Annotated in this window: 101 protein-coding genes (2 of these 101 cut by a window edge); 39 read left to right on the top strand and 62 right to left on the bottom strand. The window is 40.6% G+C overall.

Going from position 1 to position 115,343, the window contains the following annotated elements; translation table 11 throughout:
• The 7 genes from DI077_RS05180 to DI077_RS05150 all read left to right on the top strand — a co-directional run.
• Positions 1–1,315, top strand: partial view of a lytic transglycosylase domain-containing protein gene (locus tag DI077_RS05180; RefSeq protein ID WP_109018540.1) — the 3' portion only. 959 nt of this gene lie to the left of the window's left edge; only the last 1,315 of its 2,274 coding nucleotides appear in the window; its start codon lies beyond the left edge, outside the window; it ends in the stop codon at positions 1,313–1,315.
• Between the two features lie 66 nt (positions 1,316–1,381).
• Positions 1,382–2,671 (top strand): citrate synthase, encoded by a 1,290-nt coding sequence (locus tag DI077_RS05175; RefSeq protein WP_109018667.1) that lies wholly within the window; start codon positions 1,382–1,384, stop codon positions 2,669–2,671.
• 38 nt (positions 2,672–2,709) lie between these two features.
• Positions 2,710–4,677 carry a SpoIIE family protein phosphatase gene (locus DI077_RS05170; protein ID WP_242935367.1) on the top strand — a complete coding sequence of 656 codons (1,968 nt, stop codon included), beginning with the start codon at positions 2,710–2,712 and terminating at the stop codon, positions 4,675–4,677.
• Entirely contained in the window at positions 4,674–5,510 is an 837-nt protein-coding gene (locus DI077_RS05165; protein ID WP_109018542.1) for a class I SAM-dependent methyltransferase, read from the top strand. Before DI077_RS05170 ends, DI077_RS05165 begins: the two co-directional genes overlap by 4 nt.
• 4 nt (positions 5,511–5,514) lie before the next feature.
• On the top strand, positions 5,515–6,354 hold the full coding sequence (locus DI077_RS05160) for a TrmH family RNA methyltransferase (RefSeq protein ID WP_109018543.1): 840 nt from the start codon (positions 5,515–5,517) through the stop codon (positions 6,352–6,354).
• A 3-nt stretch (positions 6,355–6,357) separates the two neighbouring features.
• Positions 6,358–7,425, top strand: a complete 1,068-nt coding sequence (locus tag DI077_RS05155; RefSeq protein ID WP_109018544.1) for a glycosyl transferase — start codon at positions 6,358–6,360, stop codon at positions 7,423–7,425.
• A gap of 5 nt (positions 7,426–7,430) precedes the next feature.
• On the top strand, positions 7,431–9,101 hold the full coding sequence (locus DI077_RS05150) for a FapA family protein (protein WP_109018545.1): 1,671 nt from the start codon (positions 7,431–7,433) through the stop codon (positions 9,099–9,101).
• A gap of 9 nt (positions 9,102–9,110) precedes the next feature.
• Here DI077_RS05150 and DI077_RS05145 read toward each other — a convergent pair whose 3' ends face one another.
• The 12 genes from DI077_RS05145 to pyrB form a co-directional block, all read right to left on the bottom strand.
• A complete protein-coding gene (locus DI077_RS05145; RefSeq protein ID WP_109018546.1) occupies positions 9,111–9,878 on the bottom strand; it encodes an LA_1326/LA_4305 family lipoprotein in 768 nt (255 codons plus the stop codon).
• A 1-nt stretch (position 9,879) separates the two neighbouring features.
• Complete coding sequence (locus DI077_RS05140; RefSeq protein WP_109018547.1) at positions 9,880–10,239, bottom strand: STAS domain-containing protein; 360 nt, start codon at positions 10,237–10,239, stop codon at positions 9,880–9,882.
• Positions 10,240–10,307: 68 nt separating this feature from the next.
• Complete coding sequence (locus tag DI077_RS05135) at positions 10,308–10,493, bottom strand: hypothetical protein (protein WP_109018548.1); 186 nt, start codon at positions 10,491–10,493, stop codon at positions 10,308–10,310.
• On the bottom strand, positions 10,490–11,290 hold the full coding sequence (locus tag DI077_RS05130; RefSeq protein ID WP_109018549.1) for a pentapeptide repeat-containing protein: 801 nt from the start codon (positions 11,288–11,290) through the stop codon (positions 10,490–10,492). The genes DI077_RS05135 and DI077_RS05130 overlap by 4 nt, the downstream gene beginning before the upstream one ends.
• Before the next feature lie 53 nt (positions 11,291–11,343).
• Positions 11,344–11,544, bottom strand: a complete 201-nt coding sequence (gene rpmE, locus DI077_RS05125; RefSeq protein WP_109018550.1) for a 50S ribosomal protein L31 — start codon at positions 11,542–11,544, stop codon at positions 11,344–11,346.
• Between the two features lie 14 nt (positions 11,545–11,558).
• Positions 11,559–12,965, bottom strand: a complete 1,407-nt coding sequence (gene rho, locus DI077_RS05120; protein WP_109018551.1) for a transcription termination factor Rho — start codon at positions 12,963–12,965, stop codon at positions 11,559–11,561.
• A gap of 148 nt (positions 12,966–13,113) precedes the next feature.
• Positions 13,114–14,421, bottom strand: coding sequence for a helix-turn-helix domain-containing protein (locus tag DI077_RS05115; RefSeq protein ID WP_242935366.1), 1,308 nt, complete (start codon positions 14,419–14,421; stop codon positions 13,114–13,116).
• Positions 14,354–14,992, bottom strand: coding sequence for a hypothetical protein (locus DI077_RS05110; RefSeq protein ID WP_109018552.1), 639 nt, complete (start codon positions 14,990–14,992; stop codon positions 14,354–14,356). Before DI077_RS05110 ends, DI077_RS05115 begins: the two co-directional genes overlap by 68 nt.
• A 5-nt stretch (positions 14,993–14,997) precedes the next feature.
• Positions 14,998–15,984, bottom strand: coding sequence for an adhesin OmpL37 family surface protein (locus tag DI077_RS05105; protein ID WP_109018553.1), 987 nt, complete (start codon positions 15,982–15,984; stop codon positions 14,998–15,000).
• A 52-nt stretch (positions 15,985–16,036) separates the two neighbouring features.
• Positions 16,037–17,263 carry an LL-diaminopimelate aminotransferase gene (locus DI077_RS05100; RefSeq protein ID WP_109018554.1) on the bottom strand — a complete coding sequence of 409 codons (1,227 nt, stop codon included), beginning with the start codon at positions 17,261–17,263 and terminating at the stop codon, positions 16,037–16,039.
• On the bottom strand, positions 17,247–17,618 hold the full coding sequence (locus DI077_RS05095; protein WP_109018555.1) for a DUF2203 family protein: 372 nt from the start codon (positions 17,616–17,618) through the stop codon (positions 17,247–17,249). The genes DI077_RS05100 and DI077_RS05095 overlap by 17 nt, the downstream gene beginning before the upstream one ends.
• A 7-nt stretch (positions 17,619–17,625) precedes the next feature.
• A complete protein-coding gene (gene pyrB, locus DI077_RS05090; protein WP_109018556.1) occupies positions 17,626–18,567 on the bottom strand; it encodes an aspartate carbamoyltransferase in 942 nt (313 codons plus the stop codon).
• A 68-nt stretch (positions 18,568–18,635) separates the two neighbouring features.
• On the opposite strand from pyrB, the gene DI077_RS05085 reads away from it, so the two are divergent.
• Positions 18,636–19,058 (top strand): acyl-CoA thioesterase, encoded by a 423-nt coding sequence (locus tag DI077_RS05085; RefSeq protein WP_174705606.1) that lies wholly within the window; start codon positions 18,636–18,638, stop codon positions 19,056–19,058.
• Between the two features lie 356 nt (positions 19,059–19,414).
• Here the strand turns inward: DI077_RS05085 and DI077_RS05080 are convergent, their stop codons facing one another.
• The 5 genes from DI077_RS05080 to DI077_RS05060 all read right to left on the bottom strand — a co-directional run bounded on the left by DI077_RS05080 (position 19,415) and on the right by DI077_RS05060 (position 23,472).
• The gene (locus tag DI077_RS05080; protein WP_109018557.1) at positions 19,415–20,011 is read right to left on the bottom strand and encodes a UbiX family flavin prenyltransferase; all 597 of its coding nucleotides are present in this window, start codon (positions 20,009–20,011) and stop codon (positions 19,415–19,417) included.
• Positions 20,008–20,919 carry a UbiA-like polyprenyltransferase gene (locus tag DI077_RS05075; RefSeq protein ID WP_109018558.1) on the bottom strand — a complete coding sequence of 304 codons (912 nt, stop codon included), beginning with the start codon at positions 20,917–20,919 and terminating at the stop codon, positions 20,008–20,010. Before DI077_RS05075 ends, DI077_RS05080 begins: the two co-directional genes overlap by 4 nt.
• A gap of 787 nt (positions 20,920–21,706) precedes the next feature.
• Complete coding sequence (gene nth, locus DI077_RS05070) at positions 21,707–22,360, bottom strand: endonuclease III (RefSeq protein WP_109018559.1); 654 nt, start codon at positions 22,358–22,360, stop codon at positions 21,707–21,709.
• A 21-nt stretch (positions 22,361–22,381) separates the two neighbouring features.
• Positions 22,382–22,678, bottom strand: coding sequence for a 50S ribosomal protein L28 (gene rpmB, locus DI077_RS05065; RefSeq protein WP_109018560.1), 297 nt, complete (start codon positions 22,676–22,678; stop codon positions 22,382–22,384).
• Positions 22,679–22,698: 20 nt separating this feature from the next.
• Positions 22,699–23,472, bottom strand: coding sequence for an LOG family protein (locus tag DI077_RS05060; RefSeq protein ID WP_109018670.1), 774 nt, complete (start codon positions 23,470–23,472; stop codon positions 22,699–22,701).
• A 36-nt stretch (positions 23,473–23,508) separates the two neighbouring features.
• Between DI077_RS05060 and DI077_RS05055 the strand changes: the two genes are divergently transcribed.
• Positions 23,509–24,477 carry a hypothetical protein gene (locus DI077_RS05055; RefSeq protein ID WP_109018561.1) on the top strand — a complete coding sequence of 323 codons (969 nt, stop codon included), beginning with the start codon at positions 23,509–23,511 and terminating at the stop codon, positions 24,475–24,477.
• Here DI077_RS05055 and DI077_RS05050 read toward each other — a convergent pair.
• The gene (locus DI077_RS05050) at positions 24,474–24,686 is read right to left on the bottom strand and encodes a hypothetical protein (RefSeq protein ID WP_109018562.1); all 213 of its coding nucleotides are present in this window, start codon (positions 24,684–24,686) and stop codon (positions 24,474–24,476) included. The two genes, DI077_RS05055 and DI077_RS05050, sit on opposite strands and share 4 nt — an antisense overlap.
• Before the next feature lie 48 nt (positions 24,687–24,734).
• The gene (locus tag DI077_RS05045; protein WP_109018563.1) at positions 24,735–25,637 is read right to left on the bottom strand and encodes an aldose 1-epimerase; all 903 of its coding nucleotides are present in this window, start codon (positions 25,635–25,637) and stop codon (positions 24,735–24,737) included.
• Positions 25,638–25,689: 52 nt separating this feature from the next.
• On the opposite strand from DI077_RS05045, the gene sppA reads away from it, so the two are divergent.
• From sppA to DI077_RS05030, 3 genes are read left to right on the top strand one after another with little or no spacing between them, the layout of a single operon-like run.
• Positions 25,690–26,682, top strand: a complete 993-nt coding sequence (gene sppA, locus DI077_RS05040) for a signal peptide peptidase SppA (protein WP_109018564.1) — start codon at positions 25,690–25,692, stop codon at positions 26,680–26,682.
• A 12-nt stretch (positions 26,683–26,694) separates the two neighbouring features.
• The gene (locus DI077_RS05035; protein ID WP_109018565.1) at positions 26,695–28,122 is read left to right on the top strand and encodes an MBOAT family O-acyltransferase; all 1,428 of its coding nucleotides are present in this window, start codon (positions 26,695–26,697) and stop codon (positions 28,120–28,122) included.
• Positions 28,123–28,144: 22 nt separating this feature from the next.
• A complete protein-coding gene (locus DI077_RS05030; RefSeq protein WP_109018566.1) occupies positions 28,145–28,831 on the top strand; it encodes a hypothetical protein in 687 nt (228 codons plus the stop codon).
• A 50-nt stretch (positions 28,832–28,881) separates the two neighbouring features.
• Here DI077_RS05030 and DI077_RS05025 read toward each other — a convergent pair whose 3' ends face one another.
• The 3 genes from DI077_RS05025 to DI077_RS05015 form a co-directional block, all read right to left on the bottom strand.
• Positions 28,882–29,322, bottom strand: a complete 441-nt coding sequence (locus DI077_RS05025; protein WP_109018567.1) for a hypothetical protein — start codon at positions 29,320–29,322, stop codon at positions 28,882–28,884.
• Between the two features lie 238 nt (positions 29,323–29,560).
• On the bottom strand, positions 29,561–31,987 hold the full coding sequence (locus DI077_RS05020) for a penicillin-binding protein 1A (protein WP_109018568.1): 2,427 nt from the start codon (positions 31,985–31,987) through the stop codon (positions 29,561–29,563).
• Positions 31,988–32,009: 22 nt separating this feature from the next.
• Complete coding sequence (locus DI077_RS05015; protein ID WP_109018671.1) at positions 32,010–32,969, bottom strand: MBL fold metallo-hydrolase; 960 nt, start codon at positions 32,967–32,969, stop codon at positions 32,010–32,012.
• Positions 32,970–33,027: 58 nt separating this feature from the next.
• Between DI077_RS05015 and DI077_RS05010 the strand changes: the two genes are divergently transcribed.
• Genes DI077_RS05010 through glyA form a run of 3 tightly spaced genes read left to right on the top strand, consistent with a single transcriptional unit; the run spans position 33,028 to position 35,953 of the window.
• Positions 33,028–33,855, top strand: a complete 828-nt coding sequence (locus DI077_RS05010; protein ID WP_109018672.1) for a rhomboid family protein — start codon at positions 33,028–33,030, stop codon at positions 33,853–33,855.
• On the top strand, positions 33,852–34,712 hold the full coding sequence (locus tag DI077_RS05005; protein ID WP_109018569.1) for a lipoate--protein ligase family protein: 861 nt from the start codon (positions 33,852–33,854) through the stop codon (positions 34,710–34,712). The genes DI077_RS05010 and DI077_RS05005 overlap by 4 nt, the downstream gene beginning before the upstream one ends.
• Complete coding sequence (glyA, locus tag DI077_RS05000; RefSeq protein WP_109018570.1) at positions 34,709–35,953, top strand: serine hydroxymethyltransferase; 1,245 nt, start codon at positions 34,709–34,711, stop codon at positions 35,951–35,953. The genes DI077_RS05005 and glyA overlap by 4 nt, the downstream gene beginning before the upstream one ends.
• Before the next feature lie 154 nt (positions 35,954–36,107).
• On the opposite strand, the gene DI077_RS04995 is transcribed toward glyA, so the two are convergent.
• On the bottom strand, positions 36,108–36,896 hold the full coding sequence (locus DI077_RS04995) for an NRDE family protein (RefSeq protein WP_109018571.1): 789 nt from the start codon (positions 36,894–36,896) through the stop codon (positions 36,108–36,110).
• 144 nt (positions 36,897–37,040) lie between these two features.
• Between DI077_RS04995 and DI077_RS04990 the strand changes: the two genes are divergently transcribed.
• The 3 genes from DI077_RS04990 to DI077_RS04980 are packed head-to-tail and all read left to right on the top strand — an operon-like array spanning position 37,041 to position 39,744.
• Entirely contained in the window at positions 37,041–37,646 is a 606-nt protein-coding gene (locus tag DI077_RS04990; protein ID WP_109018572.1) for a DUF4254 domain-containing protein, read from the top strand.
• Positions 37,643–38,698 (top strand): glycosyltransferase family 9 protein, encoded by a 1,056-nt coding sequence (locus tag DI077_RS04985; RefSeq protein ID WP_174705607.1) that lies wholly within the window; start codon positions 37,643–37,645, stop codon positions 38,696–38,698. The genes DI077_RS04990 and DI077_RS04985 overlap by 4 nt, the downstream gene beginning before the upstream one ends.
• The gene (locus tag DI077_RS04980) at positions 38,692–39,744 is read left to right on the top strand and encodes a hypothetical protein (RefSeq protein ID WP_109018573.1); all 1,053 of its coding nucleotides are present in this window, start codon (positions 38,692–38,694) and stop codon (positions 39,742–39,744) included. The genes DI077_RS04985 and DI077_RS04980 overlap by 7 nt, the downstream gene beginning before the upstream one ends.
• A 6-nt stretch (positions 39,745–39,750) precedes the next feature.
• Here DI077_RS04980 and DI077_RS04975 read toward each other — a convergent pair whose 3' ends face one another.
• Together DI077_RS04975 and DI077_RS04970 are read right to left on the bottom strand one after the other, a co-directional pair.
• A complete protein-coding gene (locus DI077_RS04975) occupies positions 39,751–41,040 on the bottom strand; it encodes a glycosyltransferase (RefSeq protein ID WP_109018574.1) in 1,290 nt (429 codons plus the stop codon).
• Positions 41,041–41,102: 62 nt separating this feature from the next.
• Positions 41,103–41,243, bottom strand: coding sequence for a hypothetical protein (locus DI077_RS04970; RefSeq protein WP_242935365.1), 141 nt, complete (start codon positions 41,241–41,243; stop codon positions 41,103–41,105).
• Between the two features lie 97 nt (positions 41,244–41,340).
• Here DI077_RS04970 and DI077_RS04965 point away from each other — a divergent pair, with 97 nt between their 5' ends.
• The 3 genes from DI077_RS04965 to DI077_RS04955 are packed head-to-tail and all read left to right on the top strand — an operon-like array spanning position 41,341 to position 46,219.
• Positions 41,341–42,390, top strand: coding sequence for an O-antigen ligase family protein (locus DI077_RS04965; RefSeq protein ID WP_242935364.1), 1,050 nt, complete (start codon positions 41,341–41,343; stop codon positions 42,388–42,390).
• Entirely contained in the window at positions 42,387–44,360 is a 1,974-nt protein-coding gene (locus tag DI077_RS04960) for a glycoside hydrolase family 5 protein (RefSeq protein WP_109018575.1), read from the top strand. The genes DI077_RS04965 and DI077_RS04960 overlap by 4 nt, the downstream gene beginning before the upstream one ends.
• Positions 44,357–46,219 carry an adenylate/guanylate cyclase domain-containing protein gene (locus DI077_RS04955; RefSeq protein ID WP_109018576.1) on the top strand — a complete coding sequence of 621 codons (1,863 nt, stop codon included), beginning with the start codon at positions 44,357–44,359 and terminating at the stop codon, positions 46,217–46,219. Before DI077_RS04960 ends, DI077_RS04955 begins: the two co-directional genes overlap by 4 nt.
• A gap of 184 nt (positions 46,220–46,403) precedes the next feature.
• Here the strand turns inward: DI077_RS04955 and DI077_RS04950 are convergent, their stop codons facing one another.
• Positions 46,404–47,723 (bottom strand): hypothetical protein, encoded by a 1,320-nt coding sequence (locus tag DI077_RS04950; protein WP_135354824.1) that lies wholly within the window; start codon positions 47,721–47,723, stop codon positions 46,404–46,406.
• A 173-nt stretch (positions 47,724–47,896) separates the two neighbouring features.
• On the opposite strand from DI077_RS04950, the gene DI077_RS04945 reads away from it, so the two are divergent.
• The 4 genes from DI077_RS04945 to DI077_RS04930 all read left to right on the top strand — a co-directional run bounded on the left by DI077_RS04945 (position 47,897) and on the right by DI077_RS04930 (position 51,228).
• Positions 47,897–48,301 carry a DoxX family protein gene (locus tag DI077_RS04945; protein WP_109018578.1) on the top strand — a complete coding sequence of 135 codons (405 nt, stop codon included), beginning with the start codon at positions 47,897–47,899 and terminating at the stop codon, positions 48,299–48,301.
• Positions 48,302–48,556: 255 nt separating this feature from the next.
• Positions 48,557–49,507 carry a fumarylacetoacetate hydrolase family protein gene (locus DI077_RS04940; protein WP_109018579.1) on the top strand — a complete coding sequence of 317 codons (951 nt, stop codon included), beginning with the start codon at positions 48,557–48,559 and terminating at the stop codon, positions 49,505–49,507.
• 49 nt (positions 49,508–49,556) lie between these two features.
• Complete coding sequence (locus tag DI077_RS04935; RefSeq protein ID WP_109018580.1) at positions 49,557–50,195, top strand: Crp/Fnr family transcriptional regulator; 639 nt, start codon at positions 49,557–49,559, stop codon at positions 50,193–50,195.
• A gap of 67 nt (positions 50,196–50,262) precedes the next feature.
• Complete coding sequence (locus DI077_RS04930) at positions 50,263–51,228, top strand: MBL fold metallo-hydrolase (RefSeq protein ID WP_109018581.1); 966 nt, start codon at positions 50,263–50,265, stop codon at positions 51,226–51,228.
• Between the two features lie 447 nt (positions 51,229–51,675).
• Here DI077_RS04930 and xerA read toward each other — a convergent pair whose 3' ends face one another.
• The gene (gene xerA / locus DI077_RS04925) at positions 51,676–52,611 is read right to left on the bottom strand and encodes a site-specific tyrosine recombinase/integron integrase (RefSeq protein WP_109018582.1); all 936 of its coding nucleotides are present in this window, start codon (positions 52,609–52,611) and stop codon (positions 51,676–51,678) included.
• A 312-nt stretch (positions 52,612–52,923) separates the two neighbouring features.
• Between xerA and recA the strand changes: the two genes are divergently transcribed.
• Entirely contained in the window at positions 52,924–54,075 is a 1,152-nt protein-coding gene (gene recA, locus DI077_RS04920; RefSeq protein ID WP_109018583.1) for a recombinase RecA, read from the top strand.
• A 105-nt stretch (positions 54,076–54,180) separates the two neighbouring features.
• Here the strand turns inward: recA and DI077_RS04915 are convergent, their stop codons facing one another.
• Both DI077_RS04915 and DI077_RS04910 read right to left on the bottom strand, forming a co-directional pair.
• Positions 54,181–54,663 carry a response regulator gene (locus DI077_RS04915; protein WP_109018584.1) on the bottom strand — a complete coding sequence of 161 codons (483 nt, stop codon included), beginning with the start codon at positions 54,661–54,663 and terminating at the stop codon, positions 54,181–54,183.
• The gene (locus DI077_RS04910) at positions 54,653–57,208 is read right to left on the bottom strand and encodes an ATP-binding protein (protein WP_109018585.1); all 2,556 of its coding nucleotides are present in this window, start codon (positions 57,206–57,208) and stop codon (positions 54,653–54,655) included. The genes DI077_RS04915 and DI077_RS04910 overlap by 11 nt, the downstream gene beginning before the upstream one ends.
• Before the next feature lie 21 nt (positions 57,209–57,229).
• Between DI077_RS04910 and DI077_RS04905 the strand changes: the two genes are divergently transcribed.
• Complete coding sequence (locus tag DI077_RS04905) at positions 57,230–58,291, top strand: hypothetical protein (RefSeq protein ID WP_109018586.1); 1,062 nt, start codon at positions 57,230–57,232, stop codon at positions 58,289–58,291.
• A 156-nt stretch (positions 58,292–58,447) separates the two neighbouring features.
• On the opposite strand, the gene DI077_RS04900 is transcribed toward DI077_RS04905, so the two are convergent.
• Entirely contained in the window at positions 58,448–59,278 is an 831-nt protein-coding gene (locus DI077_RS04900; RefSeq protein ID WP_109018587.1) for an aldo/keto reductase, read from the bottom strand.
• 35 nt (positions 59,279–59,313) lie between these two features.
• The gene (locus DI077_RS04895) at positions 59,314–61,701 is read right to left on the bottom strand and encodes an ATP-dependent Clp protease ATP-binding subunit (RefSeq protein WP_109018588.1); all 2,388 of its coding nucleotides are present in this window, start codon (positions 61,699–61,701) and stop codon (positions 59,314–59,316) included.
• Between the two features lie 135 nt (positions 61,702–61,836).
• Here DI077_RS04895 and DI077_RS04890 point away from each other — a divergent pair, with 135 nt between their 5' ends.
• Together DI077_RS04890 and DI077_RS04885 are read left to right on the top strand one after the other, a co-directional pair.
• A complete protein-coding gene (locus tag DI077_RS04890) occupies positions 61,837–63,246 on the top strand; it encodes a TPM domain-containing protein (RefSeq protein ID WP_167837067.1) in 1,410 nt (469 codons plus the stop codon).
• A 6-nt stretch (positions 63,247–63,252) separates the two neighbouring features.
• Positions 63,253–65,205, top strand: coding sequence for a SpoIIE family protein phosphatase (locus tag DI077_RS04885; protein ID WP_109018589.1), 1,953 nt, complete (start codon positions 63,253–63,255; stop codon positions 65,203–65,205).
• Between the two features lie 17 nt (positions 65,206–65,222).
• Here DI077_RS04885 and DI077_RS04880 read toward each other — a convergent pair whose 3' ends face one another.
• Both DI077_RS04880 and DI077_RS04875 read right to left on the bottom strand, forming a co-directional pair.
• A complete protein-coding gene (locus DI077_RS04880) occupies positions 65,223–67,475 on the bottom strand; it encodes an ATP-binding protein (protein WP_109018590.1) in 2,253 nt (750 codons plus the stop codon).
• Between the two features lie 27 nt (positions 67,476–67,502).
• Positions 67,503–69,428 carry a hybrid sensor histidine kinase/response regulator gene (locus tag DI077_RS04875; protein ID WP_109018591.1) on the bottom strand — a complete coding sequence of 642 codons (1,926 nt, stop codon included), beginning with the start codon at positions 69,426–69,428 and terminating at the stop codon, positions 67,503–67,505.
• 20 nt (positions 69,429–69,448) lie between these two features.
• Between DI077_RS04875 and DI077_RS04870 the strand changes: the two genes are divergently transcribed.
• Positions 69,449–69,994 carry a chemotaxis protein CheD gene (locus tag DI077_RS04870; RefSeq protein WP_109018592.1) on the top strand — a complete coding sequence of 182 codons (546 nt, stop codon included), beginning with the start codon at positions 69,449–69,451 and terminating at the stop codon, positions 69,992–69,994.
• Here DI077_RS04870 and DI077_RS04865 read toward each other — a convergent pair.
• The 7 genes from DI077_RS04865 to DI077_RS04830 all read right to left on the bottom strand — a co-directional run bounded on the left by DI077_RS04865 (position 69,991) and on the right by DI077_RS04830 (position 77,962).
• On the bottom strand, positions 69,991–71,241 hold the full coding sequence (locus tag DI077_RS04865; protein WP_109018593.1) for a hybrid sensor histidine kinase/response regulator: 1,251 nt from the start codon (positions 71,239–71,241) through the stop codon (positions 69,991–69,993). The two genes, DI077_RS04870 and DI077_RS04865, sit on opposite strands and share 4 nt — an antisense overlap.
• A 22-nt stretch (positions 71,242–71,263) precedes the next feature.
• Positions 71,264–71,632: a response regulator gene (locus DI077_RS04860; RefSeq protein ID WP_109018594.1), complete on the bottom strand. Its 369-nt coding sequence runs from the start codon at positions 71,630–71,632 to the stop codon at positions 71,264–71,266.
• An 8-nt stretch (positions 71,633–71,640) separates the two neighbouring features.
• Positions 71,641–72,672 carry a protein-glutamate methylesterase/protein-glutamine glutaminase gene (locus tag DI077_RS04855; protein WP_109018595.1) on the bottom strand — a complete coding sequence of 344 codons (1,032 nt, stop codon included), beginning with the start codon at positions 72,670–72,672 and terminating at the stop codon, positions 71,641–71,643.
• Positions 72,669–74,474, bottom strand: coding sequence for a chemotaxis protein CheA (locus DI077_RS04850; RefSeq protein ID WP_109018596.1), 1,806 nt, complete (start codon positions 74,472–74,474; stop codon positions 72,669–72,671). The genes DI077_RS04855 and DI077_RS04850 overlap by 4 nt, the downstream gene beginning before the upstream one ends.
• A gap of 9 nt (positions 74,475–74,483) precedes the next feature.
• Positions 74,484–76,052, bottom strand: coding sequence for a methyl-accepting chemotaxis protein (locus DI077_RS19795; RefSeq protein WP_109018597.1), 1,569 nt, complete (start codon positions 76,050–76,052; stop codon positions 74,484–74,486).
• A 17-nt stretch (positions 76,053–76,069) separates the two neighbouring features.
• Positions 76,070–76,597: a chemotaxis protein CheW gene (locus DI077_RS04835; protein WP_109018598.1), complete on the bottom strand. Its 528-nt coding sequence runs from the start codon at positions 76,595–76,597 to the stop codon at positions 76,070–76,072.
• Positions 76,598–76,699: 102 nt separating this feature from the next.
• Positions 76,700–77,962 (bottom strand): sensor histidine kinase, encoded by a 1,263-nt coding sequence (locus DI077_RS04830; protein WP_109018599.1) that lies wholly within the window; start codon positions 77,960–77,962, stop codon positions 76,700–76,702.
• A gap of 523 nt (positions 77,963–78,485) precedes the next feature.
• Here DI077_RS04830 and DI077_RS04825 point away from each other — a divergent pair.
• Positions 78,486–78,749 carry a helix-turn-helix domain-containing protein gene (locus DI077_RS04825; protein WP_109018601.1) on the top strand — a complete coding sequence of 88 codons (264 nt, stop codon included), beginning with the start codon at positions 78,486–78,488 and terminating at the stop codon, positions 78,747–78,749.
• Positions 78,750–78,752: 3 nt separating this feature from the next.
• Here the strand turns inward: DI077_RS04825 and DI077_RS04820 are convergent, their stop codons facing one another.
• The 4 genes from DI077_RS04820 to DI077_RS04805 all read right to left on the bottom strand — a co-directional run bounded on the left by DI077_RS04820 (position 78,753) and on the right by DI077_RS04805 (position 84,932).
• Positions 78,753–80,099 (bottom strand): sensor histidine kinase, encoded by a 1,347-nt coding sequence (locus tag DI077_RS04820; protein ID WP_109018602.1) that lies wholly within the window; start codon positions 80,097–80,099, stop codon positions 78,753–78,755.
• 109 nt (positions 80,100–80,208) lie between these two features.
• Positions 80,209–81,084, bottom strand: a complete 876-nt coding sequence (locus DI077_RS04815; RefSeq protein ID WP_109018603.1) for an AraC family transcriptional regulator — start codon at positions 81,082–81,084, stop codon at positions 80,209–80,211.
• 417 nt (positions 81,085–81,501) lie between these two features.
• Positions 81,502–82,359, bottom strand: a complete 858-nt coding sequence (locus DI077_RS04810; protein WP_109018604.1) for a patatin-like phospholipase family protein — start codon at positions 82,357–82,359, stop codon at positions 81,502–81,504.
• 68 nt (positions 82,360–82,427) lie between these two features.
• Entirely contained in the window at positions 82,428–84,932 is a 2,505-nt protein-coding gene (locus DI077_RS04805; RefSeq protein ID WP_109018605.1) for a cation-translocating P-type ATPase, read from the bottom strand.
• Positions 84,933–85,031: 99 nt separating this feature from the next.
• On the opposite strand from DI077_RS04805, the gene DI077_RS04800 reads away from it, so the two are divergent.
• Positions 85,032–86,387: a carcinine hydrolase/isopenicillin-N N-acyltransferase family protein gene (locus DI077_RS04800; RefSeq protein ID WP_109018606.1), complete on the top strand. Its 1,356-nt coding sequence runs from the start codon at positions 85,032–85,034 to the stop codon at positions 86,385–86,387.
• Here the strand turns inward: DI077_RS04800 and DI077_RS04795 are convergent.
• The 10 genes from DI077_RS04795 to cueR form a co-directional block, all read right to left on the bottom strand.
• Complete coding sequence (locus tag DI077_RS04795; protein WP_109018607.1) at positions 86,382–88,643, bottom strand: NAD(P)-binding domain-containing protein; 2,262 nt, start codon at positions 88,641–88,643, stop codon at positions 86,382–86,384. The two genes, DI077_RS04800 and DI077_RS04795, sit on opposite strands and share 6 nt — an antisense overlap.
• A 42-nt stretch (positions 88,644–88,685) precedes the next feature.
• Positions 88,686–89,993 (bottom strand): sensor histidine kinase, encoded by a 1,308-nt coding sequence (locus tag DI077_RS04790; RefSeq protein ID WP_109018608.1) that lies wholly within the window; start codon positions 89,991–89,993, stop codon positions 88,686–88,688.
• Positions 89,990–91,894: a PP2C family protein-serine/threonine phosphatase gene (locus tag DI077_RS04785; protein ID WP_109018609.1), complete on the bottom strand. Its 1,905-nt coding sequence runs from the start codon at positions 91,892–91,894 to the stop codon at positions 89,990–89,992. Before DI077_RS04785 ends, DI077_RS04790 begins: the two co-directional genes overlap by 4 nt.
• 15 nt (positions 91,895–91,909) lie before the next feature.
• Positions 91,910–92,530 (bottom strand): LIC11469 family lipoprotein adhesin Lsa20, encoded by a 621-nt coding sequence (gene lsa20 / locus DI077_RS04780; protein WP_109018610.1) that lies wholly within the window; start codon positions 92,528–92,530, stop codon positions 91,910–91,912.
• A gap of 8 nt (positions 92,531–92,538) precedes the next feature.
• Positions 92,539–94,035 carry a discoidin domain-containing protein gene (locus DI077_RS04775; protein WP_242935362.1) on the bottom strand — a complete coding sequence of 499 codons (1,497 nt, stop codon included), beginning with the start codon at positions 94,033–94,035 and terminating at the stop codon, positions 92,539–92,541.
• 35 nt (positions 94,036–94,070) lie between these two features.
• Positions 94,071–94,976 (bottom strand): DsbA family protein, encoded by a 906-nt coding sequence (locus DI077_RS04770; RefSeq protein WP_167837069.1) that lies wholly within the window; start codon positions 94,974–94,976, stop codon positions 94,071–94,073.
• Between the two features lie 91 nt (positions 94,977–95,067).
• A complete protein-coding gene (locus DI077_RS04765) occupies positions 95,068–95,553 on the bottom strand; it encodes an ankyrin repeat domain-containing protein (RefSeq protein WP_109018612.1) in 486 nt (161 codons plus the stop codon).
• A 44-nt stretch (positions 95,554–95,597) separates the two neighbouring features.
• A complete protein-coding gene (locus DI077_RS04760; protein WP_109018613.1) occupies positions 95,598–96,410 on the bottom strand; it encodes a helix-turn-helix domain-containing protein in 813 nt (270 codons plus the stop codon).
• Positions 96,411–96,413: 3 nt separating this feature from the next.
• Positions 96,414–98,381 carry an adenylate/guanylate cyclase domain-containing protein gene (locus DI077_RS04755; protein WP_167837070.1) on the bottom strand — a complete coding sequence of 656 codons (1,968 nt, stop codon included), beginning with the start codon at positions 98,379–98,381 and terminating at the stop codon, positions 96,414–96,416.
• Between the two features lie 314 nt (positions 98,382–98,695).
• Entirely contained in the window at positions 98,696–99,082 is a 387-nt protein-coding gene (gene cueR / locus DI077_RS04750; protein WP_109018615.1) for a Cu(I)-responsive transcriptional regulator, read from the bottom strand.
• 184 nt (positions 99,083–99,266) lie between these two features.
• Here cueR and DI077_RS04745 point away from each other — a divergent pair, with 184 nt between their 5' ends.
• From DI077_RS04745 to DI077_RS04735, 3 genes are all read left to right on the top strand, one after another.
• On the top strand, positions 99,267–99,692 hold the full coding sequence (locus DI077_RS04745; protein WP_135354826.1) for a hypothetical protein: 426 nt from the start codon (positions 99,267–99,269) through the stop codon (positions 99,690–99,692).
• Between the two features lie 14 nt (positions 99,693–99,706).
• Positions 99,707–101,962 carry a heavy metal translocating P-type ATPase gene (locus DI077_RS04740; protein ID WP_109018617.1) on the top strand — a complete coding sequence of 752 codons (2,256 nt, stop codon included), beginning with the start codon at positions 99,707–99,709 and terminating at the stop codon, positions 101,960–101,962.
• 249 nt (positions 101,963–102,211) lie between these two features.
• Positions 102,212–103,048 carry a hypothetical protein gene (locus tag DI077_RS04735; RefSeq protein WP_242935361.1) on the top strand — a complete coding sequence of 279 codons (837 nt, stop codon included), beginning with the start codon at positions 102,212–102,214 and terminating at the stop codon, positions 103,046–103,048.
• Between the two features lie 39 nt (positions 103,049–103,087).
• Here DI077_RS04735 and DI077_RS04730 read toward each other — a convergent pair whose 3' ends face one another.
• The 3 genes from DI077_RS04730 to DI077_RS04720 are packed head-to-tail and all read right to left on the bottom strand — an operon-like array spanning position 103,088 to position 105,472.
• Positions 103,088–104,140 carry a hypothetical protein gene (locus tag DI077_RS04730; protein WP_109018618.1) on the bottom strand — a complete coding sequence of 351 codons (1,053 nt, stop codon included), beginning with the start codon at positions 104,138–104,140 and terminating at the stop codon, positions 103,088–103,090.
• On the bottom strand, positions 104,141–104,755 hold the full coding sequence (locus tag DI077_RS04725) for a hypothetical protein (RefSeq protein ID WP_109018619.1): 615 nt from the start codon (positions 104,753–104,755) through the stop codon (positions 104,141–104,143).
• Positions 104,756–104,767: 12 nt separating this feature from the next.
• On the bottom strand, positions 104,768–105,472 hold the full coding sequence (locus DI077_RS04720) for an NAD(P)H-binding protein (RefSeq protein WP_109018620.1): 705 nt from the start codon (positions 105,470–105,472) through the stop codon (positions 104,768–104,770).
• Positions 105,473–105,563: 91 nt separating this feature from the next.
• On the opposite strand from DI077_RS04720, the gene DI077_RS04715 reads away from it, so the two are divergent.
• Entirely contained in the window at positions 105,564–106,532 is a 969-nt protein-coding gene (locus tag DI077_RS04715; protein WP_109018678.1) for an LA_2444/LA_4059 family outer membrane protein, read from the top strand.
• Between the two features lie 91 nt (positions 106,533–106,623).
• Positions 106,624–107,058, top strand: coding sequence for a carboxymuconolactone decarboxylase family protein (locus DI077_RS04710; RefSeq protein ID WP_109018621.1), 435 nt, complete (start codon positions 106,624–106,626; stop codon positions 107,056–107,058).
• Between the two features lie 2 nt (positions 107,059–107,060).
• Here DI077_RS04710 and DI077_RS04705 read toward each other — a convergent pair whose 3' ends face one another.
• Positions 107,061–108,638: a methyl-accepting chemotaxis protein gene (locus DI077_RS04705; protein ID WP_341461792.1), complete on the bottom strand. Its 1,578-nt coding sequence runs from the start codon at positions 108,636–108,638 to the stop codon at positions 107,061–107,063.
• A gap of 132 nt (positions 108,639–108,770) precedes the next feature.
• Here DI077_RS04705 and DI077_RS04700 point away from each other — a divergent pair, with 132 nt between their 5' ends.
• Entirely contained in the window at positions 108,771–110,135 is a 1,365-nt protein-coding gene (locus DI077_RS04700) for a sensor histidine kinase (RefSeq protein ID WP_109018622.1), read from the top strand.
• Positions 110,136–110,155: 20 nt separating this feature from the next.
• Here the strand turns inward: DI077_RS04700 and DI077_RS04695 are convergent, their stop codons facing one another.
• Positions 110,156–110,464: a ribonuclease HepT family protein gene (locus tag DI077_RS04695; protein ID WP_109018623.1), complete on the bottom strand. Its 309-nt coding sequence runs from the start codon at positions 110,462–110,464 to the stop codon at positions 110,156–110,158.
• Between the two features lie 117 nt (positions 110,465–110,581).
• Here DI077_RS04695 and DI077_RS04690 point away from each other — a divergent pair, with 117 nt between their 5' ends.
• On the top strand, positions 110,582–111,619 hold the full coding sequence (locus tag DI077_RS04690) for a ketopantoate reductase family protein (protein WP_109018624.1): 1,038 nt from the start codon (positions 110,582–110,584) through the stop codon (positions 111,617–111,619).
• A 29-nt stretch (positions 111,620–111,648) separates the two neighbouring features.
• On the opposite strand, the gene DI077_RS04685 is transcribed toward DI077_RS04690, so the two are convergent.
• The 3 genes from DI077_RS04685 to DI077_RS04675 form a co-directional block, all read right to left on the bottom strand.
• On the bottom strand, positions 111,649–112,308 hold the full coding sequence (locus tag DI077_RS04685) for a TetR/AcrR family transcriptional regulator (RefSeq protein WP_109018625.1): 660 nt from the start codon (positions 112,306–112,308) through the stop codon (positions 111,649–111,651).
• Positions 112,309–112,400: 92 nt separating this feature from the next.
• Positions 112,401–114,551 carry a neutral/alkaline ceramidase gene (locus DI077_RS04680; protein WP_109018626.1) on the bottom strand — a complete coding sequence of 717 codons (2,151 nt, stop codon included), beginning with the start codon at positions 114,549–114,551 and terminating at the stop codon, positions 112,401–112,403.
• A gap of 325 nt (positions 114,552–114,876) precedes the next feature.
• A protein-coding gene (locus DI077_RS04675) for an ABC transporter permease (RefSeq protein WP_109018627.1) crosses the window boundary here: on the bottom strand, positions 114,877–115,343 show its 3' portion. Its footprint extends 295 nt past the window's final position; the window shows 467 of its 762 coding nt (coding positions 296–762); its start codon lies off the right edge, out of view; its stop codon occupies positions 114,877–114,879.

Raw genomic sequence — 115,343 nt, 5'->3', positions numbered from 1 at the left:
GAACAAATTCCATAAGGCAATCGACCTGGTAAAAAGTTTCGGGGGAAAAGATCCCGGAACCTACCGAATCCTTGCCGCCTCCTACGATAGATTAGGCGAAAAAGATTTGTATTTTGAAAATTTGGTTCATTACTTGGGAAAGTATCCGTTCAATCTTTTTTATCAGGACAGACTACTCGATTCCCTTGTGATGAGAAACAACGGAAGTATTTCCTACGCTCCAATTTCCCAGTTTGAAAAGGCACTGTCCGAAATTCCGAATCTTCCCGTCAAAGGAAGGTTAGTTTATTGGTATCTGAGAGCATTGCAATCCAAAGGGGAAACGGAAAGATTACAAAAGGAACTGAAAAGATACTACCTACTTTGCCCCGGATCTTATTATACCAGAGTCATTCGGGAAGAGTTTATCACTCAGATCCAAAAAGAATCCAAGCCGGACAATCCTGTTTATAGCAAAGACAGCCTATATGAATATCTTTCCCATACGGCGGGAATCCCTGAAGAATCGGCAAGCCTCATCGGTAAAAACCTGGGGTTCGCCTATCCGAAAGGTTCTTACGAATTGGGAGTCAAACTTTCCAACGCAAGTAGCCGCATCCAAGGAAACCGTACTTTGTTACTTGCCTCCGATTATTTCAAAGTCGGTGAAGATGCGATGGGACTTTCTCTCGTACATCATTATTCCCTGAAAGAAAAATTATCGGAAGAGGAAAAAGAAGAAATACTGGTGGGAATCGGAGACCAATCAAAGAACACGTATTATACGGCATTTTATACGCGTTCCCTTTTGAAACGCTATATGATTCCCGATGATCCGATTCTACTTCCTACTCAAGTATCCATGCGTATTTACCCCAGACCGCATAGAGACTTGGTGAAATCCTATTCCGACGAAAACGGGATTTCCGAAGACATGGTTTATGCCCTTATGAGACAGGAATCCTTTTTTAAGGAAACAGCCACTTCAAGATCCAATGCTCGCGGTCTCATGCAGATCATGCCGGCTACGGGAAGAGAGCTTGCTCAGAGAATGGGGGTCAAAGATTACTCTTTGTACACTCCCAACGTCTCGATTCGTTTGGGGACAAAATTTTTGGCTTACCTATTGAAATCAAACGAGAACCAGCTGCGCTGGGCTTCCATCGCCTACAACGGGGGTCCCGGAAATCTTCGTAAGTGGAAAAAGCAAGTTTATAACGGGGATTTTAACCATTTCCTAGAAGACCTTCCTGTTAAAGAATCTAGGGATTATTGTAGAATCGTTGTGTCGAATTATTACGCATATGACATTTTGAAAAAATACCATAAGTTGTAAAAAATAGCTTTTCTCCGGGGTTTTCTCGTCTACTTTATCATTGAAAGAGATAAATTAGGAGAAGATATGTCGGAAAAGGCAATTCTGAAAATAGATGGTAAGGAGTACGAACTCCCCGTAGTCATTGGTTCCGAAAACGAAAAAGCAGTCGATATCACAAAGCTCCGCCAGTTGAGTGGTTATGTTACGATTGACAGCGGTTATCTGAACACCGGTGCTTGTACAAGTGCAATCACATTCCTAGATGGAGAACAAGGGATTTTGCGTTATCGCGGAATTCCGATTGAAGACCTTGCCGCAAAATCGACGTTCACCGAAGTAGCTTATCTTTTAATCCACGGAAAACTCCCTAATCCGGCAGAACTAAAGTCTTGGAATGAATCCATTACAATGCATACGATGATCCATGAGGATCTCAAACGTTTGTTCAACGGATTCCCTAAAGACGGTCACCCTATGGCGATCATGTCCTGTATGATGGGATGTTTATCCACTTATTACCAGGATTCTTATGATCCGATGAATGAGGAACATAGAGCGATTTCCATCATTCGCCTACTTGCTAAATTCCCGACCATTGCTGCTTTCGCTTACAAAAAGTCCTTAGGTCAGCCTACGATTCATCCTTTGAACAATTTGGACTACGCCAGTAATTTCCTTAACATGATGTTTGCGGTTCCTGCGGAAGAATACGTAATCGATCCTGAAATCGTATCCGCATTGAACCTACTCTTGATTCTTCACGCGGATCACGAACAAAACTGTTCTACATCTACTGTTCGTTTGGTGGGATCTTCTCTTGCCAACCTTTACGGCGCCATTTCCGCAGGTATTCTTGCTCTTTGGGGACCACGTCACGGTGGGGCCAATCAGGAAGTATTGGAGATGTTGGAAGGAATCAAAAAGTCAGGACTCAGTGTTAAAAAAATTGTCGAGCAAGCGAAAGACAAAAACTCTTCTTTCCGACTCAACGGATTCGGTCACAGAGTTTATAAAAATTTCGACCCTCGTGCAAAAATCATCAAAGTTGCTTGCGACAAAGTTCTGAACAAATTGGGAATCAAAGATCCTCTTCTGGACATTGCAAAAGAATTGGAAGAAGCAGCTCTCAACGATCCATACTTTGTAGAAAGAAAGCTGTATCCGAATGTGGATTTTTATTCAGGTATCATATACCGTGCACTCGGAATACCTACAAACATGTTCACCGTTATGTTTGCTATGGGAAGATTGCCGGGCTGGATTGCTCAATGGAAAGAAATGATCGAAGACCCAAATATGAAGATTGGCCGTCCTCGCCAAATCTACACTGGGGCAGTAGAAACTCCTTACGATATAGCGAAAAAGAACGCTTAAGTATCGGACCCGAGACTTATGGGCAAGGGATCATATCCTTGCCCTTTTTCTTATCTTTCAAAAGAAACTACCTTAGTTTCTTTTTTTTACTTCTTCTTTTTTCGCAAACTCTACTTTATCCTGAAACCCCCACTATCCTACTTTCTGAAAATCATTTTCAGGGTCATCAAAGGATCACAAAACAAATTGAGATTTGGGAAGATAAGTCAGGGAAATTCGATTTTGATTGGGTTCGTTACCATTCGAAAGAACTTCCTTTTCAAAAAGGAAGTTCGGATTATCTCAACTACGGATTCTCCAAATCCGTTTTTTGGATTCGACTTCGATTGGAGAAACCTCTCAAGATCGATCCACTATTCCTTCTTATCAAAGCACATAATATCGATTATGTGAGTTTTTATTTTTCAGATGCTTTCGGCAAAGTAATAACAAAGAAAACAGGTCACTTCGTTAAGATGCCTGATCGCGAATTTCCCCATAGAAATTATCTGGTTTCCGTTCCGGAAGATTCCTACGGGAAAGATGTTTATATTCGAATTCAAAGCGATATTTCATTACAAATCGCTGTCGATCTCGTAGACTTGAAAAATATTCATACAATTGATTACCACGAACAGTGGTTTTACGGTCTATACTTTGGTTGCCTCGGAATCATCATACTTTACAACCTGGCGATTGCTTTTTTCGTAAGAGATATCAATTATTTGTTTTATATCGGATATGTTTTCTTTTTCGGATTGGGACAAATGAGTATGCTCGGATTTTCGGGATATTTTCTTTTTCCAAACTCCAGGTTCTTTATGAGAAACGGAATCCCTCTGTTTTTCAGTATATGCATGTTGTTTTTTGTTTTTTTCGCTTCCAGTTTTTTAAAGCTGAAAGACAGACTGAAGATCGCATATAGATTCGCTCATATATTAGCAATCGCTATCATTCTGAATGTAATCTTTGCCGCAACGGGAGAAATTTATATCTCCGCAATTGTTTTGAGTTGGCTCACTTCGATCCTCTCAGGATTTATTATGATCGTGATCCTCTGGGGATTTTATAAAAGAATCAAATCCTTTTATTATTTCGGTGCCGCATTCTTTATTCTAATGGCCTCCAGCGTGGTTTATAGTATTTTAAAAATCACAACATTCGAAACCAATGCTTTTTTGGAAGAGATGATCTTTCCCATTGCATCTCTCGTAGACATCACCCTATTTTCTTTCGCACTTGCGGATCGAATCCAACTGCTTCGTTTGGAAAAAGACAATGCTATCGAACAGATCGTATTACACGAAAAAGAAAGGCAAATTTCAAAAGATCTTTTGGTTCAAGCTTTACCGAAAGCAGTTCCTTATATTCCTTCCCTTTCCATTCAAATTTTTATCCAACCGATGAAACAAGTCGGAGGAGATTTTTACGAATTTTATTCACCAAATTCGAGCGAGTTAGGAACTCTGGTCTGCGATGTATCAGGCCACGGAATCCCTGCTTCGCTTGTTTCCGCAATGGGAAAAGTAGCTTTCTCGACACAGAAGGAAAATATTTTTTCTCCCAAACGGGTGTTAGAGGGAATGAATCGAATCTTGTATGGGAATTGCACTCCCGAATATCTTACGGCTTCCTATGTTTACTTGAATACCGAAACAAGCACCTGGCGTTTTGGCAGGGCCGGTCATCCTTCCGGTTTCCTCCAGAGAAAAACGGGAGAGATTCTGACAATACACCCGCAAGGTAAGGTGATCGGCACTTTTCCTGAAATCCAAATCGAGGAAATCGACTTTCCTACGAAACCGGGAGACAGAATTTTGCTTCTTACCGATGGAGTTCCGGAATCTTTCAATTCCTTGGATGAAATGTACGGTGAGGAAAGACTCTTGGATTTTTTAAAAAAGAATGCGAATTTGCCGGGAGATCTTTGGGTGAAGGAACTTCTTTCCGATTTAGAATCGTTCTCTGGGAAGGGTTTAAAAGAATGGGAAGACGATATCACTTTTATTCTTTTGGATCTGAAATGAAACAAAGTTACGAACTACTAGACTCAGGCGATTTTTCCAAATTGGAAATTGTAGGCGGATTCAAACTGATCCGTTCCTCTCCCTCTTCCGCTTACGGAAAAGAAAATCCGAAATTATGGAATGATGCTGACGCTCGTTATGTGAAAAACGACACAGGCTCAGGAAGTTGGTCGTTTCAAAAAAAAATCCCCGAAAGTTTTTCCATCGATTTTGCGGGCTTGCAATTCAAAATCAAACTCACTCCTTTCGGACATATAGGACTCTTCCCGGAACAAAAAACAAACTGGGACAGGATCAGAGAAATCGGAAAAAAGAAATCCAAACTGGAAGTTTTGAATCTTTTCGCTTATTCGGGGGGTTCCACTTTAGCATGTTTGGATGCTGGCATGAGTGTCTGTCATGTGGACGCATCCAAAGGCATGGTGGATTGGGCACGTGAAAACGCGGCACTTTCCAACTTGGCGGACAAGCCGGTTCGATGGATTGTAGATGACGTATTAAAATTCATTCAAAGAGAAATCAAAAGGAAAAAACGTTACCAGGGATTGATTCTGGATCCTCCTAGTTTCGGAAGGGGTTCCAAAGGGGAAGTCTGGAAAATCGAAGACCATTTGCCGGAGCTCATGGACGCATTGATGGAGTTATGCGATCATTCTCCTGAGTTCGTCATCTTAAGCTGTCATAGCCAAGGATACAGTCCCTTGACTTTGGAACGTATCCTATCCAGTAGAATCAAAACAAAAGGGACATATAGCACGGACGAATTGTTCATCCAGGAAAAGTCGGGTAAAAAATATCCTTCCGGGTTTTGTTCCTTCTACTTGAAATCTTAAAAATATGAAACCGCAAGTTCAATCCATAACAAGTTTCTCAAACCCGAAAGTAAAATGGGTATCTTCTCTAAAAGAAAAAAGGAATCGGGACGAAGAGAAAAAGTTTTTTATCGAAGGTTATCGCGAAATTTTCAAAGCGATTAAAGGTGGTTCCGATCTTTTAGTTCCTACCCTTCCCGTTAAACTTCATTCTCTATTTATTTCTCCCGATTGTTTTTTAGGCGAAAACGAATCCAAACTGATTAGTTCCGTAACCTGCCCTATCTTCGAACTCCCTAAAAAGATCTTCGAAAAAATATCCTATAGAGATCGCCCCGACGGTTTGATTGCGATCGCGGAAACGCCTAACGCAAATTACGATTGGGATCTTTTTCCCGGTTTGAATCTGAATCCCATCCTGATTATCGAAGGCGTCGAGAAACCCGGGAATTTAGGAACCATACTTCGCACTGCGGAAGGTGCAGGAGTCGGATTGGTTTTAGTCACTGACCCGAGGATTGATCTTTTCAACCCGAATGTGATTCGTGCAAGTACGGGAACTCTTTTCACTCTCCCAACTTATATCAGTTCTCTCTCGGAAACGATTACAAACTTACGCAAACAAAATTACTCCATACATGCAGTCACCCCCGAAGGAAAGTCCTTATACTCCAATATGGACTTTAGAAAAAAATCAGCCTTTCTTTTCGGAAGCGAACAATACGGACTCACACCTTCCGCAAAAGAAGAAAGTGATGATACTCTTTATCTACCGATGTTCGGAGAAGCGGACTCGCTCAATCTTGCCATGTCTTGCGGAATCGTTCTCTACGAATCCTTACGCCAAAGAAATTTAGGTTCTTAAGTTTTGAAAATCTATTATTATGTTTCAGGACATGGGTTCGGTCATATTAGCCGAACATCTGTTATTCTGCTTGAGATTTTGAAAAACCCGAATCTTACGGAACTTCACCTTGTCTCAGAAAGGATCGATTTTATTCGGGAATCAAATCCAAAACTCATAAAGAGAAATCGCAAATTGGATGTAGGAGTATTCCAAAAAGATTCTCTTTCCATGGACATCGAAAAAACCAAACAAGAGTTAATTGAATTTGAAAAAACCAAAAACCAATTGTTAAAAGAAGAAGCGGATTATTGTAAAACCAATGGAATCGACCTGATTGTTACCGATGCATCTTCCTTACCGCTGATCATAGCACTTGAGGCAGGTATCCCTTCCGTATTCATCGGAAATTTTACCTGGGACTTTATTTATCGCAAATTCGCAAGTCATGATTCCTATTTTACAAATATAAGCGATATCTTACTCACAGAATATAGTTTTGCAACGGAAGCATTGATCCTGCCGTTTCATTGTCCGATGCCTCCTTTTTTAGAGAAAACGGAAGTTGGACTTGTGGGCAGAAAACCGACTCTCACCAAATCGGAGGCAAAAACTTCTTTTCAATTTTCAAACTCATACAAATACGTCTTACTTTCTTTCGGTGCTTACGGATTGGAAGGATTTGATTTTCACCCGGAAAATCTTCCGAGTGATATAAAATTGGTCGCTTACGGTGTACCGGGACTGAAGACAGATAGAGTCATTGTTCCCGATTTTTGCAATTATCCCGATCTGGTTTCCGCTTGCGATTATGTTTTAACCAAACCAGGTTATGGAATTCTTTCCGAATGTTATTATGCAGATACTCCGATCCTTTATACGGATAGAGGAGATTTTGCCGAATATCCTTACTTAGTCGAAAATTTGCAAAATTATTTTTTAAGTAGCTATATCAGCCACGAAGAAATTTCAAATTGTGAATTCGAAATTCATTTTTCTAGAATTGACAACGCGAAAGACAAGGTCAAAGTATTAGAGGTTCCTAAAAACGGAGAGATTCAGATTACAAATCTGATCTTCGAATATACATAGTCACAATGGCATCTGCAGAATCATACCCGGAAAAAATACTCCAAGATTTAGAAGCAAATGAAAACGGTTTTTTTCAGATAGAAAACAGGAAAGGTCGTGCCTACCTTCGTGTAACAAAACCAGGCGAGAAAGGCCAGAAAGTAGAGTTCAAAGACGTGCTTTCCAGAATCAAATTGTTCGGAGTCGAAAATTATAACGAAGATACAGTCAAAAAAGTAATCCTACATTCCGATGGCAAAGAGACGGAAATCGGAACTTGGTCCAAAGGAACGCCGGAAGATTCTTATGCGGAAATTACCCTTTCCGACGATCATATGAGTGCTTCTCTCAATCTTTATCCTCCCAAACACGGAGGCAATCTTCTATCCGAATATGAATTGAGAGAAAAAATCGCAAGCGTAGGAATCAGTGTGGGGATTTTGGATCAGATCGTGCAAAAGACGATCCGTAACCCTGAATTTTTGGTGCCTGTCATGGTTGCAAAAGGATATCCCCCGACTCCGGGCATCGACGGAGAAATTAAAATTTTCTTTCGATCTGACAACAAACCACAGTTAGAAGAAGACGAACAAGGCCGAATCAATTATAAAAATATAGGAATCATTCAATCGGTAAAACCGGATGATCTGATCGCCGAAAAAATCCCCGCACAACCGGGACAATACGGGAAAACGGTGACCGGCACATTGATTCCCTTCCCTGAAGAAAAGTCCGTAGAATGGGTCTTAGGCCCCAACGTTGATTTAAGGGGAGAAAAACTTTATTCCAAAATCGCAGGACGTCCGGTTCTGGATCGAAACGGAGAGATCCGGGTAGACCAAGTGATCCAATTGGAAGCGGTGGATTATTCCACGGGGAATATCGATTTTCCGGGCACGATCATCGTAGAAGAAAAAATCGGAGACGGGTTTTCACTGACAACAAACGGAAGCATCATCATCAAAAGTTCCGTAGGCAAAGCTTTCCTTCGTGCCAAAGGAGATATTGTTCTTTCCGGCGGGTTTATGGGCAGGGGGGAAGGTTATATCGAATCGGAAGGAAACATTTACGCCAAGTTCATCGAACAAGGAAAACTATCTGCAGGCGGATCCATTTTTGTGGAAGAAGCGGTTATGCATTCGGAAATTTCCGCCAAAGACATTATACAAGTATTAGGTGGTCGAGGGGAAATCATCGGAGGCACAACCATCGCTTCCAATTCCATTGAATGTGCAAAATTGGGAGCAGTGGTCGAAACCAAAACGAAAGTTGCGGTGGGAACTCCTCCCGAACTTTTGGAAGAACTCGATCGGATGAAAAAAGAAATCTCGGAGAAAGAAAGCACACTTAAAAAAGTACAAGCCACCCAATCTAAACTCCAGGAACAAACGACCAAAAGGGATTTGAAACAAGACGAAAAAGAAATGTTATCCAAATTGAAAGAAGCAAATGAAAAGTACAGCGTTCTTTTGGAATCACTTAAGAAACAATTTGATACCGCTCTTGGATCTTATGAACCGAACAAAGAAGCGTTTGTCTATGTAGAGAGGGAAGTTTTTCCGGGTGTGGAAATCAATTTCGGCTCAGGAAAAATTTACAGATCCGCTTTAAATTCGCTGATAGGGAAAACTACGATACTGATAGGAACCGACGGAAATATCCAAACCGAGAGGAACCTCCCGCCGAACGCACGCTAGACGATAAGCTCAATCCGGTAAAACGGAATCATCTTCATCACGATTGATTCTTTTTTCGGGAGTGAGATCAGAATCCACCGATGTGATTATTTCTTTAGCGGACTTGACTTTTCTTTTTTCAAACTTAAGTTTGCTCAAATCTTTTTTGCCAAATACCAACCAACGTCTGTTTCTGAAACCATCCACTTCTTTAAAAGTAAAGCCTGCTCCAGGAAGAATAAAATTGGTTTCAGGGGTATGATCGAAAGAAATATCAGGAATCTTTGACCAATCGTAATAGTTCCCTTGTTCATCGAATGCAATCTCCGATTGAATTTCTCCGACAAGGATCTCTATCGTATTTTCGGTAGCCCAAATATAAAAACCGGTCCGAACATAATGAGATACTACCGATTTTACCGGGTTGTATTTGGAAACAATCAGTAACATTTGATCCGGTTTTACTTTACGAAGTCCGTCCATAAGATCTGCGGAAAAATCTTTAATCTCTGCTTCTTCGAAAACATAAAGTAACAAACTTCCGTAAGAACTTTCTTGTTTGTAACGAATGTTTCCCAAAATATCCAGGATCTTATCTTCTGAAATTTCAATCGGATGAGCGAAACTTTGTTCCAAATTTTTTTCGGATTTGAGTTTAATGTTTTCACGTTTTACGGAATAAATCGCAAATTCATTATTACGAAACATTAAGTTTCTGGACTGAACACCTGTTGCACAGGAATTGATTTCAAAAATTAAAAAAAGAATTAGAAGTAAGAAACTAAACTTAGATTTCATTTTATGGCTCCAAAGCCTTTGTGAATTCGGGAAATTTTGATAAGTATTCATCTACCGTCAAAATAGATAAGATATGATTGAGCCCGGAGAGACGAAATACTGAATTTAAATTTTTATTGAGATTGGTAACGTAAATCTCTATGCCTCTGTTGTGTAATGCGGAAGAGGCCTTGATCACTGCGCCGATTCCGGAAGAATCCAAAAATTTCACATTGGAAAAATCCAGAGTCAACTTGGCAAACTTCATACCATCCATGGATTTTTCAAATTCTTGGTAAAATTCTCTGGAATTTTCCATAAGAACATCCTTTTGAATTGAAAAGAGAAGATGATTTTCTTGAAAGTAGGATTGGATGAGCATGGAATTGATACGATTATTACAGTTATCAATACCTTAAAGAGGAAGAGTTTTATGTCAAGACTTTCGATTCACAAAGGGGCGAGGTCGGAGAGAGACATTTCTAAATCGTGAGGGTAACCCTCTTTGTCATTATAGATCACTAAGGCTTTGTCGGAATTCAGCTCTTTGATCTCAACTGTAGCTCCGGTGAAAATAAAAATTCCTTGAAAGAGAAAGGTTTTTTTTGTGAGTTTTACCTTGTCTCCTACCTTCATCCGGCAGCGCCCTCTTCTTGGCTCAGATAAAGATCTTTACCGCCCTTTTTCATCACATCAAAGATATGCATTTGTTTTTGATCCACACGAGTCCCAATATCGTAAATAGCATCCGTAAAATCAGCACCTTCCAGATTGGCACCGGCTAGTTTCGCAAAACGAAGATCGGCACCACGGAAATTAGCATTCATTAAATTGGCACCGTTGAAAAAGGAAGCTTTCAGATTGGCACCGGAAAAATTGGCGCCTACGAAACTGGAATTTTGAAGAAACGCATTATGGAGGTCTGCATTGGAAAAATCAACACCGTTGAAATTTTCCTTTTCTAACATAACGCTAGATAGACTAGCTTCTCTTAGATGACCTTGAGTCTGCAAAAGATCCATCGCTTTCGCTTTGGTGACTCTTTTTTCAGGAGGCACTCCTCCGCCCTTTTCCCAATCTTCTACTGCTTTTTTCAAAGCGGCAACAGCCGACTCAGGGTAATTTTTTCTTCTTTCCGGAAACTCAAACATAGTCTCCAGTGTATCGGGTGTTAAAGATCGAAGATCTTCCATCTTTTTGCCTTTGGCATACTCGGTAGCCATGGCAAGCGCAACGATTCCAAATCCACAACCAGTGGTTGTGTAACTTGCATCTTCTACGATGGATTCGGGGGAAACTTTGAGGTAGATGCGATAACCGTCTCCACAACCTGTATTTCGGTAATAGGAGACTACATTCGCGTCTTCCATCTCACGGTAGTTCAACCTTTGGTCGTTGATTTCCTTATATCTTGCAAAGTCCATCACAGCCATTGGCATATCCTCCTAGAGATGTTCTGAAGTTTAGACAGGTCGAAAGACCTATCTTACTTCATTTTATATTTTTTCTTGAATTTGTCTACCCGACCCGCAGTATCTAAAACTTTAGATTTACCTGTAAAGAACGGGTGGCAGTTGGAACAAATTTCCACACTGATATCGCCAGCAGACGACCGTGTTTCGATCACATTGCCACAAGCACATTTGATTTTTGCAGAAACGTATTTTGGGTGGATGTCAGTCTTCATATTGGCGCCTTTCGTTAATTAGTGTTCATACTTGCCAAAAACTGGTCATTCGTTTTGGCAGATCGCATTTTTTCGATCAATAGTTCCATACTTTCCGTGATGCTCATGGGAGAAAGTACTTTTCGGAGGATAAAAACTCGGGTGAGAACATCCGCCGGAAGGAGCAATTCTTCCTTTCTGGTTCCGGAGCGGTTGATGTCGATAGCGGGGAAAATCCTTTTGTCGGCGAGTTTTCGGTCCAGATGGATTTCCATATTTCCCGTTCCTTTGAACTCCTCGAAAATCACCTCGTCCATTCGGGAACCGGTATCAATGAGTGCAGTTGCAATGATGGTAAGAGATCCGCCCTCTTCTATATTTCTAGCCGCACCGAAGAAACGTTTCGGTTTATGAAGCGCATTTGAGTCCACACCACCGGAAAGAATCTTTCCCGAGGTAGGAACCACTTGGTTGTAGGCACGGGCAAGTCTCGTAATTGAGTCCAGAAGGATCACAACGTCCCTTCCGTGTTCCACTAGTCGTTTTGCCTTTTCGATCACCATCTCGGCCACCTGTACGTGTCTTTGTGCCGGTTCGTCAAAAGTAGAACTGACCACCTCACCTTTTACATGGCGTGCCATATCGGTTACTTCTTCCGGACGTTCGTCGATAAGGAGTACGATTAGGAAAATTTCAGGGTGATTTCGAGTGATCGCATTTGCAATGGACTGCATAAGAACCGTCTTACCGGTTCTAGGCGGTGCCACAATCAATGCTCTTTGTCCTTTTCCAATCGGGCACATCAGATCCATAACCCTGGTGTCCAAATGGCTCGGATCGAATTCCATATTGATTTTTTCGTTCGGATAAAGAGGAGTCAGGTTATCGAAAAGATTTCTCTTTTGAGCCACATCGACCGGATAACCGTTGATAGACTCCACTCGGAGCATGGCAAAAAATCTTTCCGCTTCCTTAGGAGGACGAATGAGTCCTTCTACGGTATCTCCCGTCCGAAGGCCGAAAAGTTTGATTTGAGAAGGAGAAACGTAAATATCATCCGGACCTGGCACATAATTATAATCAGGTGAACGAAGGAATCCGTAACCATCGGGGAGTTTTTCCATTACCCCGGCAGCATGAACTTGTCCGTCTTTTTCCGTTTGCGCCTGGAGAAGTGCGAACATCAGGTTCTGTTTTTTCAGACCATGTGTATTTTCAACACCGAGACCTTTCGCAAGATCTGCCAGCTCATTGATATTTTTTTTCTTAAGTTCGACTAAGTCGAGTGCAGGAGGAATCGGTCCTTCGTATTGGCGGCGTTTTTTCTTAAATTGTTTAGGAGGTTCGTTACCGGACTCATCTTGGTCCATTATGCCGTTGGAAAATTCAGGTTGTTCTTCAGGGGTTGAATATTGTAGTTCGTCTTGTTTGCGTGATGCCATAGAAAATTTTACATAACTGTAGATTTTTTAGAATTTTGATTAAGGGAATACCATTGTGCAAAGAAGGAATGCTAGTGAAACAAACAGCGAAGTTGAAGTAAATGTTTTACTATATGGTAAGGAAAACTTCGGTCTTTAAAGGAATACGTCAACGCCTTTTTTTTGTCTTTTTAAGAAGTTTCGATTTCTTAGGAGAAGATTTCGTTTTTTTGTCCGAAATAGCTGAAGAAACCTTGGCTTTTTTCGCCTGTTTGCCTTTCGGTTTTTGAATTTTTTTCGAGCTACTATCCTTTTTAATTCCCGTTTTTGCTTTGTCTTTCACTGGAATAGCACTTGGTTCGGCGCGTTTTCTGGGGATAGGCTTCTTTTTTTCAGAATCCGTTTCTTTGAATCTTTCCTGGATCTTCAGGTATTTGATTCTATTTTGCAAAGTGGTGCGGGGAAGACCCAGGTCGGAAGCCGCATGGGAAATATTGTTTCTGTTTTTTTTCAGAGTTTCATGGATATAAACCGACTCGATTTCTTCCAAAACCCGTTCCAAAGGATATTTGGATGAAAATGCCTCTTCCAAACTGGGAAAGATATTTCCGGAAGAAGAAACGGATTCCAACCGGGTGGAAAGGTGCGAAAACTGATAAAGAAATCCTACGATCTTTTTTTCTTTTCTGAGAGTCACGATTCGCACAAGAGAATCTAACTCTTGTACTATGGTCTGCAATTGATACACGGAATGATCTTTGGATTCGATTTCCAAATCGTTTTCTTTTAAATATTTTGCAAACAGATCCCTGTTGAGATCTCTTAAAAATCTTTCCGCTACCTGAACCGAGTCTTTGAAAAAAGGAATGGGAAGTACATTCTTTTCGAATGCTTCGTTATAAAATACACTGTTGCCGGCAACGTCCGTGGAAAGAAGTCCGTCCGGGAAATTGGATAGAATCAACTCCATATACCAATGGATGGAATCCTGGGAGTCTCTTTTCTTTTCTTGTTTGGCAGCTATCTCTTCGAGGCGGGGATCTCTTTTGTTCGAAGAATCCAATTTGGAAAATTCGGCGAGGAATCTGGGCTTGTCCCAAAACTCTTTTCTGTTTCCTTCGTGATCCAAGACAGGAATCCGATTGGAGTCCCGGAAAAAGTTCAAGATATTCTCGTTCAAATCCTTTTCCAAGATTTCGGTAGGAATGAACTCATAATCTTCACGACCTTGACCAAGATCAGCTAACTCTTGCAATACGCGTTCCTTTGCAATGAGTCCGAGCAAAATCCCTTCCGCATTTACCACAGGTAAATGACTGGCCTTAGTCAGAAGAAAATGTTTATAGATCGACTCTATCTTCACTTTCGGGTCATCTTGTGCGAATTCCCCCGGATGAAAATCTAAATTTTTAGTTTTCTCGAATGGATTGTGGTTTTGTTTTGTGAATTGATTGCCAAACAGGTTCCGCCCAAACATTAGCAGCAGTTTGATAACCTTCCGGAATTTCCTTTCCATGAGATAAAAAGGAAAGTAGAGAATACATTATGGAGCGTTTGTATGTATGCAAGGACATGTGGTAGTTGCCCGAGATATAAAACTCTTTGGCGTGATCCTTTTCGCTCTTTGCCATAATCAAATATCTTTGGATTTTTTCTCTAGTATCCCATTCCATTTTTTTACCGGAAGATTTTTCTTCCGATTCTACCAGTAGAAAACTACCTTGCGCCTTTTCGTAAATATCCTGGGATTTTTCTTCCAAATCGATGCAAAGTTTTCTGGAAGCGAAAGCAAGTTCGCCTTCCGCAATGGAAAGTGCTTTTTCCATTCGGATTTTTTCACCTACCCGGTATGCGTCTTCCACTTCCGAACGAACTGTACTGAGGGTATTTCTGTCCGACTCTTCCGGTAGAGATAGAGTTTCTTTTACATCAAAAACAAGTCCGATCTTTTGATCGAATTGTTTCTTTCTCTCTCTGGAAGAAAGAGTGGTCTTTCCTAAAAGAGAGAGAGAAAGAAGAAAGGTCAGAGTCAGAGCTACGGTGCGCATGGTTTTTATTTTTTAGGTTTTTCTTCGTAAGTTGCCTTACCTTGTTCATCAAACTTTGGTACGGCGGGAACGGATTCGCGTTTCGCACCTTCTGTTTCTTTGATTTGCAAGTTGGCTTCTTGTAATAAATCCAAACGTTTGGAAGTGATGAATCCGTAATTATCATCATGTTGTTCCAAAAGATCCAATGGTTTTGCATCTGGGTTTCCCGGAGGAGCGATCGCTCTTTCCATTCTTTTGTTTTCCATAAAGTTGATGAGAGTATCTCTTACTTTTTCGTAGTTTCTTTGTTTTTCTTCGCTACGAGCTTCTTTGATATCATCCAAAGAACGGTATTGGTATTCCGGTTTATCCTCATCGGGAGTTTTGGAATAAATCATGGCAAGGATAGCAAATCTTTTCGCACGTCTCAGAGTTAAAATTCCCTCTTTATAAAGAGTTAATTTGTAACGGTATTGGTGCGGGCTGGAATTGAGTCCAGTGGTGTAGAGATCTTCTGCGGAACGAAGGTCACGAAATCCTAGTCGAAGGAGTGCCTTGGAAGAATTGTCATTGGAACGAATGATGGCAGGTGCCGCGGATTCCAATAGAGCTCTCGCATCTTCTATGTATCTTTGAAGAGTGACTTCATAGATGGCTTTCAATTCCCCTTGCGCGCCTCGCAACTGGCGGAATGCATAGGAATAATTACTTTGTAAATACCACATATTTCCGCTAAAGTCCGTTTGGTTAGCGGCTTTTAGCATTTTAAAGTAGTCGTTTCCTTCCAGATTTTTTTTACCAGAGTCTGTCGTAGTTGTCCCTGCGGCAGGTGCCACCGCATCCTCTTGAGGAGGAGAGAGGTTACTCAAACATACATTGATAAAATTGATGTTTTCTTTATTTTCAAAAATCAAAATCCCCAAGTTCGTTTGTTCGGGGGACACAGCACTCAAATGCGAGATGTGCAAACTCGCAAGTGCGACAAAGAGTATAAATTTCCATTTTCCCATAGCTCTACCTTGTTTACTATATCGGTGCTATGGGAAAAACCTAGAAATTTTTTTAGATTTTTTGAATGCGTTCTATGGCAGAAAGCACGTCTTCTCTCTTTCCGAAGGCGGAAAGTCGAAAATATCCCTCTCCTGCCGGTCCGAATCCGGATCCGGGAGTTCCCACAATCTGCGCTTTGGAAAGAAGTTCATCGAAAAACTCCCAAGATTTCAGGTTTCTAGGGGTTTTCAGCCAAATATAAGGAGCGTTCACTCCTCCGAAGATTTTATAACCGCTCGCTCCCAAGCCTTCGCGGATGAGTCTTGCATTTTCCATATAATAGGAAATTTGTTCTCCGATTTCTTTTTGGCCTTGGACGGAGAAGATCGCCTCCGCTCCTTTTTGAGTTACATAAGAAACTCCGTTGAACTTGGTAGTGTGACGACGACTCCAAAGGGAATTGAAGCTGATCTCTTCTCCTTTGGATGTTTTGCCTTTCAGTTCTTTAGGAATCACAATGTAAGCGCAACGTGTACCTGTAAATCCCGCCGTCTTGGAAAAAGAGCGGAATTCGATCGCAACTTCTTTCGCACCTTCAATTTCATAAATAGACTTGGGAATCGTCGGATCTTGGATAAAAGATTCGTAAGCCGAATCAAAAAGGATGATGCTTCCCGTTTTCCGGGCAAAAGCAACCCATTCCGCCAAACGCTCTTTAGTTGCCACCATGCCGGTAGGATTGTTCGGATAACATAGGTAGATGATGTCCGCTTTTTCCTTCGGAAATTCAGGTTCAAAATTGTTTGCTTCCGTCGCAGGCATATAAACGATATTTTCATAATACCCGTTGGCATTCACTTCTCCGGTTCTACCTGCCATCACATTGGTATCTACATAAACGGGATAAACCGGATCAACGACTGCAATCTTGCTATCCAAAGAAAATATCTCCTGAATATTTCCCGCATCGCATTTGGATCCGTCGGAAACAAAAACTTCGTCTTCCGAAATCTTCACTCCCCGTTTCGTATAATCGTGTTCAATGATTTTATTAATTAAAAAACCGTAACCTTGTTCTGGACCGTAACCGTGAAAACCTCCGGGTGTTCCCATTTCTTTTGCAGCATCGACCATTGCATTAACGATGGAAGGCACCAAAGGAAGAGTCACATCACCGATTCCCAAACGAATGATTCGTTTGTCCGCATTTGCATCCGAATATGCCTTTACTCTTCTTCCAATCTCAGGAAATAGATAACCTGCTTTGAGTTTTAAATAGTTTTCATTGATCCGAGTCATTTTTTTCCTCTTTCGATTCTTCAATTAATTTTCGGGAACGGAATCCGTCGTTATATCCATGTTCGTATAACACATCTTCTTCGCCCCAGGTCCAACAATAATAGCCTTTTCCGTTATCAAAATCAACGAGCCAGAGCCCTTTCACATCCAGATCCAAAGCCAAAATCTCGTTGGACCAAGCTTGAACCAGCTCCGAAATTTCGTCTTCTTTCGCTTCCTGCACATTCTCCGGAAATACCTTGTTCCTGATTTCATCCGCAAGCCGACTGGATTTAAGATAATAATCTCTTGTGATTTCCCTTACCAAAGGAAGCGCTTCTTTCGCTTCCGCTAAACTCCAAATGCGTTTTGTCATGGTAAGCTTATTTTTTTTCTCCGAATGGTATGCCTAAACTCAAACAAAGTAGAGCCATTCGGACAACCACTCCGTTTTTCGCCTGACGGAAGTAAGCTGCATTTGGTAGATCGTCTACGTCAGTGGACAATTCGTTCACCCTAGGCAGAGGATGAAGTATGGTTGTATCCTTTTTGGAAGCAAGAACCAGTTCTTTGTTCACCTTATAGATATCTTTTAATTTTTCGTATTCTTTGTGGTCTGCAAATCTTTCTTCCTGAATACGAGTCACATAAGCGACATCCGATTCCCAAAATGCTTTGATGTCCGTCGTTTCTTCCCAAGTCATGGGAAAACCGGTTAAATTCTTTTTATAATTTTCAGGTAATTTCAGTTCTTCCGGAGAAATCAAATAGAGATGAACTTTATAATGTCTGAGCAGATTGATAAGAGAGTGAATCGTTCTTCCGTATTTTAAGTCACCGATAAATGCGATACTCAAACCTTCGATTTTGCCTTTTTCGGAAATGATGGTATATAAATCCAAGATCGCCTGGGTAGGATGCTGTCCCGCTCCGTCACCTGCATTGATCACTGGAATGGAAACGGCACCTGCAGCGATCCGGGAAGAACCTTCCACCGGGTGACGAATCACGGCAATGTCCGTATAGGCTTCGATCATCTTCATAGTATCGTAAAGAGTTTCCCCTTTGGAGATGGATGAAAATTGAAATCCGACGGTGGAAACAATTCGTCCGCCTAACCTTTCCATGGCAGCTTCGAAGGAAAACCGGGTTCTGGTGGATGCCTCAAAAAAAAGAGAGGCGAGCAATTTTCCATTCAGAATGCCGAAGGCTTTCCCTGACTCGTGGAGGCTTTGCATGATTTTCGATTTTTCGATCAAAAAATCTAAATCTTCTTTTGAGAATTGGAGGGTGTCTAAAATGTTCCGGTGGGAATAAGAATACATATGGCGGAAATCTTTTACCAAGGGTTTTTGGTATCGAATAAATCGAAAACAAAATTTTACTGGTCAGTATGTCCGATCAGATTTTAACAAAAATTGCTTCTATGGATCTCGTGACCCAACACCTAGTCCAACCTGACGATCTGAATTACCACCACAACCTATTTGGTGGCAAAATGCTGTCTTGGATTGATGAGGGAATGGCGATGTTCGCAATGATGAAAATCAATTATACGAACATAGTCACGGTCAGCATGGACAATGTAGTGTTTCGTTCCCCCGCACGCGCAGGGGACATCATCCAAATCTACGGCAAAATCATCAAAACCGGAAAATCTTCGGTCACCGTCAAAACACTTGCTATTTCGAACAACCCGCAAACAGGAAAACTGGCCGAAGTCATCGAAAGCGAAATCAGCTACGTATGTTTGGATGACAAAGGAAAACCCTACTTCCATTTTCGCAATTTCAAAATCCAGAACGAAAAGCCGTAAGTCAAAAAGGCGAACTTATTTGTAAAAAAAATCAGCGAAAGCCGAAAGAGACTGGCTATATCGCATAATGTATGCTATTTGAACCTCATTGGGTGGCGGGTGGTTAACCCCACCCAATGTCGATAGGGCGGGGATAGTATTCTAAAAATTCCTTCTCTGATCTTGATCTTCCCCACCCTCCCCCACGCCAGGGATCAGAGCGAGGCGACAAAGTCGCCGTCCGAAGGACCGGAGCCGATAGGCGAAGTCGCGGCAGAGCCCGCTCGGGGATTAGAAATCCCGCAAACTCCATCTAACACATCCGAGGCGCCCAAAAAACAAAAAAAATAACAGACTACTCGATTCTTAAATGTAAGCTAGCCGACCCACTTCGGATACAATCCGGCGTCCACACCTAACAGATTAAAGATCCTACCGGAAATAAAATCCCCCAGATCATCAAGGGTTTTCGGCATTTGATAAAATCCTGGAGAGGCAGGCAATATGATTGCCCCGGCTTCATCCAAAGACAATAGATTGCGGAGATGCACCCGGTTATAAGGAGTCTCTCTCGGCACAACAATAAGCCTTCTTCTTTCTTTCAAACTCACATCGGCGGCGCGTTCAATGAGATTTTCCGTCAAACCTGCGTTTATTGATGCAATTGTTTTCATGCTGCAGGGAACAACAACCATCGCATCCCAAACATTGGAACCGCTTGCAATATCGGAACCTATGTCATGAAAATTTCTGATATGAAATTTATGTTTTAAATCGGGCTTCCATTTCGTTTGAATAAAATCCAAAACATCCTCCGGTTTGGAAACCGAGGTTTCGTATTCTTCGGAAAATATTCTCAGAGAAGGCGGGCTGACAACCAGGTAGGATTCTCCGGGGATCTCGGAAAGTGCCCGCAAAAATCTGGCAGCATAAATCGAACCGCTTGCTCCTGCCAATGCGACAACTAACTTCACTTAAATGATATTCCGGAGGAAAGTTTGATTAAAAACTCGGACCATTTGTCGATCAGAATGGCAAAAAACAAAACCACACTGATCCAGGAGTTGATTTGATAAAACCTGGGTGGAAGTTCTTTGGAACGATGATTCCAAGAAAGTCTATGTTCGTAAAATACCAAGAATGCGATGATCGATAAAACCAAATAATACAAAATGCCAAGGTCTGCAAATCTACCTGCAAAACTGAACCCTATCAAAGAAAGCACATGCAAAATAACGGCGATAATGCGGGAGTTTTTTTCACCCAACCTCGAAGGAATGGAATGCAAACCTTCCTTCGAGTCGAAATCCGAATCCTGGATGGCATATAAAATATCAAATGCGGAGATATGAAAAAGTAGTCCCAGAGAAAACAATACGGGAATCGTATCGATACTTTCCGTCATCGCGATCCAAGCCCCTAGAGGAGCGAGTGAAATGGCAAGACCCAAAACCAAATGGCAAAAAAGGGTAAACCTCTTGGTCAAAGAATAAAGAAACAAAACAAACAAAGCCGGAAAGGATAATAAGAATGCCAGCTTATTGATAAAGAAACTGGAAAAGATAAATATAAAAGCGGAAAGACCGATGAAAAGAAGTGCGGAAAGTTTGGAAATTTTCCCGGAAGGTATCTCTCTTTTTTCCGTTCGGGGATTTCTTTCATCGATTTCCGCATCCACATAACGGTTAAATCCCATAGCCGCACTACGGGCACTCACCATACAGATAACAATCAGAAGGCCGATGCGAATCAAATCTGCGATTTCCAGAGAAGACTGTAAGTATGCCAATATAAAGGAGATTCCCGCAAAAGGGAGAGCAAAAAGAGTGTGAGAGAGTTTAACCATTTGTCCGTAGAGAATAATATTTTTAAAGATGTTCATGGCAGGAGACTAACGTGCCCATTCCTTAGACTGTTTTTAGATTTTTTGGTTCATTTGAGGACCAATTCAACCGTTCTATTCCATAGAGTCCCACCAATGAAGATACTTATTCTAGCACTTTTTTTTCTATCTTTGTCTTTTCCTCTCTTCAGTCATCCTTCCGAAGCGGATCTACCCATTAAAATCTTCTTTCATTGCGGAAAAGACGCTCACACTCAAATGAGCCGGGAAGGAAGAGGAGGACTCGGGGCTCTCCTCCAGTGGGTGGAATCGGAGAAATTGGATTACAAAAAGAAAAACGGACAAGCCTATCTGTTATTTCCTTTCCTGGACAAAAACGATAAAAAACTGCAAAACTTTCCCTACGACGGTTACCAAGAGGAAAAACATTCCGCAATTGAAACAGGTCCCGTTAAACTAGGATTAGGTTATCTTTCCTCTTTCGCCAAATTGGATGATTATTTCGACTACGATGGTTGGATTTATTTTGTAAAAGAGTCAGAAGAAATCCTGCTCGCCACCACCGAATTTCCGAAAGATCCCAACTTCCCCATATTTTTACTGAGTGAACCCGGCAAACGCGCCAATTTCAGATACCTTGCCAATGTGCATCAGATCACCTGCCCTAAAGATTTTGGAAAATTAGGAAGCTTGGAATTGTATTTCCGTAAAAGAGATTTGATCCGAATTCACCATGAAGTGGTTTCGATCAATTTGGAAGATCGCAATCGTTCTTGGAGAAAAAAACACGAATCCGTAAAGGAAGAAGAACTACCTGTTGCTACCGTCAGTCTACGGAATACGAAGGGCAAATCTTCGAAAGACAGCAAGTCGAACACTCCGTACGCCTCGCTTGGCAATTCTTACGACCGAGAAATATCAGGTATAGAGAAAGGTTTCTCCAATACTCCTTAGGAATCAGTTCCATCATTTCTCTTTCGATTTTGACCGGGTCTGTCGCCTCGGTTAAACCTATTTTTTTTGTCAGCCGTTTGACATGGGTATCCACGACAAAACCAGCAGAAATCCCGTAAAGTTCACTTAACACTACATTGGCGGTCTTTCGGCCGAACCCCGGCAAAAGAATCGCTTCTTCCATTGTTTTAGGAATCACCCCTCCGAACTTGGAAATCAACATCCTCGCGAAACCTTGTATATTTTTGGCCTTGTTATGGTAAAAACCGGTAGAGAAAATTTTCTTTTCTATATCCGTAAGCTCCGCGTTGGCAAAAGATTCCAAACTCTTAAATGTTTTGAATAATTCCGGTGTGACTTCATTGACTCGCGCGTCTGTACATTGCGCAGAGAGAATGACTGCAATTGCCAATTCATGAGGTTGCGAATAGGTAAGAGGTGTTTCCACCGTACCAAACTCGTCGTATAACAGATTGTATAGATTATGAATGAATTCGGAAGAAGGTTTTTTCCCGGCCTTTTTCATAAGACCAGGTTAGATAAAAAACTATTTTGCGGAAGAAACTTTTGCAGCGACAGCAGAACCAACGCCGATATATTTTTTAGGCTCGATTGCTTTGATGTCTCCACCGTGATCTTTGATCGCGTTTTTGAGACCTTTTTTACGCAAAGTTCTAAGTGCACGTGTGGAAATTTTCACACGAACCCATCTGTTTTCGTCTTCTAAAAAAATCTTCTTAGTGATAACGTTGACCTTCCAAATACGACGGTCTTTTTTATGCGAGTGGGATACGTTATTCCCCGCAGTCGTTCCTTTTCCAGTTACAACACATCTTCTTGCCATATGATTTCCCTTTGCTTTCGCTATGATTTTGTACCCAATTTTTGGGTCAATTCCAAACGAATCTTTTCTTGGAAGAAGAGAAACGCTTCTTCGGGAGTATTGGCGTAGGAAAGAAGGTTCAGATCTTCTTCATTGATCAGTCCATATTCCGCAAGAACCGGGAAATTCACCACTTTATCCCAAAATTCTTTTCCGTATAACAAGATGGGGATCTTTTCTTTTTTCTGGGTTTGTACCAGGGTTAAAACTTCAAACAACTCATCAAAGGTTCCGAAACCACCCGGAAAAGCAACAATCCCCCGGCAGTGTTTCATAAACCAAAGCTTTCTCATAAAGAAGTAGTGGTATTCAAAGGAAAGTTTGGGGCTGGCATAAGGATTTGCATGCTGCTCAAAAGGAAGTGCAATATTCAAAGCGATGGATTCAGCTCCTGCCTCGGAGGCTCCCCGGTTTCCGGCTTCCATGATTCCGGGCCCTCCTCCGGTAGAGATAAATAATTTTCTACCGGGAAATTCACGATCGAAATGATTGCCCCAATCCGAGAGAAGTCTGGAAAATTCCACAGCCTGCTCATAGTATTTCACGAACGGAAGAAGTCCTTTGTGTAAGGCACCATTTGCATTTTTTTTGCCTTCCGGACTGGGAATGCGGGCGGAACCGAAGACAACTACGGTGTCTGTTACTCCATTCCGAATGAACTCTGCCTTTGGGTGCAGGTATTCCGATAAAATACGAAGGGATCCGGCGTCGTCTCCCCATAAAAAATCTTTGTTTTCAAAGGCTAATGTTGTCATTCTGCTCCTAAGATCGGCGATTTCCCTTACTAAAAGATGAAAATCCTTCATAAATTGATTAAATTCGGAAAAGACTTAAAACTCAAAATCCAAAGCCGACAAATAGAAGTTAGTTTCTATTCGGATTCCGTTCTTTTTACCGAAAAAGATCTGAAAAAGAGGTTCGCAGAAGGATGGGACGAGTTTTCTGAAAAGAATCTTTTCCATTTCACAAGCTTTGATTGGAAAACCCATCCCCAACCTCTGGGAAAGAGTCAAATCGAACTTTATGGAATTCGAAAGTTGGATTCATTCTCAAAATTTCATTATCTTTTATTTCCCAATCACTATATAGACCGGCAAAAGACTCATTTAAAAGAGAAAACAAATTTATTTTTGGAAATCCCAAGGAAAACCTTTGAAAATCGAAAATCAATAAAAGATAAAATTCGAAATCTTTTTCATACTCCCAAAAAGATTCTTTGGAAAGAAATTTCTTTCATAAAATACGAAATTCCGAAATCGGAAACTCATTCGATTCCCGACACCGATTTTTTGCCCATTCTGAAAGAAGGCCAAATGACACTGGTCGTTAAATGGGGAAAACTCGTTCAAATTTCCTATCTATGGAAACTAAGAACTTTCGAGAGACCGTTTCCCTTGGTGGGAGAAATATTTTTGAAATCCAGAAGGAAATTCGGAGACGGAAGTTTCGGCGAATCCTGTTTTGTTTCTTTGGGTTATTTTCTGCCGAATGAAAAGGATAATTATTTTCTTTCTTATTGGGGGTTAACACCTGTTACCAAAAAAGAATGGCAGCAGTACGCAATTTTTCAAAACCTGAGTGAAACGGAAGACCTGGATTTTTACGGTCTTACGGGGGACATTTGGTTTGGACAAATTCTATTCTCCAGAGGGATCAAATCCAAAAAGAAAAAGAACTTAATCTTTGCATTGGAGGCTTCCGAAGTCTGCAATTCCGATTATGAAAGAATATTTTTGGAATCTACATGGGAGCTTTTTTAAGAAGACTGACGTCCCGGGCGCCATTTTTTTGCCAGATCATCCAAAATCACGAAACGGGAATTTTTACCAATGACAACTTCATTCAGTTTGTTATCCTGAAGCGCCCGATAAACAGACGTTCTACTGGTGTTCTTCTTTTCTGCGAAGTATTTGATCTCTAAAAGATTTTTACTCATTTGTTTGCAAGTTTGTATAATCGTATCTGTCATCGTTTGGCGAACCTTGACCTTTAGACGAAAAATCGCAGTATTACTTGGCTAAAAACTCTCCATTCTAATAAAAAATTCTACGGTTTTTTGTTCTTTTTTAGGTAAAACCACAGGATTTGACTCGGAAAAATGTAAAAAATTTCCGGTAGAGGTCATTGGCTCGATCGCGATCGACTTTCTATCTCCGGGAATGTACACTTGGTAAAAACTCCCTCCTCCTACCAAAACTCTCTCTTTGCGGTTCATGGAAAAAAAACCGAAATAGGAAGATTCAGAGTCTCCGTCTTTTGCCTTGAAGAGAGAATCGTAGGACTTCCCTTCCAGTTTTGTCTCTTCTTCCATACGGATTGTATCTTTGAAAATTTTTTCAGGCAAAAGGAAATCACCTAACTTCACTTCATAAAACCCCGTTCCGAAAAGATACAAATCATCTATGTTTTCTTCATTTCCCCAACGAAAATAGGGATGAATTCCCAGTGCGAAAGAAAAATCTTCCTCGGATCGGTTTGTTACCTGATAGCGGATTTTCAATTCATGATCCGTTAAAATATAGGTTTCCTTCAACTCAATGAATTCGAGAAAACTGTTCTTCCATTCGTTAGGCAGTTCAAAGCCGAAACTGACTTCACTGGATGCATCCGAGTAGGACTCCGAGATGATTTTGCGATTTAAATTATGAAATAACCCGTGTAAGGAGACTCCATTACCGTCAGTCAACCAATGTGTGCTGGGATAAAAAGGTGCTATCGCCCAAGGATTCGGTTCCAAACGATTGACCCAAGGAAACATCAGAAAGGATCCTGACGCAAAAAAAGGATCCGGCGATTTATGGCCTGCAATGACGGAAAGAGGCGAAAAGTCTACAGGGGAAGAAAGTACAAGGTCGATCCATTGGCCTCCGGAATCAGGCAAAATGTCGAAATACGCCTTTTTTGTTTTTAGTCGGTACAAATGAGACCTCAAAAATGATTGAATCCAATCTTTCCGATCTTACAAAGGTTCTATGTCCTTAAGGAAGCATTTTTTTAGTGTCCTCACAATCGTTTTTTCCCTTACATTCCTTCAAGCCTGCATCCTTGCTCTTCCCTCATTGACAGGAGCAAAAGCGGATTTCGAAGAAAAGCAGATCTCAGGTTCCGACAAAGATAAGATTTTAATTATCCCTGTTGAGGGAGTGATCAGTGATGAAAGCAGAGAGTCTTCTCTCTTCGGAAGCGGAACGGAATCTATGGTCGCAAGGATCAAAGAATCATTGAAGTTCGCCGAAAAGGATCCGAATATCCAGGGAGTGATTCTTAAGATCAACTCTCCCGGTGGAACAGTCACGGCAAGTGATATCATCTATCAGGAAATTCAAAAATTCAAAGCCAAAAAGGGAATCCCTGTTTTTTCCGCCTTTATGGATACCGCAGCGAGCGGAGCTTATTACATTGCAATGAGTACGGATTCCATCGGTGCCCATCCAACAACCGTTACAGGTTCGATCGGAGTCATCATGCAAGGGATCAATGTCAAAGAAGGATTGGATAAGATCGGTGTGAAAGACCAATCCATCACTTCCGGAAGCAACAAAGCAATGGGTTCGCCACTAATCGAACAGTCTCCGGAACAGAAAAAAATTCTACAATCCATCGTAGACGGTTTGTATGATCGTTTTTTTCAAATCGTAAAACGAGGAAGACCGAACGTATCGGAAGCTAGATTGAGAGAAATTTGCGACGGTAGGATTTTTACGGCGGAGCAGGCGAAAAAGGAAGGACTTGTGGACTTCATCGGTTACTTCGACGACATCCAAATCCAATTGATGAAACATCCGAGATACGGCGGACATAGAGACGGAAATCCACGATTGATCATTTATCAAAGAGGCCGGGGAAAAGTGGAGAACATTTACCAAACCATGGACTCTTCCGAAAAACAATTTCAATTCGGACTTGTGGAAAAACTATTCAAACAAAATTCAAACGCAAGATTCTTTTATCTCTGGGATCTATAGGCCGCCAAATAAATGTTATTCAATTCTATTCCCTATCTCATTCTATTTGCTTTAACTTATATTATTTACTGGAATATTCCTCAAAAAGGGAGAAAGACTTTATTACTCACTTCTTCCGTTATTTTTTACGGATATTTCAGTTTTACTTTTTTGTTTCACTTTCTTGCGGTGATACTGGTCAACTACTGGTTCAGCGAAAGAATTTTCAAAGCGAAAGAAGAAGGAAAATCGGATAAACTTCTACTTACAACGATCGTTACCTTAAACGTAATCAACCTTGCGTTCTTTAAGTATTTTTATTTCGTAACAGGAAGCATTTATTCGATTACAGGTTGGACCCAAGCAAAAACTTTCGCGGAATCCTGGAGTATATTTTTACCCCTTGCCATCAGCTTCTACACATTTCAAGTGATTGCGTTGCAAGTGGACATCCACAGAGGAATCTTAAAAGATAGAATCCGTTTCCAAGATTACTTTTTGTTTATCTTGTTTTTCCCGCAACTGATCGCAGGTCCCATCATGCGATCCGACAATTTCATTCCTCAAATCGACCATCCTGAGATTGATTCCGACAGAATGAAAAAAGGCCTCTTCCTTCTTATGGGAGGACTTTTCAAAAAAGTAGTCATCGCGGAAAATATAGCTCCTATCATCGCACCGATCTATATGGATCCGGGAAAGTATGATAGTTTTTCCCTATTATTTGCTAACCTTGGTTTTGCGATGCAAGTCTATTGCGATTTTTCCGGTTATACGGATATGGCACGCGGATCTGCCAATCTTCTCGGTTACGAAATTCCCGAAAACTTCAAAGGACCTTTTCTCGCACAAAGTTTCCGAGATCTTTGGAGTCGCTGGCATATTACACTGTCTTCCTGGCTCAGAGATTATCTCTATATTCCTCTCGGTGGAAGCCAAGGAAGCGTATTCCGCTCCAACCTCAATATGTTCATCACTATGTGCCTCGGAGGACTTTGGCATGGAGCCAACTGGGCTTTCGTTGCCTGGGGAGCTTACCTGGGAGCTTTTTTATGGATAGAAAGGTCACTGTATTTGGCCCGGGGTAAAAAGAAATTATTACCGGACAATCTTCCTTTTGTAGGACTCATCCGAACTATCTGCGTGTTTTTTATATTTTCGTTCTCAGGAGTTTTCTTCCGGGCGGCAGCTCGCGGAGACGAATCCATGAATGTTGTTTACGAAGTTTTCAAAGGGATTTTGACATTTAGAAATGTGGGAGATACATTGGATCGGGTTAACGAACTCCCTATGTTTGTTGTGATCGGATTATTTTTCAACTGGCTGCAATATTCGGATGTGGCTTACTCGAAATTAAAACCTTACCAAAACTACCTACTTCCCGTATTAGCGGTTGTTATGTTGCTACTTATGGGAATTTTCGGGGACGGCGGACAAGATTTCATCTATTTCCAATTTTAGTTTTCAGAAGGAGATCCCGGCTTTGTTATTTGCAAAAAAAACAATCAGGGATCTCTCCATTCTTTTCGGGATTTTATTTTTCTCTTCATTCTGTTCTTCCAAAACGGAATGGATTCGAAAGCTTCCCGATACGATTCCAAATGAGCCGGGTAAATCGGATCGTGTAAAAACAAACTCCCTTCCTTTGGGAATCTACCTTCGTCCGACTGAAAAGAAATCTCCGATGAAATCACCTTCCCATCATTACGAATGGACGGAATCGATTTACATCGCCCAGGAATACCAATTTACAAAAGAATATCGCGAAAAAAACGAATCTCCCAGCGAAACAAAATTCAAAATCATCATAGGAAAAGGAAATTACAAACAACAAGGTGTTTGGGTGTTATTCGAAACAAACTCCATTCAAAAAATAGAATGTTCTTCGAAAGATTCAATATGGGAAACAAAGGATTGGAAAAAGACAAATCCATGTTCCCAGTCCCCGGACTCGGTTCCTTTTTCCCATTCCCTACTCTACCATTATAAAACGGAAGATCGGTCGATTGCACCAATGCAGTTTGAATCAGGATACACTGAATCCAATTTCGGAATCGTTTGGGAATCCAAAGAACCTTATACGGAAGATATTTTATTTAAAAAGGCGCGGGATAAGTTTACAAAAAAAGAATTCCAACCTCACGTCTATTACTACGGGAGGTTGGATTGATTCAGGAAAGAATCGAAGAGGGTAACCATCTCTAGAAAAGAATCATAACATTATTTAAAAGCGAGTAACTCGCATGCTCTTCCATAAGCTACATGATCGTTCGCTGCTTTTGTCTCATACTTGGAAACACCGTGAGCTTTGAAAGCAAGGCTTGCTTCTTTTGCACTCAAAGACGCTTCACAATAATTTCCCGCTTTGAAAGCGGCACCGGAAGAAAGATAAAGAATCGAAGCAAAACTTTTATGAGCTTTTAAACCGATTGCTTCACGTATTTTCAAAGCACGCTTGTAATGGGAAGATGCCATTTCGTATTCTCCGAGATTTTCTTCTTCGGAGGCAACTTTCACTAGCTCATTGGAAATCTCAGTAAGAGTCTCTTTATCGTAAGTATTCAAAAGAGAGTTCACTTCTTCATCGTTTACAGTCATTTCGAATGCAGACAAAGATACTGTGAATCCTACTATAGTTGCCAAACTGATTGCTAGTTTCATAACCAATCTCCCAAGGAACCGTTTCCTTTCGTTCTGATGATTAAATGCAATAACCGTACCAGAAAATGGATGAGATGGATTGTGGCCGAAGAAAGGCCGAGTTTTTTGATAGAATGCGCAGAAATCTAGATAGGAGCCGGTTTGGCCGGGGTTTGGGGAAAAGCTGTGGAAGTAGATTTTTGCTTATGGCTGGTACAAAAGCAAAAATCTGCCTATTTTTTAAACAATTTGTGAGAAATTAATGCGGTTGCCCAATTTCGTCGTCGCTGATATCCAATTCTCTTTGTAAAAAGTCATTCAAATCCATAGACCGGAAATGATCTCTTTCTCCATCGCACTGCCTTGAGCCGGGAACAGACAATGTCCTTCCAGCAACCGTAATCGGCTTCAAAAACATATTGGATACCAAAGGGCAATTAGGGCCGGGAGTAAGTCCGTTGAAAGAACAGGTTGCCCCTTTGATTACATCGGCGGGAACTTCTTCCGGCTTGTCAGAAGAACCGAAACTAGGATAAGGACCTTCGTTGTACCATCGGGAATACATTTTTCCCCAAATGGGAGCTGCGACTCCCGCAGCAGTCGTACCCTTTCCCAAAGAAAGAGAGGACTTATCAAAACCCATCCAAACTACCGAAGTGTATTTCGGATCGAAACCGCAGTACCACACGTTGGTATAAGAGGACGTAGACCCTGTTTTTCCACCGGAAATTCCTTTGTAATTTCCTTTGTCGGCAGCACGCAAGGCTTGCGTCGGTGTTCCTCCCGTCGCAACACCAATTAACATTTGTTTGATAATATAAGCTGTCGCTTCCGGAATGATTTGAATGGCACCGGTTTTTGCTTCCTCGGCCAATTCCTCTTGCACCTGTCGTTCCCGATTGTAAACCACTGAACCGCTCTGATTCAACACATAGCGCACGCTAAACGGAATAACATCTTTTCCTTTATTGGCAAGTATCGAGTATCCCAAGGCCATTTCGTAAGGAGTGAGTTCGGCCACTCCCAAAGCGAGTGCGGGTCCGGTAGGAAATCTGGATTTACTAGCTTTGGTTACTTTAGAGGAAAAGTCGATGACAGAATCCGTTCCCGTTCTCATTAACACCTGCACGGAAACAATATTCAAAGACAAAGAAAGTGCACGGGACAAAGGAACCATCCCTCTGAAATCTCCGGATATATCCTGAGGAGAATACCCTTCCCCTTCTTCTGTAATCGTTGTTAGAGGGGCGTCCATAATTCCTGTTCCGGAGCCAACCGCTCTGTTCTGAATGGCAGCTGCATACACAAACGGTTTGAAAGCGGAACCTGTCTGCCTTCTTGCCTGCATCGCCCGATTGAACTGGTTTTTAGGAGTGAATCTGGATCCGCCCACCATCGTTTGGATATATCCAGTTTGATGGTCGATCGTTATGATGGCACCTTCCACATGAAGATTGGAAGAAAATACGAGAGAGGAACGCATAAATTCCTTAACCGCAGAACTTTCGTTCTCTGATGGAGTGAAATCGGTAAGTAGTTCGAGAGCAGGACCCATTTCTTTTTCCAAATGAAGTCGAAATACCTGCCTATCGTCCAAATTGGTAATATAAGGAACACCCACGGGAAAAATAGAACCCATCAGATTATAAAGAGAAACCAACCCACGATCGGCCCTTCCCGCATAACGGAAGTTTGCACCGAATGCGTAACGGTCCTGCTCGATGAGTGCTTTTCTAAGTTCTTCTTCCGCAATTTCCTGCTTACGAACATCCAAAGTGGTATAAACCCGAAGGCCTCCGGTGTAAACCGCTTCATCTCCCAATTCCTTTTCCAAAATCTGTCTGGTCCATTCGGTAAAATGAGGGGCCCTATTGAGTTTGGTCCCCCATGTGGAACGGGAAGGAGATTGTGTGATTACAATGGGCCAATACCTTTCCCAAAACTCATTATGGATTTTCTCCACTTGATCCTTAGGAACAAATCCGTTTTTCGCCATAAGCCCGAGCACCACCAAATGGGAGTTTTTTGCATCCATTGGATTTTTGAACGGGGAATAATGAACCGGTGCTTTGGGAAGTCTCGCGAGTAATGCCGCTTCCGCAATATCCAGATCTCTTACGTCTTTTTGAAAGTACACGTTTGCGGCGGAAGAAAGCCCCGTAGTTCCGTGTCCCAGATAGATAAGATTGAAATAAATTTCCAATATCTCTTCTTTGGTGTACTCCTGTTCTATCTGAAGAGTGAGAAGAGCTTCTAAAAATTTACGTGCAAATGTTTTTTTACGTTCCTGCAAAATGGTTTTGGCAAGCTGTTGAGTTAATGTGGAACCACCTTGTACAATGCGCCCTGCAAGTAGGTTCTTAATGGCAGCACGGACAATGGCCGAAAAATCAATTCCAAAGTGGTTGAAAAAATTGTCGTCCTCGACGGATAAAAATGCCTGAATCACATGAGGAGGAATGTCCTGAAATTTCAATAATTCCTGTTTGTGTCTGTAAAGTTCCGCAAACAACACTCCGTTCGTATCGTATAATTTTGTCGGAGTCGTAGGCTGGTAAGATGCTAGCTTTTGAAGTTCCTTACCTTGGTTTACTTCGGAAAGTACATATCCGAAAAAAAGGCCGCCGAACAATGCCGAAACGAAGAATGCAGTCAAAGTGTATTTTAAAGTTTTTTCACGATTCATATATTTTTTAAAATTTTAAGTTCTAGAGGTGGAAACGGAGTCCCTCTCTTGCCAAGTGGATCTTGAGTTTCTTTTCTCCTAAAAATTTCTTATGCAACCTGGAGGCTTCATAAATTTCATAAATTTTTTCATCCGAGTAGGAAGGCTCATGATGAGTCAGTACTAAATTTTTCACATTCCATGCCGTAGCACAATTCACAGACATGGTATAAGAAGTATGACCCCAATCGAATTTGGAGAAGGATTCGTCCAAAGTGTATTGAGTATCTAATACGAGTAAGTCGGCGTCTTTGAAAAAAGGGGCATAGTCATGAATGATGGACATGTCCTCTCCCGTAAATTCGGCATCAGTTGCAAATATGAAGACTTTGCCGAGTGCGTCCGTAAATTTATATGCAAAAGATCCGCCGGGGTGTTTGAGCGGGTGAGTTTCCACTTTGATCCCGCTTGGGAATTTCATTTCGTCACCGGGTAAAAAATGATGGAACTCTTTTCGGGAACCGGTGTCGGAAAAACGGACAGGAAAGAATTCGGGACGCTGTTGGTCTTCCAATCTGGTTTCCAAGTCCGCATAGGGGGAGTGAAATTTCAGATTAAAGTCGGGAAAATAGATCGGTTTGAAAAAAGGAAGCCCCTGGATATGATCCCAATGGGTATGAGTTATGAATATATTTACATCTTTTCGGGATTTTTTACTAAAATAGGCCTGTAGCAGATCGTCACCTACGTTACGAACTCCTGTACCCATATCCAAGATATAGATTTCCCCTTTTGCATCGGTAACTGTAACGCAAGTAGTATCGCTCCCTGTAACAAACTTCAAGTGGTAAGGTAGCTTTTTCCAAAAGTCCTCCACTGAGTTGCGGGTTTGGGGCGGTTTACTCGCGTACAATTCTAAGATTTCTAGGATTTTTTTGCGATAATCCTGGTTGCGAAGGGGGGCCGCAATGGAGCCACGAACCCCGAAGAGTTGAACGATCACTTCCTCGAGTATAGGAAATCGACTTTCCTTGTCACTCAAGATTTGCGAGTTTGAATTTATGCCCCCTCGTTCTCCCTCAGGTTATGAGCTTCGGTTTGGACCCGAACTGACTTCTATCGTTCGTATCCTACTTATCGCAAACGGAATCGTATTCGTTTTACAGTTTTTGACTCAAATGTTGTTCAAAATGCACTTTTTAGAGGGATTGTTCGCGCTTTCCCCGGCCGCAGTGATGGGAGGCTCCGTTTGGCAACTCATCACCTACTCGTTTTTGCACGTAGATTTTTTTCATTTGCTATTCAATATGCTCGCCTTATGGATGTTTGGTTCGGAACTTGAATCCACTTGGGGGGGGAAACCGTTTTTAAAATTTTACCTTTTTGCCTCTTTTTTGGGGGGAGTTGTGACTGTGGTTGCCTCCATTTCAGGGTTTCCCCAAGGAATCGTAATGGGAGCAAGCGGAGGAATCTTCGGATTACTGGTGGCTTATGCAATCCTCTGGCCCAACCGTGAAATTTTATTTATGATGATCTTTCCGTTGCGCGCCAAGTTTTTTGTGATGATCCTGATGCTGATGATCGTATTTGCCCAAGGAGGAAGGGCCGCCCATATGGCACACCTGGGAGGTGCCATCGCAGGTTTTATACTGATGAAACTCTACACCGGCTGGAAGGATAATTCCTCCAAAGGAAGTTCCTGGTCTCTCTCCCGTTATTTGCAAAAAAGAAGATTCCAAAGATACCAGGAAGAAATGTACAACCGGGAAAATGCAAAGAAAAGAGTGGATGATCTTTTGGAAAAAATCTCCCGGGAAGGAATGAATTCACTGTCCAGAAGTGAGAAAAAATTTCTGAACGATGCCTCTCAAAAGTATTTCAACGAGTGATTGGCGATTTATTCTTTTTCCCTCCCACTTCCATACGCTCGCCTTATTATAATTTAGCGGTAGAAGAATCGATTGCACTCCACCTCACCTCATTCGGATTAGTGGGCGGAGTCAGACTTTGGATCAATCCCAGATCCATCATTCTGGGGCTTTCCGAAGATCCTAAAAAGAATATCAAACCGTCCGTTTTGGAAGATTTTTTGAAAACGGATATTTCCTCCCGAAGACCGAATCCAAACGCAGTTTATATTGCAAGACGGGCCTCGGGTGGAGGAACCGTTTATCATTCTCCGACAGGGAATATCAATTATAGCATTTACGTGAATCTCGACAAACGAAAGGAATTGTTTTCAGTCAGAGATTCTTATGATATTCTACTAAGGATAGTAGCAAAGGGACTCGCAAAACAAAGTATAGGTGCAAGTCCCAAAGGAAAATCCGATTTGGCTATGGAAGAATCCGGAGTTTTGCGAAAAATTTCAGGTAATGCGCAATTTCGAAAAAAAAATTGTATCGTTCAACACGGAACCCTGATTTTAAAAAAAGAATTGATCGGCGAGGTTTCGGATTTACTGCTTCATCCTCCCGAAGAGCCTGATTACAGAAAAGAAAGATCCCATTCCGATTTTTTAACGGCACTGCCCTCTTCTTTTTCCACACACCGATTCCAAAACGACTTATTCCAAGAATTTGCGGACTACTTGGGAGTGAAAACAAACCCGGAAAATACGGATTTTTCCTTCTTTGGGAGAGGGTTTTCTACTTTTCGGAAAGCAGTCCTGAAAGAATCTGAAATTATCCGTAGGCGAAAATACGAAAGTTTACCATTTATTTTAAACAGAGAAATTCCAACATGAGTTTGCAAAACCAAGACCCAGAAGTTTATTCCGCACTGAAACACGAAGATGAGAGACAAGAGAATTCTCTCGAAATGATCGCGAGTGAAAATTTCGTTTCACAAGCCGTTCTTGAAACCTATCATTCCACACTTACAAATAAATATGCGGAAGGTTATCCCGGAAAAAGGTATTACAACGGATGTGAAAATGCGGATAAAGTCGAACAACTTGCCATCGACCGGGCAAAAAAATTGTTCAGCGCGGAATATGCAAACGTACAACCGCATAGCGGGGCTCAGGCGAATATGGCTGTTTTTCTGGCGGCACTCGAGCCGGGAGATAGTTTTCTGGGGATGAATCTTGCCCACGGTGGACACCTAACACATGGTAGTCCTGTAAATATCAGCGGAAAATACTACAAGCCGATCCCTTACGGAGTCACCGAAAAAGAAGAAACCATTGATTATGCGGAAGTGGCGAAACTTGCAAAAGAGCATAAGCCGAAACTCATTGTGGTAGGAGCATCTGCTTACCCAAGAACGATCGATTTTACGAAATTCAAAGAAATCGCTGATTCCATCGGTGCGAAATTGATGGCGGATATTGCACATATTGCCGGTTTGGTGGTAGCGGGAGAACATCCGAGCCCGGTGGGACTTTTCGATTATGTAACCACTACGACTCACAAGACTTTGCGCGGACCGAGAGGAGGACTTATCCTTTCTCAAACGGAAAACGAAAAAATTCTGAATTCAAGAGTGTTTCCGGGTATCCAAGGCGGACCGCTCATGCATGTGATCGCGGCAAAGGCGGTGGCATTCGGTGAAGCACTCCAACCTGAATTCAAGACATACATCAAACAAGTGCTAAAGAATGCAAAAATACTCGCGGAAACTTTTCAAAAACGAGGCTTCCGGGTCGTTTCGGGAGGCACGGACAATCATATCGTGCTTTTGGACGTTTCGGTAAAAGGACTCACCGGTCGTGATGCTGCAGATGGATTGGATGAGGTGGGAATCACTGTGAATAAAAATGCGATTCCATTTGATAAAAATCCTCCGGCAGTCGCTTCCGGAATCAGATTAGGATCACCTGCACTGACCACAAGAGGGTTGAAAGATGCTGAGATTGAAAAAGTGGCAAATTTGATTTGTGACTTTTTGGATCATTACGGAGACGCTTCCTGGAAAGAAAAAGTAAAGGCAGGCGTGAAAGAAATCACGAAGTCGTTCCCAATGGCAGGGTTCAGATTAGAATAACTTGGGTTAGGTGATCGAGGAGTTCCCCCGCCCTGTATCAACTGGGTGGGGAGGAGTGGTTCGTGGGAAGCCGCTCCCCAAACCCCTATCACAGATTGTCTCCCCCGTCAAACACCTCAAAAATTTTCTTCCGATTTGTTCGCCTTTTTGCCGTTTATTTTCGGCTTATTGGAAATTCATAATGTACTTCTTTCGTTTCCCGGCTAAAAGGATCGGGGAAAGTTCTTTCCCAAAAAGAACACACTCCTTCCTCGGAGATCATCACAATCGTACTCACCCGGGTTCCGTAACCCGGAACTGAAATTCGTATTGAGGACAAAGCCATTTCCTTTAAAACTCCGATTCCGGTGTCGGGTAAATTTTCTTCCGAAGCTTTTTCTTCATTTCCTAAAATTTCAAATAACTCGTAAACAATCTGGTCTTTTTCTTTGCCAGTTTTCCGGGAAATTCGAATCATCTCTTCCCGAATCTTTTTAGTCTTCGGCCAATCCGTATTCCACAAGCTGTTGCTAAGTGCATGAAACCCGGATTCGATTGTTTCGATCCCGTCTTTCCGATTGGAAATATATCTGGCATCTTTACCATCAAACAGGAATAAGTTGAACCCTTCGTAAAGATTCCCTCGGGGGAAAAGATTTTCCGCGTAATCCACTGCGGAAGACTCACCTCGTAAAAAATTTTCTACCAATTTTCCACGGGAAATCGGATTGGAAACTGGGGGATCACGAAGATCCCGTTTATTCGTTACAAATGAAATTTTTCCTTCTTTTGTAACACCTAACCAAGTACCTAGCGATATTTGGTCTCTACCTGCCAAAAGGAAAGGAACATCTTCCCAGAATCCGGCAGGGGTTGCAGGTCTTGCAAAAAATTCGTCTCGGTTGGATGCAATCACAATCGGATAACCATCCCATATTTTATATGCCAAACCTACTAAACACATGACTCCAAGAGAAAACTTTTTACTGCCTTGTCAAATTATTACCGATCTTTTATGCAACAGGGCATTTTCGAAAAGAAGAGAAATGAATAAATATTTGGATTGAATTCGCAGATATTACAAAAACCCTACTAAAAAGAGAAAATCATGAACCTCGACGGAAATAAAGCAGTCTCCATATTTCAACAATCCGTATTGGATTGGCATAAAAAAGAAGCCCCTCACCCGAATCCTTATCCTGAACACACTCTAGAAAATACCCTGTACAATAAGAACCATGTAGATACCATCCAATGGCATATCGAAGATGAAATTCGCAGACCGGATATCCCTTTGGAAGAAGTAGTCGCACTCAAAAGAAAGATAGACAAACTCAATCAGGATCGCACGGATATGGTCGAGAAGTTAGACGATTTTGTTATTTTACTTTTCAAAGACATTGTCCCCAAACCAAACGCAAGACTCAATTCGGAATCTCCCGCATGGCTTTTAGATCGGATGAGTATATTGGAATTAAAGATTTTTCACATGCAAGAGCAAGTAGATAGAAAGGATGCGGGTGCATCGCAAGAACATCTTGAAAAATGCAGACAAAAACTGACGATTCTCCTGGAACAAAGAACGGATCTCAAAACCTGTTTGGATGAGCTTTTTCTGGACTATAAAAACGGGGATAGAAAAGTAAAAGTCTATCGTCAAATGAAAATGTACAACGATCAAAACTTGAACCCTTCCCTATACAAAGCAAAATGAACTTACTCGTATTAAGATTTTCCGCAATGGGTGACGTAGCTCTTATGACACCAGCTCTTATTGCCATTGCAGCAAAATACTCTAATGCGCAAATAACGGTTGTTACTCGTGGAAATTTTTCACCTTTCTTTTACAATATTCCGAATGTCAATGTTCTTGGGATCAATCTCAAAAAATACAAAGGTTTTTTCGGGATTATCAAACTCTATAGAGAGATAGCGAAACTAGGCCCCTTTCATGCTGTCGTGGATTTGCATGGTTCCGTTCGTTCCAGGATGATCGCTTTTTTCTTTCGATGGCAGGGAATTCCCACTTCTAAAATCATCAAAGGACGAAGAGAAAAACTCCAACAAACAAGAAGATTTAACAAAAAGACAAATCCTCTTCCTCATACTGTGGATCGTTATTTAAACGTTTTTAAAAAAGTGGGATTTGATGCTCCGATTCGGAAAGGTCCTTGGTTGAATGTGGATGGAGAATCTAAAATGTTTGCCAAAGATTATTTCAAATCCATCGGTCTTGAAAAAAAATCGGGTCAATGGTTCGGATTCGCTCCTTTCGCCGGTCATGCTTTGAAAGAATGGCCTTTTCCAAAATCAAAAAAACTAACAGAGATTTTGTTAGAAGAATTCCCGGATTGCCATGTATTTTTATTCGGGAGTAAGGACGAAGGCGAACAACTCGAAACCTTGAAAGCCGGTTCCTCCCGAATCAATCTGGTTCAAGGTGGAAATCTGGGTATTCGCGGAGAATTGGGAATTATGGAACGTTTGGATTTGATGATCGGAATGGACTCATCAAACGTGCATATTGCGGCCTTATTAAAAAAGCCGGTCATCGGTTTGTATGGCACAACCCATCCTATGTCCGGGTTCGGGCCTTTTGCGCAGGAAGATTCCGGTGTTTTACAAGTTGACTTGGCTTGCCGACCTTGTTCTATTTATGGAAATACAAAATGTTGGCGAGGCGATTTTGCCTGTATGGAAATGATCGATCCATTTGACGTAGTGCGTCGCATTCGCTTTCTACAGAATGTGAACACTTTATGGTAAAACAAAACCTCATCGTATTCTATTTTTCTATCCTAACACTCGTCAGCATCTTTTCTTTTTTCCCAACTTCTTCCGATTTATTTTCCCAAGCCGTAAATTCAGATCAGAAAATATCGGATGAAACGGATTCTTTCGATTCTCCCTACATTGAAAATTTTTTACCCTCTCCCAATAAGGAAAAGTTTGAAGAACAAATTTCCTGCAATAAAGAAGATTGCATTCAAATTCCATTTACCAAAGAAAACAAAAACATCTCTCAAATTTGGAATGAGTTGGGAAAAAATAGCGGCAAAGTAGTCGTAGAAATCAAAGATAAAAATCTTAAAATCGATGATGAATCTTTGGAAGATTTGGTGGAATATCTGAGAGAAATTTCCAAACGGGACGGAAATGTTTCTTTCGAACCTTATTATATAGGAATCAGAGCATTCGGATTTACCGATATCCCTGTGTTTAAGGATTTATTCGGAGTCAGTTATAATATCTACAAACGAATCAAATCGGTTTTGGTCTTTAGCCGGATGAAACATTACAATGCAAAAGTTTTATATCATCCTGTGACACATGAAATCATGCTGTTTTATTTTTTTCACAAAAACTATGGCAACCTTTGCGATACGGTTTACTCTACATGCACCAGCTTACAATACGTAGATGATGATTTTTTCGATTTTCAACTGTCACAGGCACTTTCCAAATCGGAGAAGAACAATGCTCCGATTGAAATCAAATTCCAACAAGTGTCCGCGGAACTGCCTCAGGTCAAACTGGACATAGATCATTTGCTCGCGGCAAACCGTTCTTCACGACTTTACAAATGGTTGATCGCTTCCAAAGAAACCGATACCAAAAAGATCAAACAAGAAAGATTTTTGGATCTGAGCTTAGTGGTATCCATTTTGGATTATAGTTTGAAGGCATACGAATTTGTGGAAGCCATCCAACTCTACATGCCGGTACGAAAAATGAAATCGGAAGTTGTATATGACGACTCTACCGGCAACAAAGTAGTCAAATCCGTCGTATTTACAAAAATTACAAAATAGCCAGTTCTAGTGATTTACAAAATCAAAGAAAATATCCAGTAACGTTCCTTTCTTTGCTTTTCCTTTTGTAGCTTCGATCAACTTACGATACATTTCTTCCATTGCATCAACGCATTTGCTCATTTCATGGCCGGAAGCTATCTCAATAGAATTTTTAGAAAACTCTTTGTACTTCTCAGGATCATTCAAAAGCCGAATGGAAAGTTCCGCCAATTTTTTTACATCGAAAGGAGGAGCAATATATCCGTTTCTTCCTTCTTGAATCAGTTCCGGTAAAGCGAAAGAATCCACACCGACGGCGGGCAATCCGCAAGCAATGGATTCAAGTACGACAAGTCCTTGTGTTTCCATAGTCGAAGCAGTAAGAAATAAATCATACTGAGGATATACATTATGCAATTCCGCATTGGGAACAAATCCTTTGAAAATAATAGAGTCCTTTAATTCCAAATGTTCCGCTTGTCTTTGCAAAGAAGGAATGGCGGGACCTTCGCCTATGATCGTCAAAGTAGCTTTCGGGAAAACATCATGAATCAATTTAAATGCATTTAAAATGACGTCGCAATTTTTCTCATACGAAATTCTTCCCACATGTAAAAGTTTCGGAGCAGAATTGTCCAAAGACTTTACCTTCCCCGTAAATCGTTTTAAATCCATTCCGTTGGAAACAACCGTTACCGGACGAGTGATTCCGTATTCCACCAATTGTTTTTTGATCAAATGACTCGGCGAAACAACCACATCACATCTGTTATATAAATCATTGCATATTTTAAGAATGATTTTTTTTCTGAGATTGAAATTATCGAATTTTACAAATTTATCCAAATCATCTATGTTCAGTTTCTTTTTGAATTTATTGATTTTGAAAAAAAGTTTGTCCAGTTTGAACAGCCGGTAAAAGGAAACATACATTTCCTGTTCCGCCATAAGCGTATGATAAGTTCCGACAGTCGGTATCCCGAATCGTTCCGCCGCATTGATGGCATAAACTCCCAGTAACCCCGGAGTATGTATGTGAATGATATCCGGTTGAAATTCCTCTATGATTCTTTTGATTTTGCCGGGAGAAGGTAGAACTACCTTGATGTCAGGGTAACTTGGCAAATATCCGGAACGAAACCGAATCACCTGGATATTGTCCCCCATTCTTTCAAAATCTCCTTCTCCGTAACGAGGAGCGCAGATGGTGAATTCGTGGCCTCGTAGGGACAAAAGTTCCGAAAAATTCTTTATCGAGACAGCCACGCCATCCGTTTTTGGTAAAAATGTGTCGGAAAAATATAGAACTTTCAATCGGAACCTCTTTACAAAATGACGAAAGTATATACTTTCGATACAGCAATGCTATACCGAATCTATCTTCTCTTTCTATCTCTGTCTATCATTTCCTGTGCAATTTCCGTTTCTTTGAGCCAGCTTTTTTTAGTCATTTCTTTCTGCTTATTTTTGTTCTTACCCGAAAAACCGAATTTCAGATCCCCACTTGTCTTAATCATTGTTTGTTTTTACTCATGGCAATTTGTTACATTAATATTTCATTTTTTTGAAAGCGGATGGAATCTTTCAGTCCTTTCCCGAGCATTCAAAGCGGAGATGAAAGATATCTTTTTGGTTTCGGCTTTCTTTTGCATCCAGGGAATCAAAAAAGAAGATCAACCGAAATTAGAGAAAGTCATACGTATTTTTTCCTATGTGATTCTTGTCACCGGCGCCTTATCCGTTTTTTCGGAAACAAGACTGTCCCGTTTGATTTCCGATTTGTTCAAAACGTCCGCTTCCTGGCCTTACCAACACCATTACGGAAGTTTGGCGGGGATCAATGTTTATCTTCCTATCGGACTGATGAATACCCACTTAACATTCGGAGGATTGATTTCCTTTATTTTTCCATTCTATTTTTTTCAGGTTTATGAAGTTTGGAAAAACAAAGAAAAATTGCATCTGAGATTATTATACACTTTCTGTTTTTTTGCATTATTGTTTGTTTTTCTATTTAATAATGCGAGATCGGCGATGTTAGGCTCGTTTGTAAGCATAACTCTCGGACTATATATCCTAATTTTCAAAAAGAATGAAATTTCAAAAAAAATAATCGGTATTGCTTTCGGGACGGGACTTCTCCTGATCCTAGTTCTCGGTACAGCTTATTTGCAATCGGGAGCGGTCCGAAAAATCATAAAACCTTTGTTTGGTTCCGAAAAACATACCGATTCAGGCAGAACCTTTATCTGGGACTCCAGTTTTCCGTTGATAGAAAACAATCCTATATTCGGAGTCGGATCGGGTTCCTATCCGGAAAAAATTGAGATTGCCAGAAAGGAAAAATCCATAGAACACAAAGAACTTTCCTTTTTCTACGAAGTGACCCAAAGAGGTCATGCGCATAACGATTACTTCCACCTAAGTTCTGTTTTTGGACTACCGCAGGCATTTTTGTACATCATGCTCGGCTGTTTTATTGTTTACGGCTTTGCGGACAATCGCTTTTCGAAACAGGCAATGTATTGGACCATCGGTTTGAGCGGCTTCTTTTTTTCAGGGCTCCTACAATGTTATTTTCAAGACGATGAAGTTTTGATCGTATTTTTTTATTTTCTGGGATATTATCATATACTAATGGATAAGGAAGATTTGATTGTATGAAAAGATTACATCCGTCAGGTGAGTGGTTTGAAGATGAGTCGGGAAGAAAAGTGATCCTGAGAGGGGTAAACCTCGGGGGAGATACAAAAGTTCCTTATCCAAGCGGTGGTACCCATATTCCCACTGATTTTTCGGACCATAGGGACGTCAGCTTCGTAGGAAGACCCTTTCCTTTGACGGAAGCGAAAGAACATTTCACAAGGCTTCAAAAATGGGGATTTAATTGTTTGAGGTTACTCACTACTTGGGAAGCCATTGAGCACAAAGGTCCGAACGAATATGATAGCGAATATCTTGACTACCTAACAGAAATTACACGACAAGCTGGTGAATACGGATTCTATGTTTTTATAGACTTTCACCAAGACGTATGGAGTCGGATGACGGGAGGAGACGGTGCCCCCGGATGGCTTTTTGAAAAAATCGGGATCGATTATACCAAACTATCGGATGCCGATGCAAGCATAGTCATGCAATTAAAATACGATTATACAAAACCAGGAACAAGACAAGAAGACAATTATCCCACTATGTGCTGGTCGCAAAACTATAAATATGCGGGAAATGCGATTCTATGGACTTTGTTTTTCGGAGGAAAAGACTTTGCTCCGAACTTTTTTATCGATGGAAAAAACGTTCAGCATTATATGCAGGATCATTATCTGGGATGCATGTTGGCAGTGGCGGAAAGAGTGAAAGATTTCCCGCATGTTCTCGGGTTTGATTCTCTGAACGAACCTGGCAAAGGTTTTATCGGAAAGGCGATGAATGATCGGGGTATAGCGAATCACGAAGATGATCCCGCGAAACCCGGGCTTGCCTGGTCTGCAATTGATGCGCTGTACTCAGCGCAAGGTTTCACGATTGAATTACCTTATTTGGGACTCAGCGTTATCAAAGGAGGATTCGTTCCCAAAAAAACACAAGTAGTGAATGAAAAACAAACATCGATTTGGTTCTATCATGTACCCGGAGATCCGTTTCAGCTGGAAGGAGCATGGACTTTAACGAAAGACGGCACCCCGTTCATCGAAAAAAACGATTATTTCCAAGTGGTAAACGGCAAGCCGGTGGAATTCGACCGCGACTACATGATTCCCTTCATTCGAAAAGTGGGGGAAGCTGTACATTCCGTCCGTAAGGACTGGATGATATTTGCGGAAAGAGAAGCCACTGACGGAGTATTCAAACCTAATTTTGACGGAAAACTTCCGCCAAATAGTGTCAATGCGACTCATTGGTATGACTATACAGTTTTGATTTTTAAACAATTTTTATACCCGATCGCACTCGACCCGATTCGAAAAATTCCGGTATTCGGAGAAAACGGAATTCGCAAGTCCTACGTAAATCAATTAGCGCGCGTTAAATCCGGAAGTCTCAATGTACCGGGAAAAGTACCGACTCTCATCGGAGAATTCGGAATTCCATTCGATCTAAAAGCAGGGAAAGCCTACAAAGAATGGAAAAAAGGAAATCAAAGTCCCAAAATCTGGAAAAACCATGTACGCGCGCTCAATTGCATGTACAACGCGATGGACGATTTATTTCTTTCGAACACTCTTTGGAATTACACGGCGTCTAATAAGAACGATCTTATGATTGGAGACGGATGGAATCAGGAAGATTTGAGTATCTATTCCGAAGATCAGAAAATTCTCGGTGCGGAAGTGGATCTATATGGCGGAGGAGGAAGGGCCTTGGAAGGATTCGTTAGGCCGTTTGCCCGATTCATCCAAGGAATTCCTGAAAAAATGAACTACCAACTATCTTCGAAAAAATTCATTTTGGAATGGATTGCAGATACAAAAATCCAGGCTCCCACGGAAATCGTTCTTCCCCGATTCGTTTACCCTAACGGAGTTAAGGTGGAGTATGTAAATTGCAAACCGATTGCGGATATTACCGACAAACTCTTAATTCAAGCGGAGGGGGACGGAAGAGCTTTCGTTTCCATTCAAACATTATGATAGACTTAAATTACATACTCGCAAAATTTCCTTGGGAAGAAAAATACACTAAGCTGGGAAAACCTTTGGATTTTTTTTGGGAGATAGAACTTAAAGTCACCCGGGAAGAAATTTGGCCTTATATCATAGACACTTCCTCATTCAACCAAAGAATGGGGATGCCCAAGATGAATTATATAGAGAAGGATGGCAAACTATTCGGATCCGCAAAACAAGCCGGGTTTAAAATGGAATGGGAAGAAGTTCCTTGGGAATGGGAATATCTGAAAGAAATGAATAATGCCCGTATTTATTCAAAGGGTTTCGGACATTATGTTCGTACGAAATACATTCTGGAACCTTACGGAGAATCAAGATCCAAATTATACGTTTATTTCGGTTGGATTCCCCGTAATTTTCTAATGAAAAAAATATTAATTTATGCAATGCCAAAACTGGAAGAGGATTATTTTACTACTTTTGCGGAAATCCAAAAAGAAATCCAAAGAAACACAACCTCACTTCAAATAGGCGGAAATGTTGCAAGCCTGAAAGGTTTCGTAGCCGACCCAGAATGGAATAATGAAGAAAAACTGGATTTGGTAAAACCGGATCTGATCAAAAGCGGAGTGAAAGAAGAAGTAATTGATTCCGTATTCCATTGGATCAGAAACGCAAGCGACAACGATTTGGATCGAATCCGGATCAAATATCTTACCAGGCTTTTAAAACATGATTTTGACGATCTATTATTGTTATTTTTATACGGAAGCAGATTGGGAATTTTCACCTTGAGCTGGGACATCGTATGTCCTCACTGCAGGGGAGTCAGAACCTCCTTACAAAAGCTAGGTGACATGCCCGCAAAAGATGAGTGTGAAGTCTGCGATGTGGAATTCGAAACCACGGGAAAAAATTCGATTGAAGTTACATTTCATATTCATCCGTCCGTTCGTAAAATTGAAAAACAAATCTATTGTGCAGCGGAGCCGAATCGAAAACAGCACGTGCTTCTTTCCAAGCTGATTCCTCCGGGAAAAGCTTTTTCAACGGAACTGTTGATTCAACCGGGAGTATTTCGTTTGAGAAAACAAGGAGACTCCCGTTACCATCTGGTTGATGTGGACGATAAGTTCGAATCCAAAGATATCATCTGGCTGGATAAGGAAGTCGCGCAGGAAATGTATGTTCATACAAAACCGACTCTAGTATTTCAAAATGAAGAAACAAAACCTGTCACGATCGTTTTAGAAGAAAGAAAAGAAGACCAAACCAGTCTCCGCCCTTCGGAATTATTTAATTTTCCCGAATTCAGAGATTTATTTTCAGAAGAAGCGATCGCCACCAATCTGCAGTTAGATATTGGGCTGCAAACGATCTTATTTACCGATATCGTCGGCTCTACCAGGTTTTATGAAACCGAAGGCGACCACGGCGCTTTTTTGCAAGTCAGAGAACATTTCGTTAAAACTTATCAGATCATGAAAAGGGAAAAAGGGGTTGTCGTGAAGACCATAGGAGACGCAGTGATGGCATCATTTCCCGCTCCGGTTTATGCCATTCGAGCCTCCAAGGAATTGCAGGAATGGTTTCATACGGAAAATAAACATACCCCCGTCCGAATTCGAATTTCCATGCACTATGGCAGCTGTTTGGCGGTAAATCTGAATAGTAATATCGATTATTTCGGGAACACAATCAATTATGCGGCAAAGATGCAATCTCATACAGATTCCGGGGAAATATCCATCAGCGAATCCGTTTTCCGAGACCAGGAAGTAAGAAAGTATTTTTTAGAGAATGGAATCAAATTAAAAAAAATCGATTTTCCTTTATCCTGGGCTGATAGAACGGATTCCATTTATATTTGGAAACCTTAAACAGAACGGAAGCCTAATGGCAAAAAGGCGAACTTTTTTGTAAAAAATTCAACCCATGCAAGGAATGGCTTGCACGCCCGTTAAATTCATGTTAAAGGGAAGTCATTGGGTGGCGGGTGGTTCACCCCACCCAATCAGGGCGGGGAGATCCATCTACAACGAAAAACCGATTGTATTTATACTTTTAAATCTTACTCGCGGCTTGCACGCAGGATTGAACCCGATTCTCCTTTCTTTCCGGGGCAAGCAACTTCACATAATTTTCAGTTAGGTTGTATTTCGGAGAAGCAACGTTACAATTTACAGTTTCAAAAATCATAAGGCCCTCGCCTTGGTTCGATTTGAAACTTAATTTAGACGATTTCAAAATTTCCAGAAAAACACGAAGGCAATTTTTCTCTGAAAAGTTTTGTCTGCAAATGATACTGAAATTATCAGGTGCATCGAAATAAAGCCATGTTTTATCACCTCCTTCTCTTGCATTCACGGAAGAAAATCCGGGCAAAGAAAGAACGAGCGATTTTTTATAGGTCTCCGGCAAATTACAAACCAAATTGACTGAATATTCTTTCGACTCTCCGTCATCATTTGCATCCAAGTTCGCCGAACAAAAAGCAGACTTCTTTTTCCCGAACTCTAAAGTATCTTTAAAATATCCGTTCACAGTGTTGAACTGAGAAGATGTGGGATCTGTTCTCACCACAGGTCGCGTGCTTTTATTCAGAACACCCGGATATTCGAAAGACCAACCGTTCATAGTGTTCACATATGTTTCATAAATTACAGTTTTATTTGTGTTAGGTGATATATAACGGAATGATATTTTTTTACCAAGAATCAGATCGGAAATGGTTTCGGAGTTTTCCGAGACAGCGTTTGCCTTCCAATCGACTTGAATGATTTTGCTGATTCCGTAAACAATCGCAGGCGAAGCAGTCCAATTTCCATGAGGAAGTTTGATTTCAATCGTCCCCGGATCGATCGAGATATCGTTTACAGTGCAATTGAGAACACCCGAATCGTATTCGGAATTTCTATTCATATAAATTCCCAAACCGCAAGGACCGATTGGATTCTTATCTACAATGGCATTGATCCGATCAGTGAATGCATTTTTAATTTTGTCAGCAGCTACTTTTGCAGAAATTTCCAATTTATAAAAAGATCCGATTTGTTCTTCTTTTAGAATTTTATAATTCGAAATGTAACCACCCGACTCAGCTATCACTTTCTGAGAAACAAGCTCCCCCTCCTCTGAACTGGAAGATGAACTGATATAAGTTCCCAAAGCCCGTTGCACACAATCTTTAAATGCCGAATGAAGAGCTTCCGTTTTCGCCTTATCTATTTTTTTAGCAAAAACGATAGATTCGCCTTTCGCATAACAACTACTAGAATCAGAATCCTCATTTGCTAAGGAAGTATCGTTTCCTGTACTTGCACAAGAATAGAAAGCGAATAGATAAAAAAAGAGAATAGAGATCGAAATCAATTTGGTCTTCATGTTAAGAAGGAAGTTTAACGGAAAATAGTAAAAAAGAAATCAAATTTATTGAAATACAGCAGGATAATTTGTCCAACCAAGTGCATGCGGGATTGCTAATAATGGTTGTAACCGATTCATCAAATGGAAAAAATGACTGATTAAATTCTAATTTAAAATCGGAGGAACTTATTATGGAATCTCAAACTGTATCAAAAGGACAATTATGGTCCGGTAGGGTATTAAGCGGTCTTGCAATTGCCTTTCTGCTTTTTGACGGTATAGGGAAATTCTTTCTGGAGAGTATGCCTAAGGAAGCATTGGAAGCGGCAGCAAAACTCGACTACCCGATTGAGATCATGCCATATATTGGCACCACTTTACTTATCTGCACGGCCTTGTATGCCATTCCCAAAACTTCAGTCCTTGGAGCTATTTTACTTACCGGCTACCTGGGAGGTGCGGTTGCTTCCCACGTTCGGATACTCAATCCACTGGGATCTCATATACTCTTTCCCGTCTATGTAGGCATTTTCATTTGGCTGGGTTTATATCTAAGAACCCCGCAACTACGCTCTTTCATTCCTTGGAGAAAATAGAATCGCCAAATACGAATAAGGTGATTTTTCACATCAATGTCTTTTGATAAATTATTTTCCGGATAGATATCTAACTTTTCTATTCGGATTCTTTCGTTCGCATTAAAATAATGCGAACGGGCAAAAACACGAACTTATTTGAATAAATTTGCTAAAAATCACTCCTTCACTTTACAAAAAAATGCCGTGATGATAGAGAGAATGCATTGGGTGGCGGGTCTAGTTCCCCACCCTGAATCGGGCGGGGAACCATAAATGGCAAAAAATTATATACGATTTTCAAAAGGGAAAACTATCGATTGGGGTAGAGCGGATCAAGGAAATATATTTCCATTGAAAGCGGGAGATTTAGACACCAAAGATTTTTTAGAATTTTTAAAGAACCAAAAAAAAGAACGAACGGATAAAATCCTTTCATTGAAAGAAGTTTCCATACTTTCTCCGATCACTGCCCCCTGCCAAATCATTTGCCAAGGAGCGAATTACAGACAACATTTGATCGAATCAGGTTTAAACCCGGATCATAAAAGATACAATATGTTTTTTACAAAATCCGATGCATCTCTAGGTCCTCCAACGGGAGCAGTGGTTCGTCCAAGCCATGTAAAACTTTTGGATTATGAAATTGAACTGGGGTTAGTTTTTGGAAAACCTATTTCTAGGCCATTGGATCCGAACAAAACGGATGTTTCCGGTTACATTGCCGCTTTTTTTATGGCAAACGATATCTCTGCAAGAGACATTCAACTTCCTCAAATGCAATGGTACAAAGGAAAATCCTACCGAACTTTTTGTCCGACGGGTCCCGTACTTTCTGTTCTCGAGCCGGGGGATTTTGAATTATTGGAATCTTTGGAGCTGACCCTGCTTGTCAATGATACGGTTCGCCAACAGGACAAAGCGGCTAACTTAGTTTATAAACCTCAGGAAACCATATTGGAATTATCCACTTTCTGCGATATCTCCGTTGGAGATGTTTTACTTACCGGAACTCCTTCCGGCTGTGCTCTGCGCGCTCCGGGCAAGTTTATGCAAAAGATAGGAGCCTTACTTTCCGAATCGAAAAAGTGGGAATTGTTTATCAAAGGACAAGCTAAAAGAATGGAATACTTAAAACCGAACGATGTCATTCGTTCTTCCATTCGCACCGCGGATCGCAGGATCGATCTGGGAGAACAGGAGCTAAAAGTCACGGAAGAAAGATGAAACACAAATAGCCGTTGCTTTTTATAAAGCGTAAGCGGATAAGTAAGCAGTGGATGTAATAAAACGTTTACCTAACGAAGTTGAAACAGCATTATCCATAGGCTCACTCCGAAATTTACCGGCGAGCTTTTGTGAAATTTTATTCGGTAGGGGCGTGCTTGCAGAATACGGTGACAATGCACTTGTCAATAGACCGGGAGACCCGATACGAATTGCACTTATCCTTTCCGGAAAATTACGGCTTTATTATGAGCACACAGATGGAAAAAGACTGACCATCTGTCGATTGGAAAAAGGAGAATTGGCGGGAGCCGTGAGTTTAGCTTCTGAATCAAACACCCTTTATGCGGAAGCGGAAGGAGTTACCCGACTTTGGGTGATTCCCAAAGAAAGTTTGGAAGAAGCACTACGTAAAGATATCAATGCGGCTTCGGTAGTAATATCCGAATTGGGGAGACATTTGGAAAAGCTGGTAGGCGAATGGATTGCATTTGCCTTCTCCACAGTAGAAGAAAGAATCCTTCATTATTTGAACAGTCATAGAAAAAACGGAGAACCCGTTCGTATTTCACAGCAACAACTTGCGGACGAAATCGGAACGGCACGGGAAGTAGTAACACGTGCTTTGCGAAAACTCAAGGAAAACGGTATAATTATTACGGATGAAAAAGGAATCCGCTTATTGTGACTTTGGTCACATACTTACTGTAACTTCAGTCCTTGCACTATCATGAATTTCAGATTATAACCGAATCATGAAAATAAAAAGATATCTGCCCATCGTATTCTTTCTCGCTACAAGTTTGATCCAGTTTTGTATTTCGGTCGGAAATCCGGATCGGGAAACCTTTCATCCTCCCGAACAAAAGCAATCTCAGAATTGGCAAACTATACTTCAAAAAAATCAATCCATTACTGATTTTACTATTTTCCATACGGGTTCCGTAGAAGTTCCGTTATCCGGTATGATCAATCTGGATGATCCCAAGCTCAAAGGAGAAAAGGATAAACGAATCTTTGTCGATGTATATTCTTTTTGGTTTTGTCACAAATTGCAAGGTTGTTTCCTAATCGACAGTGGTCTTGATTCTTCCTTCCAAAAAGGAGGAAATCTGAAAGGATTGATTTCGAGTTATTATATCAGTGATACAAAACAAAGTCCGGGCCAGGATATAACATCTCATTTGAATCGAAAAGGAAAACTACTTAAAGCAGTCTATTTTACTCACCTACATGGAGATCACACTGCAGGAGTACCGGGACTTCCGAAAGGAACCGATTTTTATGCGGGTGCAAAAGAAGAATATATCAATTACTGGCCAATCTATTACGGAGGGCATTTGGACACGTTAAAACAACTCAAGGAAATAGATTCTTCCCAAGGAATGGAGATGCCGATCTTGGGTCGCGTCATTGATGTGTTTGGTGACGGTTCCTTCTTTGCGATCCCTACGCCGGGGCATTCGAATTCGCATTTATCCTATTTGGTGGTTTCCGATCGAGGAACTTATTTATTCACTGGGGATGCATCCCACACTTACCGGGGATTTCTACTGGGGGTGGAATCGGGATGGCAAGATAACAGGAAACAGGCGAAAAACAGTTTAGAAAAGTTACGAAATTTTGCCGCAGCCAACCCACAAGTCAAAGTCATTCCCGGTCACGAGTTGCCGCCAGGAATCTTTGCCGGGGAACAGAAGATTGGAATCGGTTCCAAATAGAGAGCTAGGAAAAGGGCAAAAAGGCGAACTTTTTTAAAGAAAATTCATCAAAACAACCACATCGCTTTACAAAGACAAGGTGATGTGATAAAAGGAACGCATTGGGTGGCGGGTCTAGTTCCCCACCCATCGATCAGGGCGGGGAGAGTATTCCCAAAAATCCCTTCCCTCATCTCTACTCTCTCTCAAGCCCGCGCCAGGGATCGAAGCGAGGCGTTGCCGTCCGAAGGACCGAAGCCGATAGGCGAAGTCGCGAAGAGCCCGGTCGGCAATTCGAACAAACTTCCATCATCTAACAAATCCGAGGCGGCCCCAATAAAAGAAAGCCACTACTATTCTATTCTTAAAAGCAAGTGAGATGCTTCCGGCGGTGGCGGAGGCAGGGATGCCGGAGCTTTTTCGTCGGAACAGGATGTTCCGCGAAAAAGAGCGTGGCAAGCGAAGCGTTTACTTCTTTGCGTGCGGGTGGGCGTTCCGATAAACTTCCTTTAGGCGATCCTGGGAAACGCTTAAATAAACTTGTGTGGAAGACAGGGAAGAATGACCGAGTAGTTCCTGAACGGCACGAATATCGGCGCCTGCGTTCAAAAGATCAGTTGCGAATGTATGTCTGAATTTGTGAGGAGTGATCGGTTTTTCCATTCCCATAAGAGATCTTCTCTCTGCCAGAATGTATCGGATTCCCCGGGTGGTAAGTTTGCCGCCTCTTTGGTTGAGAAAAATTTCTTCCGCTTTCGCATTTCCTCTTTCTTCCAAATACTCTTGCAGAGCCACACGCGCCTCCTCTCCGATAAATACGAATCTTTCTTTTTTACGCTTTCCCATCACTTTAAGGCTTGTTAACTCCTCGTTGAGATCGCTTAACTTGGCACCTACGAGTTCGAACACCCGTAGCCCTGTGGAATAAAGAATTTCGACGATCGCTTTGTCTCTTTTTCCCAGAGTTGTGGGTTTTTCGGCATCATTGAATTCCAGAACCTCTTCGGTTTCGATCGGGTTGAAATTTTTAGGAAGTTTCTTTTTTGTTTTCGGGAAACTAACGGAGAGTATGGGATTGGCCCCGATCTTTTCTTCGCGGAATAGAAATTTATAAAAAGTGCGCAAGGAAGAAAGTTTACGGCTTTGCGTTCTTTTATCTAGTTTCTTTGTCGCCTTTAAGTCGGCAAAATAAGCACGAACATCCAAAACATCGATGGAAAGAAAGTCGATTTCCTCTTTCAAACAAAATTCGAAAAAGAATTTCAAATCCCTGAGATAAGCAAATAACGTGTGTTCGGAGTAATTTTTTTCTATCTTTAGGTAAGTTCGGTAACTTCTGAAGAATTCCGACATTTCAGGGGAGGCGTGTTCCGGGAGCGGGACTTCTAGATTGGCAGTGACCATACTTTACACTTATCGGTGATTTTTTTAACTAGGCTCCCGAAATTTTTACTATACAGGTACTTACTTCCTAAATAGCTTTGGTTTTGAGAAAAAAGGACATAATTCGAAAAAAAACTTTCGATTCATCCGTTTTGTCCGGGTAATCTGACATAATCAAACCAGACCGGAAGAGAAAAAGACTAGAACTCTTGGACTAGAGCATTTGGCTAAGAAACCAAGGGAAATTAATTTGGCTGTTGGCAGTTTTTTTGGGACCAATCCTTAAGAAAGCAAACCTAGGTCTTTCGGAGCACCGAAATTTAGGAGATTGAAATGAGCACGAAAAAAGAAAAATCCGAGAAAGCAGCGGAAAAAGAAACCGATCAAAGAAAACAGGCAATTGATGCCGCAGTCGGCCAAATTGAAAAACAATTTGGAAAAGGTTCCATTATGCGCCTTGGCGCAGACAATCGCATGGCCGAAGCCACTGTCATCTCCTCCGGTTCCCTTGATCTGGACATCGCTCTCGGCATCGGTGGATTCCCTGTAGGACGTATCATTGAAATTTACGGTCCGGAATCTTCCGGAAAGACAACTCTCACTCTTTCTGCCATTGCACAAACCCAAAAGAAAGGCGGGATTGCCGCTTTTATCGATGCAGAACACGCACTAGATCCATCTTATGCCAAAAAATTAGGGGTCAATGTAGACGATCTTTTAGTAGCTCAACCGGACAACGGAGAGGAAGCACTTGAAATTTGCGAGTCACTTGTACGCTCCAATGCGATTGACTTGATAGTCATCGACTCGGTAGCAGCACTTGTTCCCAAAGCAGAGATCGAAGGAGATATGGGCGATTCTCATATGGGACTCCAAGCCAGACTCATGTCCCAAGCACTTCGTAAATTGACAGGAACCATTTCAAAATCGAATACTATGGTGATTTTTATCAACCAGATCCGAATGAAAATCGGAGTTATGTTCGGTAGCCCCGAGACAACTACTGGTGGAAATGCACTTAAATTCTATGCATCCATCCGATTGGACATTCGCAGAATCGAAACCCTCAAAGAAAAAGAGGAGCCGGTTGGAAACCGGGTGCGTGTCAAAGTTGTGAAAAACAAATGCGCGCCACCTTTCCGTCAGGCAGAATTCGACATAATGTATTCTACCGGAATCAACCGGGAAAGCGCCTTAGTGGACTTGGCGGTAAAACATGATATCTTTTCCAAGGCTGGGTCTTGGTATTCCCACGGTGCGGAAAAAATCGGCCAAGGAAAAGAACAAGTTCGCAATTATCTCTTGGAAAATCCGGAGATTGCGCTTACGGTAGAAAACCAGGTGCGGGATCTCAACGGTCTCCCTCTCGTGGAAACCTCCAAAATCCAAACCAGAGAGGTCAAATCCATTGAAAGGGAAACAAAACCATCAAAACCGGTCAGTTTTTCCACAGAAAAATTTGACGAGGTTGCAGTAGGAGAGTAAGTTTCCTATTATAGTGCTAACGGCTTTCTTTTTAGGAACCATTGACCGGAGCTAACAATCTGTTAGCCCCGGTCTTTTTTTTATCAGACGATCCAAACCGTTTTTTTATTCCGGCCAAGAAAGCTCCAATCCCAAAAGTTTATTGAGAGCCTGGACCAATCTTTTGGGCTCCCATGGTTTTGTTAGAATGATACTGTTTTTATCCGATTTATAAACGGAGAGAATGTTATCTCTCGTAGCATATCCTGTAACAACGATAATAGGAAGATTGGGATAACGTTTTTTTACTTCTTCTACCAGCTTATCCCCGGTGAGAAAAGGCATTTTAATATCGGAGATCAATAAATCAGGTTGATTCGCTTCCAAAAATTTCAACGCTACTTCCGAATCTTGAAAATCGATAATATTAAACCGATATCCGTCCGAGTTTTTTGCGACAAACATCAATTCTCTTTTCATGGAAGATGAAATGGATTTTAAATCATCTACCATTACGATCTTAATCACTTTTTCATTTTTGCCGCTGATATTTCCCTGATGATATTTTTGAAGTTCCGCTTCAAAAATTTCGTTGATATCATTTGTCATCTTTTCTCTCCGTAATTGGTAAATAAATATGAAACGTTGTTCCCTGGCACTTAACACTCTCTACATTGATGAGCCCTTGGTGTTTTCGAATGATGTCCATGCTGATGGAAAGACCAAGACCTGTTCCCACCCCTATTTCTTTCGTAGTAAAGAAAGGGTCGAATATTCGGGACAAAGCATCTTCCGAAATTCCGATTCCATTGTCCTTAAATGCAATTTCGATCGCATCCGAACCATTGGGGAAAATCGCTTTTTTTATATTTGTAGAAATTTCGATTTTCCCGGGTCTTTCTTTGATTCCTTCGGGAAACAATCCTTTCTCTTTTTTCTCTTCAATCGCATGACCTGCGTTAGCAAGAAGGTTAATCAGAACCTGCCCCAATTCCTGAGGCCTGCATGAAATAAAAGGTAAATCCTCCTGCAGCGAATATATGATCTCCGATTCATATTTGATTTTATTAAAAATTAGGTTTACCGCGGAACGCACCAATTCATTCACATTCGAGTTGGACAAACAGTCTTCTTTATCTGAGTGGGCGAAACTTTTGATATTTTTTACGATTTCGATGACCCGATCCGATCCGTCTTTCGACTCATCCAAGATAGACTCGGTGTCTTCCAATAAAAAATCCAAATCTTCCTGTTTCCAAAGATTGAGGATTTCCGAATTTAAACCCAATGAATTTCCATCAAAAATAGAAGCGCGAATCAACTTTAAAACATTGGCAAAACTCTTATTGTATCTTTTCAAAGTATCCAAATTGCTTTGGATAAACGCCATAGGGTTATTGATTTCATGCGCCACACCGGCAGCTAATTGACCTATGGTGGCGAGCTTTTCACTTTGTAAAAGCTGTCCTTCCGTCTCTTTGGTCTTTGACAAATCATTCAAGTATACCAAAAATCCGACTTGTCCATTATAGATAATTTCGATCGCCCAAAACCCGAGCCATTTTTTACGCCCGTTTGCAATGACGACTTTTTTCTCTACCAAACTACCTGTGATCGTCTGATCTTCGTCTGCAATCTTGCGAATCAATTCGTAAGGATCCTCTCCGGAGATAATTCCCAGTATATCGGAAATTTCTTCATTAATGATTTCCGACTTTTTCTTTTCTAAAAATATTTCCGCACTTCTATTGCAAAAAGAAATCTTCGTATCTTGTAAAATTAAAATTCCGTTCGGAGAACATTCGACAATGGATTGTAAATTCCATTCGCTGGTTCGCAATAATCCTTCCGTACGTTTGCGAAGTAAAACTTGACACAATTCACTCCCAATAAGTTGCACTTCCTTATGATCGGTGCTTTCGAAATCCGTTCTTTTGTTGGCAAGAGTGAGTTCTATGTCGGCATCATCCGACAAAGTAAAATTCAGCTGAAGCATTCCGGTTGATGTAGGAAACTTAAAAGGAGATTCCAAAGGAAGGTAAACGGATGATGTTTCGTCTTTACAAGTATATAAGCCGACCTCTTTTTCGATTTCCCTTTTTTTTCGAATTCGAACAAGCCCCCACTCGCTTTCTGTTAGTTGCATTGCATATCGAATTCCCAAAAGAACAATGCTTTCTTCCGATTCCAACCCGAGTGTTCTCTGATTCAACTCAAGAACCGCCTCCGTACGAATCTCCGCCTTCTTCCTTTCGGTAATATCCAAATGGGTTCCAACCACTCTTTCCGCATAACCCATCGCATCTCTTTTCACCACTTTTCCTCTACTCCAAACCCAAACGGTTTTTCCTGTAAGAGAATACATTCGCAGTTCCAAGTCATGAGACTCGATGGTTCCATTGATATAATCTTGGATCAGGCTTCTGATTTTTTCTTTGTCTTCCCAATGTACAAGAGTTTCCCAATGAGAAAAATTGTTCGGGAATTTATCAGGATCGAATCCTAAAATACGAGCGTATTGCGGACTAAAGTATGCTTTTCCTTCGGTCAGATAAAAATCCCAAACACCGTTTTTGCCTCCTTCCAAAGCAAGCAAAAGCCTATCTTCATCTATGTTCTGTATATTCGAAACTTCACGTGTGGAAGCAAAATGGGAAGGAAGCAGAAGAGCTTCCAAATCGATGATATATAAAACTCTTTTTTCCACTCCTTCCTTTTCCAAGGGTTTGGAAATGATATGAAAAGAACCCGGCAACCGGGAAAGCACTGCAGGGAAACAGGAATATTCTTTCGCCTGAGAAAGAACAAGTGCTTCCTCTTGCCAGATTTCATCTTTCCAAAATAAATAAGGGAAAACCTCCCCTTTCAGTTCGAAAAAGGATTTTTGAAAAAGCTGTGCTGCGATTTGGTTGCATCTGAGGATCTTTAAATCTTTGTCCAGGATAAAGGAAGGAATCGGGGTTCCGTCCCAAGCTTCTTCCAGCTCTTCCTTGGCAAAAATGAGTTTTTCCAGCGTGGTATGAAACTCTTTAAATTTAGCTTCTTTTCCCAGCGGACCTTCATCAAGAAATCTTAGATATTCTTCGATCCTTTTGTTTCGCTCGCTGAGTCGGATTTTCAACGACTCCGGATTGGAAGATATATCAGAGATCATAAGATCCTTCCTTGGTTAGGTATGACGAAAAAACTTATTTCATTACACTTGTTTGTATATATTAATTTTCTAATTTCTTGCAGCGGAATGGAAATCAAACCTTCGGCTGATTCCGTCCGTAACCGACAAACTTATGATATCTGGTCGGGCAAAACACCCACTTCATTATCCCAAGATCATAGCACAGAAATGGATATTTCTTGGAAAATTATGGGGGAAACAAAGGAAAAAATTCAAAACTTTCGAAAAGAAGAGGCTCTTGCCTCAAACAAGAACACCATTCTTTATCCTTTTAGCGGGATTGACGTGCTGAACCTTTTTTCATTCTTCCCGGAAGCCAACCGTTACGTGTTATTTGGTTTGGAAGATCCCGGTTATCCCTTTGATTGGGATTCCAAATCGGATTCGGAAAAGAAAATCATTCTCTCCGGGATCAGAAATTTATCATCTCATCTTGCCGGTCGAAATTATTTTACTTACCGCAAGATGAAAGAAGAAACAAAAAGGCCGGCTTTGTCCGGGGCCTACCCTGTTTTTGTGGCTTTCCTAAGAAGACTGGGGAAAGAAATCCTCGATACCAAAGAAGAAACGATCGTTTCTGGAACAGGGACTTGGAAAGGATTCACAATTGAAATTTATGATCCAGGTTTAAAGAAGAAACAAACCCTCACCTACTGGAAAATTTTCCTAACAGGGAATGAGGGATTACCGGGAGACGGTCTTTATGAATATTTTACGGAACTTGGAAATATTGCTGTTTTTACCAAGTCAGCCGAATACTTATTTCACGGAGAAAAAAGAGCTAAATTCAGAGACTTACTTTTAGAACGCACAAACTTAATTGTGCAGGATGATTCCGGATTTCCTTTGCGGCTTTTTCCTTCCTCAGAATGGGAAAAATCCTTATATGGACATTATACGAAATCCTGGAATCTTTCCGGTGCGGTCAAACCGGAAGAACAAAAAGAAATCTTGGAACTTTCCAAAGCAAATCCAGAACCGCTTCCCTTTCCTTTCGGTTACGGAGTGCTAGGTGGAAAAGATAAAAAACAATCGGTATTATTTGTAATTCGAAAGAAATAAGAAGGCAAAAAGGCGAACTTATTTAAATAAAATTTCAGGAAAAAACAGGATCACTTTACAAAGGGAAGGTGATGTGATAGAAGGAAGACATTGGGTGGCGGGTCTGGTACCCCACCCATCAATCAGGGCGGGGAGAGTATTCCAAAAAACCAACCCCTACTCCACCGTTGTCGGATCCCAACAAGTTCGATAATCCTCATCCCAAGTTTCGATTTCCATCATATCCGCTTCGTTGATTTGAAAATCGAATACGTCTGCATTTTCCCGAATTCTTTCTTTCTTCACAGACTTCGGTATCAATACCATACCTTTCTGCAAACCCCAACGAAGTAAAATTTGCGCATTCGTCTTGTTATACTTTTTAGCAAGAATCGCAACCCGCTCATCGTCTATCTTTTTGCCGTGGGCCAAAGGACTATACGCTTCTACAAGAATGCCTTTACTCTCACAATAATGAAACAATTCGTTGTTATTTAGAAACGGATGATACTCCACCTGATTCATTGCGGGAACAATGGAAGCCTCCTTTAACAATTCCTCCAAATGGGGAATCATAAAATTACTCACTCCGATGGATTTTGCTTTCCCTGATTTTTTAATTTCTTCCAAAGCTTTCCAGGACTCATTTCTTTTTTCAGTCACAGGAAAATGAATCAGATACATATCCACATAATCTGTGTTCAAGTTCTCCAAAGAACGATCGATTGCTTTCAAGGCGGAATCATAGCCTTGATCCGCATTCCAAAGTTTAGTTACCAGAAAAATTTCGGAGCGTGGTATTTTGGAATCTCGGATCGCCTGGCCAACTTCCGACTCATTTCCGTAAATGGCAGCGGTATCTATATGACGATAACCTACTTCCAAAGCGGAAATTACGGCCGCATAACATTCTTTTGGTTTTGATTTCCAAACCCCCAGCCCGAACACTGGAACGGAAACGGATTGATTGGTAGGAATTCTGGATTGCAAATTGGCTAGGGCTGTCATGTTTCCATTACAGCCCTATTCCAAAAGAAAGGAAATCAAATTTCTACCAATTTTGACTCCCGTAGCTTTTCAAATCGAACTTCGATCCCGTTCCAATCCCCTCGATAAACACCTTCGCTCAAAGTTCCTGCAAGGATTTCCTTGGAAAGAGGACGATTAACCAATCGATTGAATACTTGATTCAAAGGCCTAGCTCCGAATTTAGGATCGTATCCTTGTTCGGTTAGAGCCCTTTCCGTACTTTCTGAAAGTTCGATAACAATTCCCTTCACCTTCAATCTTTCATTGAGAAGTTTTAATTGTTTATCGATCAGTCTTTCCATAACGGAAGAATCAATCGATTTGTAAGTCAGAATGGCATCCAACCTTCCCAAAACTTCAGGTTTGAAATCACTATAGATGTCTCTGGAATTGGTAGTCAATAAAACGATCGTATTTTTAAAGTTAATTGTCCTACCTTTGTTGTCCGTAAGCCTTCCATCATCCAAAATCTGCAAAAGTATATCCGCAAAGTCAGGATGCGCTTTTTCAATCTCATCAAAGAGAATCACCGAATAAGGTCTTCTTCGAACCGCCTCAGTTAAAATTCCACCTTCCTCATAACCGACATAACCGGCAGGAGCGCCGATGAGTTTTGAAACGGAATGTTTCTCAGAAAACTCGGACAAATCCAAACGAATCATATTGGATTCATTATCAAATAGATATTTGGCAAGTGCCTTCGCTGTTTCGGTTTTTCCCACTCCGGTAGGTCCTTTTAGTAAAAAAGAGCCCAGAGGTCTGTTCTCAGCGGAAATCCCCGCATAACTTGTGAGAAGCGATTCGGCAATTTCTTTCAAAGCTTCCTCTTGCCCGAAAACGGAGGATTTCAAATGATTTTCCAATTCCAGGATATTTTCCTGCTTGGTTTTCAATATCTTCTCCACAGGAATCCCTGTTTGGCGGGAAATCACGGAACCTATATGCGATCTTCCCAAGATCCAATTGTTCTGAAAAGTTGCGAGTTCCTTCTCTAACTCGGGCAATACGGCATACTTCAATCGGGAAGCTTCCGTATAGTCAGCTCTGGTCTGAGCCGCTTCCAAATCGAACTTTACACGATCCATTTTATTTTTTACGGAAGCCATTTGTTTCAAGGCACCTACTTCTTTTTCCCAGACCGATTTTTCCTGAGAGAATTTTTTTTCCAATTCCTCAATCTCTTTCAAGATTTCATCGTTTTTCTTTTCTACTTGGGCATATATCTTTTTGGAGCGAATCTCACTTTCCAACTCCGCCAAATGAGCAGGCATTGCTTCCGCAGATAACTTCAATGCAGAAGCAGCTTCGTCTACAAGATCAATTGCCTTATCGGGAAGATTTTTATCCGTCAAATACTGGTCTGATAAAAACACGGAAGCGTAGATCGCATCATCAGAGATTTTGATTCCGTGATGGATCTCAAACTTATCCCGGATTCCCATCAAAATTTCTATCGCGTCTTCTTTTGACGGTTCGGATACAGGTACGGAACGGAATCTACGTTCCAACGCCGCATCTCCCAATATATATTTTTGAAATTCTTCCGGAGTCGTTGCACCTATACAATGTAAGTCGCCACGAGCCAATGCAGGCTTGAGCAGATTTGCCGCATCCATCGCGCCTTCCGTTCTACCGGCACCTACCAGCTGATGGATTTCATCTATAAACAAAATCGCTTCTCCGGCCTGGGATTTTACGAAACGAAGCAGATGTTGCAGTTTTTCTTCAAAATCTCCCCTGTACTTCGTGCCGGCCATGAGTTGTCCCATATCCAGAGAATACACTGTTTTCCCTCGAAGAACATCGGGAACCTTTCCCTTTACGATTTGTTCCGCAAGTCCTTCTACGATCGCAGTTTTACCTACTCCGGCAGAACCAACTAACACCGGGTTGTTTTTTGATCGCCTTCCCAAAATCTCCATCACAGAACGGATTTCTTTGGTACGACCGATTACCGGATCCAATTTACCAGCTTTCGCCTGTTCGTTGAGGTTGATTAAAAAATTCGGAAACTCTTCATCAGTCTCCTTTACATTCAAATCGTTATAATCGATTTTCAACTCAGGTAAAATATTGGGTAAAAATTTTAAAAAATCGGCTTCGCGTAATTCTTCCCTACCGTTCTCGGCGGCTCGCGAACCGGCCATTGTCATCCATTGAGAAAGCTGAGGAGAAGTTCGCAGGTTTTCAAATCCTACCTCTCCCGCAATCTTAGGTAATTTATTCAAACTGGTCTCTACTGCAGCTTTGTGTTTTGCCAAAGCTTTGCCCGAATGAGAGCTCGGGTGGGACAAAAATCCCCAAATTAAATGTGCGGGTGTGATCTCCGGATTTTTTCTACGGATCGCCTCGGTTTGGGCGATGTCCAAAGCCCCTTGCACAATCGAATCAAACTGTTTCATGGAAGTAGCCCTCTGATTAGCACTCTAAGCATTAGACTGCTAATCCATCAAATCATTTTTCAAACTGTAAAGAAATCAAAGAAAATCAGGAAAAAATCTTTCCATAGGAGTGAAACAGGACAGCATCCAAGAACAATGTCGAGTATTTGTTTTTCGAATCTCTTTCGTTCCGTATTGATATTTGTCGCGTTCTCACACCCCCTTTTTGCGGACTCACTGGCAGAGCAAATTTCCAGACTTCCCAACCCGAGGCTTGCCAACGGATGGGTTTTGGACCAAGTAGGGTATTTAAATGATTCCGGTGCTATCTCGGAACTGAACGAGAGAATCTCTCGAACGGAATCGGAAACTCAGGCGGAGATCGCAATTGTCGTATTACCAAGTGTAGGTGATTATTCTCCGAAAGAATTCGCGACTGCCCTCTTCGAAGCCTGGGGAATCGGCAAAAAGGGCAAAGACAACGGAGTCTTATTTCTTCATGTGGTAGACCAAAGAAGACTTGAGATCGAAACCGGATATGGAATGGAGTCCATACTAACTGATATTAAATGCAAAAGGATATTGGACGAATTGGTAATCCCCGAATTTAAAGGAGAAAATTTTTCTTTAGGAATAGTAAAGGGGCTCCGCGGTATCCAAAGGGGAATTCAGAATCCTGAGATAGGTTTGTCTGACCTAGTGGAAGAAAAAGAAGAAATTTTTCCTTATATAGACCAACCTATCTCCCATTACATTCAAACTATGGAAACTAACATGTCCGCAGAGCATAACGGAATGGGTATCTTTAAACGAATGTTATTCGAACCAAAGCAAAGTTTCAAAGAATTCGTTGTTTTTTTTCTATCTTTGGCGGCAATCGCCGTTTGGTTTTTGTTTGGCGGATTCTTATCGATTCTCCCTTTCGGGAACCAATCCATTTATAAAGTATATTCGTATTTTGGAAAATACCTCAGTTGGATTTCAGGAATAATCGCCGGTTTCAGTATTTTACCGACAGAACTCTCGGAATCCGACACTTTCTTTTCCATATTGAACCTGATTCCCATCGGACTTATCTTGTATTTCGTAAATAGAAAAATAGAAAACAGATTGAGAAACAATCCCAGAACCTGCCCTGTCTGTTCCCAAAAAATGCAAAAGTTAAATGAAACAAAAGACAATGCCTATTTAAGTGCGGGAGAAATTAGTGAAGAAAAAATCTATTCCGTTGATTATGATATTTGGCATTGCAAAGGGTGCGATATCCATATCAAAGAAAAGTATTCGGGAAGTTCGCCAGCCTCGACTTGTAAAAAATGTCATTTTCAAACATTCCGCCGCATTTCCATTACAGTAAAAAGAAAAGCGGATTACGACTCGGGTGGTTTGGAAATTCATCATTATGAATGCGCGCATTGCAAGCTTACCGAAAATAGAGAAGTTCATACCGCAAAATTAACCAGATCTTCTTCGGGTAGTTCCAGTTCCGGTTATTCCAGCAGAGGATCCGGAGGTTCCTGGGGAGGGGGTAGTTCGGGAGGGGGAGGAGCCGGCTCTTCTTACTGATTTTACATGGGAAATTTACTCTCGATACCATCTAACTTAAGTAAGTCGAATTTTGTAATCATAGTTATTTATTTTCTCTCTTCCTTGCCTACACTCGGAGAAACCATTTCAGTCTATGAAGAAAGCAGATACGTCCATATCGGGGAATATCTGGAATACACTATCCCTCCGAAGGAAAATTCCTCTCTTGAAAATATACGGAAAGCGGATACTGTTTGGCAAAAGAATCCGGGCAAAACCGTTTCTTTCTCTAAAGAAACAAAGCCTGTTTGGTTCAAACTCAATCTCAGTTATAAAGGAACTTTGCCTCATACTTTTTATTTGATCTTTTCCAGTCCTGTGGTGGATTTTTTTGAATTATATTATCCGTATCATGGAAAATGGATACGGATGAACTCAGGCGAGCAGGTTTTACAGAAAGACAAACCAATCTATTCGCACTTGTCCGCATTTCCCATTGATCTTTCCCCCGGACAGGAAATTACGGTTTTTATAAAAATTGAATCTGCAAATCCTATTTTCAATTTCGTATCACTGTATGATACTCGCTCCTTTCTAAACTATTCCAAAAAGAATGATATTCTTTTTGCCGCCTATTTCGGTGCAGGTGGTCTTATGTTTGTCTATAGCTTGTTTTTGGCATATTCCTTACGTTATAAACAGTTCTATTTTTATTTTTTCTATCTTTCTACCATTTTACTGATCAATCTATATTCCACGGGATTTATGCAGTATGTGGAAATAGGAGACTCTCATATCTGGAAAAACTATCTTTTCCCGATAGCTATCTATTTTAGCTGCATTTTCGGATTATTATTCACATCCGAATTTTTGAATATTCCCAAAAAATCACCTAATATTTATAAGTTGATTAAAGTTTTGGTGATCATCAGTTTTATTATGGTCTTTTCCGTTTTTTTCATAGATTTGAGGAGTTATATTCATATCGCTGTTTTGATCGTAATGGCTCCGATTTTACTCGGACTATTTATATCTTTTTATTCTCTCCTTGAAAACAAAAGAAACATAGAAAATTACTTATTCTTTTTCGCATTGGCTTCCGTCCTATTAGGAGCCTCTGTCAATACTTTGACGGTACAAGGTTTGATCCAACCCACTTTGTTTGCCATGTATTCATTACCACTGGGATCTGCGCTGGAAATCTTTTTACTTGCTACTGCGTTAATGGTAAAGGTGAGACAACTTCGAAAGGATACCGAAAGCAAACGTGAGATTGACATTCAATTGAAAGTAGCCAGACAATTGCAAAAGGATTTGCTTCCTAAGGCACGAACTTCCATCAAAGGATATCCTCTCGGATTCCGTTATATGCCCACTTCCGAGATCGGGGGAGATTTTGTTCAGATCATTGAAAAAGAAGATTGTTTCGGATTATTTCTCTGTGACGTATCAGGCCACGGAATTCCTGCCGCTATCATTGCAAGTATGACAAAAGTTTCGCTTCAGATCTGGGCGGACCAATTGGATGAACCGGCATTAGCCGCCCAGAAAATAAGACTTTCTCTTTTGGAAAGTCTTTCCGGAAATTTTCTAACAGCCGTATTTGTTTACATCCATCCGGAAAAGAAGATTCTGAAATTTGTAAATGCAGGACACCATCCTTTGATTTTGCTGCAACCAAACGGAGATTATGAATACATATACTCTCAAGGTAGAGCAATCACGGAATACATCCCCCTGGAAATCAAAGAAGTAATAATACCTTTGCCTGAATCAGGAACTTTGATTTTATATACGGATGGAATTTTGGAATCGAGAAACCCTACCACTGGAACTCTATTTGGTGAAGAAGGACTGATAGATATACTGCAAAAAATGGGAAATCTCGATCCGCAAACGATATGCGATCAAATAACATCCGAAGTCTCGCGTTTTCAAAAATTCAAACGGGCCGAAGATGATATAACGATACTTGCCTTAAATCTTACGAAAAAATGAATTTTATAATAAAATTATCAGGAATTGTTTTTTCTAATCTGAATTTTTAGTTTGGTATAAAGTTCTTTCGGTAAAAAAGGTTTTGCTATATAATCATTCATGCCGACCTCTTTTATTTTTTCCTGAGTCTCCAATTGTGCGGAAGCCGTCAAAGCGATGATAGGAATATCTTTTTTATCAGGAACAATATCTCCCTTTCGAATCACCTGAGTTGCCTGATATCCGTCCATATCGGGCATATGTAAGTCCATAAGAATCACATCATAATGATTTAACTTCAATTGATCCAATACATCAATCCCATCCACCGCGTGTCCGATTTCAACACCCCATTTGGTTAAAAATCGAGCCACAATTTCCCGATTAATCAGAATATCATCTGCAATCAGAATCCTGGATCCTCGTAAGGTAGTATAATCTATCTGTTCCAAATTCACATCCGTATCGATGGTTTCCAAAGTTTTTTCAACAGGTAAGGTAACTGTAAATGTTGTTCCCACACCTAACAAGCTTTTTACTTCAATCGTTCCACCCATTAGATCCAAAAGCCCTTTCGAAATGGCAAGACCGAGTCCGGACCCACCGAATCTTCTGGTTGTATCGCCACTCACTTGCATGAATTTATCAAAAATCAATTGCAATTTTTCTTCGGGGATTCCGATTCCCGTGTCTTGAATCTGCAACTGAATCAAATAACTTGTGTCAGTTTGAGAAATCAATTTCGCGTTAACGGAAATTTCTCCCTCACGGGTAAATTTAATCGCATTGGACAATAGATTGTTCAGAATCTGAAGCAATCGAGTGGGATCAGCTTTGACAGTACTTGGGAAATTTGCGTCCACATGCGTAACAAGTTTGAGCAATTTTTCCTTAGCCTTTAGATCGAAAGATTTGAAAACGGAACCGAGGAGAGAATCAATTCTGAAAACTATCGATTCAAGACTGATTCTTCTCTCTTCAATTTTACTAAAATCAAGAATATCATTGATCAAAGACAATAATGTCTCACTGGAAAACTTGAGATTATTTAGATTTTCAATTTGTTCCGGTTTCGGATTTTCTTCCAATAATAGAATGGTAAGCCCGATCACAGCATTAAGTGGGGTTCTCAATTCATGACTCATGCTGGATAAAAATTCGGATTTGGCCTGGCTTGCCTCTTCCGCTTTCTTCTTTGCTTTGACCAACTCTCTTTCGTATTCCGATGATTTCGTATTATCGATAAATGAGGAACGGCTCAAAAGCATTTTACCTTCGGCATCTTTGATCGCAGTTGCGGATAATATAATATCCATGATCTCACCGTTTCTCTTTACAAATTGAACTTTAATCTCATTGATATGTCCTCTTTCTTTAAAAGCAGGAAACTCTTTTCTAAAAATCTCATCGCTACCTTTCGCAAGAACATCAAAAACGGATTTTTTGCCAATGACTTCTTCTCTCGTATATCCTAACCAACGCAAGGCGGTATCGTTCATCTTCAAAAACTTGCCATCACTATCAAGGGAATGAAATCCTACCGGAGAATTTTGATACAAATCATCAATTTCCAGAAAACGGGAATTGATCTCATTTCTTTCCGATTCGACTTTGGCATTTCGGGAAATCAATAAAATCATCCAAACGATAAGACCGGATATCACGACAAAGCCGATCAGACAAAAAGTAAATAATGCGGTATTTTCTTTTTCTTTTTGCAGTCTCTCTGCCTTTTCAGCGATTGATTTGTCTTTTCTGAGTTTGGCAATTCTAATGCGAATTTCATCCATTAGATTTTTGCCTACTTTCGAACGAACGGCGTTAAAAGCCAAATCCTTACGACCAAGATCAAATTCGGCGATTCGATTTTGAATTTCGGTTCTTTTCCTAAGCGAAAAACCGAAAATCAAACTCAGATCCTTTTTATATTTTTCTTCGGCTTGTTCCAATAAAACTTTTTCCAAAATAGGAAATTGGGAAATAGCATAAAAATAAGGCTCTAAAAAATCTCTATCGCCTGTTAGTAGGTATCCTCTTTGACTTGTTTCTGCATCTTTTAGCGCGGAAAGATAATCTTCCAGATTTTGAGACCAGCTGAGTTTGGCGATGGTTGCTTTTTCATCCGCTTGGATCGTATATATTTTCCAAGCAACTCCGAAACTTAAGAGTAAAAACAGAGCAAAAACCAATTGCAATGCAAATTTATAAACGGCTGTTCTATTTACAAACATCCAAAATTTCATTTTATAAACCCGAGTGATATCATGAATGCTCTTTAACAATGATAACATTCTTTTAGAAACTTGCCAACTAGGATTCTATTCTAATACATCCCAAGCAGGAAAATAGCAGTAGAAAGAAGTACGACTTCCCGGATCCGATTTCACCGTGATAAGTCCGCCCATACGTCTCATGATCCCATAGATGATAGGAAGTCCCAGACCTGTTCCCTTCCTACCTTTCGTAGTGAAAAACGGTTCAAATATCCGGCTCATTACTTCCGGAGGAATTCCGGAACCATTGTCCGTGAATTCAACCTCCCAATAATAAGTCTGTTTTAAAAAAGGATAATTACGTAAATGAGATTCTCCGATCCAAATCCTTCTGGTTATAAGAGAGATTTTAGGATTTTCAACTTCGGCAATAGCAAACAAAGCATTCTCATATAGATTGGAAAAAATTTGATATAAGTAAGTTGAATCCGCTTGTATCTGTGCTTTGCCTGGATCGAAATCTATAATCAGTTTACCAAAGAAAGGTTTTCCTTTTTGAAGTTCATTCAGAATACTTTCCAACGAAGCGTGCAAATCTATATTCGTAAGAGTCACCGCATCTTTTTTTGAAAAATCAAGAATCTGACCTGTCAAAGACTTTGCACGTTCCAAGGCCTTCATCATACCATCTAACGCGAAAAAGGTTTTCTTTTTGTCCGGATCGGAACGTAAAACTTCCCAATCGGAAAGCAGAAAACTGACAAAGTTAAACATAGGTGTTAGTAAATTGTTGAAGTCGTGTGCAATTCCGCCGGCAAAGGTTCCCAACGCTTCCATTTTCTGAGCTTGACCGTAAGCTCTTTCCAATTCGATCTTTTCCGTAATATCTTTTCCTTCAAAAACAAGATACATGACTTCGCCTGACGGATCGGCTACGGTGGAAATATCACAATCCAAAAATATAACTCTTCCGGAAGGTGCCGTATAAGTTGCGAACACCTCGGTTGATTCCATTTTTGTTGCGCGAACAATTCCTTGATCAAGAATTCGTTTCACTTCGGAAAGCGACTGAGAAAACAAAGAGGAAATAATATGTAAACCCTGAATGTCCCTTTCTTCTCTTTCGAGAAGTGCAACCGATGTGCGGTTCATTTTAAGGATGTGACCCTCTAAATCGAGTAAGATGATGATTTGAGAAGAGTTATTGAAAATGCCTTTGAATAATTGCGCATTATGACGGATTGCGGATTCCAAGGAATTATAACTGGAAGTATCATGCAAAGTTCCGAAATATCTCGATTTACCATTGGATAGGTGCTCACATTCCAAAGTCAATCGGACAAATTTGGAAGAGCTGGGCAACCTCAACCGTAATTCGATATCGAATTGTTTATCTTCCGTTCGTGCATTTTCCCAAAGGTTTTCCAGATTGGCCCGATCCGCCTCGTGCACACGATTGAAGAACTTTTCCTCCGAAGGCATCTCTCCGTAAGGATAACCTAATATCTTATAGGTTTCCAAAGACCATAAGATCCTACGTTCGGGATATAGTATTTCGAAATGTCCGAGTTTGGCGAGAGCTTGAGAACGGGTAAGCATCTCTTCTCCATGCACTAACATTTCCCATGCTTTTTTTTGTTGTCTTTTGGCTTGATGGCTTTCGAATTCCCTCGCTACGACATATGTTAGTTTTTCTATTCTTGATTTTGGTATAAAATCGCTGGCACCGATGCGAAACATCTCGGTAGCCATTTCTTCTCCGATGAACTCGGTAATTAAAATCACAGGTAGGTCGGGAAATTTTTCCCGAACCAATTCTATTGCAGTTTTTCCATCGAAATCCGGTAGATAATAATCGGAAATAACGATGTCCCAGTTTCTCTTAGGAAGAGCTTCTTCCAATTCCTTTTTCCATTCCACTCTTTCCGAATAGACATCCCAACCACCTTCTTTAAGATTGGAGAGTATCGAACCGTAAGCAGCTTTAGAATCTTCGATTACTAGGACTTGTATCTTTCTGTTAGGGTTCATTAGTTAAGATCTGTAAGTTTATGAAACAAAAAGTATACCTGAATATCGGAGAAGCCTTTTTTACATCGGGTCATTTTGAAATCAGAACGATTCTGGGTTCTTGCGTTTCCGTTTGTCTTTTTCAAACCGACAACGGTTTTTCCGCCATCAATCATATTTTGCTTCCCGGCACTCTCGACGCCAAAGAGGAAAAACAAAGTCTTCGGTATGGAATCACTTCTATGGAACTTATGATCAATGAATTTGTTAAACATGGAATTCCAAGAACTCAATTGAAAGCAAAAATCTTCGGCGGCAGTCAATCAAGTCGTTTAACAACAAACAAGGCCGGCGAAAAAAACATTCAATTTGTAAAAGAATTTTTATCAACTGAAAAAATACCTATCCTAAGCCAAGATATCGGCGGAGACCAATACCGTAAACTCAGCTTCCATACAGATTCATACGACGTTTTCATCACTAAAATCCAGCCTAATTTGGTGATGGAAGTTCAAACACAAGAATTACATTTCGAATCCAAAGTCAGGGAAAGAATGGTGAAAAAATCAACCATTTTCACCTTTTAAACCAGCACAACTGTAGGAATATCCACTTCAAAGTGCACAAAATCGGACGCGTCTAAATCATCCAATTGGTTTTTCGCCAAGTAGGATCTGATTTGCCCATTGTGCTTTCGGATTACTTTATCAACATAGGTTAGACCCAAACCGAAATCAAGAGTCGGGTATCTTTCATAAACTAATTTGGACATACGAAAAAAAGGTTCAAAAATCAAACTTTCACAGGACTCAGGAATACCGTAATTTCCGTACTGATCCAGGTTCGGAGGATTCAGAAAATCAATCTTCATCGATTTGGGAGATTTGCTCAAATTGATATAAATCCTCGCGTTTGGTATGGAAAATTTAAGTGCGTTTAATAATAATTCTTCGAATGCTTTTCGCAAGTATCCCGGCTCTCCGCTGATAAATACATTCTGTTCTTCGATTACATTTTTTCCAAGGACCACCGAATGATTTTGAAGATCTATCAACTCACGTTGCGATTCTAAAATCCCTTCAAGAGTTTGATATAAATCGGACAAGGAAAGAAGTTCTTCGGATAGGTCATTTGATCTTATGTTTTCCATCTCTTCAAACAAGTTGATCACACGTTTTGCAGCTTGTCCGTTTTCAAACAAAGATTCCATCAAAGAGGAATCGATAATATAATCGTCCCCTTCCCGTTTTGCTTTTTTCTCTATCCTTTTAATCAGACTTACCAGAGCACCGAATCCCGCCCCCTGACTAAGAGACGTGCGGATGTTTCCTATCAACTGATCATCAGAAAAATCATCGGATGATCCGTTGATGATTTTTTCCTTCCTTATATTCAAATCCGAATGTTTTCGCGCTTGTTTCTGTTTTTCCGTTTTCGATTTATTTTTAATGGATCGGAACTCGGAAGCTTCAATTGCCTTTCGGATACGATGAATAAACTCTATAGAACCATACGGTTTTTGGATATAATCATAAACTCCGGATTGCAATAGATCGATAGCAGCATTAATTTCGCCAGGCATAAAGCTAACAAGAATTATATGATTACCGGAAAGAGCATTCAAGCGATTGATCAAATCCAGATTCTCCGATCCGGAAATGTTCAACTTGATTACGACTACGGAAAAAAAATCATGCCTTAGTTTTTCTAATGCACTAACTCCATTCGGAACAAATTCGACAGGAATATCGGATCCGAATAAAGTCGATCGGATCAAATCAATACTTGATTCGTCGTCATCGACAAAGAGGATTTTTTTTCCATTTCCGCCCAAATGTTTTGCCTCCGGGTTTAATTTAGACTAGGATCTTACCTAAAACCTCAATCAAATCTTCATCTTCAAAAGGTTTCACGATCCAAGCTTTCACTCCGGCATCTTTGCCCGCTTGTCGTAAATGATCGCTTGATTCCGTAGAAACAATCAGGATCTTCATATTTTTTCCATTGGCATGCGCAAGAGTGTCTTTGGTAAGTTCGATCCCGTTTTTTCCCGGCATATTCACATCATAAACACCTCCGTCAAACGGACCTTTCTGTTCAATCAGAGTCATAGCTTGTTCGGCATTTTCAGCCTTATGTATTTCATAACCCTCATCAGCCAAAACCATTTCCATTAGTTTAAGTGCTGTCGGCGCATCATCGCAGATTAATATTTTTTTTGACATATATCCTCTTATTTGAATCTAATCATTGTTAAAATTTCGCTTGGTATATCGTTCAAACTCGTTTGTTTTTCCACAGCACCCAATTCGAATGCTTCTCTCGGCATACCGTAAACCACTGAAGAACTTGCATCTTGACCGATGGTTCTTGCTCCTTTTTCCTTCATGGCAAGAAGACCGTTCGCTCCGTCCCTTCCCATTCCTGTAAGTAAAATCCCAAGACTCTTTGATGCAAGACCCGCTCTTGCGATGGAATCGAATAACACATCGACGGAAGGTCTATGCCCTGAAACTTTATCGAACTTTTCCACTTCCAAATACATTTTTCCCGCGAGTTTACGAACAAGCAAATGATGATCACCTGGTGCAAGATAGGCGGCGCCGTCTTCCAAAAGATCCCCATTGGCTGCTTCTTTTACATTTAAACCGCTTGTCTGTGCGAGTCTATTTGCAAATAAAGTTGTAAAATGTTCAGGCATATGTTGAACCATAACAATCGGAGGAAGGAAGTTCGGTAATTGATTCAAAATAAAATCGATCGCTTGCGTTCCTCCCGTTGAGGCGCCTATGGCAATGAGTTTGATTTGGCTGGCTTTCGATTCATTTGTAGTAATTCGTTTTTCAGAGAAAGGACTTCTGAGTTGTGCGATGGAACTGGAACCTATTTTTTTGATTTTATAAGTAAGTTCGTTTAACATACGTAAAAAATCTTCTTCCGTTCCGTTAGGCTTATGTACAAAGTCACTCGCACCTTTTTGCAAAGCTTTCGCAGTGGTTTGAGCTCCCGCCTCGGTATAGGAGCTTAACATGATTACGGGTGTGGGGAAATTGGCAAACAGCCAGTCCAAAAAATCAAGTCCGCTCATTCCGGGCATTTCCACATCAAGACTGATCAAATCAGGCTTTAATCCGGGGAGAAGATTTTTTGCCTCGACGGCATTTGAAGCCTTACCTACCACTTTGATTTCAGAATGTTTATTCAGTTCTTCTTCTAATACATTCCGAACCAAAGACTGATCATCGACTATTAATACCCTTATCATCGAACAACATCATGCAACTTGGTATAGATTGATTTAACATCCAGAATCAAACTCACATTCCCACTTCCCAGAATCGTAAAACCACTAACACCTGCTGCATTCTCCATAAGACCATGCAAAGGCTTAATTACAACATTATAATTTCCTATTATTTCATCCACTTGAATGCCGAATAGACTGCCTTCATGTTCGATGATTACCGTTAACAAATCCGTTCCGTCGTATTCCAAAGGAATTCGATGATTCAATACTTGATTCATATCGAAAACAGGAATGAATTTTCCTCTGACATCAATCACCATCTGACCTTCATCCAAACGAATCTTCTCTTTATTGGACAAACTGACAAATTCACGCAGCTCAATCGTCTGGATAGTAAAGTATTTGTCTCCGATACGGACAACAGTCCCTTCCATAATTCCAAGAGTAAGAGGAATGCGTAGTATAAATGTCGTACCTAATCCTTGTTTGGAATGAATATCGATCTTTCCGCCTAACTTTTCGATATTCTGTTTTACGATATCCATCCCGACTCCTCGTCCGGAAAGATCAGTCACTTCTTTGGCAGTGGATAAACCAGGCGCAAAGATAAGCTGAAAAACTTCCTTATCGGTGAGTAGGTTCGGATCGGTAGTTAAAATACCATTTTCGATTGCTTTCGCAATAATTCTATCTCTATCCAGCCCCTTTCCATCGTCCCGGATCATGATCCAAACTTCGTTTACGGATTGTTTGGCACTGAGGTAGATGTTTCCTTCTTCCGATTTCATAACAGCCAAACGATCGTCAGGTGATTCTATTCCATGATCAATCGAATTGCGTAATATATGAATAATAGGATCTGCGATCAAATCGACGATGGACTTGTCGATTTCAGTGTCTTCGCCTGATATATACAAGCTGACCTTTTTCATGGATTTTTTCTGCAAATCTCGAATCAATCGGGACATACGTTGAAAAACTCCCGATATAGGAATCATTCTTGTGGAAAATGCAACTTCCTGAAGATCGGCAACTATTTTCCTGAGTCGGTTCAATGACAGATGGAAGTCGTCATTTTTCAGCCGCTTTACAACCGCATGTTGTGTTACATTCGACTCGGCAATCACCAATTCGCCCATAAGATCCATCAAAGCATCCAACTTTTCATTGGAGACTTTAATTTCTTTTTTCAGAAGACTGGAACGAACACCGGTTAAATTTTCTCTTTCCGGCTGTACCTGTATTTTTTGAGTCGTTTCGTTTTTTGCAACTGGCGAATCTTCAAAAATTTCATAACTAGCTTTTACAATTACCTTGGGAGCGGGATCATTAAAAATCTCATAAGACTTTTTATCTTCCGTAGAATCGAAAATCTCATAAGTATTTTTTTGCTTTGATCCTGTTTTCGTTTTGCCAAGTGATTTGATTTCGCCTTGCAAAGCTTCAATCAACGTTAGGGATTCTTCTTCCAAATCGGGGTTTGCTTTGGTAGCTTCAACTACCTGAAATAGTTTCCGTAATTGATCACAAGTGTTGATTAGAATCTGACAAGTATGCGCACTGGGAAGAATCGCTTCCTTTCTTAAAATATCAAGAAGTGTCTCGGCTTCATGAGTCACCTGAACAATCGTTTCTAATTTTAATAAACCGGCAGAACCTTTTAAAGTATGAAAGTATCGGAATAAATTATTGATAAGCTCTTCATTATAAGAACCACCGTTATCCCATAACTCTTCAATCTCCAAGATTGCCGTTTCGGAATCTTGGATAAGATCGAATGCTTCCGGAATAAAATCGAGTAAGAGCTGTTCTCTACTCATACTCTCAAATTAAAACCTTTCCGCAGAACCGCTGGCATCCGAGCTAGCAGCTTGCGACTTCGACTGTTGCCCGTTACCGGAATTTGATTGTTGATTGCCGAGCAAATATCCGGCTTTGGTAGTCTTTCCGAATTCCAAAGCAATGTTTTTCAACTCGTTAGGATTTGAAATTTGAGAATGTTTTTTGTGACTAGCCAAGAGTTTACTTTCGTCAATGGTAACCAATGTTCCCATAATCGTAAGTAAGTGGCTTGCTTGTTCTTTCAATTCGTTGGAAGTAGCCGCAAGTTCTTCCGAAGAGGAAGCGGACAATTGTGTCGTTTGATCCATTTGAGTCATCGCCAAAGAAATCTGAGTGATCCCGGAAGATTGTTCGCTGGATGCATCTGCAATGCCGGAAACGAGTTCCGCTGTTTTTTTGATACTAGGTACGATCTCTGCGATCACTCTTCCGGCTTCTTCCGCAAGAGAAACACTATTGGTGGAAAGTTGATTGATTTCCTGCGCAGCCACCTGACTTCTTTCCGCCAGTTTTCTCACTTCATCTGCAACGACAGCGAATCCTTTCCCATGTTTACCGGCACGAGCTGCTTCAATTGCGGCGTTTAATGCAAGTAAGTTGGTTTGATAGGCAATTTCTTCTATGATTTTGATTTTGGAAGAAATATTTTTCATAGCTTCCAGAGTTTTTAAAACGGAATCCTGACCGATGATAGCTTCTTTTGCAGAAGAGGAAGCGATCCTATTTGTTTCCAAAGCGGATTCCGAATTCTGAGTTACGGAAGAAGACATCTCTTCGATTGATGCAGTGGTTTCTTCGATGGAAGCCGCTTGTTCACTTGCCCCTTGGCTCAAAGAATAAGACGTAGAGGAAACTTGTTGTGCTGCACTCGAAACGGAAGCTGCAATTTCCACTGCGGAATTTAAGGCTTTTGTAATATTCAAAATAATCCAAGTTGCCATACCAACACTTACAACGACTGAAATGATGAACAAAGAAAGCAGAAAGAGTGATGTTGTACTGTAATATTCGTTTGTTTCTCTATTTACCCGATCCATTTCATCCGATGCAAAAGCAACTACCTGGTCTGCCGTTTTCTCCAATCTATCGGCAAGAGGTCTGGTCACAGCATTTCCCATTAAGCGGGCTTCCGTGTTTTTATTCTGCAAAGCCAAAGAAACAAGCGTATTTGCCTCTTTGGAATACTCAGCATAAATCGCTTTTAGGTCATTCAAAAGCTTCATATCCTGCTCGTTGGAAACAGCTTCCAGCTTTTTAATAAGCTCTTCCCATTCCGCAACTTTATCTCTTCGCATTCCTGCAAGTTTAGCCATCTTGGCATCTTCCAGTTCCAAAATCAGGTTTCTTTCGTTACGGTTTAACCAAACAGCTGCTGTGCGAAGATTTAAGGAAAGTTCTACTTTTCTGCTGTAAACCTCTACGATTTCAGTGAGCTTTCCGTTAAAAACATTGAGCGAATACATTCCGGAAGATACACCGATACCGAGAAATACGATTAGTAATGCGAATCCTAAAATTAGTTTAGTTTTTACACTCATGGATTTGCTATTTTTCATTTCCTATCACCTATACTTTAATTTGATAAAACCGTTTCCAATGCGTTAGCATCTTCTTCTTTGATGATCCTGTCAGTATTCAGAAGGATTTTGACATCATTCTTCACTTTGGCAAGAGCCTTGATAAAACGACTGCCTTCCGTTTCACTGAAACGAGGAGCCTCTTCCATTTGGTTGGCGTTGATTTTGATTACTTCTCTGACCGTATCCACAATCAAACCGACCAATTGACCGTGAATATTCAAAATAACCACACAAGTCTTTTCCGTATAACCGATTTCCGTCATCTTGAAACGGTTACGCACATCAATCAAAGCGACTACTTTGCCACGAAGATTGATTACACCCTTAATATAACTAGGCATATCCGGGATTTCGGTTATAGTCTGCAAACCGACGATCTCAGTAATATATTTGATTTCGATTCCATAATTTCTTTCGCCTAACGAAAAAATAAGAAATCTACCGTCTAACGTATCTTCATCGTCATCAAAATCATCCTGATCGTCGCTAAGACGATCCATATCAAAATCAGATGCACTCATTCTTTACCAACTTGTGACATAATTATTCAAAATAAATACTTTCGCTTCCTATTCTTATCGATATCGAAATGGAAAGCAATCATCTTTGCGAAACTCATGAATTTACTTCTCAACAATGGGAAACTCCAAAGAAATACAAACTTCCGATCCTACATTGGAATAGATATTGGATTGAATCACATTAAAATACACTTTGGCCTTCATATCTTCGATGACTTTTTTCACGATAGCAAGTCCCAAACCAAGACCAAATTCTTCGGCATCATAACGTTCATCCACTGCCCGGCTCAATCGATAGAAAGGTTGAAATAAAACAACTTCTTCCGATTTTTTATAATCCAAATTTTGAATGGCGGGATAAGCGGGAGGATTCATTACCTTGATGATGAAATGACCTTCGGAACGCATAAAAAGAACGACAATCGTTGATTTGTCGGTAGAATACTTCATAGCATTGATCAGAACTTCCCTAACTACGCTTCGAAGAGCGTGTTCATTGATCAGAACATAGGATGAATCCGCATTTTTGAGAGTGGATACGATCAAATCCTGTTTTTTAATGGCAAGCATTGGTTCTAAGTTCTTTTGTTCTTCCTCGAAAAACAGAATCACTTCTTTTAAGGATTTTTTTTCCTGAGCGGATTTAGTCTCTTCAAAAACTAACTGAGCTTTGGCGAGAGTTTCCACCAGCTTTTTAGTACTTTTAAAGTTATCCTCTACCATTTCCAAATGAGTCAGCGGAACGGTTGCGGTCTTTTCTTCTTTTTTAGCTTTCCTAAGCATAGCTCCGATCGAAGTGACCAAAGCACCTAAACCGGAACCTTGCATCAAAGAAGTATTCAGATTGGGAAGAGCTTGTTCCATCCATTGTTTATTTCCTCCCTTTCCTCCGATCTCTTGCCGCCAATTGAAAATTTGAATGATTTCTTTATGTAAATTTTCTTCATATTCGATGAGAGTACCTTGCTTCTCCAGAATATCAAACATCTGTTTTTCAATTCCTTTGTATTTGGTGATGTTCAAACCCGAAAACAAAACAAATAATCGTTCCGAGTTCGGAAAACGAATCGGTGCAATCTTAACATAGTAAGTTTCATCATCCACTCGATATTCATCTTGAAACACAATACCGTTCAAAGCGTTCTTGCAATGAGCCTCCCAATGATTCTTGTAACTTTCCGGAACTTCGGAAAGAGTTTTACCGACGAATGCATCGGAATGATAACCTCTTTCCGAATAATCCTTTCCGGTAATAAGAAGGAATCTCAAATCTTCGTCTAAAATGGCATAATTTCCGTACGGTAGCGAACTAAGTACTAATTCTAAGTATGGAGCTATTTCGGAATCCCATGTATTTATATTCATGCGTACAAATTGTATCTTCTTTTGATTGTTTTAGACGAATCGGAATTGAAATTCCTGAGGGCCAAGTGTAACATAATTTAATAAAAGAATCAAGTATTAATCCAAAATCCTAATATTACACAAAATCGTAATGTAGAGACTGAAAAAACCGGTCGCGCAATTTATTGACAAGATAACTGTTTAAAGACAGGAGAGAAAGAGCCGATTTAGCAAAATCTTGACTGAACGGATTCACTGTATCAGGAACGGGATTCAGAATTCCAACCAGAGCAAGCAGACCGGCTCCAAACTGAACTAGGATAACCACTAAAATAAAAGAGAACTTCGTTATCTTTATTGCATAGGATTCCGTTTTTATTCGTCTAAAATATCCAAACCATTCAAAGGAATATAAATCAAATAATCTCATATCATAACTCTATGTTAAAGCATAACGTAATTTACATGCCAATTATGTCGACGTCTTTTATGACGTATCCTTATCGTCATGGCGTAATTGTCTAATTTTTTCTAGAATATAGCAATGGATTATGTAACATTTCAAGAGAAAGTTTGTAAGCGTATCAAAGATTTACGTTTAGAAAAAAAGATGACCCAAGAGGAAGTTTCCGGCCTGGAAATGGGCGTTAGGGCGTATCAGAGGATAGAATCAGGGGGAAATGCTCCCAATCTTCAAAGTCTTTTCAGAATCGCAAATGCTTTGGGAGTTCATCCGAGAGAAATATTAAATGTTTCTTTAACGGATGATTTGCCGAGTAAGAAAAAAATAATCATAAATTCCAAATAAAAATCAAATGATTGGAAATTCCAAAGTGATGCAAATTTCCGAAAGAAGGGAGTGTTGGCTATCGGAACGTAGAACATTTTTGTAAATTCCAGATTGGATAGAGTTGATATGAATATGACCTTTCATATCTTCTATTACTTTCTTAACGACTGCGAGTCCAAGCCCCAAACTGAATTCTTCCTTTTCATATCTTTCATCCACAGTTTTATTCAATCGAAAGAAAGGCTGAAATAATGCCAAATCTTCCGCTTCTTTAAAATTCAAAGACTGAATACTCAAATCGTTCGTAGGATTGATGAACTTGATGATAAATTTGCCTTCCGACATGAGAAAGAGAACTATGATACTGATCCCATCGGGAGAATATTTCATTGCATTGATGAATATTTCTCTAACAGCTGTTTTAAGAGTATTTTTATGAATATTTAAAAAATATTCTTTTGTATTTTTAAGTACGGACACCACAACATTCTGATTTTTGATCGAGAGCATTCCGGCCAAACTGCGGTTTTCTTCTTCAATCAGATCGATCACATCCTGCAAATTCACCTTTTCCGATGAAGAGCTTGTTTCTTCGAAAAGAATTTGCGCATCGGCAAGGGACTTTACTAATTTTTTTGTACTCTTAAAATTCTCTTCTACCATTTCCAAATGTCGAAGAGGAACCATTGCGTGAGTTTCGGATTTTTCCGCTTTCCGAAGCATTGCACCCATGGATGTAACAAGACCGCCTAACCCGGAACCTTGCATAAGGCTCGTATTTAAATTCGGTAGCGCCTTGCGCATCCAAACTCTATGTTTTCCCTTACCTTCCATCTCCCTGCGCCAGTTGAAAATCTCGGTAATCTCCCGGAACAATTCTTCTTCATATTCAATCACCTTGGATTGTTTTTCCAAAATATCGTACAGTTTAGTTTCTGTTAGCTTATGGTTCGGTGTGTGAAAGCAGGAAAACAGAACATATCTTTCTCCATCAGTCGGATTTTTAATGTCCTTATCTTGACAGGGGAATAAAAGAGGAGATATGCCAAACGAATACAGTTCCTGTTTTATAACTGCATTCTCCTCATAACTTACACCGCTCAATGCGTTCCGAAAAGGAGTAGTACCAAGATTGGAAAGTGATAAAAGCGGTAATTTGAGAATTTCTTCTATATCCTTATCTATCAGATCCTCATTGCCAAACCCACTAGTAAGAAAATCTTTCCCGGTTATGATTTTACATTTCAGATTTGAATCGAATATCACATAACTGGCTTTAGGTATAGTACCAAGTACATGTTCCAAACTAGTAAGGAAACATAAATCATTCAGCAATGGTTTAAATTCCGATTCTAAAGAATCCTTCATTTCATCATCATCAGTAAAACATAATATTGCATCCTACAATCAAAATACTAACGATTGCTACTAAATAGAATAAAAACGACAGGACAGATTACGGATCAGATTGGATAATTTACGGATTCTGTTTTTGTCGGAACTCGGAAGGAGTAATACCGATTTCCTTTTTAAAAAATCGAGTGAAATAAGCAGAATCCTGAAAGTTTAATTGTGTGGCAACATCCGAAATTCTAGCATCCGTATATTCTAATAACCTACGTGCTTCCCTGGTTACATTTTCCTTTATAAAATCCGAAGCGGAACGACCGGTTACTTCCTTAATTGTGTCATTTAAATGTCCCGGAGTTACACCTAGTTTCGATGCATAATATTGCACGGAACGAATCTCACCTTGAGAGCCCTGCAAAAGAGAAATGAAATCGTAAACGATTCGATTCACCTTAGTCGGTAACTCCTCGAACGGCAATACATTGCAACGACCGGCGAATAATAATATCAGTTCCGTGAAATTTCTGATAATAGCCTTCTCCAGCTTTGACCCCAAACTCCATTCTTCTTTCAGAAAATGAAAACTATTTTGAATGGAAGGACAATCTTTGATATTTAAGATTACCGGAGTCTTTGTTCTGAAAAAGGTAGGATATTTGTAAAAAGAACCTACCTTCCCCGAGCCGAATAAAAAAGATTCGTGAAACCTGATAGACACTCCTTGTGTAATTTTATTCCACTCGCATCTATGAGGAAGATAAGGAGGCAGGTAAAATAAATTTTGTTCCGTAATCATATAAATACGCGAATCTATTTCAATCTTTGCCTCTCCCTTTGTAATAAAAATCAAAGTGGAAAAGTTATGAGTGCTTAAGGCAGTCCATTTGAAATTTTCTGCAGACGGATTTTCAAAAATACAAATTGAAAAATCTTCGTTCGGTGACGCACCCATATCCTCTAAATTAAATATCTTAAGTTTACGATGTGCCACCAAATGACTCATAAAGAAATGATTTTTATGTTTCCTAAATAAGTCTTATCACAAATTAAGTGAATCTTACTTAGACAAAATTAGGAATCTTCACAAAATATTTCTTAATTTATTTATATTTTTAAAAAAACTACACATAATGTTTATTAAATGCTCCAAAAAGATAAGAGCCTAGCAAAACCCTAATCGATCGAAAAAGCAATTCAAATGAGACTTAACAAACTTATCAATCACTTGATAACTCTATGCATTAGAGTCCGCAATGAAAATCATAATCACTGCTAGAGTATAAATAAAAACCAGTAGGACAAAATGCGGATAAATTTGGATAATTTACGGATTTCCTTTCCATAAAGCGAAATACCAAATTAGTATAGTTTTATATTCAGAAAGTAAAAATATAAATTACAAAAAAGAAAAAGAGAAACTTTAAAATGGAAAACCAGGAAGTACAAACTGGCCCAAGATTTGGTCCTTATTTTTATAAGCGGTACCTAACCCTTCCGCCAAAGCGAACTTCCCTTGGGAGAAATCACCAGGCGACAAAAACGGAGTGTTGGTTACCAAACGAACCAATTTTTTTCCTCTGGCTTCCGCCAACAAAGTTTTCAATTCTTCATTTTCAGAATCTATGATTTGAAAGGATGAATCCAAAGCCCGTTTGATAACGGAAGAACCGAGTGGTTTATTATTATTGATTTGATGAATGATAATTCTGTCTATGCTTGGGTCCAATATCAGTTCTTTGATAGGTTCCCCATCCCCTATTCCTCCGTCCAAAAACTCATCTCCTTTTACGTTTTGAACTTCGTATAAGAAAGGAAATGCGATGGATGCCATTACCGCATCCAAGACGTTTCCTTCCACGACCAGTTGTCTTTTAGCTTTCGTTAAATTTGATACTGCGATACCCAATCTGATCGGAAGGTCCGAAAAGTTTTTCGTTCCTAAATAAGGATATAATAATTTTCTTGTGGACTTGCCGGTAAGAATCCCGCTGTATCCTTTGAATCCTTTTTTAATCAATCTACCGATTTGAGTGAAGGAATTGCCTTCCCAAAAGTCCGACTTTTTCAAACCCAAAATCATCATTTGGACTTCTTTCATATCCGCACCGGATGCAAACAGAGCTCCGATCAATGCACCGGCGCTGGAACCTGTGATGACCGAAGGCTGGAATCCTATTTCCTGCAATCCTCTTACAAATCCCGTATGTGCGAAAAAACCGAAAAATGCGGAATTCAAACAAAGCGCGGAATGTTTTTTCGGAAAAAAAAGTTCAATCATCGGCAGGACTCATTTCTTAAATGTATCGGTTTCATTGAACGACTATTGCAGAGGAAATCTTGGATTTTTCAATTCTTATTTCTAAATAATATCTTTCCGATTTCAAACCATATTACACTGAAAAAAGAAACGGAAAAGCAAATTAATAAATCGACCCATCCTATCGGTACAAAATGGAACAATGCTCGCAACCAGGGAATATACAAAGCACTAAGGAGTATAACCAATGTCCCGATGACAACATACGGTAAGGCACGGTTCTTTTTTCGAAAAGATTCCCAAACAGTTTCGGTCCAGTTTCTATTGATGAGTATCAAAAGCAAATTAGAGAATACCAATGTTACGAAAGCAGCCGTACTTGCCTTCTGATTTTGAGCGACTCCGTCGCGGGCAATCACGATCCAATAAACAGAGATTACAGCAAGTAAAGATAGTAGTCCTTGTAAAAAGGAGATGATAAATAGATTTTTATTGAGCAAAGGAACGGATAGATCCCTCGGTTTTCTTTCCAATAAATCTTTTTCAGCTTCTTCTTTCTCAAAAACAAGAGTGCAGGTAGGATCGATCACAAGTTCCAAAAATACGATATGTACTGCGGACAAGATCATACTCGGCCATTGGAAAAATACCGGCAAAAACGAAGCTCCTACAATCGGGATGTGAACTCCGATGATATACGCCAAAGCTTTTTTGATATTGTCGTAGATCTTTCTTCCTTCGGCAACCGCATTCAGTATGGAAGAAAAAGAATCGTCTAACAAAACTATGTCGGAAGCTTCGCGGGCTACATCCGTTCCTCTCTCTCCCATTGCCACTCCTATATGTGCAACTTTCAATGCAGGAGCGTCATTCACGCCGTCTCCGGTCATAGCGACAATTTCACCTTGTGCACGAAGGGCACGAACGATTCTCCATTTGTCTTCCGGAGTGACTCTGGAAAATATATTGGTTCTAAGGATTTTCTCTTGAAAAAGAGCCTCGTCCATTTTTTTTATTTCTGCACCGGTGATGACAAAGTCGGGAGATTCCAATCCGATTTGCCTTGCGATGCTTTTTGCAGTCTCTCCTGAGTCGCCAGTGATCATGATGACTTTGATCCCTGCTTCCTTAGCCATACGAACGGCATCGGGAATAGAATCACGGATAGGATCTTCGAATCCTACAAGTCCGACCCATTCGAATGTGAATTCATTTTGAGATTCCGGAAGTCGGTCTCCCGAAAAAACTCCCTTAGCAACAGCTAACACTCGATAGCCTTCACTTGCAAATTTTTTGACGGACTCCAGGATTTCGTTCGTACGAGGAATATCCATACCGCAAAGAATAGAAACTGCTTCCGGAGCACCTTTGCTCGCGATGATATAATCTTTTGATCCATCCGTTTGCCAAACTTGGGTCATCGCAAAAAAACCGGAGGAGAGAGGATACTCTTTGATTAAATTTCCATTGGCATATAAAAATTTTCCGGGATAGGAATCCGCCATTTTCAAAAAAGCTTTTTCCATAGGATCGAAAGGATCTTTCTTGCACGCAAAATTTCCGTACCTGATTAAATCGTAAAATCCTTCGGGAACTTCGGAACCTTTATCCGAATAAAAAACTTCTCCGTTTTCGCGAGCCAGACATTTGATCGTCATTTTATTTTGAGTGATGGTTCCCGTTTTGTCAGTACATAGAATAGTAGCGGCACCTAACGTCTCAATAATGGAAGACTTTCGAGTAAGTACTTTTTTCTGACTCAATCGGAATGCACCGAATGCAAAAAATATAGTCAATACCAAAGGAAGTTCTTCCGGAACCAATGCAATGGCAAGAGTCAAACCGGAAAGAATTCCCTCCATCCATTTGCCCTGCAAAAATCCGAAATAGGCGGCGAGCACCAAACAGAGAATCACTGCCAGAAGAAATATCCTTCTGACCAAAACACCTACTTCCTTTTCAAGAATGGTTTTTTCGGTTTTCTCTTCTCCGATCGTTTTTCCGATTTTGCCTATTTCCGTTTTATCACCGATTTTTTCCACAATGCCGATTCCATTTCCGGATACTGCCAAAGAACCGCTGAAAATAAAATCTCCCTTCTCCTTCCAAACGACTGCGGATTCTCCGGTCAAAAGCGATTCATCAATTGTTAGGTGGTTGGAAAGTAAAATTTTGGAATCCGCAGGAATCCGGTCTCCCTCATTTAAGATAATAATGTCTCCGGGTAATAAAATACGTCCGTCCACACGTTTAACGACCCCGCCCCGTATCACATTTGTTCTAGGGCTCGCCAAATTCTTCAACGCGTTCAATGCATTTTCCGTTCTCGTTTCCTGATAAATCGTGATCGTTATGATTACCACTACCGAACACAAAAGTAAAATCGCTTCTCCGGAATCACCTATCAGAAAGTAAACGAGACCGATTGCCAGAAGCAAAAATATCATCGGTTCCCCGAGAACCGCCAAAAGATGAAATAAACCGTTTTTCCTTTTGGAGTCCGAGAGCTCGTTGAATCCGTGTTTCATTCTCAAAGTAGAGATTTCCGAATCGGAAAGGCCGTTTCTGTAAAAAGATTCGATTTGATTGAACATATAATGTTATGATTTCTCAATTGATCCATATCCCTATTTTCAAGTCAAAAATAACGGAAATGATCTTGTCATTTTTTAAAAACAAATAACATTCGATGAATGTGTGACACTTCTCTTGCAACCGAATTATTTACCGGAACGGAAAAAAGAATTTTTGCAAAAAACTCGGATAGGGAACCGAATGAAGCGCAATTGATCCTTCACATCCCCAAACAAAATCACAAAAAGGGGAGTTCGGTTCAATGTACATTCATTTCCATACCGCAAACAGAAATCACAAATGAAGTATTTCTTTCCAAACCGTTTCAAATGTGGGGGGCTGAAATGGGAGTCAATGAATACGGACTTGCCATCGGAAATGAAGCGGTCTTCACAAAACTCAAAATCAAGAAGAAAAACGACGGTCTCACCGGGATGGACCTACTCCGCCTAGCATTGGAAAGATGCAAAACTGCAAAAGAAGCATTAATTCTTATTACGGAATTACTCGAAAAACATGGACAGGATGCTTGCGGTGGCTACGAAAACAAATCATTTTTTTATCATAATAGTTTTATCATAGCGGACAGGTCGGATGGATTTGTATTGGAAACAGCCGACCGACTTTGGGCCGCAAAACCGATTGATAAGTTTTATGCTATCTCAAACGGATTGACGATTGAATCCGATTATACCATGTCCAGTAAAAACCTGGAAAATGAAGCAATCAAAGCAGGTTACTGGAAAAAGGGAAAAGATTTTTCATTCAACGAAGCATTCTCGGATTGGTTTTTTACAAAAATGGGTCAATGCGAAAACAGAAGGCAATTGCATGAAACCAATGCCACTGCAAGTTATAAAACAAAAGGTATTTATACCGCAAAGAGTGCAATGGAAGTTTTGCGATCTCATACGGTATCCGATTCCGAGTTTGAAGTTTCTTCCGCAGACATGGGTTCCTTATGTTTGCATGCAGGGGGTTTACTCACTCCCAACCAAACAAACGGGTCAATGATAGTCGAATGGAATACTTCGGCAAAAAGCAATGATCCGCTTCGGATATGGTATACAGGCACGTCGACTCCTTGTTTGAGCGTATTTAAACCTTTTTTCTTCGGAACTAGTACATTCATAGACCACTCTCCTTTGAATCCTAAGATTTTGGATGATACTTCGTTATGGATCAAACACGAACAAATAGCAAGGAGAGCCAATTTTGACTATCAAACGGTAAGAGCCATTGTTGTTCCGGAGACTAGGCCAATGGAATCGCAATTGGTTTCTTATACAAACGAAAGTTTAACGGAATCCAAAAAGAACGAAATGCAGATCAAAGCATTAAAAGACCATACCCAACTCATTCAAAGATGCGAAGAGGAGTTGAAACAAAAAAAAATAGGGAAATCCAAATGGACCTCCCCCTTATTTCAAACATATTGGCAAAAACAAAATGGAAAATTGAAAATCAAACTATAAGATAGCTTTGACTTTATCGAAGCTGAGACCAAAGATATTCTGTTTTCCGAAACTTAATACTTGGGTCGGGCAACTGGAAACACAAGCGGAACATCGGACACATTGTACGCTATCCATAGGTCGGCCGACGTTTGCATAACTCATCACATCAATCCCCTGGTGACATACCTTCGTACATATATTGCAGGAAATGCATTTTTTCTTTTCCGAAAAAATCCTAAACTTGCTAAACTTTGCATAAATATGCATCAGTCCGGCAAGAGGACAAAACATTCTACACCAAACCCTTCCTGAAAAGAAAAAATAAAAACCGACTCCTACAACTCCGGCAAGTCCGATATCCACCACCAAATCGTAGATCCATTTGACGGAATCTGCAGCATACTCGGCACCTATTAGATCCGGAACGAAAGGTTTTCCATACACGCCAACTAACTTCAACACAGTGATAGTGAAAGCTACGAGTAAAATCCATTGTCCCGAATGTTCCAGCCGGTAAGCCCATTTTCCATGAGGCATTTTTTCCCTTTGTTCATCACCCAAAGTTTCGGCAAGCCCGCCGCAGGAACAAATCCAACCGCAATAGGCACCTTTACCGTAATGATATACCAAAAACGGGATCACTCCGAAACTGAATACCAAACCGTAAATAAGCCAAAAATTCGTTATCCCGCCATCGTATAACACTCCCATACTGAGAGGCCATGCAAGTATAAATCCGTAAGCCTTCCAGTATGCTTCTCCTGGAAATACTTGAGTCAAAAGAAACCCGTCCGCAGGCCCCAAATAGCCTGCTTTTCCCAAAAAAGGTAAAATGATTTCAGGAAGCAAAAATAGGAAAAACCATTGAACAAAAATCAAACTGAAAGTTTGCAATTTAATGTATTGAGTCGGTTTAACGGAAATGCGCCTAAGCCCGAATACCAAAATAGTCAGGGAATAGAGAAAAGTATAATGAAAGCCCGGATATTTTTCAAATAGCAAATAACCGCCGTATGTTGCCGAAAAATAAACGAATAGAAAATAAAAACTGGCAAAAACCAGATAAAAATTTCGAAATAACCGCCATCCCTTGGGAAAACGGATTCCATTCGACTTTGTCCAAAGAAAAACCCAAGAAACCAAAGATAACAAAAATATTCCCGCGCTTACACTCGCCAAAGGAGAAAACCAACCTGACCCGTAGAATGACGCCTTACCAAAGTAAGCCGTCATCGCGAAAAAGAATACTGATATCAGTCCGATCCAATCACGAACCGATTTTGAACTTTGAATTTGGATGCCCAGTTTCTTTAGAAACGGAATGGGAGGAGTCGTTCCGAGTAAAAGCAAAACATCATCCGCAGGAATTTTTTTCGCACCTATGGAAGTGGAACAAATCACATTGGATTCCCCGATTTCGCGTAGGTTGGATTCCTTTAGAACTTGAATCTTGCCTTTCCCGGAAAGAGATTCCAACTTCCTTATATTTTCCTGTTTGGGGCGGGTCAATTCCTTTCCTCTGATAACAAGTGTTACTGATTCTGCAAACTCCGAAACGGAAATGGCAGCTTCGACTGCGGAATCACCTCCTCCCACTATCACTACTTTTTTATGAGAATAATCTTTCGGATCGATCAAACGATAAGAAACATGTGGGAGATCTTCTCCTTGGATCCCGAGCCTTCTCGGATCGCCGGATTTCCCCATTGCAATGATGACTTTGTTGGAATGAAACTCTTTGCCGGACTCGGTCCCGACCGTAAATCCGACGGGTTTTCTTACAACGGAATTTACCCTCTCACCTTCCAACAAAGGAATATCATTTGATCGCAAAACAGAATTTAAATGATCGAGAAGAGATTCTTTGGTTCCGTCGAAGATGGGAAGAGAAGATTCGACTTTGAAATCTTTTGGTTCGGCAAAAATCGGTTTGCCTTTGGGGTAACTATGAACCGTTTGGAAGGCTTTTCCGGCTTCCAATAGAACGATTTTTTTTCCTAATTTTCCCGCTTCCAAAGCCGCGGAAACACCGCTCGGTCCTGCACCGATGATTACTGCGTCCAATAGCTCATTTTTCGTCTCAGAGATCGAATCCCAAATCTTCGCCCCGCTATGGGAAGCGAATTTTAACAACGGAACACCAGTTAGGTCCCCAATAACGAAGACACCCGGGACATTCGTGGAAAAATCACTCGAAACAATCGGATAAACTTCTACTTGTCCCTCAGGGGCGTTTTTTTTTAGCCAAGTGAAATAACTTGATAGAAAAGGCATAAACACAAATTGCCTCCGATCATTTTAGAATGAAAGTTGAAATTACGGGGATTTAGGCAGAAAAAAAGTAAATTTACTTCCTTTTCCCTCACTATAAAGTATGTAGCGGCCATTCTGTTGCGCAATCAAATCAATCGCCAAAAGTAGCCCGATCCCGGTCCCTTTCTCTCCAGCCGTTCCGAAAGTAGAACCGGGTAACAATCCGTTTTGAATCTTTTCCAGTTTTCCGGAAGGAATTCCCACACCGAAATCTTCTACTGAGATTTCAAATTCAGTTTCATTTTCCAGACTGGAAATGATTACATGCCCGGAATGATTGGAAAATTTGACCGCATTGGATATAATATTACGCATGATAGTTGCCGTCATTCTTTCATCCGCATAAGGCAAATGAGAGAGTGGCAAATTCAATTCCCATTGGATGTTTTTTTCCGCACATTGAATTTGCAATAACTCGATCGTTCCGGTTACAATCGCGGAGATTGAAATATAATCCGGTAAAAAATGAATCCGATGAGAATCATTTTTTACCCAATCCAAAAGATTTTCCAGGATCACATAACTTTGAAACGAATTTTTACGAAGCTCTTTCAAACCTTTTCGCATTTCATCGGGAGATATCCTTTCCACGGACTCCATAAGAATACCCAAAAAAGTCCCCATACTTCCCATCGGACCTTTTAAATCATGTGCAAGAATGGAGAATATTTTGTCCTTATAGGCATTCGTTCTTTGTAATTCGGAATGGTTACGAAAAGTATTTCTCAAAAAATACAGCATAACAGTGGCTATACCTATATAACATACCGAGATCGACAGGATTCTGTAAAAATTCTGAAGCCCTACGGAATAAAAAGGACTATCCAAAGCGAGAAAAGGAGGTTCGGAAAGGTATTCGATATAAAAAAAGAAAAATAAATTGAGAATAAAAAACAAAATACTAATGAACTTCGCATTATAAGGATAAATTACAAAAGGAAGCAAAGCAAAGATCAGAAAAAAATAATGTCCGCCCAGCAAATTTCCGGAGAACAAAGCTGTAGTTGTAAACGAATCCAAAGACAATGCAAGCATAAGCAAAAACTTTGCGGAATTGTATTTACGAATATGATTGAGATAGATTGGGAATCCGATGAAAACAATGAAACAAAGGTTGAGAAGAGGAGGTAAAAAACCGCCCGGAAATCCCCACAGAACAAACACGATCGAATAACTTATATTAGATGCTACTCCGAATGCTGCAGCGAAATTAGTGATTTGAAGCCTGAGGATGGTTTCAAAATCCAGATCTTCCGTGACCCCGGTATAAATCAGACGACGAATCCAGTCCGGTATGAAAGCTTTGATCAAGGCATCTCCACTGTAAAAAAAGTAAGATCATCCGATAATTTGGGGGAGTATGTTCTTACCGAATCCAGGATTTTTTTATTTAACTGTTTCGGCTCGAGGCCTCTTCCATCACTCAATAGTTCCAACAACCGGCTTTCTCCGAAAAGTTCCTTATAGGAATTCTGAGCTTCCGTAATTCCGTCCGTGTAGAAAAAATAACGGTCCCCCTGGTACAAATTCATTTTCCAAGATTGAATTTTTGCTTCTTTGCGCCATCCTAGAATCGGCCCTTTTCCATCAAGGATCACTGGGGCATGCCCCGTGCCGCTTACAAAAATAGGATTCGGATGCCCCATAACCGAATATCTGACTTCCATTGATTTTAAATCGAAACTACATGCAAGAGCCGTAATGTAGTTTTTATCCACAACAGGAATCATTTTCAGATTCAATTCTTCCAAAAGTCTGTCAGGTTCCTTATGTTTGGGACCCAATTCCAAAAAACTGATTTTCAACATGGAAGCGATGAGTGCCGCAGGTATTCCGTGACCCAAAACATCACATAACAAAAACATAACGGTATCTTTATCATGAATATAAAAATCATAATAATCCCCGCCTATTTTTTCCATGGGAATATAAACCGAATTCACTTTCAACCCGCAAACATCTCCCTGCATACTGGGTATCAGCTTGGACTGCAGACTTCCCGCCATATGCATCTCATCACTGAGGATGCGGTACTGTTTTTCCAGCTCTTGGGTCCTTTGGCCTACAATCATCTCCAAAGATTCGTTCAGATTTTTTAATGCATTTCTTGTTCTTGCATTCTGAATCCCGATCGCTAGAATTCCGCTGAACATAAAAGCGAAAATACCGTACTGACTCAAATACTGATTTTTTCCAATAGCCAAATCGGAAACAATATCCGCAATTCCAAAACAAGTTGCAACTAAGGCCCCGATGGAAACTACGATCGCTTCCGATTTTTTATTATAAAATCGGGCGAGAAGTGTAATGAGCAAAGGAACCTTGAAAGCAAGTAAAACATACCAGAGATATACGAATTGAAATCTATAGTCCGGATTTAAAGGAAAAAATTGTATGAACCCAATGACCACATCAAGGGAAAGAAGACCAAGCACGATACGAGAAGGTTTTTCTTCAAAAAGAGAGTAAACAAATAATATAATCGCGCAAGGAAACATGCACTGGGAAAAGAATAATGTTCTAACAAGGAGCTCGGGATTCCAATCCAGAAAATGAATCTTATGTAAAATGGGAAGTCTCCAAGTCACAAATAAGATCGCCGTTGCCGCCAGATACAATCCTGCATGCGAGGATCTGTTCAAAATATAACTGATTGCCTGCTGTATAAAAATTCCGAAGAACAAGGATACGAATACCAACTGTCTCAGATCTTCGTAGATCAGTTCATCCTTTAAACTTTCATAGGAACCCATACGGGGAATGTTGCGAAAGATCCCGCACATAAATTCGACTTCTCTACATTCTATCTGAACTTCTAAAACATTTTTTCCGAGTAAGATACTATCCGTAGGAATGGAATAAAAACGGGAACTGATCCAATAAGGATAATAATCCGGACTAAACTTCCCGGTGGAACCGATGGATTTTCCATTCCAGAAAGTGCTATCGACGGAATGAAGCCTGTCTAAAAAAATCCCTTGGGTATAAACGGCAGGTTTGGCAATATCCACTTCCAACCGGTAGACCCCCCGAATGGGAACGGAGTATCCCTGATCGACCAATCCCTGTCCTACCTGAACGGGCTTGGTCTCATTCGTTCCGAAATCCGTGAACGTCCAACCGGTTTCTAACCGCCTTACTTCTTCCTGCGTCTGTGCAGCAATATCAGAATATGCTAAAAGGAAAAAGCAGATGGAGAGAAAACGAAGCATTTCAGCAAATGTTCATCAATCCATTTCCGTAGTAAAGGACTTTGCGGACCCCTTCTCAAAATCTAACATTCGTTCCTTTGTAATGCCTATGACATTATGTGTTAGAGACAATTTATCCCCAAGGAATTCAGGACTCAATCGGATCTCCACAACTCTGTACCAAAACTCTCCCGGGGGAACCGTAAAAGCATGATTCACACATAAACATTTGAACTTAAAACCAAAACTATGTTCTACGGGATGGGCCTGGTGGGGAGCTGCAAAAAAATACACAGGTTCCTTGGTTTCATTTTTCATAACCAAGAGAAATTGTTTTTTCGCGCCGGGCTTTAACAGGATTTTGGAATCTTGGATCGGTGTCGAAAAAGGAGCGGGCTTTCCAAAGGCAACGGAACCAGTGGTCCAAAGCGCCAGACTTTGGGAACCGGACGGTTCCCGGATTTCCATTTTCAAAGGAATCTGAGTGTACTGCCAAGCGATTTCAATTTCCACCGAGTTACTCTTGACAGGAGTGTTCGGAGCAGCCGCCACCTGATTATGGTTATGTGAATCCTGGTTTCCCTCCCCGCAAAAAGCGAAGAGAGAAAGGGAAAGCGAAAAAAGTAAAAAACGAAACGGATAAGAAGATAGAGTCATTTGATGAATTATTCCAGACTTAACTCCAACGTGGAAAAATCCAAGTTCTGTTTTTTTGTATTGGTCAGATAATAATTTTTTCCCCGAGCCTGCAAGGTGATGAACTCTTGGAAGATTTTTTCCGTATTGTTCGGATCGGGATTTTTTACGATATTACAATCTCTACCGCAACCGTTACAATCCCCTTCTCCGTAATCCAGGAAACTGGTGAATGCTTGTTTTCTAAGAAAACCGAATATGCGTAAGTCGATCTTGCCGCCTTCCGTCGACTTCACTTCATAATTTCCCATACCGTAAAATTTTTGTGATTTTTCCTGACCTTCTTCGTAATTGGTACGCAGAGTGGACCCTTCCAGGAAAAAAGTTCCATCGGAACGCAAACGAATGGTCCAATCGGAAGAAGAAGGCGGATCTACATTTTCTTCCACTTGCACTTCGGGAGATGCGCCTTCCGGCAAATCGGTGACTGCTCCTTCCACGACTTCGGTCACTTCACGTCCGGTCAGACCCCGGTTCAGCACTTTTCTCAAAGATGCCTTTGTGAAATAGTCGAAGTTCTTTGCAGCAAGGTCTTTCGATTTGGGAAGAGTATCCAGTGCAAACCAACCGTCGTCATTTCCGAAACGAAGTTCGGATAATACGAAACCCTTTTCCGAATAACCTTCGTACAACGAGTCTACCGTGAGAGTCAGTTTCTTTCCTTCGAACGGTTTGGGAAGTGTGACTTCCTGGCTTCCCATGGAATCTTCGATGGAAAGTTTTGCCGAATAACCGTTGTCACCTGTTAAGATGAAATCCTTGATCCGTCCGTTTTTAATACAATGAACATCGGATCTTTGATATCCGTTCCAAAATTTCAATTTTGTGATCTCTTGTTCTTTTTCGAAATCAAAGTTCAGAGTCACTCCTTTGCCGCCTTTTACGGAAGCATAAGCATTTTCATATTTGGAATCGAACAGATTGAGAACATTATAACTGGCTTCGGGGCTTGCAGTTTCCGAAGCGGTAGCTGCGCCTTTAATGATTTCGGGAGTATAAGTTCTGTATGCTTTTTTCTTTTCGTCGAAAAATTTGACCTGTTTCAAACATACATCCAGGTTTCTTTGAAAATTCAAAGTAACGGAACGGGCTTGTACGACCGGCTCGAAAACAACTTCGGCGTTTGATTTTTCAACATCCGTGCTTCCGTAAACCTCATCAAAGTTAACGTAAGCTGCGACACGGTCTTTGAAATTCCCATTGCAGGACTCGAAACTCACTTTACTCAAGGAAAAAGGTTCATCCGCATAAAAATGAACTTTTACGAATTCTGCACCCGGTTCTGCATTCCACTTTTTACCGTCTAACACAAGGAATGGAAGTCCGTTGTCCATGGAAGTCGCCGTGACCATCGAGAAATGAATCTTTTTACCACAAGCAATTGTGAATAAAAATAGAAATAGGAAAGGAATGATTTTAAAGAATCGCATAAATCCTGCAACCTCGTAGAAAAATATAGGCTTCATTAGGGGATACCTCTCCCTGGGAATTGGCAAGAAATTTATTTGGAAGGGAGAGTGGCTTTCAGGATTTTTTCAAAAGAAACAAAGCTGAGTGCACCTACAACAAATCTTCCGTTCACAAGGATCGTTGGAATGGCGCTCACACCTATGGAAACTGCTTCCGAATGGTCCTTTCTTACCACTTCCTCAAATCGGGAGACGGATTCTTCCGATGTACAAAATTCTATTACATTTCCGGGAACGGAACTTGCTTCCAGCTTTTTTTGCATCGAAGTTACCGAAAAGTTTTTCAGTTCATAAACGGAGTCCAGGCTTTGCCAATAGAGTGCGGGCCGTTCGGAATGTACGCATCGCATAACACTTAATGCCAATAATCCTTCTTTCGTATCGGCCTCCAAAGGGTAATCCTTTTTGATCCACAAAATATCCTTTCCGTATTTTTTGCGGATCGCCGCCGACGCAGGATGACTCTTCCGGCAAAAGCTACAATTGAAATCACTCCATTCCACAATCGTCCATTTGGGATGATCGGAGTTTCCCGAACTGATTGCATTTTTCAAATTGATTTTGGAAAGTGAGAAATAGGAAGACTCATCCGAAGAAACGGATACATTCGCCATTTTAAAAATACGTGTCCAGGCAAGTCTGCGGCGGATCCCTTCTCTTTTGCTATCAATCATATCAATGGAAACATCGAAGCCGGAAGAGCCTGTTTTTTCTTTCGCATAATAACGATTAATCTGAGAATCATCGATTTTATTTTTTTCCAAGTCTTTCCATTCTTCCAAGCTCAATCCTTTTCCTTTGGAAACGGATTGTAACTTTCTCAGATTTTCTTCTTTTCCCAAAGTGGTTTTAATGGAAATCTCTCCGGGAAGAGACTGTGGAAAATAAAGTTCTGAAGTTTTTGATTCTTCTGTGCAATGGAAAAAAACCAATAACATACAGACGACCTGTAGAAAAAAAAGATAAAGACGAACCATTTCCAAAAGAATAAAAATACGAAGGAAGACTTCAAGATAAAAACCGAACCGTTTACATCAAATACCTTTTCCCCAATCGATCTCTCCGATTCGGATTGGCACCGTATTCGAGTAACAAATCGGAAATCTCGCCTAATCCGTCATAACTGTTGGCAATATGCAAAGGAGTCACTTGGTCCGGGTCACATACATCCGGGTTGGCCCCACGAATCAAAAGTATAAGAACCGATTCTTTTTTGCCATTCTCAACGGCAGTATGGAGAGGGAAAATTCCCTGTTCATTTGGCCTGTTCGGATCGAGACCGGAAGACAAAAGAGTTTCTAAAAAATAAGGGTCTTCCGTCTCCACCGCAGCAAGTCCCAAAAGAAGCGGAGCGGAATGTCCGAATCCCGTATCCGATTTCAATACATCCAAAAGGACATCGAACCTTCGCCTGTCTCCATCTAACATAGATTTAATTAAATTTCTAAATCTATTTCTCTGGGTCCAAGCAGACAAGAGACCGAGCCATTGTTTTCCGATGCGAAAAGCGAACATTCTTATCTTCCTTAAACTTATCTTTCGATAAGGGTAATCCGAATCTAAGGATCGGAATTGTAAAAATGAGACATTTTTTCGTATAAATCAAACCATTCTTTTGGAAGGACACCGGAAATATTCTTGAAGTCGTGGATGAGATGGGATTGATCCGAGTAATCAAAATGATGGGCAAGTTCGGTCAATTTAGAATGTTCGTTTCTACTTTTATAATGAATCGGATTTCGAATCATGGAAAGCAAACGGTGTATCTTGCGGAAGTCTTTCGGAGAAAGACCGTAAACTTCCTTGAATTTACGATCCAATTGTTTACGGGAAATCTGCAATCCGTTTGCGAGATCTGTTATTTTTTCCGGCTCTTTCATCAAACGAATCAAAGCAAACCGAATATAAGGAGGGATGTCCTCTTTATTTTGCAGATTTTCCGTTAAAAACAAATTCAATACGTCGGCGATATTTGCCGCATCGGTCACGGACAGATCGTTCCGAAATGAATTGATATCCGTTCCTCTGAAATATTTTTCAGCAGAAAAAAAAGAGTCAGTCAATTCATTGCCTTTTATCGAATAACACTCGTATATCGCACCCGGCAAAAAACGAACGGATACCACTTGCACCGGGAAATCGGATTCCAGTTTCCAACGTCTGGTCTGAGGACCGACCCAGTGAACGTTTGTTAGTTGAATCTGCGGAGATTCATCGAAACAAACTTTCGGCGGAACGCCCAGATGAAATACCAATTCCGGTTCATAGGAAGGCAAAATCCAAGGCAAATCTTTTGTGTTTACACTTTCCCAAACCCAGTACTCTTTCACATAAGAAGAAAGTTTTTCGGAAGGTGCAAAAAACCGAGTCATCTATTATTTTTCAGCAAAAACTTCTATTCCTTCCCATTCTGGAGGAGCGCCATGAGCATCATAAAATTCAGCTCGTTTGAGATAGAAAGCGCAAGCGGAATCGATAGGATTTGCTTCCAAAACTTTTTTGAAGAAATCAATACTTGCGTTGAATGCTTTTTCCTTATACAAAATATGACCGATTTCAAAATCTTTTTTGGTGGATAAAAACCGATCCAAGTCTTCCTTCTCATAACCGTCCAAAATTTCGATGACGAAGATACTGGTTTCTTTGCCTGTTACCATTACGTTGTCCAAAAGTCTCGCATGATACTTCTGAGGATCTTTCAAGGAATGAAACGTATCTTCACTGATCAGAATATTGCTTCCATAGTATTTGGTCAGTCCTTCAATCCTGGAAGCCAGGTTTACAGAATCCGAAACTACAGTCCCTTCCATCCGTTCATTGTGTCCGATAGTTCCCAAAATCAGATTGCCGGTATGAAGACCGATTCCTACTTTCAAAGGATTCGTTCCCAGGTCTTTTCTGGACAGATTGTACTTTCCGATTTCTTTTTGAATGGAAATGGAAGCTTGGATTGCATTATCTGCGTCACCGGGGAAGAGACCCATGATAGCATCTCCGATATACTTATCTATAAAACCGTGATTACTTTCAATAACAGGTGCTATTTTATTGAGATAGGAATTCACAAATTGGAAATTTTCGCTGGGAGACATTTTTTCGGACATAGCGGTATAGGAACGTATGTCCGAAAACAAAACAGTCATCTCTCTTTGTACATGATCTCCCAAATGAATGTCCAATATGGATTTTTTTTCGAGAAGGTTCAGAAACTCGGTGGGAACAAATCGACTGTAAGCTCTATTAGTTTGCGACAGGGAAGTCGTAAGAGTTTCCGCAGTCACAAAATCATTTGTGAAAATTTTTGCCAGCATGATCGCCTGCAAAAGAATCATAGAGGTCAATCCGTAACTCAGAATTCTAGGAGTATTGATAATCGATCGACCTGTCAAACTATCGTTGATGCCGCATACAAAAACAAACAGGATAGCCATTAAAAAAAGAATGCTTCCTTCTTTTTTGTGTTTAATCGAGAGAAACAATCCGTAGATCACGTAACAGCTCAACATAACTCTTGATATATCAAGCAAGTTCAGCATTTCCGTAAAAACAACAGGCTCCGCAAACAGGGTAAATACGATAAAGGCAAGATTGATCCCTATGACAAGGTTGATAATATATCTTAGTTTTGATTTATCTTCGTGGTAGAGTTCCGCGAAAAAAGCGGTGAAAAAAGAAGTCATTAGAGAAATCGTTATGAACTCTATCTTGTACTTTGTACTCCAACCGAATAGATCTGGAAGATAATGATATAATAATCTTTCCCCCGTAACGGCAGAATAAAGCATCACTGTGATACAAAATCCTCCGAAATAAAATGTAGTGGGGTTTTTTCTCCGAAAGGAATAAATCGCAAAATGATAAAGAGCTATGATGAAGAACCCACCGTATAAAAAGGATTCGATCAGATAACGTGTCTGTCTTTCTTCCAGTATTCTGTCTTCCGCACCCAGCTTGATTTCATAACGAAGCCCGCCCGCCCTATGATGAAAATTGGAAACATGAAAGATAAAATCCATCTCTGGTCCGGTTGTCGCAAAACGAAAGATAGCCGGTTTCATTTCAGGCTTCATTTCTTCTTTGGTGCGGCCAACTTTCCCCGATTCCAAAACCTGTTGTCCGTTCAAATACATCCGGTATGCATGTCCCTGATCGGAAAGTTTAAGGGCCAACTCCTTTACATCGTCCGGATTTACTAGGACTTTAAAACGAAAGGTAGCGTATCCATGTCCCGGGATCTTTTTTTCATCCACCAAGGTTCCGTTCCAAACGGACGGAATGTATTTAAAATGGGGAATCTCTTTCTTTTTTTCGGATTCTTTCTTTTTGAAGTCTTCCGGTGACAAAAACTCCTCCCAATAAAACTCGGATTGGCCCTGTAGAACCACGGATCCGTCCCGGGAAAGATTCCATTGCCTTAAGTCTAAAACCCCGGATTCGATTTTCGGGGAGGGTTTGGATGCAATTTGTAAACAGCTAAAGGAAAATGAAACAATCGCGAGAAAGAGAAGGGGCATGCGGAGAGCATTACAATATAGTTTGGATTAATTGCAATTCAAATTATCTTTCTTATGTCTAGGGATTCTCCCTAGAGAAATTTATAAAGTTCGGTATCTAAGGAAACGACCGAAATCCAACTAACAAATCATTTACGATAAGATCAGTCTTCAAGCCCGGTAAGGATCGGACAATCCGGTCGATTGTCCCCATGACAATTTTTTGTTAAATGTTTTAACGTGGACACCATCGCTTGCAACTCCTGGATTTTGGTTTCCATATCTTTTAAATGATGCATGGCAAGTGCCTTTACCTGCGAGCTTGCCCTTGATTTATTGCGCCAAAGACTGACTAATTTTTTAATATCCTGCAAAGGAAAACCCAGGTTTCTCGCCTTCTTTACGAATTTCAAAATATGTGCATCGCTCTCGGAATAAACCCGATAACCCGACTCCGCACGAAACGCTTTAGGGATGAGTCCGATCGATTCATAATGACGAACCATTTTGGAATTGATTCCCGATACCTTTGCTACTTCTCCGATATTCACGATCTATCTCCCCGATTTTCCAACAAATAGATTTTTACAACCTTCCTATCATTAGAAGGTTTGTAAGAATAATTAAATCTTTTTTTTTCAAAAACCATACTTTTTTTCCATATCCTCTTGACCTTCCCATGATGGGAAGGTTGAGAATTGAATCAAACAATTCATAGACCAAGGAGATTATCTTATGAAAATTATAAACCATCCTGCTTTCCTTATAGCAATGATGATAGCAAGTATTACGGGAAATCTTGCTGCTCACGGGGAAAACAAACCAGGTCCCAACGGAGGACAAATCCGAATGCCGGGAGCATTTCATACCGAATTAATTTCCTTAGGAGATAAAAAATTCAAACTGTTATTACTAGATCTCAATTTCGAGAATCCGATTACTAAAAATTCTAGTGTAAATGTGGCGATTCAGTCCAATGGTAGAAGGGAAAATCTGAAATGCGAAACTCATCCGGATCATTTTTACTGCTTTGGAAACGAGAAACCTATCGAGAAGGATGCGAAATTAATCGTGAGCTCTTCCCGCGAAAATGCGAAAGGAATCGAAGTGATATATCCCCTTCCTTTCCGATTTATAGAAAAACAAAATCATAAACACTGAAAGGAGATTCTTTTATGGAAAGTTCTGAAAAACAAACAAACGTTACCCTGGATCTCTACGGAATGACATGTGCCAACTGTGCTCTTCGGATTGAAAGAGGATTACAAAAGACTCCTGGGATCACGGAAGCAAGAGTCAATTTTGCAATGGAAACCGCATTTGTGAAACATGGCCCTGAGGTTGCAAATGAAGACCTGCTTAAAATAGTAGAGTCTTTGGGTTATAAAGCAGCAAAACACAATTCATCCGATCCGTCATCTCATGAATCGGAACAGGAAAAAGAAAAGAACCGGTTGAAGATTCGTTTTTTCATATCGTGCCTTTTTTCCATTCCCCTACTTTATACGATGGTAGGTCATTTCAAAGCACTATCCTGGATTCCGATTCCCGGTTGGTTGTTATCCCCTTTCTTTCAACTTGCACTTGCTACACCGATCCAATTCTGGATCGGTTTTCCTTTTTACAAAGGAGCTTATCGTTCTCTGAAAAACAAAATGGCCAATATGGATGTTTTAGTTGCATTGGGAACTTCGGCGGCATTCGGCTATAGTTTGGCGATGACCGTACTTTGGTATCTACAGACAAATTCGAATCCGATTCACGCGGAACATTCATCTCTACCTCATTTATATTATGAAACCTCGGCAGTGCTTCTGACTTTTCTATTGGGCGGAAAACTATTAGAAACAATTGCAAAACACAAAAGTTCATTGGCAATTAAATCTCTGTTAGGTCTCAAACCCAATTTCGCTTCCGTTAAAAAAGGAAATTCGTTTGAAGAAGTTCCCGCAGAATTTTTAAAGCCCGGTGACATCATTCAAATCCGTCCGGGAGAAAAAATCCCGGCGGACGGGATCGTTACGGAAGGGCATTCGGACACCAACGAATCTATGTTAACCGGAGAAAGTTTTCCCGTTGAAAAAAAGATAGGCGACTCCGTTCTCGGAGGAACGATCAACGGAAACGGTTCCTTGCTTTTCAAAGCAACAAAAGTGGGAGACCAAACCGTTTTATCCTCCATCATTCGATCCGTTGAGGAGGCGCAAACCTCTAAAGCACCCATTCAAAAATTGGCGGATCGTATTTCATCCGTATTTGTTCCGATAGTCGTATGTATCGCAGCGATAGATTTTCTAATTTGTTTTTTCTATTTGGAACCCGGAAATATAGGATCCGCTCTGGAAAAAGCGATTGCGGTTCTTGTCATAGCATGTCCTTGTGCCTTGGGGCTAGCCACACCTGTATCTTTGTTAGTTGGAACAACAAGAGCCGCAAAATCGGGGATTCTAATCCGAGATGCGGAAAGTTTGGAAACCGCAGCCCACTTGAAAGTATTGGCATTTGACAAAACGGGAACTTTGACGGAAGGAAGTCCGATTGTCACCGATTACAAAACGTTCGGAGACGAAGAACGGTCGATTCTCTCGAAATTTGCTTCTGCGGAATCTACCTCCGAACATCCGTTAGCAAAATCAATCGTAGAATTTATAAAGTCCAAAGGGATAAATATGCTTTTACCGAAAGATTTTCAGTCGGTTCCCGGAGGAGGAATTCGGGCTAGAGTTGAAGACGATTTCATATTGGCCGGAAAATTGGATTATCTTTTGGAAAGTGGCGGCAAACCGCCCGAAGAACTTCTGGAAATCGGTAAATCCTGGGAAGAAAAAGGGAAGTCGATCGTCTGGGGTAAATTAGACGGTTCCAAGTCCTCATGGATTTTATTTGCCTTGGAAGACAAAATCAAAGAATCAAGCAAAATAGCAATACGTGATCTAAAAGAACTTGGCATCGAACCAGTGTTATTGACCGGAGATTTGAAAAAAATTGCAAAGTTAGTTGCTGATCAAGTGGGGATTACTAAAATCCACGCATCTTTAAGCCCGAATGAAAAATTGGATCTTATTTCCGATTTTCAAAATTCAATCGGAGCGACAGGGATGGCGGGAGACGGAATCAATGATGCTCCGGCTCTTGCTAAAGCTGACGTCGGTTTTGCGATGGGAAACGGAACAGATATTGCAATGGAAACTGCTGGAATCGTAATCGTAAAAGGCGATTTACAAAGATTAGTTGAATCTATCAGAATCAGTAAAGCGACCGTTCGAAACATCAAACAAAATCTATTCTGGGCATTCGCCTACAATGCCATTGGAATTCCTGTTGCCGCCTCGGGTTTGCTTGCTCCTTGGGTAGCGGGCCTCGCCATGGCCTTGAGTTCCGTATCTGTCGTATTGAATGCTCTTCGGCTGAGAGGAAGGAAAGAGACATAATTCGCAAGGGGGAATGGGGAGCCCCCGCCCTATATCAACTGGGTGGGGAGGAGCGGTTCGTGGGAAGCCGCTCCCCAAACCCCTACCACAACATCGCAAATTTCACAAACCCATTTCCACTTCCCGGTAAAATAATTCTAAAAAGTTCGCCTTTTTGCCGGAGATTACCGGAATTTCTTATTTTAAATCCGATTGACTTTTAAAATTTCCAGGTCAATTTATTTCTCCAATTCCCAACCAGAGGTTTTCATGGAAAATATCCGCTTATCTGCCATTCTGTTTTTTGCTTTTTTCATTTCAAATCTGCAATTTGCAGAAGAAAATACAGCTCCGAAACAACCACCTATCTCTGGTTATTACATAATACTGTATAAAGGTTATTCCATCAATCTGGATGTAACATACAACGGTTATACGGTATCAAGTTCGAAAGACACCGATATTTCCGGTCAAGCGGATGTAAACTTTTGGACTGTTCCCGGGAAAAACGAAATCAAAATCAAAATTTCTCCACGCAAAGGCAAAAAAGAAGATTCCTTTGGTAAAAAAGCATCCATTCGTTTACTCGTCGGACAACAAGGCCAATTCCCTGACGAAGGAGAAGAAATTACAAATTTCGAATGGGAAGAAAAAGAAGATTCTGTTTTGCCCTTGGAGAAAACGATCGAGTTTACTCCCCCCTTTCTTCCTCCATCTAACCTTTGGAAGTCGGCGGAAAAAATAGAATGGAACTCCGATACCAAAAAGTCCGCTTTGGAATTCGTTGACTCCTTCTCAAAGGCATTAAACAGTAAAGATCCCAAACAGATATATCCGTTTATCGAGTTCCGCGCCAAAGACACTTCCGAAACCAGGTATTTTCCTTACCAACCGGAAGAGGAAAAAAAGGCGTTGGAAGGAATGATCAAGGCAATCGGATCCAGCTGGAAACTGGAAAAGAAAAATGTAAAATTCGGAACCATCTGCAACGGGATGATTGGCATATTAACAACCGCTAAAGGAGATCCCATCCTCACAGCTAAAAAAGGAGCCGCCTTACCTCTCAATTTGGGAAAAATTGCGGGGAAATGGGTGATTGTTCGATAATTTCCCGATCTCTTTATCCCGGAAAAAAGTTTCCGGGATTTAAGGCAATGTTGTATCACCAAGCGCTTGTTTAATTTCCTTCATTTGAATTTCCTTTCCCCGAAAGAAAATTTTTGCATTTGCAGAAAAGACTCCGCCTGATAACGATTTTCCTTTCAAACATTTGAGCAAACAGGCTTCCAAATCCTTTTTCAAATCCATCGCAGAATGAATATTTTGCGATTTCAATTGCCCTCCGCTTCCCCCGAAAATTGCGGTTTCAAAAAATTCGGATACCCTGGAAATTCCGAACAAACTTTCCCAATCCAATCCCCAAAATTCGTTTAAGTAAAGATAGGCGGCCTCCACTTCTTTTCTCAGTTCCTCGGAGGGATTCATTCTCCAAGAAATAAGAGGGTTCATTAGAGCGTTGAAAATTACATTCAGAAAGGTAGTATCCCACAAGTTGGAAAACCGGGAATCCTCCGCGCGAAGGAGTGCATTGAATTCCAATTCTGTCAGGGAACGCGCTTCCTTCATTTGTTTTTGCATTCGCTGAAAATAATGTTCCATCTGAGGATTGGAAACAACCCCCTTTCCATCGGAAGAAAAATCACTTCCGCTTTGGAGCATTTTTTCCAATCCGTTCCGCATTACTTCCATTAAATGAGATCTGGACATCTCCAAAAATAAGTCTTCCTCTTCCAGTTTACACAAAAACTCAGGGCCTGTCTTACTTTCCTTTTCCAACTGAAATACTCTCTCATAGACGATTTTGGTTTCGGATAAATTTACATCTTTAGGCAAAGACTCATAAGCAAGATGATATCCTTTTGCAATCTCCGATGGTGTGGGGATCGTAGTTCTTTTGGGAGATAATTTGGATTGTTCCAATGCCAATTTGCTATAATAACCGATGATTCGATTGAAATAATCTTTGGCTGATGCTTTTTCCATAAACTCGGTATACGAATTTTTCTCCGCCAGTTCTTCCATATCTCGTATCAAAGCCTCAACTTCCGAAACGATCTTATTTTCTTTGGGAAGTAGATCGAGATAAGGATTGATCCCCGCTTTATATCCGTCTATTAAGCCGCGCAAACCTTCTTCCATCTAACCTGTGCTCCCTATGATTTCTTCGAATATTCGTTTCAATTGAAACAATTTGTCCTTCGGAAATACGTTTATATATACATAAGGTTTTTGAAAAAAAGATTCAAAACCGAAATCCGGATCAGAGTTTTTGATTTTCTCCCATTCTTCCCGAACTAGTGCGGCAAAATGAAGTTTATCTTTTTTTTCCGGTTTGATTTGCAACTCCACTAGATAATTTAAAAATAAACATGCTGAGTTCAACCGTTCCGAAGCGGTATTTTCCAATTTGATTCCGATGGGAAGTTTCGTAGCCAAATCACTGTAAGTTTGACACGATTTTGCAATCGTATATTTATTGTTTGCTGATTCGGAAAATTCTTTCAAACCGACGGATTCATAAAGTTCGATGATGGATTTATAACGATCCAGATGTTCGGAACGTGCCACAGGAAAAAAATCGGCAAACTCTCCCAGTCGTTCCAGATACTCTTCATAAGACCCTCCCTCTTTGGCAAATAGGATGATTTTTTCATAAATCGGAATTTGATAGGAATTCAATTCAGGACTTTTTTTCAATTTGGAAAGTCTAGACTCCAAATAACGTATATGATACGACATTTCTTCGGAAAGCATCGGTTTTCTCCTTTAAACAATAGGAATCTTTGCCAATTCCTGGAATTCGTCCCATTGATAGATCGTAGTTTTGGGAACGGAAGTAATTTCTTCGGTCAAGGCGACTTGTGCTATCGCCTTCCCCAAATCGGAAACAAGCACTCCACGCAAACTAGAAAATCCGCCGAAAAACAAAGGACTTATTTTCGGCCAGAGAAATAAAAACACAGCTTGTATTTTTCCGTAACGATTGCTAGGTGTCAGTATCATGGAAGGCCTGAACAAACTTAAAACATCGAATTGTAATGCGCGAAGCCCTTCTTCAATTTCACCTTTGGTCTTCAAATAAAAAGAGGAAGATTTTTTATTGGCTCCCACCGATCCTAAAAGTAAAAAATGTCTTATACCTTGCGATTTGCACGTTTTGGCAAAATCCAAGACCGCATCTTTATCAATTCTAACATACTCTTCCCGACTCACCTTGGAAGGTTCACCGACACCGAATGTGCATATTGCGGTTTCATGTTCGGGAAGGTAATCCGAATACGAGGAAGGATTCAAAATATCGATGTTATGCTGGATAAGGTTAATCGAATTTGGCAGATTTGTTATTTCTATTCTTTTTCTACCTAAAAAAGTCAAATGAGATACTTTGCTTGAAGAAAACAATGTTTTCCAAGTCTCCGTTCCCACAGCACCGGAGGCACCTAGCATCAAGATTCTCTTTTTTCCACTCATGACGGAAATCCTTCCTTTTACTTCGATTGAAATTCAATGGACAAGAAAATCTATCTCTCTTAAGATTTTATGTCAAGAGTATATCAGGTCTATGAATTTTAGAGTTTCTTACTTTTGGGTCGTTCTTTTCTTATTCGGTTGGTGCGTTTGCTCTCTTTATGGAGAAGAGAATGGGGTGGAAAACACAGTTAAAAAAGAAAAGACATCTTCGTTTGAATTACTTCTCAAAAGACAAACTTATGATTTCGCTCCTTACGAATATACTTCCCTGACAAAAAATCCTCCCCCTAACCAAACTTCCAATACGGGAAAACTCAGCCAAAATTCCAAAGTACTGATACCCTTTGTATTCAGTTACGAAAACTATAAAAAAAATTACAGACTGGAAATTTCCTATTTTGAAATGGAAATCGTAAACCCGAATAGTCTCGTTTTACGAACCGACGGAAACCAAATCTCAATGACCAGAGAATATTTAAAGCCCGTCACACGATCAGAATTAAAAGCAAACGCCTATCTTAAGTTTCCCTTCGGGAAAGATTGGAACTTTTATTCGGGAGGCGGGATTCGAAATATCAATAAATACAAATACGGAAATTACTTAGGCGAAGGAGCCTTTCAGGAATATTTTTTCACATACGGACCGCAGCTTTCGATCAAATCCGTTTATTCCATCACTTCCGAAATTCAATTTTCCGTCGGTTTGGATGGATTTTATACGCAAGGAAACCGCTTTGTAAAAGATCCGATTTTGAATTCACAGACATTCACTCTTCCCATAGACACGGCAGGAACGGAAGGAATCTATCGCGGTTATGAATTGGATCTATCTTTGAGCTACCGGTTTGCCGAAAATTTTAAGTTCTATATCGGATACAACCGGATTGAATCCAAGTTCAGTTATCTTCATTTTCACCAAATTAATGTTAACTATTCTAATTCTCAGTGGAATGGAAATGATTTTTCCCTATCCGGCTTCCCTTCCATTTCCAAGCCTATTCAATCGGGAAATTTCGAGACTCTAAAAGGATTTTATTTGGGAGGTTCCGTTCATTTCTAAAAATGCGAATTTTTAGAAAACCCGTTCGATTTTTTTTACTCCTCTGTCACAAACCCACAAACCGCTTTCGTCTTCCTTTCAGGAAAATACAATGAACCCAAGATTTAATCACACAAAAGCTTATCCTGAAGCATTTCAAACTATGCTGAAAAACGAAGAATTTGCGCAAAAAAGCGGAATCGAACCGAAACTCTATGAGCTCATCAAAATCCGTGTTTCTCAAATCAACGGCTGTGCCTTTTGTTTAGACATGCATACATCGGACACTAGAAAGGCGGGCGAAGAAGAAAAAAGAATCTATCTACTCAATGCCTGGAGAGAAGCATCCTTTTATTCGGATAAAGAAAAAGCGGCATTGGAGCTTGCGGAAGAAGTGACTTTAATTTCCAAAAACGGAGTTAGTGACGCATGTTATGAAAAAGTAAGGAAACATTTCGACGAACGCGAGTTTGTTTCTCTTATCTTTCTCATAAACACAATCAATTCCTGGAATCGAATTGCCGTATCTACCGGTATGGGAGTGTAGATTTAGTTTTTACTCATCAAGAGCAACTCTTGCGATTGTTTTCGGATGGAATGGATATTGTCCTCCAGATCGCGGGAAGCTCTTGATATTTCGTTTACTTCCGCTTCCAAAGATTGAATTCCTTTGCTCGCTTCCTTTTGACCTTGGATCTGTTCCGTAGTACTGACCGATATACTGGAGGAAAGTGCATCAATATCGGAAAGTTCCAATAAAAAATTTTCTATAATCCGTTTTTGTTTGTCATACATTTGATTCATCTCTGTGATTTTGTCCAAGGTATGGATGAGTTTGCCTATTTGCGAATTAGTCAAATTACCCGTGCTAGTGGATGCACTTGTAGCTTCACGGATATAGGTTCTGGATTCGGCTACGACAGTCGCAATGATTTTCGCATTTTTTGCGGTGAAATCGGCTAATTTACTGACTTCCGTAGCAACTACCGCAAAACCACGACCTACATCTCCGGCCCGCGCCGCTTCAATAGAAGCATTTAATGCGAGTAAGTTGGTCTTGTCTCCGATTTCCGCCATGATTTTATTGATCTCATCCACTTTATCGAACGATGAATGAATCGATTCCAAAAACCGACTGGTCTTTTCGGAAACTTGAGCTACGTTTTCCGTATCAGCCTTGTTTTCTTCGGCGATTTTCACCAAATCCTTGCTATACTGAAAAATAGTTTCTACAATCGACTTCAACTCTTTGGAATCTATTGATAATTTTTTCACCTTTTGGTTTTGATCTTCAATAGAATTGGAGTTGGAAATAAATGAACTGGAAAGTTCTTCGATGACAGCAGTGATTTCTTCGAGCGAGGCTGCTTGCGATTCCAATTTGTTGGAAGTGTTGGATACGTAATTACTAAAGGCACCGATGGAATGTTCCAACTGTTCCGCAGAGTTTTTAATGATATCCCTGTTTGCGTTATTATTATCCAATAATTTTTTCGCCTCTTCCGCTTTGACAGAACCTATTCTTCCTATCTTATTGAACAAATTTACGAGTATGGATACAATCAATCCGCCGGTGAAAATAAAAATAGGTTTTAAGATCTCGGTAGAAAGTCCCGCATAACCTGGTTTTGACGAAAGATCAGGTTTGTCCGTGAGCTGAATTCCCCCGATCTTCACTGCAACAAAAAGTCCGATACTTGCACCTAAGGCTCCCACAATGGATGTGACCAAGACAAACCGTTTGTCCCCTAAAAATCCGGAATAACTTAAGATAAAAAAATAAATGAAATAAACAACAATATTGGACAAAGCCGATTTCGCTTCGACTGTTCCGAGTGCCGAATCCAAAATGATTGTAAGAGAAAGAATGATGATATCCGAAATCACGAGTGATTTGTGAAACCAATCGGGAGGATTCCCTTTTTTTTGCCAGACATAGGATACCAGGCAATAAATTGCCATGATCACCGTTCCCCAACTATGTATTTGGAACATAACCGGCTGAAATGCATCTTTAGCGCCTGCCAAAGATAATGTGAAAAGAATCACCAGCCCAAAACGGATTCGATTGATAATGATTTTTCCCTTAATCCATAAATCTTCGATCTGTTCTATCTGTGCGTGCAAATTTTACCTACCTTAACTGCCCCACGGGCAAAAGAAAAATAAGACATTAGTGGATCATTTACCCTGGCCCATTTGCAATCAATAATTTATATTCCGGTTTTTACTTTACGATTCAAATCTAGGATTTATCCTATGCTTTCACAAGTTACCTTCATGAATTTTTATTTGGATATACGCACCTTATACTTTTGTTATGCCACGATCTGCGGGCTTGCCTTCCTTTTGCTTTGGAGCATGCTCGAAACTAAAAAAAGGTATGAAGGTGTTTCCACATGGCTCTTTGGAATTTTATTTCTGACGCTCGGTTCACTTCTCGCGGGATTAAAAGATATCATTCCCGATTACATCTCCTATATCGGCGGCAATACATTCATTTTAGTTAGTTTTACTTTTACAACAAATGGGATTCAAAAACTGAAAGAGTCCAAGCTCCCTACCTGGCCCACCTATTTGATACTTACGCTTGGGATCATTACTTTTGTGACAGTAACAAATACGAACGCCAAAACGAAATTGATCAGTTTCTCTTCCTTCGGAATGATCGCAAGTATCTGGCAGGCGTTTGTTTGTTTGCACCCTTCCGGTAAAAATTATACGATCACAAAAACAATCGGAATAGGAATGGGAGTCTTATCTATAACATTTATACTGCGACTGTTTAATTATTATAGTATAAACGAATCGGAAACGGATTATCTGCATATGGGATCTTCCCAAGGTATCTATCTCCTCATAACAATGGCGGTTATATTTTTACTTATCGTTACATTTATCTTGCTTGTAAACAAACGTTTGGAAACGGAACTCATTGATGCAAATGCAATGAAGAATACTTTGTTTTCCGTAATCGGACACGATCTGCGCGGTTCGATCGGAGGACTCAAAACTTCTTTGGAGATTCTTTCCGAAGAGTCAAAATCGGATATGTTACCTTCCATGGCGGATGAAGCAAGTCGCAGTTTTCTACTATTGGAAAGTCTTCTGGCTTGGGCAAAAAATCAAAAGAATCAACTTCATTTGCAATATTCCGAAAACAATCTGGAGGACCTTGTTTCCGAATCCATACGTCATCACGAAAAACAGGCGTTACACAAACACCTTTCCATAAAAAAGGAATTAAAGGATGAATTCGTATTTTGTGACAGACAAACCGTCACTACAATCCTAAGAAATTTGATTTCCAATGCGATTAAATTTTCTCCGGAAGGAAAAGAGATACGGATCAGGACTTCACATGAAAAAGATTTCGGAGTTGTATCCATTTCCAATTGTGGAACCGGACTCAGCGAAACGATTATGCAGAACATAATCAAGGGAAAATCCGTCATTTCCCAAGCTGGTACTATAGGAGAGTTAGGTACTGGATTCGGACTTTCATTGTGCAGAGAGTTTGCAAATCTGAATAAAGGATCTCTTCGGATAGAAGTGAGCGAATCCACGGGAAATACAATTTCGATTTTACTTCCTTTGAAACAGGAAAGCCATTCAGGCAGCTAAACGGATATTACAACATAACCCTAATTAGGTTTCAATTCTTTCTTGATCTTAGGAATTTCATAAGCGCAAATGGAATATAACATTTTTTTATCAATATATTCATAAGCACGGGCGAGATCTTTCGCCCAAAAGGAATCGATTTTATCCCAAGGAACTTTCGGATATTTTAATTTTTCGGATTGAGGGATCTTCAAGGATTCCTTATGAATCATTCCCAAAAACTGTTCCGCATAATAGGCATCGTCGTTTTCATCGGAAAATTCCTGGATTTGATTTTTATAGATAAAATTTTCCAATTCGCCGCAAAAGAAAATCAACTCAGAAAACATAATTCAATCCCCACCTCATTGTTCTTTTTATGGAAAATGCCAATTCTTGCCGAACCTGAGAAAAATTTTCATTGAACGGAACAAACCGATTGATACAATTTTTCCATTCGATTCGCCATGCAAAACAGTAACACGACTCAGAACGTTTTTCCTAAAATCGCCATCCTGGGAATGGGCGCAATCACTCTAAGCATTGCACGCGCTTTATCCCGTAATAAAGTTCCCTATTTTGTTCTCACGAGGGATGCAAAAAGAAAATCGGAATTACTCACGAACCCGCTTTGGTACCGTTTCGGTTCCGGGGAAACAGAACCTATTTCCTTCGAAGGGATAACTTCTTCCTTAGAGGAAACAAAAGATAACTTTGATTATATCATCTTAGGAGCCAAATCGGCGAACCTGGAAGAATCCATTCAAAAATCCCTGCCTCTGTTAGCAAAAGGGGGTAGATTTGTACTGATCCAAAACGGTTTTCCCGAAGAAATAGTCTCCGTTAACGCAGATCAAATATTAGGCGGTGTTGTAGGATGGAATACGCAAAAACTATCCGACGGAGTTTACTTTCAATCGAATGCGGGAGCGTTGATCCTTGGTGGTGCCGACGAAACCAGCCCGGAATCATTTTGGAAACAAGCTCTTGAACCTTATATCCCGGTGATCCTCACCTCCAATTTGAAAGGTTTCCGATGGCATAAATTGGGAATCAATTCGGTGATCAACGGCCTTTCCGCAAGTTGTCAGCTGACTTTGGGAGAATTGTTCTTCAAAAAATCGGGAAGATCCGCAGCCATTCGTGTTTTGACCGAAGTGCGCAATATCATAGAAAAAATAGGGATCAAGGAAGAAGTAGTTCCGGGATCGGTATCCGTAGGAAAATTAGGCAACGGAAAAGGTGCTCTTCCTTTCTTACTAAGGCATATCATCCTACTTGCAATCGGGATCAAATACTATCGTATCCGAACTTCCATGGTACAGGACTTAGACGCCGGGCGCAAAACGGAGATAGACGAACTCAACGGACAGATTGTAACAAAATCCAAAAAATGGGGAATCATTACTCCGGTAAATGAAGCAATTGTAAAAAAAATCAAAAGCCTGGAAGAAGGAAAAGACAAACCCGCAATCTCATTTCTGGAAGAGCTTGCCCGTATGTAACAATCAAACGATCATATACAAACGAAAAATTATCTTCGTTTGCAGTTGTCGGGCAAGTACTGACTCAAATAGGCAATCGTTGCTTTTTTAGTTTCTTCCACCATCCAAAAAGTCAGGTCGCCGTAACTTCTGTAAGAATGTTTGAGAAGAGAATCAGCAATGGAAAAAGCGACTGCGAACACTTGGTCCGCGTCCTTCCATGAAGGAATCACAAATCTTTCATCCAATCCGGCTCTTGCCAAATTAGCAAGCCTTGCATCCAACTCCTGTCCCACTTGGCGCATTTCCGGGTGACTCACCCGGTAACCGTAAATCAATCGGGGAAACGCTTTTTCTTTTTTGGTGACTTCGACTCCGACTTCAATCGATCTTTCAATATAATCTTTCCATGTAACAAACGTTTCATTTTTAAGGGATACGGATTTTTCTATCAGAATTTCCGCATGGAGTAATCTGATTCCGTGAAATATGGCTTCCACGTTGGGAAAAAAATGATATGCGGAGGGCCTAGGGATTTTTGCTTTTTTACAAATATCAGCAAAACTGATTTCTTCGGGAGATTTTTCCCTTAAAAATTCGAGTGCAATCGTCAGCAATTGAGTGCGTCGGTTTCTTCCTTGGCGGCTTGTAAACTTGAAAGGCCGGGAAGCGAGCTCAGGGGATAACGATGCGTCGACCAATTTATCCATACGATCAGACTCATTTGGAATCTTTCCCAGTCAATCCGTATCAAAAAGAAAAAACTCCTGACCTTAAAAAAGGTCAGGAAAAAAATCATTTCTTATTGTACTAAGAAACTATTTGTAACACCCTGATAGGAAGAAATTGCTCCCGTCCAACCGGATTTCCAATGCCCTCTGTGACGGATTCGGTAAGTACCGGTAGGAAAAGAAGCCGTTTTCCAAGTAACGGTTACTTTTGAATAAGCGATTCCGTCTCTTTGCCATTTGTATGTGGTGCTCGGGTCAAGATCACGGACTACTGTCACCCAAGTCGATCCGTTCCATTTTTCCACATCCACGAAACTACTTTTGGTAAGAAGGTTGTTTTTAGGATGCCCTCCCCAAAAAACAGCCGTTACAGTAGCACCGCTCGAATAGGAAGGAGAGGTTTGAGTAAATACATCTCCGAAGCTTTTAAACAAAGGAATATCATCGAATACGACTCCTGTTTGAAAAGTTGCCTGATAATTCGTTAGATCCGGAGGAGTTGGTCCAGGGGAAACCGCCGTACCTTGGCGCAAAGCAATCGCGAGTTTATCGAATTCCTGCTCGTAACCGTACAAAGTGTTCGGTCCGAATTGAGTGGACGCACCTTCATACTGTTGGGAAGAATACTCTTCTCTTGTCGTCAAATAAGATGTATAAGAGTTGGAAAGTCCTGCGATGACGGTATACCCTACTCCGTTCAACTCATTTGCGACAACGGAACGAAGTCTGCGTCCTGCCATCGTGGATACTTCCGCCGGAACTCCCAAAATAGCGAGATTTCCGATCTTTATGATTTGTAACGGGATGATGGGAGGAGTCCAAGGATTTCCATCGAAGGTTGCGACACCGGTAGGAATAAGAACCGGTTTTTCCGCATGACAGGTTTTATACGATTCACTGACGGAAGCAGGCCAAAAAATCCCCAATGCACCGCCTAGAAAACTGGAAAGAAATGCAGATCTTGCATCTTCATTCCAATCCAGAGAATCCACAGTGACCCCTTCATCGAAAAAGTCTACTGATACCGCATTGTCTTCCGTACTCCCTGCTGAAAAGGATGCCCCCATTCCGGCTGGGCATGTGGTAGTCCCCACGGAACCGACGTATAGATTGGAAAAATTCACATAACTATGACGGAAATCGACAGAACCTGTCAATTGAGTCGTAGCATTCGAGTAAAGGGAAAGCGCTTTGTTGAATTGTTTTGAAGCAATGATGTTTTGTCTTTCGTAATCATTAACCCCGTCCGCAGGCCCCCATAGATTGGGAGTTACGTCCCCCGCATTCGATTGTGCGAAAGCCGCAACAAACGTATTGTCGGAAGAATAATTGGTTCCTTTTAATTTTTCAAACGTATAAGATGCCAATCCCTTATTGTCACCACCTATCAGTTTGTTTGTTGGTCCTACGTTCGTAGGATGGACTGCAAACCAATTCACAGTTCCTATTTCGCGACCGTCTTCCGCCACAAGCTTAAGTAAGGTCATAGTGGTATCTACATTGGAAGAATAACTATTTCTTTCACCAAGAGGATTTTTGTCATAAGCGACCGGAGATCTATTCTTACTAGCATCTGTTAACTCTCCTTGACTTACGAAAACTTTTCCGGGAACCAGATTTTTATGAGCCAATTTGATGGAGCGGTATATTCCATCCACAATCACATCGTAGTTTTGTTTGATAAATCCCGATGTGGTCACATTGTATAAAAAGTAATGAGAGTATCCCCCAGGCCCGCTATGTGTATGAGTCGCGGAAAGTAAAACATTGGATTCATTATAATAAGGAGAAAGTTCGGAATCCGAAGCGATCTTACGACTAACACCTTGTTTTACGGACTGAAAAATCATCGCCAAATCCGCACTTACAAATACCACTCGTTTGGAAGCATCCCCGATGATAAAGGCTCTGGACCAAAGACGCATATAAATCCCTTCCGTCTTTTGCGCCGACTCCGCAAATCCCATCATCCCTACTTCCGCAGCGGGACCAGTGATATCATAGATTCCCGATCCTACCAGATAAGGTGAAGAGCCGAGGGAAACCGCCTTTGTGGTACCTCCCACATTTCCGGATACACCATCCAGGGAAGCGCTGCTTCCGGTTTCCGCGAGGCCAAGCAGATGGGACTGAGAAGTCTTTTTGTCCGAACAAGTCAGAACAAAAAATGCGACTGTTAGATAGATGATCCCTCGGACGAGAGGGTGTTGTTTAGAATTCATATGCAATCTCCAAATTTTGATTTCTTAAATGGTTGTTTTCGCATTTTCCCACCACACACCGACCCGGGACCAAATTAGGGATAAATACTAAACGATTGGAAAATTATGGCAACAAAAATAACCGACAATTGTCGACTTTTTTCTGATCGCCGTTCTTTAGACAAGAAGTGCAATGAAATGCCTTATTTAAGGTAAGCGAGGGGGTTTAAGATAAGGCCAGGGGGCTTTGGAGGAGAAGTAGAAATCTAAATCATTTTCCGGGAACTTTGTTTCCCGGAAAATATAGCAAAGGAAGATTTCAAAGAGAACTCTTTCTTTTCAGTTTTTATTTTTTTAGTTTATAGCCGGTCTTGAAAATCAACCAAACCAAAATCATACAAACGCTCAAAAACAAAAACACTGCAGCAAGACTTACATAAACGCTCACATCTGAAATTTCATAAAAGCTGTATCTGAATCCGCTTACCAAATAAAGTACCGGATTCAATAGGCAGAGTTTTTGCCAAAAAGGAGGCAACATACTCGCGGAATAAAAGCTTCCTCCCAAAAATACCAAAGGAGTGATCACAAGCATGGGGATGACTTGCAGTTTTTCAAAATTATCCGCCCAGATACCTATGATGAATCCGAACAAACTGAACGAAACAGATGTTAGTATTAAAAACAAAATCATAAGCAAAGGATGCGCGATTTTCAAAGGAACAAACAAAGCCGAAGTAGCAAGCATGATGAGTCCCAGTATCATTGATTTCGTCGCAGCTGCACCGACAAATCCGATCACAACTTCAACCA

This window comes from Leptospira kobayashii, assembly GCF_003114835.2.
GTDB lineage: Bacteria > Spirochaetota > Leptospiria > Leptospirales > Leptospiraceae > Leptospira_A > Leptospira_A kobayashii.
Note: the sequence above shows the minus strand (reverse complement) of the source record. Positions and strands in the feature narration are given on the sequence as shown.

Bases quoted from the DNA above. Each gene is read 5' to 3' on its own strand.
- DI077_RS04980 (WP_109018573.1), top strand. From the start codon at position 38,692: ATGGTAAAACAAAACCTCATCGTATTCTATTTTTCTATCCTAACACTC.
- DI077_RS04940 (WP_109018579.1), top strand. From the start codon at position 48,557: ATGGCAAAAAATTATATACGATTTTCAAAAGGGAAAACTATCGATTGG.
- DI077_RS05100 (WP_109018554.1), bottom strand. From the start codon at position 17,263: ATGACTCGGATCAATGAAAACTATTTAAAACTCAAAGCAGGTTATCTA.
- DI077_RS04950 (WP_135354824.1), bottom strand. From the start codon at position 47,723: ATGAAGACCAAATTGATTTCGATCTCTATTCTCTTTTTTTATCTATTC.
- DI077_RS04715 (WP_109018678.1), top strand. From the start codon at position 105,564: ATGAATTTTAGAGTTTCTTACTTTTGGGTCGTTCTTTTCTTATTCGGT.
- DI077_RS05110 (WP_109018552.1), bottom strand. From the start codon at position 14,992: ATGCGCACCGTAGCTCTGACTCTGACCTTTCTTCTTTCTCTCTCTCTT.
- DI077_RS04835 (WP_109018598.1), bottom strand. From the start codon at position 76,597: ATGAGTGCATCTGATTTTGATATGGATCGTCTTAGCGACGATCAGGAT.
- lsa20 (WP_109018610.1), bottom strand. From the start codon at position 92,530: ATGACTCTATCTTCTTATCCGTTTCGTTTTTTACTTTTTTCGCTTTCC.
- DI077_RS04990 (WP_109018572.1), top strand. From the start codon at position 37,041: ATGAACCTCGACGGAAATAAAGCAGTCTCCATATTTCAACAATCCGTA.
- DI077_RS04910 (WP_109018585.1), bottom strand. From the start codon at position 57,208: ATGATCTCTGATATATCTTCCAATCCGGAGTCGTTGAAAATCCGACTC.
- xerA (WP_109018582.1), bottom strand. From the start codon at position 52,611: ATGGTCACTGCCAATCTAGAAGTCCCGCTCCCGGAACACGCCTCCCCT.
- DI077_RS05135 (WP_109018548.1), bottom strand. From the start codon at position 10,493: ATGAAGGTAGGAGACAAGGTAAAACTCACAAAAAAAACCTTTCTCTTT.
- rpmE (WP_109018550.1), bottom strand. From the start codon at position 11,544: ATGAAGACTGACATCCACCCAAAATACGTTTCTGCAAAAATCAAATGT.
- DI077_RS04890 (WP_167837067.1), top strand. From the start codon at position 61,837: ATGTCGAGTATTTGTTTTTCGAATCTCTTTCGTTCCGTATTGATATTT.
- DI077_RS04765 (WP_109018612.1), bottom strand. From the start codon at position 95,553: ATGTTCGCTTTTCGCATCGGAAAACAATGGCTCGGTCTCTTGTCTGCT.
- DI077_RS04815 (WP_109018603.1), bottom strand. From the start codon at position 81,084: ATGAGTCATTTGGTGGCACATCGTAAACTTAAGATATTTAATTTAGAG.
- DI077_RS04810 (WP_109018604.1), bottom strand. From the start codon at position 82,359: ATGATTGAACTTTTTTTTCCGAAAAAACATTCCGCGCTTTGTTTGAAT.
- DI077_RS04970 (WP_242935365.1), bottom strand. From the start codon at position 41,243: ATGATTAAGACAAGTGGGGATCTGAAATTCGGTTTTTCGGGTAAGAAC.
- DI077_RS04850 (WP_109018596.1), bottom strand. From the start codon at position 74,474: ATGAGTAGAGAACAGCTCTTACTCGATTTTATTCCGGAAGCATTCGAT.
- recA (WP_109018583.1), top strand. From the start codon at position 52,924: ATGAGCACGAAAAAAGAAAAATCCGAGAAAGCAGCGGAAAAAGAAACC.
- DI077_RS04880 (WP_109018590.1), bottom strand. From the start codon at position 67,475: ATGTTATCATTGTTAAAGAGCATTCATGATATCACTCGGGTTTATAAA.
- DI077_RS04995 (WP_109018571.1), bottom strand. From the start codon at position 36,896: ATGTGTTTAGTAGGTTTGGCATATAAAATATGGGATGGTTATCCGATT.
- DI077_RS05035 (WP_109018565.1), top strand. From the start codon at position 26,695: ATGTTATTCAATTCTATTCCCTATCTCATTCTATTTGCTTTAACTTAT.
- DI077_RS04800 (WP_109018606.1), top strand. From the start codon at position 85,032: ATGTGTGACACTTCTCTTGCAACCGAATTATTTACCGGAACGGAAAAA.
- rpmB (WP_109018560.1), bottom strand. From the start codon at position 22,678: ATGGCAAGAAGATGTGTTGTAACTGGAAAAGGAACGACTGCGGGGAAT.
- DI077_RS04985 (WP_174705607.1), top strand. From the start codon at position 37,643: ATGAACTTACTCGTATTAAGATTTTCCGCAATGGGTGACGTAGCTCTT.
- DI077_RS05055 (WP_109018561.1), top strand. From the start codon at position 23,509: ATGAAAATCCTTCATAAATTGATTAAATTCGGAAAAGACTTAAAACTC.
- DI077_RS05175 (WP_109018667.1), top strand. From the start codon at position 1,382: ATGTCGGAAAAGGCAATTCTGAAAATAGATGGTAAGGAGTACGAACTC.
- DI077_RS05150 (WP_109018545.1), top strand. From the start codon at position 7,431: ATGGCATCTGCAGAATCATACCCGGAAAAAATACTCCAAGATTTAGAA.
- DI077_RS05145 (WP_109018546.1), bottom strand. From the start codon at position 9,878: ATGAAATCTAAGTTTAGTTTCTTACTTCTAATTCTTTTTTTAATTTTT.
- DI077_RS04915 (WP_109018584.1), bottom strand. From the start codon at position 54,663: ATGACAAATGATATCAACGAAATTTTTGAAGCGGAACTTCAAAAATAT.
- DI077_RS04775 (WP_242935362.1), bottom strand. From the start codon at position 94,035: ATGAAGCCTATATTTTTCTACGAGGTTGCAGGATTTATGCGATTCTTT.
- DI077_RS05115 (WP_242935366.1), bottom strand. From the start codon at position 14,421: ATGTTTGGGCGGAACCTGTTTGGCAATCAATTCACAAAACAAAACCAC.
- DI077_RS04695 (WP_109018623.1), bottom strand. From the start codon at position 110,464: ATGTTTTCTGAGTTGATTTTCTTTTGCGGCGAATTGGAAAATTTTATC.
- rho (WP_109018551.1), bottom strand. From the start codon at position 12,965: ATGGCATCACGCAAACAAGACGAACTACAATATTCAACCCCTGAAGAA.
- DI077_RS04805 (WP_109018605.1), bottom strand. From the start codon at position 84,932: ATGTTCAATCAAATCGAATCTTTTTACAGAAACGGCCTTTCCGATTCG.
- DI077_RS05025 (WP_109018567.1), bottom strand. From the start codon at position 29,322: ATGAAACTAGCAATCAGTTTGGCAACTATAGTAGGATTCACAGTATCT.
- DI077_RS04685 (WP_109018625.1), bottom strand. From the start codon at position 112,308: ATGGATAAATTGGTCGACGCATCGTTATCCCCTGAGCTCGCTTCCCGG.
- DI077_RS04885 (WP_109018589.1), top strand. From the start codon at position 63,253: ATGGGAAATTTACTCTCGATACCATCTAACTTAAGTAAGTCGAATTTT.
- DI077_RS04745 (WP_135354826.1), top strand. From the start codon at position 99,267: ATGAAAATTATAAACCATCCTGCTTTCCTTATAGCAATGATGATAGCA.
- DI077_RS05085 (WP_174705606.1), top strand. From the start codon at position 18,636: ATGTCCGATCAGATTTTAACAAAAATTGCTTCTATGGATCTCGTGACC.
- DI077_RS04785 (WP_109018609.1), bottom strand. From the start codon at position 91,894: ATGCTTCGTTTTCTCTCCATCTGCTTTTTCCTTTTAGCATATTCTGAT.
- DI077_RS05095 (WP_109018555.1), bottom strand. From the start codon at position 17,618: ATGACAAAACGCATTTGGAGTTTAGCGGAAGCGAAAGAAGCGCTTCCT.
- DI077_RS04725 (WP_109018619.1), bottom strand. From the start codon at position 104,755: ATGCTTTCCGAAGAAATGTCGTATCATATACGTTATTTGGAGTCTAGA.
- DI077_RS04860 (WP_109018594.1), bottom strand. From the start codon at position 71,632: ATGTCAAAAAAAATATTAATCTGCGATGATGCGCCGACAGCACTTAAA.
- DI077_RS04680 (WP_109018626.1), bottom strand. From the start codon at position 114,551: ATGAATTCTAAACAACACCCTCTCGTCCGAGGGATCATCTATCTAACA.
- DI077_RS04770 (WP_167837069.1), bottom strand. From the start codon at position 94,976: ATGTTATTGGTTTTTTTCCATTGCACAGAAGAATCAAAAACTTCAGAA.
- DI077_RS04875 (WP_109018591.1), bottom strand. From the start codon at position 69,428: ATGAACCCTAACAGAAAGATACAAGTCCTAGTAATCGAAGATTCTAAA.
- glyA (WP_109018570.1), top strand. From the start codon at position 34,709: ATGAGTTTGCAAAACCAAGACCCAGAAGTTTATTCCGCACTGAAACAC.
- DI077_RS04700 (WP_109018622.1), top strand. From the start codon at position 108,771: ATGCTTTCACAAGTTACCTTCATGAATTTTTATTTGGATATACGCACC.
- DI077_RS04690 (WP_109018624.1), top strand. From the start codon at position 110,582: ATGCAAAACAGTAACACGACTCAGAACGTTTTTCCTAAAATCGCCATC.
- DI077_RS04820 (WP_109018602.1), bottom strand. From the start codon at position 80,099: ATGAAGGATTCTTTAGAATCGGAATTTAAACCATTGCTGAATGATTTA.
- DI077_RS04740 (WP_109018617.1), top strand. From the start codon at position 99,707: ATGGAAAGTTCTGAAAAACAAACAAACGTTACCCTGGATCTCTACGGA.
- DI077_RS05010 (WP_109018672.1), top strand. From the start codon at position 33,028: ATGCCCCCTCGTTCTCCCTCAGGTTATGAGCTTCGGTTTGGACCCGAA.
- DI077_RS04795 (WP_109018607.1), bottom strand. From the start codon at position 88,643: ATGCCTTTTCTATCAAGTTATTTCACTTGGCTAAAAAAAAACGCCCCT.
- DI077_RS04830 (WP_109018599.1), bottom strand. From the start codon at position 77,962: ATGAATATAAATACATGGGATTCCGAAATAGCTCCATACTTAGAATTA.
- DI077_RS05075 (WP_109018558.1), bottom strand. From the start codon at position 20,919: ATGAACATCTTTAAAAATATTATTCTCTACGGACAAATGGTTAAACTC.
- DI077_RS04720 (WP_109018620.1), bottom strand. From the start codon at position 105,472: ATGAGTGGAAAAAAGAGAATCTTGATGCTAGGTGCCTCCGGTGCTGTG.
- DI077_RS04900 (WP_109018587.1), bottom strand. From the start codon at position 59,278: ATGACAGCCCTAGCCAATTTGCAATCCAGAATTCCTACCAATCAATCC.
- DI077_RS05060 (WP_109018670.1), bottom strand. From the start codon at position 23,472: ATGACAACATTAGCCTTTGAAAACAAAGATTTTTTATGGGGAGACGAC.
- pyrB (WP_109018556.1), bottom strand. From the start codon at position 18,567: ATGTATTCTTATTCCCACCGGAACATTTTAGACACCCTCCAATTCTCA.
- DI077_RS05160 (WP_109018543.1), top strand. From the start codon at position 5,515: ATGAAACCGCAAGTTCAATCCATAACAAGTTTCTCAAACCCGAAAGTA.
- DI077_RS04930 (WP_109018581.1), top strand. From the start codon at position 50,263: ATGAAAATAAAAAGATATCTGCCCATCGTATTCTTTCTCGCTACAAGT.
- DI077_RS19795 (WP_109018597.1), bottom strand. From the start codon at position 76,052: ATGAAAAATAGCAAATCCATGAGTGTAAAAACTAAACTAATTTTAGGA.
- DI077_RS04870 (WP_109018592.1), top strand. From the start codon at position 69,449: ATGAAACAAAAAGTATACCTGAATATCGGAGAAGCCTTTTTTACATCG.
- DI077_RS04895 (WP_109018588.1), bottom strand. From the start codon at position 61,701: ATGAAACAGTTTGATTCGATTGTGCAAGGGGCTTTGGACATCGCCCAA.
- DI077_RS04730 (WP_109018618.1), bottom strand. From the start codon at position 104,140: ATGGAAGAAGGTTTGCGCGGCTTAATAGACGGATATAAAGCGGGGATC.
- DI077_RS04960 (WP_109018575.1), top strand. From the start codon at position 42,387: ATGAAAAGATTACATCCGTCAGGTGAGTGGTTTGAAGATGAGTCGGGA.
- DI077_RS05020 (WP_109018568.1), bottom strand. From the start codon at position 31,987: ATGAATCGTGAAAAAACTTTAAAATACACTTTGACTGCATTCTTCGTT.
- sppA (WP_109018564.1), top strand. From the start codon at position 25,690: ATGTCCTTAAGGAAGCATTTTTTTAGTGTCCTCACAATCGTTTTTTCC.
- DI077_RS05165 (WP_109018542.1), top strand. From the start codon at position 4,674: ATGAAACAAAGTTACGAACTACTAGACTCAGGCGATTTTTCCAAATTG.
- DI077_RS04945 (WP_109018578.1), top strand. From the start codon at position 47,897: ATGGAATCTCAAACTGTATCAAAAGGACAATTATGGTCCGGTAGGGTA.
- DI077_RS04825 (WP_109018601.1), top strand. From the start codon at position 78,486: ATGGATTATGTAACATTTCAAGAGAAAGTTTGTAAGCGTATCAAAGAT.
- DI077_RS05105 (WP_109018553.1), bottom strand. From the start codon at position 15,984: ATGGGAAAATGGAAATTTATACTCTTTGTCGCACTTGCGAGTTTGCAC.
- DI077_RS05050 (WP_109018562.1), bottom strand. From the start codon at position 24,686: ATGACAGATACGATTATACAAACTTGCAAACAAATGAGTAAAAATCTT.
- DI077_RS04955 (WP_109018576.1), top strand. From the start codon at position 44,357: ATGATAGACTTAAATTACATACTCGCAAAATTTCCTTGGGAAGAAAAA.
- DI077_RS04965 (WP_242935364.1), top strand. From the start codon at position 41,341: ATGAAAGATATCTTTTTGGTTTCGGCTTTCTTTTGCATCCAGGGAATC.
- DI077_RS05140 (WP_109018547.1), bottom strand. From the start codon at position 10,239: ATGCTCATCCAATCCTACTTTCAAGAAAATCATCTTCTCTTTTCAATT.
- nth (WP_109018559.1), bottom strand. From the start codon at position 22,360: ATGAAAAAGGCCGGGAAAAAACCTTCTTCCGAATTCATTCATAATCTA.
- DI077_RS04855 (WP_109018595.1), bottom strand. From the start codon at position 72,672: ATGATAAGGGTATTAATAGTCGATGATCAGTCTTTGGTTCGGAATGTA.
- DI077_RS04710 (WP_109018621.1), top strand. From the start codon at position 106,624: ATGAACCCAAGATTTAATCACACAAAAGCTTATCCTGAAGCATTTCAA.
- DI077_RS04760 (WP_109018613.1), bottom strand. From the start codon at position 96,410: ATGACTCGGTTTTTTGCACCTTCCGAAAAACTTTCTTCTTATGTGAAA.
- DI077_RS04735 (WP_242935361.1), top strand. From the start codon at position 102,212: ATGGAAAATATCCGCTTATCTGCCATTCTGTTTTTTGCTTTTTTCATT.
- DI077_RS04905 (WP_109018586.1), top strand. From the start codon at position 57,230: ATGACGAAAAAACTTATTTCATTACACTTGTTTGTATATATTAATTTT.
- DI077_RS05130 (WP_109018549.1), bottom strand. From the start codon at position 11,290: ATGGCTGTGATGGACTTTGCAAGATATAAGGAAATCAACGACCAAAGG.